Origin of the sequence: Caulobacter sp. DWR3-1-2 (genome assembly GCF_049896225.1) — a bacterium.
Lineage (GTDB): Bacteria > Pseudomonadota > Alphaproteobacteria > Caulobacterales > Caulobacteraceae > Caulobacter.
Genome location: NZ_JAFCTW010000009.1, coordinates 56,112 through 167,859 on the forward strand (window position 1 = coordinate 56,112; position 111,748 = coordinate 167,859).

A 111,748-nucleotide genomic window follows, 5' to 3' on the forward strand; every position below is an offset into this window, starting at 1 on the left:
GTCGCCGATAACGACAACGCGCACCTGCGCGATGGCACCCACAAGACGGTCACCGCCGCCCTGAAACTGTCGTCCGAGGTGGACGTGCTGGTTCTGGGGTCGGGCGCCGACGCCGTGGCCGCCCAAGCGGCCAAGATCACCGGGGTGCGCAAGGTGCTGCTGGCCCAGAGCGACGCTCTCGGCCACGGTCTGGCCGAGGCGCAGGCCGACGCCGTGCTGGCCCTGGCGGGTAACTACGACGCGATCCTCGTGCCCGCCACCTCGGGCGGCAAGAACTTCGCGCCGCGCGTCGCCGCAAAGCTCGATGTGGCCCCGATCAGCGAGATCGTCGAGGTCGTCTCGGCCGACACCTTCACCCGCCCGATCTATGCCGGCAACGCCCTCGAGACCGTCCAGACCTCGGACGCCAAGAAGGTGATCACCGTGCGCCCCACCGCCTTCGCGGCGGCGGAAGAAGGCGGCTCGGCCCCCGTGGAAACCGTCGGCGGCGCGGAAGCCGGCCAGGCCCGGTTCGTCAGCGAAAAGATGGTCAAGTCCGACCGTCCGGAACTGGCGGCCGCCAAGATCGTGGTCTCCGGCGGTCGCGCCATGGGCTCGGCCGAGGAGTTCTCCAAGGTCATCGAGCCGCTGGCCGACAAGCTGGGCGCCGCCGTCGGCGCCTCGCGTGCGGCAGTCGATGCGGGCTATGCGCCGAACGACTACCAGGTCGGCCAGACCGGCAAGGTCGTCGCCCCGGCGCTGTACATCGCCATCGGCATCTCGGGCGCCATCCAGCACCTGGCTGGCATGAAGGACAGCAAGATCATCGTCGCCATCAACAAGGACAGCGACGCCCCGATCTTCCAGGTCGCCGACTACGGCCTGGTGGGCGACTACAAGACCGTCGTACCCGAACTGATGGACGCCCTGACGGCGGCTGGTAAGTAAGGCTTTCGCGGATAGCGGAATGGAGAAGGCCCGGGAGCGATCCCGGGCCTTTTTCTTTGGGCGCTGCGATGAAGGCGGGGCCCCTCACTTCGGGCTGTGGATCGGCATGGTGGCCGACCACACCGCGTCGCCGTACCGCAGCGGCGGGCCGACCTTGTCGCCGGCGGCAACCAGCAGCGACAGAACGGCGACGGCGGCGATCAGGAGGAGTTTCATCGGAGCACCTGTGAGCAAGAATGTCAGCCTCGTCGGCCTGTGCCGCTAAAATGGTCCGACAAAGCGGGGTTTACGAACGACGGTATCTGGGCGACCTTGTCAGCCTGACTAACAAGCCTGAGCCGCGATGCGCCTGCCGCCCTTCCTGACCTTGACCGCCCTGGAGGCCGCCGCCCGGCATCGCAGCTACAGCCGCGCGGCGCGGGAGTTGTTCGTCACCCACGGCGCGGTCAGCCAGCAGATCCGTAAGCTGGAGGACGAGCTGGGAACAAAGTTGTTCGTCCGCCGGGGCAACGCCATGATCCCCACCGCCACCGGCCAGCGCCTGGCCGATCAGGTCACAGCGGCGCTGGCCACTCTGCGCGCCGGGGTCGATGACGCCCGCGAGGCGACGCGCGGTCCTCTGGTGATCAGCAGCAGCGCCGCCTTCGCCAGCCGCTGGCTGGTCACTCGCCTGGCCCGGCTGGCGGCCGACACCGGCGAGCCAGACCTGATCGTCCGCGCCGAGGACCGCGTCGCCGACCTGACCACCGACGGCGTCGACATCGCCCTGCGGTTCGGCTGCGGCGTGTGGCCCGGCGTCGAGGTCGCCACCCTGATGATCGAGCGGGTGTTTCCGGTCTGCAGCGCCGACTTCCTGGCAAAGCACCCGATCCGCGAGACGCGGGATCTGCTGGACGTGCCGCTGCTGCGCCATGTCGGCCTGCCCTGGTCGATCTGGCTGACCGCCATGGGGGTGGAAGAGGCGCCGCGCCAGCAGGGACTGGCCTTCGAGGACACCGCCCTGATGCTCGACACGGCCGCCCATGGGGTAGGCGTGGCCCTGGCCCGCAGCGGGCTGGCGGAACGCGACCTCAGCGAGGGCCGGCTGGTGCGGCCGTTCTCCGGCGAGGTCAGCGTCGAGACCGGCAACCACTTCGTCTGGCGCGCCGACAGCCCCAAGCTGGCCCGCATCCTCAAGCTGCGCGACTGGTTCCTGGCCGAAACCGCGACGGCCCGAGCGGAAACGACGGCCGGCTAGCTTCCCCGGGCTAAACCGAACAGGCCCGCCGCCAGCAGCAGGGCCGCGTTCTCGCTGGTCTGGCCTTCGTTGGAGGCCCAGGAGCCGTCGGCCTCGCAGGCGTCCACGAAGCACTTGGCGGGCGGGGTTCCGGCCTCGATGACCGCCTTCAGCCGCGGGTCGGCCCCGGTCAGCCCGCCATTGGGGCCGCCACTGGCCCAGCCCGGCATGACGATCCCCCAGACCCGGCAGGTCCAGTGATACGGACGCCGCGTGGCGCGCGCGCCGTGGCCGGTGACGAAGCCATGGTCCAGGGCGTTGCAGCCCAGGACATAGTCGAGCAGGCGCTGGGCTGTCTCGCGCGCGCCCTCGCCGCCCAGCTCGCTGGCGAACAGGCACAGCACGGCGGTGTTCAGCGCCAGCTCGACCGAGCCCCAGATGTAGGCCTCGGGCCGAACCGTGAATCCGTAGGGATCTTCGGCGACAGAGCCCGCGACGACCTTGGCGGCTTCCAGGATCGCCGCCCGCGCCGCGGCCCCGGCCTCGCCCGTCGTTCGCGCCAAGCTCATAACGCCCAGCAACTGAGGTCCCACCCAGAAGAACGGGAAGACGCCCAGGTCCTTTACTCCGGCGGTCGCGCGCGCGGCGAGCTGAGGCGCGCCGGTCAGGACGGCCATCTCGCACGTCGCCCAGAGGATCTCCTGGCGCGGATCGGGGTCGGTATAGGCATAGTCGTCGTGCACGACCTTGGGGTGGGCCTCAAGCCAGTCCCAGGCGCGCAGGGCAGCGGCCTTGCAGCGGGCCGCGAACTCAGGGTCGAGCGGCGCGAACACGCGCGCGGCCTGCAGCATAACCCCAACGAACACCCCCGCGTCGAGGCTGGACGCGCCCTGGGCGGCGCGCGGATGCGGATCGCGCTCGGGCGGCTGGCCCCAGGCGTATTGGCCGCTGGAATCGACCTTGTGCAGCACCGAGCCGTCAGGGTTCTGCATCTTCAGCAGCCACTCCAGGCCCCAGCGCGCCTGTTGCAGCAGGTCGTCCAAGCCCGGCCAGGTTTGGGGAACGCCAAGGGTCAGGGCCTGGGCGGCATCCGGTCGCAGGGTGTGCAGCCACAGCATCTGACTGACGCTGATCGCCGCCATGTGGGACCACTTGCCGTAGTCACCAGCATTGTACCAGCCACCCGTCAGGTCACGCGATGCGCCATCGACGAGCAGGGCGGCCTCGCTGAGATGGCCCGCCGCGTGCTGGATCCCGGTCACGAGGTCATCGAGCGCGACATTGGCCCGGATCAGAAAGAAGGCGCGGGCGGCGTCGCGGACCAGCGGGGCGTAGATCGCCGGCCCGACCTCGAACGGCGCCGAGGCGAGCCTGTCGATCCGCACCCGGTAGCGGCCCGCCCGGCTCAAGGCCGAGAAGTCGCCGGTCCGCACATGTTCGCCTGCCGTGGCGGTCGCGTCGTGAACCTCCGGGTCCAGCCGACCGCTGAAGACCCGTTGGCCCGCCAGGGTCTCGACCGTGAACGGCCGAGCCCCCTTATCGCCGGGCGGGACCGGTAGGACGAAGCGCTTGGCGGCCTTGGGCAGGAAGCCCAGTTGGTTGAGCCGGGGTCCGGGAAGTGGCGCGCCGGCGCCGGAGCCGCGCGCCGCGCCAAGGGTCAGCAGACCGGCCGCCACCGCCGTCAGGCCCCGCCGGGTCAGCGCGCTTGGAGAGTTCGACATCCTGGCCGCCCCGCTTCGTTCGACCTAAGGTAGCGCTTTGCCCCACCCTCGACAATCGCGGCCGCCGCGCCAGGTTCACGGGAACCCATCGTGGACATTGACAACAGCGTTCCCCAGTCCTGAGCCCAATCAGGCGTGGGAGAGGGTCGTTCCCGCAGCGGCGGCGGTGATCCGGGGCAAGGGGCGAGCTTGGAAAGGAGAGACGCGACCATGGAGCCGCTTGACCTTGGAACAGGCTCGAATGCGTGGGTCCCCGCCCTTGCCGCCGCAGCGCAGCAAAGTCTTGGCGACGGTGGGGGTGCTCGTGCTAGAAAAGCAGGCATGAAATTGGACGGGACGCGCAAGGCCCCGCTCCGCCTCGAAAACGGCCCTCTGACAAGGCTAGTCTGAATGACGGATATCAAGACGGTCGGCGTGATCGGCGCGGGCCAGATGGGGTCGGGCATAGCCCATGTCGTCGCCCTAGCCGGCTACGAGGTCAGGCTGCACGACATCTCGCGCGAGCGCATCGACGCCGGCCTGGCCCTGATCGAGAAGAACATGGCCCGCCAGGTGAGCCGCGGGATCATCGACGAGGCCGCCATGGCCGCCGGCCTGGCCCGCATCACCGCCGCCGAGGCCATCGCCGACATCGGCGCGACCGACCTGGCCATCGAGGCCGCCACCGAGAACGAAGAGCTCAAGAAGGCGATCTTCCGCAGCCTGCAGCCCCACCTGGGCGCCGACACCCTGCTGGCCTCCAACACCTCGTCGATCTCGATCACCCGCCTGGCCAGCGCCACCGACCGCCCCGAGCGGTTCATCGGCCTGCACTTCATGAACCCCGTCCCGCTGATGAAGCTGGTCGAGATCATCCGCGGCATCGCCACCGACGTGCCAACCTACGAGCGCGCCGTGGCCTTCGCCAAGTCGCTGGGCAAGATCACGTCCAACGCCGAGGACTTCCCGGCCTTCATCGTCAACCGCGTGCTGGTGCCGATGATCAACGAGGCGATCTACACCCTGTACGAGGGCGTGGGCACGGTCGACGCTATCGACACCGCCATGAAGCTAGGCGCCAACCATCCGATGGGCCCACTGGAGCTGGGCGACTTCATCGGCCTGGACACCGTGCTGAGCATCATGAACGTGCTGCACGAGGGCCTGGCCGACAGCAAGTATCGCCCCTGCCCGCTGCTGGTGAAGTATGTCGAGGCCGGCTGGCTGGGCAAGAAAGCCGGGCGCGGCTTCTACGACTACCGCGGGGATGTTCCGGTCCCGACGCGGTAGGCGGCGGTCACCAGAGGGTCGGGACGCCGTAGGCCGAGAAGGCATCGTCCTTGGTCATGATCGGGATCTGGCTCCGCGCAGCCTGAGCGATGAGCAGCCTGTCCCAGGGGTCGCGATGGTGACGGGGCAACCTTGCGACCGTCACCGCGTCTTCAGGGGTAACGGCTAACCAGTCAAACCCTTCGGCGAAAACCGCATCGACAAGATCGATTGGAAGCCGCTGAAGTAAGGGATCAACAGGGCGCTTGAGCTCGATTTCATAAGCGCTTACGGCGCTCACCAGCACCTCAACGTCATCGGCGTTGACCACGTCGAAACCGCGAGACGAGAGTCGAGACGGATCGGTGAGCCACCAGATCAACACGTGCGTGTCGATCAGCAGTTTCATTTTTCCGGAAAGATCGGCCCGTCGGCCGCCTCTTCCAAATCGGGATCGGGACGCAGGAAAAGGTTCGGATCCTGCAGCTTCCCGTAATGAGCCCAGACCCCAGGAACCCGTTTTCGTGGCGTGCTCGCCGCCTTCTTCGCACTGTTGATCGTTGCGACAGTCTCGCCGTCACGCAGCAGTTCGAAGTCCTCGCCCGCATCGATGTGCGCGAGGAATTCGGCCAAGTCGGCCAGGTCGCTGACGTTGACGTTGACGCGGATAGTCATGCGCCAAAATTAGCACAAGACGTGCTTGGCGGCCAATATCACCTCACCCTCTCGCCCAACCTACAAACCCGTGTTGCGCAAGGCTCCTGCCTCGGGGGAGCCAGTCTTGCGCAATCTGTATCTCGCCACCGTGCTGGCCTTTGTCGTCATGCTCGCGGGTTTTGGACCCAGCTTCATGGGGGCGGCAAGGCCGCAGGATCCGATGCGGGAGGTGCGTGGCTCCCTGGCCGTCGCCTGGATGATCCTGCTGGTGGTCCAGAGCTGACTGATTGGCCATGGCCTATCGCCGCACGATGTTCCTGGTCTGCCTCCGCGGCGTTCACGCGCCTGATCGGCCTGCCGCCGGGTTAGAGCCCTAGCCGCCGCCCATCGCCACGGCGATATGGTAGGTGGCGAACGAGGCCAGATAGGCCAGGGTGGTCATGTAGAGGACCATCACCGCCGGCCAGGTCCAGCCATTGGTCTCGCGCTTGACCACGCCCAGGGTCGCCATGCACTGCGGGGCGAAGATGTACCAGGCGAGGAACGACAGGGCTGTCGCCAAGGACCACTGGTGCGAAAGCAGAGTGCTCAGGGCCACGTGGGAGTCGGCGTCGCCGCCCACGGCATAGACCGTTCCCAGGGCCGCCACGGCCACTTCTCGCGCCGCGAAGCCGGGGATCAAGGCGACGGTCATCTGCCAGTTGAAACCGATGGGCTGCATCACGGGCGCGATCAGATGCCCCAGTCGGCCAGCCAGGCTGTAGTCGATGGCCGGGCCCGTCGCGCCCGCAGGGGGATAGGGGAAGGTCGACAGCACCCAGACCACGATCATCAACGGCAGGATGATGCGTCCGGCGCGGTTGAGGAAGATCTGGGCCCGGGTCCACAGGTTCATCAGCACGTTGCGCGGCTCGGGCCAGCGATAGGTCGGCAATTCCATCATGAACGGCTCGACCGTGCCGCGCCAAAAGATCTTGCGGATCACGAACGACACGACCAGGGCGCTGACGATGCCGGCGGCGTAGAGGCCAAACATCACCAACCCCTGCAGGCTGAAGACACCCCAGACCTGGGTGTGGGGGATGAAGGCTGCGATGATCAGGGTGTAGACCGGGATCCGCGCCGAGCAGGTCATCAGCGGGGCGACCAATATGGTGGTCAGCCGATCATGCTTGTTGTCGATCACCCGGGTGGCCATGATCCCGGGGATGGCGCAGGCGAAGCTGGACAGCAGCGGGATGAACGCCCGGCCGTGCAGGCCCGCCCCGCCCATGATCTTGTCCATCAGGAAGGCCGCGCGGGTCATGTAGCCGCTGTCTTCCAGGATCAGGATGAAGAGGAAAAGGATCAGGATCTGCGGCAGGAAGACCAGCACGCTGCCCACCCCGGCGATCAGGCCGTCGGTCAGGAAGCTGCGCAGCAGGCCCTCCGGCAGGACGGCGCCGATCAGCACTCCGACCTGCTCGAAGCCCAGCCCGATTAGGTCCATGACCGGCTGGGCCCAGGTGAACACCGCCTGGAACATCACGAACAGCAAAGCAAACAGGATCAGCAGGCCGCCGACCGGGTTGAGCAGCACCGCATCGACCTTGCCGGTGACGGTGTCGGGGCGCTCGGCCGGGCGGACGCAGGCCTTGACGATGCGCTGGGCCTCGCGGTGGGCGGCGCGGATCTCGGCGGCGTCGGGCTCGCGCCAGACATTGTCCTGCTCGCCGGCATGGCTCAGCACCAGGGCGTCGGCCGCAGCGACCAACTCTTGCAGTCCCCGTTTGCGGGTGGCGACGGTGGGGATGATCGGCGCGCCGATCTCGGCCGATAGCCGCTCCAGGTCGATGCGCAGGCCCTGGCGCTGGGCGATGTCGTACATGTTGAGCGCCAGCACGAACGGCCGGCCCACCTGCTTGAGCTCCAGCACGAGGCGCAGCACCAGCCGCAGGTTGGTGGCGTCGGCCACGCAGATCACCACGTCGGGGGCGGTTTCACCAGCCAGCTTGCCCAGCACGGCGTCGCGGGTCACCACCTCGTCGGGGCTGCGGGCCCGCAAGGAATAGGTGCCGGGCAGGTCGAGCACGTGGGCGCCGCGGCCGCTGGCCAGGGTCAGCACGCCTTCCTTCCGCTCGACGGTGACGCCGGCATAGTTGGCGACCTTCTGGCGGCTGCCGGTCAGGGCGTTGAACAAGGCGGTCTTGCCGGAATTGGGATTGCCGACCAGCGCCAGGCGAACGGGCCGTGAAGCGGCGGACGAAGGGGGCGATGGGGTCGCCGAAGGAGCGACGAGGGTGTCGGGCAAGGTCTCAGGCCTCGTGGAACTGGACGGTGACGGCGGCGGCCTCGCGGCGGCGCAGGGCCACGCGCATGTCGTCGATGCGGACGGCGATGGGGTCACGACCGAACAGGCCCTCGTGCAGCACCTCGATCAGGGCGCCCTCGACGAAGCCCATCTCCAGCAGCCGGCGTTCCAGCTCGGCTGAGTCGACGGCCTCGTGGGCGCCGGTCTGGCCGCTGACCTTGGTGATGACGCCCGCCTGGCCCTTGGACGCCGTGCTGAGCGGCCTCTCCATGCCCAGCGCCGACGCGCCGCTCGCGGCGGGACGGTCCAAGGTTTCGGGAGAGAGGTGAAGGACGTCGGACATGGTCGCACCGGAAAAACTTGCGAACGATTATCAGTCCTAGGTCACGCTGTCATGTCCCGATTAGAGCGGCGGATTGTCGCCAATCAGGAGAGGCGGTCGCGGAAGTCGCTATAGTCGAACTGGCGGACCAGTTTCAGGCCGTCGGTCTCGCTGTTCCACAGCGCGATAGCCGGCAGGGGGACGCCGTTGAAGGTGTTGGTCTTGACCATCGAATAGTGGGCCTGGTCGAGGAAGGCGATGCGCGTTCCCGGCGTGGGCCGCGCGGCGAAGCCATAGTCGCCGATGATGTCGCCGGCCAGGCAGGAGGGGCCACCCAGCCGAACGGTGACCCCGTCGTCTTGCTCGTCCAACATTGCTGGCCGGTAGGGCGCCTCGATGACGTCTGGCATGTGGCAGGTGGCCGAGATGTCGGTGATGGCGACGGGCATGGCGTTGTCGAAGACGTCGAGGATCTCGCCCACCAAGATACCGGTGTCGAGGGCGATGGCCTCGCCGGGCTCGATATAGACCTGCAGCCCGTGGCGTTCGGCGATCTGGCGAAGCAGGCCGACCAGATCGTCGATTCGGTAGTCGGCGCGCGTGACGTGGTGGCCGCCGCCCAGGTTCAACCATTTCAGACCGCCCAGCACTCCCGCCAGCTCCGGCTCCAGCGACGCCCAGATCCGCTGCAGCGGCTCGAAACCCTGCTCGCACAGAGCGTGGATGTGCAGGCCGTCGACGCCCTGCAGATGTTCCGGGCGCAACTTCGACACCGGAAAGCCCAGCCGCGAGCCCCGTTGGCAGGGGTCGTACTTGGCGACCTCCGCCTCGCTGTGCTCGGGGTTGAGCCGCAGGCCGATGTCGAACACCTGGCCCTGCTCGCGCGCCGCCGCGATCAGGTCTGCGAACCGGACGATCTGGTCGGGCGAGTTGAAGATCACCGAGTCCGACAGTCGCAGGATCTTGGGCAGGTCCTCGCGCTTGTAGGCCGGCGAATAGGTGGTCAGGTGGCCGGAATAGAACTCCCGCGCCAGCCGCGCCTCCCACAGGCCCGAGGCGCAGACGCCGTCCAGATACTGGCCCACCAGATCGGCCAGCGACCACATCGAGAACGCCTTGAGCGCCAGCAGCACCTTGGCGCCGGACCTGTCCCCGACATCCTTGAGCGTGGCGAGATTGCGCGCCACCGCCACCTCGTCGACCACGAAACAGGGCGACGGAACGCGGCTCAGATCAAAGCGCGCGAAGGTTCCAGGACCGGCGGCTTGGGTTTGCATGGCCATGATCGATCAGAAGGCCAGAGGCGCGTCCAGGTCCTGGACCTTCCAGGGCAGGCCATGCCGGTTCAGCATGTCCATGAACGGGTCGGGATCCAGCTGCTCCATGTTGAACACCCCCGCGCCCTGCCACTGGCCGGTCAGCATCAGGGCCGCGCCGATCATCGCCGGCACGCCGGTCGTGTAGCTGACCGCCTGGTTGCCGGTCTCGGCATAGGCTGCCTCGTGATCGCAGACATTGTTGACATAGACCGTGCGGGCCTGGCCGTCCTTCTGGCCCGTGGCGATGGTGCCGATATTGGTCTTGCCCTTGGTGATCGGGCCCAGCGAGGCGGGCTCGGGCAGCAGGGCTTTCAGGAACTCGATCGGGATGATCTCGCGGCCCTGGAACATCACCGGGTCGATCCGCGTCATGCCCACGTTCTGCAGCACGTCCAAGTGCTTGAGGTAGGAGTCGCCGAAGGTCATCCAGAAGCGGATGCGGCTGATCTCCGGATAGAACTTGGCCAGCGACTCCAGCTCCTCGTGGTACATCAGGTACATGTTCTTCGGGCCGACCTGGTCGAAGTCGAAGACCTGCTTGTGCGACAGGGCGGGCCCCTCGACCCACTGGCCGTTTTCCCAGTGGCGCGAGGGCGCGGTCACTTCACGGATGTTGATTTCCGGATTGAAGTTGGTGGCGAACGGCAGGCCGGTGTCGCCGCCGTTGCAATCGAGAATGTCGAGCGTGTCGATCCGGTCCAGCAGGTGCTTCTTGGTGTAGGTGGTGAACACCGAGGTCACGCCGGGGTCGAAGCCGCTGCCCAGCAGGGCCATCAGGCCGGCGTCCTTGAAACGGTCCTGATAGGCCCACTGCCAGCTATATTCGAACTTGGCCTCTTCGCGCGTCTCGTAATTGGCGGTGTCGAGATAGTTCACCCCGGCCGCCAGGCAGGCGTCCATGATGTTCAGGTCCTGATAGGGCAGGGCCAGATTGACCACCAGGGCGGGCCTGACCGCCTGGATCATCGCCGTGGTCGCGGCGACGTCGTCGGCGTCCAGCGCTGCGGTGTCGATGGCCACGCCGGTGCGCTGTTTCACGGACTCAGCGATCGCGTCGCACTTGGACCTGGTGCGGCTCGCCAGCGTGATGTGCGAGAAAATCTCGGCGTTCATCGCCATCTTGTGGACGGCGACAGAACCCACGCCGCCTGCACCGATTACCAGAACCCTGCTCATCTGGGCCTCTCCTAACGCCGAATAACCTCTGGCAGCATAGCCGCCTGTCATGGGGGCGGGGGTCTTATCACGACCGAAGGCCTGCTAACCACCCATGGCGGACCCGCAACCTGGCTCCACCCCCGTTCCCTAACGCCTGAATTCGCCTCGCGAGGGCCTTCCCCGACGATCCAGGCGCATTTCCAAGGATGACGACCATGTGCGACGCATCCACGACAGCGCCCTGTGGTTAAGGCGCGGCGTAATGGCCCAAAGGCGTTAATCTGTTCGACTCACGGCCAGCGCGACTCGCATACTGAGCGCGACGATTCGTAGGGATTTCGAATGCGAAGGCTGATGCTGGCGCTGCTGACCGGCGCCTATCTCTGTCTGGCTCTGGTGACGTCCCTGGCCCTTTGGCGCATGGGCGCGGCGCCGTCTGTCGGCCTGGCCGCCTTCATCGGCGCCATGGGCCTGTGCTTCGCCGTTCACGCCGTGATCGCCAGCGCCCTGCAAGGCGCGTCGCTGCGTGTCGACATCGAGACCATCCGCGAGGCCCACGGCATCGTGCTGGAACAGGTCGAGAAGATCGACGCCCGCATCACCGGCCTGCTGGAAACCGTCGTCGACGACGCCCAGCGCCGCTCGGCCGAACTGACCAGCGAGGTCCACCAGCTGGAAGACCTCGTCGCCCAGATGAGCGACCGGCTGGAGCACCAGCTGACCTATCAGGTCGAGGTCGCCCGCGCCGAGCCGCAGCGCCGCTCGCCCCAGTCCAACGCCCTGCTCGAAGTGGTCCAGGACGCCCTGGCCGAGAACCGCGTCGACCTCTATCTGCAGCCGGTCGTCAGCCTGCCCCAGCGCCGCACGGTCTTCTACGAAAGCTTTTCGCGCCTGCGCGACGAGACCGGCCGCATCATGATGCCGGCCGAATATCTGGCCGTGGCCGAGCCCGAGGGCCTGACCGCCGCCATCGACAACCTGCTGCTGTTCCGCTGCGTGCAGATCGTCCGCCGCCTGGCCAAGCAGGATCGCAAGGTCGGGATTTTCTGCAACATCTCGCTGCCCAGCCTGGCCGACGAGGCCTTCTTTGCCCAGTTCCTGGAGTTCCTCCAGGTCAACAAGGACCTGCACGGCGCCCTGATCTTCGAACTGGGCCAGGCCGCCTTCAACGAGCGCGGCTCGGTCGAGGCCCGCCACATGGCCCGCCTGGCCAGTCTTGGGTTCCGCTTCAGCCTCGACAAGGTCACCGACCTGGACCTGGACTTCCAGGACCTGGCCCGCGCCGACGTCAAGTTCCTGAAGATCGGCGCCCAGCTACTTCTAGATCAATTGGAAGAGCAGGACGGCAAGCTGGTGATCGCCTCCCTGCCCGACCTCAACGCCCAGGACTTCGCCGGCCTGACCCGCCGCTATGGCATCGAGATCATCGCCGAGAAGGTCGAGCACGAGCGCCAGGTCGTTGACGTACTGGAACTCGACATCGGCTATGGCCAAGGCCACCTGTTCGGCGAACCCCGCGCCATCCGCGACGCCGTCCTGGCCGAGGCCGACCCGCCGCAAGACTTCATGCGCGGCGCCCTGAGGCGCCGGGCCGGGCGCTAGGTTAAGCGGCTAATCTGGGATGTCGAAGTTGATCGGCATCACCAACGGAGCATCGACCTGGATGCCGTCAATGACTTCGGGGCTATAGAGAAGAGCTACGCTCATCTTCATAGCGGCATCGCCGAAGCCATAGTCGGCAGGGGTCTCCTCGGTCACTTGGCAACCGTCCAGATGCTCCTCCTTCACACCTAAACACGTCAGAACGACCCGGCCATCCACCTCCATGCGCTGAGCGCGAGCGGGATAGTATTGGCTGATATCGACCTTCGTCGGCAGCGGGGTAAGCGGCCGATAATCAATCACTTTCGCGGGGACTGTGGGCGAGACAATCGGGGCCGGGGCGATAGAAGGCGCGGGAAACGGACCCGTCGAAAGAAGGAGTTCAACGGTGGAGCCAACCGTCGAACGCCCTTCATCCGTCCAAGGCTGCACCGCGATGAGGCGGAGGTTCGCCAAGGCTAGGCGCGCGACTTCAGGATCGGCCGGCACAGACTTTATCAGGTCACAGGCCTCAAGTTTGCCGGCCACGGCCACGCGACATCGCAAATGTGCTTGCCCTTGAGCAACGCCGGCGGGTTTGATTGAGGCTCCGGGCGAAGCCGATGCCACCTGACCAACCCGGCGCGGCCGCCCCACCAGGCCATCGAAGGCGACAGTGAAAGCTTGGCGAATGTCCCAATTTTGCGGCGCCACGCGAAAAAGGCTGGTTAAGCCGAGCGCGGCTCGTCCGAATCCTTCGCTCGGCGAGGTCTCGGCGACCGCTCGACAGTCGGTCAATCCGCCCGCTCGGCTCACCGCGCAATCGAGTCGAGCATAGCCTTGATGGCCTTGAGCCAGAGCGGCGGGCGGATATGCTGCCCGCACATCCGCCGTCGTCGGCGCGGAGAGCCATTGGGGTGGCGGCCCCACCGTCTCGTCGAAACGCCGGCAGCGGATGTCGCACTCGAAGACAATGTTGGTCGGAAACGACATAGCCACAGGCGTCCCGCCCTTAAGGGCCGGCGCAAACCTAAACAACGGGGCCAACTTCAAAGCCGCCTCGCCGAAACCTAAACCCGGCGCGCTCTCCTCGGCAATTGTGCAGGCCTGCAGAAGGCCCTCGCGTGTCACTGTGCACCATAGTTTCGCCGAGCCCTCGGTCCCACCAAATCGTGCGGCGCGCGGCCAGGCGTCATAGAGAGCGTCCAAAGACGGTCCCGCGGCTTGCAGGGGCAGCTGATACGCCGTCCCGCGGACGTGCGCGGTCTTTGGCTTGGGCAAGGCGAAGACAAACTCTTGCTCGGCGGCATAGGAGGAGCTTTGGTCCCTGGCGGTAGGCGAGCCCTCATAGTGCTTGGCCAAGGCCAGTGCGGCAGCTCCGAATCCTTCTCCCGTCGGCTCTTCCGAATCTAACTTACATGCCCAGATGACCTGTTCACTCGTTGTGCACGCGATAACCGCTTTGCCTTGCAAGCCCTTAGCCTTGGCGGATGGGGGATAGAACAACTGGATCTCGTCGATCCGCACTCTCAGCTTGGGCGCGCCCGTACCTTCCTGAGCGGCCGCCCCACTAGCCAAGCTGGCCAGGACGGCCGTTGCCAAAATGCCCAGGCATTTCTTCATAATCATCGCCCCGCTATGCGCAGCGCTTACCTAGAGGTTAGAGCTCGCCCAAGTCGAGCCGCTCAAAGCTACGGACCCCCATGCTCATCGAAGCCACCGACGCCCATTTCGCCGCCCTGATCGCTGGCCGTGCGCCGGACGGCCTGACGCTCGCCGAGGGCGGGGTCGAGGCGCCGGAGGTATTGGCCATGCTGCGCGGCCTGTCGGCCGAGGTCGGCGAGAACTTCGAGCCCAATGCCTGGCTGATCGTCGAGGGCGGCGAGGTGGTCGGCCTGTGCTCGATGGTGCGCCTGCCCTATGTCGGCGGCGCGGTGATGATCGGCTATGGCGTGGCGGCCTCGCGGCGGCGGCGCGGGATCGCCGGGCGTGCGGTGGCCGATCTGCTGGACTGGTCGCGGGGCGACTACCGCGTCAGCGAGGTCACGGCCGAGACCTCGATCCACAACGCGCCGTCGCAGCGGGTGCTGGAGGCCAACGGCTTCGCGCGGTCAGGCGAACGGGAGGATGAGGATGACGGTCCGCTGTTCTGCTGGCGGGCAAGCGTTTAGGGCCACCAATAATTCCGCTCATCCCGGCGAATGCCGGGACCCAGATGGAATAGTTTTGAGGCTGACGCCAGGAGCGCCGCGACCTTCCAATCATCCCATCGGCATGGGATCTGGGTCCCGGCATTCGCCGGGATGAGCGGATATTTTTGAGCTCACCGGCCGGCGACCAGCACCCCATTGCACGCCGCCAAGTCCGCCTCCGAGAACGTCACGCCCCGGAAGCCGAAGCTGCTGATCGGTCCCAGTTCACGGACCAGGCGGCGGCAGCTGCGCATGGGCGGCATGGCCTTGACCTGGGGCGAGCGGCAGATGTCGGCCTTGCAGCGCCAGACCGCGCCGTCGAACACGATGTGGTCCTGGGTGGTGGGGGTCTGGAGGGTCAGCCAGGCGTTCTGGGGCTTTATTTCAGACATGGCGGGGCCGCCCGTCGCGGCCAGGGCCGCGACGGCGATGATGAGGCTGCGCATGGGGTTAGCTCCGGTGATGGGGTTGGGGGTGGGTTCGGTTGGGGACACACACTCACTCCAAGGCCTGGCCAGCCCGGCTCAGTCCCTGGAATGAGTGTGTGTCCCCGTCAGCTCCGGTGGTGGAAAGAAGGGGTTGGGGACGCGGCTGGGGACAGGCGCATGCGCCTGTCCCCACTCTTGCCTAGGCGGCGGCCTTGTAGAGGGCCAACTCGTCGCTCAGGGCCTTGGCCACCGAGGGGCGGGCCTGCAGGCGGCCGCGATAGGCGGCCAGGGCTGGCCAGGGCGCCAGGTCCAGCGCAATGGCCTGGGCCCAGTTCAGGATCACGAACAGATAGGCGTCGGCGACGCTGAACTTGCCGTGCAGGAACTCTCGGCCGCCCAGGTGGGCGTCGAGATACGCCAGGCGGTCGGCCAGCCGATCGTGGGCGAAGGCCTTGGCGCCGTCCGGCGACGTCGGCCGGAGCAGGACGGTAAACGCCCCGGCGTGAAGCTGAGAGCTGATGAAGCTCAGCCAGCTCTGCACCTTGCGGCGATCGGCGCCTTCGGCGGGGATCAGGCCGGCGGCCGGAAATTGATCGGCGACATATTGCAGGATGACCGCGTTCTCGACGATCAGTTCGCCGTCGTCGGTGCGCAACACCGGCACCTGGCCCACCGGGTTGATGTCCAGAAACGCCGTCCCATCCTCGACCCGCTTGGGCGTCGCCTTGTTGTCGACCCTGAGGAATCGAATCTCCGCGCCCGCCTCATAGGCGGCGATCCGGGTGGCCATCGAACAGGACATCGGAGAGAAGTAGAGATCCATCGGATCCTCCATTTGCATTTCCATACCATTTCGCATAAAAATAATTGACGCAAGGTTTTTATTCGAAATGGTACAAAAATCAGGACCTGCTGAGCCCGCCAAGCGCCGGGGCCGGGGCCGGCCGCGCGGCTACGACCCCGAGGTCGCCTTGGGCCAGGCGACCGCGACCTTCTGGAACCAGGGCTTCGCCGGCGCCTCGCTGGACGATCTGAGCGCCGCCACCGGCATGAACCGGCCCAGCCTGTACGGGGCGTTCGGCGACAAGCAGGCGCTGTTCCACGCCGCCATGGACGCCTATATCGCCCAGTCGCGGGCGGCGATGACGCAGGCCTTCCGAGCCGGCGGCACGCTGCGCCAGACCCTGGAGCGAATCTATCACGCCGCCCTGGGCCGCTACCTGTCGGGCGATGTCGGTGGGCGCGGCTGCTTCATGATCAGCGCCGGCCTGGGCCAGGCGGTGGTCGATCCTGCGGTGCGGACGATCGTCGCCGACGGCCTGCACGAGCTGGATCGCGGCTTCGAACAGTTGCTGGCCCGCGCCGAGGCCAAGGGCGAGCTTCCGCCCGGCGCCGACGCCGCCGCCCTGGCGCGGGTGGCCAGCGGCATGCTCAACGCCCTGTCGGTCCGCGCCCGGGCCGGCGAGACGCGAGCCCAGTTGGACGCCACGATCAAGGCCACCCTGGACCTGATCTGCGGACCGCAAGCATCGGAATGACGGCGGGATAGTCGAGGCGCATGCTCCTGTTCAACGAAAGGAGACCTCGACATGATCGCTTCCATCCCCACGACCGACCCCACCGCTGACGATCGGCGCTGGGAGGCCCTGCGCCGCCGCGACCGCAGCCTGGAAGGCGCCTTCTTCATCGCCGTGCGCACAACGGGCGTCTATTGCCTCGCCAGTTGCGCCGGACGGCCGCTGCGCAAGAACGTCGAATTCCACGACACCCGCGAGAGCGCCCGCGCCGCTGGCTTCCGCGCCTGCCTGCGCTGCAAGCCCGACCTGCCGCGCGAGACTTTGCGTTGGGCCACGGTTTCCACCGACCTGGGCCTGGCCCTGGTGGCTTGCTCCGAAGCCGGCCTGCGGCTGGTGACGCTGGGCGACGACGCGGACCTGCTGGCAACGGACCTGGATCGCCGCTTCCGCCATGCAAGGCTGACCCACGATCCCGACGGCCTGCGCCCAGAGCTGGCGGCCATCGCCGCCGAGATCGACGGCAAGGCGCCGGCGCTCGACCTGACCCTGGACGCCCGGGGCACGCCGCTTCAACAGGCCGTCTGGGCGGCGTTGAGGGTGATTCCCGCCGGAATCACGGCGTCCTACGGGCAGGTGGCGCGGAGCATCGGCCGGCCGGCCGCCGCCCGGGCCGTGGCCCAGGCCTGCGGCGCCAATCCGCTGGCGGTGATCACCCCGTGCCACCGGGTGGTGCGGGCCGACGGCGGGCTGTCGGGCTATCGCTGGGGGGTGGAGCGCAAGGCGGCGCTGTTGGCCCGCGAGGCCGCATGAGCCTGGACTGGACGCGGATCGCGACCGATCTGGACGCCCAGGGCTGGGCCCTGACCGGCCCGCTGCTGCCACCGGAAACCTGCTACGGGATCGCCGGCCTCTATGATCAGGAGGCCGGCTTTCGCAACCGGGTGGTCATGGCGCGCCACGGCTATGGCCAGGGCGAGTATCGGTACTTTTCCTATCCCTTGCCCGCGCCCGTGCAGCGGATCCGCCAGGCGCTGTACGGCCCCCTCGCCGCCGTCGCCAACCGTTGGGCCCAGCGGCTGGGCGAGGACCGAACCTTCCCAGACAGCCTCGACGACATGCTGGCCCGCTGCCACGCGGCGGGCCAGGCTAGGCCGACGCCCCTGCTGCTGACCTACGGCCCCGGCGACTACAACTGCCTGCACCAGGACCTCTATGGAGAACACGTCTTCCCGCTGCAGGCCGCCTTCCTGCTGGACGAGCCCGGCCGCGACTTCGAGGGCGGCGAGTTCGTGCTGGTCGAGCAGCGTCCGCGGCAGCAGTCCCGGCCCCAGGTCGTGCCGCTGGGCCAAGGCGAGGGCGTGATCTTCGCCGTTCGCGAGCGCCCGGCCGAGGGGTCACGCGGCGTCCACCGCCGGGTGTTGCGCCACGGCGTCAGCACGGTGCGGTCCGGCCGCCGGCGGGTGTTGGGGGTGATCTTCCACGACGCGACGTGACTGCGAGTGGGGACAGGCGCATGCGCCTGTCCCCAGCCTCATGCCTAACCCGCGCCCCTAAAGCGTCGCCATGTCGATCACGAACCGATACCGCACGTCGCTCTTCTGCATGCGGACATAGGCGTCGTTGATCTGGTCGATCGAGATGGTCTCGATGTCGGCGACGATGTCGTGCTGGCCGCAGAAGTCGAGCATCTCCTGGGTCTCCTTGATCGAGCCGATCATCGAACCGGCCAAGGTGCGGCGTCCGGGGATCAGGGCGAAGGCGTTGAGCTGGGCCGGTTCTTCCGGCGCGCCGACCAGCACCATGGCGCCGTCGATCTTCAGCAGGTTGAGGTACGCGCCCCAGTCCAGCGCCGCCGAGACCGTGCAGATGATCAGGTCAAAGGTTCCGGCCAGGGTTTCGAAGGTCGCCGCGTCGCTGGTCGCGTAGTAATGATCGGCGCCCATCTTCAGGCCGTCGTCCTGCTTGGAGAGGGTCTGGCTCAGCACCGTCACCTCGGCCCCCATGGCGTGGGCGATCTTGACGCCCATGTGGCCCAAGCCGCCGAGACCGAGGATGGCGACCTTCTTGCCGGGGCCGGCGTTCCAGTGGCGCAGCGGCGAATAGAGCGTGATGCCAGCGCACAGCAGGGGCGCGGCCGCGTCGAGCGCCAGGTTGTCGGGGATCGACAGGACATAGCCTTCCTTGACCACCATGTGATCGGAATAGCCGCCATAGGTGGGCAGGTCGCTGCCGGGCTGCGGGCTGCTGTAGGTCTGGACCAGGCCCGGCATATACTGCTCCAGGTCCAGGTCGCGCTGGGCGCAGGTGGTGCAGCTGTCGACGAAACAGCCGACGCCCACCCGGTCGCCTTCCTTGAACCGGCTGACGCTGGAGCCGACGGCGGTGACCACGCCGGTGATCTCGTGGCCCGGCACCAGCGGATAGACGCTCATGCCCCAGCCGTTGTCGACCATGTGGATGTCGGAGTGGCACACGCCGCAATGCTTGATGGCGATGACGACGTCGTCGGCGTTGGGCTCGCGACGTTCGAAGGTGAAGGGGGAAAGCTTGTCGGACGCGGCTTGGGCCGCATAGCCCTTAGCGGTGGCCATCGGAAGTTCCTCGATTTTCGGGAGCACGATCTGGGGAGCGATCGCAGACCAAGGTCTTGCACGCTTTCGCCGTTGCGCGTTAGGCCGATCCCGTCCATCTGATGCACGATCCTGTCGCGCGCGCCGACCCGTTCGACCCGGCGCGGAAAGCTTGGCTGGCCTTTCGGCGAAGGCCTGCTGGCCTTGGGGCCGCCGCGTCCCTACATCCGCAACCGTTGACGCACCTGTCCCCGCCCGGTACCGCCCCTGTCCATGACCGATCTGCCCACTGGCCTCTCCACACTCGCCGACCGTTATGACGTGCTGCTGTGCGACGTCTGGGGGGTGATCCACAACGGCGTCGAAAGCTATCCCGAGGCCTGTAAGGCCTTGGTCGAGTGGCGCGCCCACCACGGGCCGGTGATCCTTATCTCCAACTCGCCTCGGCCCTCGGCCGCCGTGGTCGAGCAGTTGGACGCCCTGGGCGTGCCGCGCGAGGCCTGGAGCGCCTTCGTCACCTCGGGAGATGCGACGCGGACCTTGCTGGCCGAACGCGCCCCTGGCCCGGCCTGGATCGTGGGCCCCGAGCGCGACTCCACGCTCTATGAAGGCCTGGGCCTGGAGACCGCCGGCCCCGAGGCCGCCGCCTTCGTCGCCGTCACGGGCATGGTCGATGACGAGAACGAAGCGCCCAGCGACTATACGGACCGCCTGGCGATCGCCGCCGAGCGCGGCCTGACCCTGATTTGCGCCAATCCCGACCGGGTGGTGCAGCGCGGCGACCGCCTGATCTATTGCGGCGGGTCTCTGGCCGACCTCTATGAGAGCCTGGGCGGGCAAGTGCTGATGGCCGGCAAGCCCTTCGCACCGATCTACGACCTGGCCCTGGCGCAAGCCGCAGCCCTGAAGGGCGGACCGGTCGATCGCACGCGCGTGCTGTGCATCGGCGACGGGGTGATCACCGACGTCAAGGGCGCCCACGACCAGGGCCTGGCCTGCCTGTTCATCGCCAAGGGCATCCATGGCGAGGCGGCGATCGGCGCCGACGGCAAGCTGGATCCGGCCAAGGTGGCGGGCCTGCTGGCGGCTGAAAACCTCGGCGCCACGCACGCCATGGGCGATCTGGTCTGGTGAAGCCTGTCCTGACCGCTAGATTGGGCGCCACGCACACTAAAAACGAGGGGCGCGGGATGCAGGGACTGTTTCTGGAGGATCTGAGCGTCGGCCAGTCGGCCGAACTGGTCCGCACCGTGGCCGAGGCCGACATCGTCGCCTTCGCCGCCGTCACCGGCGACAACAACCCGGTTCATCTGGACGCCGCCTACGCCGCCACCACCAGCTTTGGCGAGCGCATCGCCCACGGCATGTTGTCGGCCGGCTACATCTCGGCCGTGCTGGGCACGACCTTGCCGGGCCCCGGCGCGATCTATCTGTCGCAGAGCCTGAAGTTCAAGCGGCCGGTGAAGATCGGCGACGCGGTCACCGCCCGCGCCACCGTCACCGAGATCGATGAAGCCAAGGCCCGGGTGACCTTCGCCACCGTCTGCCTGGTCAATGGCAAGCCGGTGGTCGATGGCGAGGCCGTGGTCATGGTCCCGCGAAGGGCCGCGTAGGAAGGTTCGCATGCGCTTGAAGATCGTTCATGGCTGGAAGGACCTGCCGGTCGAGGCGCGGGGCGCGGCCGTTGCCCTGGGCAATTTCGACGGCGTGCATCGTGGCCACCAGCAGGTGATCGCCCAGGCCGCCAAGGCCGCGCTGGCGGCCAAGGCGCCGCTGGGGGTGGTCACCTTCGACCCCCACCCGCGCCGACTGTTCCGGCCTAGCGAGCCGGCCTTCAAGCTGATGACCCACGACCAGCAGGCCCGCGCGCTGCAGGCCCTTGGCGTGGACATCCTCTACCTGCTGCCGTTCGACTTCGAGATGGCCAGTTTCGGCGACCGGGATTTCGTCGATCAAGTGCTGGTGAAGGGTCTGGGGGTCCGGCACGTGGCCGTCGGCTTCGACATCTCGTTCGGACGCGGCCGCAGTGGCAGCGCCGCGCTGATGGAGACCTATGGCGCGCAGGACGGCTTCTCCGTCTCGGTGGCCGAGCCGGTGGCCAGCCGCGACGGCGACAAGTTCTCGTCCACCGCCGTGCGCGACGCCCTGCGCGATGGTCATCCCGAACGGGCCGCGCGGATCCTGGGAAGACCCTTCGCCATCGAGGGCGTGGTGCGTCGCGGTCAGCAGCTGGGCCGGACGCTGGGCTTCCCGACGGCCAATGTCGAGGTCGAGGACTATGTGGTGCCGAAACTCGGCGTCTACGCCACCCGTACCCGCCTGCCTGACGGCCGCGAAGTGCCCGGCGTGGCCAATCTGGGCAACAACCCGACCACCGGCGAGGTCGAGACCCGGCTTGAGACCTGGCTGTTCGACTTCGACGAGGATCTCTACGGCCAGGTCATCGAGACCGACCTGATCGCCTTCCTGCGGCCCGAGCTGAAGTTCGCCAGCATCGCGCTGATGGTGGAACAGATCCTGCGCGACGAGCAGGCGGCCAGGGCGATCGTCGCGCCGGGGTTTTAGAATCCTTCTCCCCTTGTGGGAGAAGGTAGGGACGACGACTTCAAGACAATCGAGTCATCAAGCGCATGGCGTCACAGTCCGGCCGGGTCTATCGTGGCGCATGAAAATCCACCTGACCGAAGCCGATCATCTGCTCCTGGACCGCTATCTCGACTGCGTGCTGCTGCGGCACGCCGAAGGCGTCTACAACCTCGAAACCGCTCGTGCCGAGTTGGCCGAGGCCTTCACCCAGATGACCCGCGAGGAGCCGGCCTTCCGCGACCACATGCAGGGTGTGCTGGACGCCCGCGACGACGCCTAGAGCGTTTGCCGACCTGATTGCATCAGGCCGGGGCTCTAGGTTTTTGTTTTACGCGTTTTCTTCACGCGAACCGGGATCCACTTCGCTCGAAAATGCTCTAGACAGCCGACTCGCCAACCGCGGTTCTTGCCGTTAACCTTTGCTGCACACGAGGCGGGGGCCGGGATGAAAGCGCGCAAGTACGAACGGTTCGCCCAGGCGCGAAAGCCCGCAAGCCCGCGCCGTCACGAAATTCTAGCCTATCCCGACGAGGCCCTCTTCGTCTTCGATCCCGGCGAACTGCCCCAGACCGGCGGGGCGGCCGCCGACGACACGATCCTGGACGCCTATTCCAACGCCGTGGTCCGGGCCGTCGAGGCGGTGGGGCCCAGCGTCGTGCGCATCCATCCGATGCTGGAGGACCCGCGCATCCAGGGCGTGGGCTCGGGCTTCGCCATCGCCGCCAATGGCCTGATCCTGACCAACAGTCACGTGGTGCAGGGCGCGGCGCGGTTCATCGTCATCACCGCCGAGGGCCGCAGCCTGACCGCCCGCTGCGTCGGCGACGATCCCGACACCGACCTGGCCTTGCTGCAGCTTGACCAGCGCGCCGATCTGCCGGTGGCCCGCCTGGGCAATTCCAAGGCCCTGCGGCGCGGCCAGCTGGTGATCGCCATCGGCGCGCCGCTGGGCTTCGAGGCGACGGTGACCACCGGCGTGGTTTCCGCCCTGGGCCGCAGCCTGCGCGGCGAGCGCGGCCGGCTGATCGAGGACCTGATCCAGACCGACGCCGCCCTCAATCCCGGCAATAGCGGCGGGCCGCTGGTCAGTTCCAACGGCGAGGTTGTCGGCATCGCCACCGCCGTGATCGCCGGCTACCAGGGCCTGTGCTTTGCCGTGGCCTCCAATACCGCGACCTTCGTGATCGCCGAGTTGATCGCCCATGGCCATGTGCGGCGCGGCTCAATCGGTCTCGTCGCCCAGCAGGCCCCGATCCCCCCCGGCTTGGCCCGCGCCACCGGCGTCAACCAGGGCTATGCGGTGTTCGTCGCCCAGATCGACGCCGGCGGTCTGGCCGCCAAGGCCGGGGTGCGCGAGGGCGACCTGCTGGTCAGCGCCGCCGGCCGGCCCCTGACCGGCCTGGATGACCTGCTGCGCGCCCTGGACCACCACAGCATCGAAAAGGCCACCGCCTTCGTCCTGATCCGCGAAGGCCGACTGATGACCGTGACCATCACCCCGAAAGCCCGAAAACGCGGCTGAGGCGGCCAGATCGCCGAAATCGACAGAACGCCGGTTTTCTCCGTGGACGCGACCCTTTGACGCGCCTACACTTTTCACGGCAGTGTAGAAGGGGCGTGATCTTGACCTATGATTTCGCGGGGCGTGGGTTTTGGAGACGAACGCTTAGCGCCGCCAAGCGCCTGATACCGCCCCGCCTGACGCCTCCTTCCCGCGAAGGCCGCCTGTTGGCCGCGCTCTGGACCCTGGCCGCCCTGATCACCCTGGGCGTCGCCCTGAGCCAGAGCCTGCTGATGTTTCTGCTCTCGATGGCCGCAGTGCTGTTTGGCACCTACGCGGCGCTGTGGGCAATGAACGGCGCGGCGCGGCGGTAGGGGCGAAAATGATCGTCATCCCGGACGAGCGCGCAGCGCGAAGATCCGGGACGACGCGTGAGGGCCAGCGTTTCCGGCGGTCCCGGATCTGCGGCCTTGCGGGCCTTGTCCGGGATGACAGGTTTGGTTGGTGAGTGGAGGTTTGCCCCCCTCCCCCACCTCTGCTATCCCCCGCCCATGTCTTTCGTTCGGAAAACCTCGCGAATTAGCCGCCCGGCGTGACGCCGCTGGACGCTTGCCGGTGCGCGTGCCGGGATCAGACCCGCACCCCTCTTCCGAACCCCTACGCTGGATAGCTTTGCCATGGCCGACGACGCCACGCCCGCTCGCGACTACCGCGAAACCGTCTTCCTCCCCGACACCCCGTTCCCGATGCGTGGCGGCCTGCCCAAGAAGGAGCCCGAGATCCTGGAGGGCTGGGCGGCGCTGTCCGACAAGGGCCTGTACGGCGCGGTGCGTGCGGCGCGCCAAGCGGCAGGCGCCCCGCTGTTCGTGCTGCACGACGGCCCGCCCTACGCCAATGGCGCGATCCACATCGGCCATGCCCTGAACAAGACGCTGAAGGACTTCGTGGTCCGCTCGCGCTTCGCCCTGGGCTACGACGTCGACTACGTGCCCGGCTGGGACTGCCACGGCCTGCCGATCGAGTGGAAGATCGAGGAAGAATTCCGCGCCAAGGGCCGCCGCAAGGACGAGGTGCCGGCCGCCGAGTTCCGCAAGCGCTGCCGCGAATACGCCGCCGGCTGGATCGAGGCCCAGAAGGTCGAGTTCCAGCGCCTGGGCGTGCTGGGCGATTGGTGGAACCGCTACGCCACCATGGACTACAGCAGCGAAGCCACCATCGTCGCCGAGTTCCATAAGTTCGCCACCAGCGGCCAGCTCTATCGCGGCTCCAAGCCGGTGATGTGGAGCCCCGTCGAGCGCACGGCCCTGGCCGACGCCGAGATCGAGTATCACAACCACGTCTCGCCGACGGTGTGGGTGAAGTTCCCGGTCAAACGGGACAAAATCGCAGAGGCTCTCGACCAGCCCTCAATCTTTGCGGGGGCTTCGGTCGTTATCTGGACCACAACGCCGTGGACCATCCCTGCCAACAAAGCGATCTCGTATGGGCCGAACATTGACTACGCGCTCTACGAAATCACCAGCGTCAGATCGGCGGAAGAGCTTGGGTTCGCGCCCTGGGTCGCCGTTGGTGATCGCTTGATCGTTGCCGAGAAGTTGGCAGAAGAGGTATTCAAGGCCGCAAACGCTACAAGCTGGTCTCAAGTTCGCCGGATCAATCCCGATAAAGCGACGACGTCGGATCATAGCCGCAACGACCATCTTCATATGCTTGTCTGTGCCCACCCGTTGGCCCAGTTCGACGACTACTATGGCTTCGATGTCCCGATGCTGCGAGGCGACCATGTGACCGACGACGCCGGCACAGGTTTCGTCCACACGGCGCCCGGCCACGGGGCCGACGACTACTTGGTCTGGCTGAAGACCGGCCTTCATCTCGACGAGATCCCCGACACCGTCGATCCCGACGGCGCCTATTTCCCGCATGTGCCGCTGTTCGCGGGCCTGAAGGTCATCGAGACCGAGGGCAAGAAGACCGGCAAGTTCGGGGCCGCCAATGGCGCGGTGATGGACAGGCTGATCGAGGCCGGAAACCTGCTGGCGCGCGGCCGCGTCGAGCACAGCTATCCGCACAGCTGGCGCTCGAAGGCCCCGGTGATCTTCCGCAACACCCCGCAGTGGTTCATCCGCATGGATCAGGCCGTGCCGACCCTGGGCGGCCAGACCCTGCGCGAGGTGGCCGTCAAGGCCATCGCCGACACCGCCTTCCACCCCGAGGCCGGGCGCAACCGCATCGGTTCGATGGTCGAGAGCCGTCCCGACTGGCTGATCAGCCGACAGCGCGCCTGGGGCACGCCGCTGGCCATGTTCGTCGACAAGGAAACCGGCCGGCCGCTGATCGACCCGGCCGTCAACCAGCGCATCCTGGCGATCATCCGCGAGGGCGGCAGCGACGCCTGGTTCGAGCGTCCCGACGAAGATTTCCTGGGTCCGCTCGATCCCGCCCAGTACGAAAAGGTCGTCGACATCCTCGACGTCTGGTTCGACAGCGGCAGCACTCACGCCTTCACCCTGGAAGGCCGCAACGACAGCGCGTCGCCGGCCGACCTCTATCTGGAAGGCTCTGACCAGCATCGCGGCTGGTTCCAGTCCAGCTTGCTCGAAAGCTGCGGCACGCGCGGCCGCGCGCCCTACAAGGCGGTTCTCACCCATGGGTTCACCCAGGACGAGAACGGCGAGAAGATGAGCAAGTCCAAGGGCAACACCGTCGAGCCCCAGACAATCACCAAGGAAAGCGGCGCCGAGATCCTGCGGCTGTGGGCGGCGATGGTTGACTATTCCGAGGACCAGCGGATCGGCAAGACCATCCTGGCCACCACCACCGACGCCTATCGGAAGCTGCGCAATACCACCCGCTACCTACTGGGCGCCCTGGCCGGCTTCGACGAGGCCGAGCGGGTGAAGGACTATGCCGACTTCCCGCCGCTCGAGAAGTACATCCTGCACCGGCTGTGGGAGCTCGACGGCCAGGTCAAGGCCGCCTACGAGGCCTACCGGTTCAGCGACGTCATCCGGCCGCTGATTGACTTCTGCCAAGGGGATTTGTCCAGCCTGTTCTTCGACATCCGCAAGGACTGCCTCTATTGCGACATCCCCACGGCCCTGCGCCGCCGGGCCTATCGCACGGTGCTGGACCATGTGTTCGAGCGCCTGACGGTGTGGCTGTCGCCCCTGACCAGCTTCACCATGGAAGAAGCCTGGACGACGCGCTTCCCGGAGGCGGGCTCCAACGTGCTGCGGGTGATGCCGGAGACGCCGGCCGCCTGGCGCAATGACGCCGAGGCCGCGCGGTGGGCCAAGGTCGAGACCGTGACCTCGGTGGTGACCTCGGCCTTGGAAGTCGAACGTCGTGAAAAGCGACTCGGCTCGGCCCTGGAAGGCGCGCCGGTGGTGCACATCAACGACGCCGCCCTACTGGCAGCCTTCGACGATTTGGACGCCGCCGAGGTGTTCCGCACCAGCGCCGCGACGCTGGTGGCCGGCGAGGCCACCGGCGCGTTCGCGCTGGACGAGGTCAAGGGCGTGGCCGTGGAGCCAAAACTCGCCGACGGCAAGAAGTGCGCGCGCTCCTGGCGCATCCTGCCGGAGGTGGGAACCGATCCGCGCTATCCCGAGCTTAGCCTCCGCGACGCCGAAGCGGTGGCGTGGTGGGATCGCGAACACGCGGTTTAAGATCTCCCTCTCCCAGAGGGAGAGGGAGGGGCCCGCGCCGCCAGGCGTGGGAGGGTGAGGGGTTAAGATGCTAGACGGCGTGCCGGCACGCCGGCAAACAGCGTAACCCCTCACCTTCCCGCCGCTACGCGGCAGGCCCCTTCCTCTCCCTCTGGGAGAGGATCAAAGGAAGAGCGACGAACCATGAAATCGATCACCCGCCTCGGCTTGACCGCCTACGCCATCGCCGCGATCACCGTCGTGCTGGACCAGCTCAGCAAGGGTTGGATCCTGGCCACATTGGGGACCGAGCAAGGCGCCAGCCTGCCGGTGGTTGGCCCGCTGTACCTGACCCTGGTCCATAACCAGGGCATGAGCTTTGGCCTGTTTCGCGGGCCGGAATATCGCTGGCTGCTGACCCTGTTCTCGGCCGCCGTGGTCATCGGCCTGGGGATCTGGGCGCGCAAGGCGATCCGGCCGCTGATGGCCTCGGGCCTGGGCTTCATCATGGGCGGGGCGATCGGCAACAACCTGATCGACCGCATCCGCTATGGCCATGTGATCGACTTCATCGACGTCTCGCGCCTGCATTTCCCCTGGGTGTTCAATGTCGCCGACGCGGCGATCAACCTCGGCGTGGCCCTGCTGCTGCTGGACAGCTTCCTGTCGGAAGAAAAAAAGCTGGCTCATCCCGACGGGCACGGCCTCTGAAGCCTTAACGGCGCCACGTTTCCAAGGAAGATTGGCGCCCGGCCCCGGATGTCGTATCGAGGGCGTCCGAAATTTGGCCTACCCGGGGGCGGGCCGCTGGAGCACGGTTTTCATGAGTTTCAATCGGGTCGCGACCCTTGGCGTCCTGGCCGCAGTGGCCGCTGCAGGCCTGGCCGGCTGCCAATCGACCTCCAAGGCCCTCGGCATGGCCAAGGTGGTGCCGGATGAGTTCCGCGTCGTCACCAAGGCGCCGCTGGTCGTGCCGCCGGATTACAGCCTGCGCCCGCCGGCCCCCGGCGAGCCGCGCCCGCAGGAACTGCAGCCGGAAAGCGCCGCACGCCAGGCCCTGATTGGCCAGAGCAACGCCGCCGGCCGCTCCGACGGCGAGAAGCTGCTGGTCGCCAAGGCCGGCGTCGACAAGGCCGACCCGCTGATCCGCTTCGTCGTTGATGACGAGAACGGCGACCTGGCCCACAAGGACGAGAGCTTCGCCAGCAAGGTGATGTTCTGGAAGAAGGGCGACAAGACCGCCGCCCCCACCGCCTCGGAAACCGGCGCCACCGAATCCGTGACGGTCGACGCCGCCACCGAAGAGGCCCGCCTGAAAGCCCTGACCGGCGCCGGCACGATCGTCATCACCCGCGAAAAGCAGAGCAGGATCAAGCTTCCGGGGCTGTAGGCTTCGGTCGTTTGTGAGTTCCAGGAATAGCCCGGCGGCGAAAGCTTCCGGGCTTTTTTTGGCCCTCTACCAGAGGGAGAGGGTTTCTCAAGCCTCCTATTCCCCCGGCGTCGACACCGCAAACCCCCGCGCCCGGATCTGGTCCAGCACGCCGCCTTGGGCCACCAGTCCCCGGATGGGGAACAGGGCCACCGCGTGGCCCGGCGTGCGCATGGCAGCGACCAGGGCGTCGATCTCGGCCTGGTTGCCGCGTCGCTCCAGCTCGGCCATGCCCGGCAGGCTGAGCATGCAGCGCTGGAAGTTGCGGGGGCCGTTGATCGCGCCGCGCACGTCGCCCCGGGCCCAGGCCGCCGCGGCGGTCCGCGACGCGCCGGCCCCGGCGGCGACCTCGTCGAGCACGCCCTCCAGGCACACCCGGCCGGCGGCCTCGGAATGGCCGCGCACCGCCGCCTTTGCCAGGGGCATCAACTTGTAGGACGCCACCGGCCGCGCCTTGACGCCATGCTTGCGCGCCAGCCGCCCCACCGTGCGTTCGGGCTCGAACGGGTCGAGCTTGGCGCTCTTGCGATAGTCGCCGGCGATCTCGATCCCGGCCCCCAGCGGGCTCCAGACGCTGTAGGCGGCGGGCCTCTTGCGCAGCTGGGCGCGGACCTGGGCCAGCTTGGGCGCCAGGTCGGGCACGGCGGCGTCCAGGGGCTGGCGAGACTTCAACTTGCCGCGCAAGGCCAGCATGGCGGGGATGTCGGTGACGCCCGCCTTGCCCTCGGGCGGCAGGATCAGGGCGAAGGCGCCGTCCATCCGCCGCTCCAGCACCGACTTGTCCCACGGCTGGTTGTTGGGCAGCGAGTGCAGGGTGCCGAGCAGATAGAGCGTGGTGTCGCCGTCGGAGATCCGCCACCAGGCCGGCCCCGGCAGTTTCGCGTTGACCACCAGGGCCTCGACGAGATTGGCCTCGGGATCGTCGATCACCTGGGCGTGGGCCGTTCCAGCGACCAGGGCGAGGCTCGCCAGCATCCAGGGCCATGATCGCCGCATGTCGGGTCTCCGGAGGAAGTTGTTGCTGCATGAGCGCCCCACCTGCCCCTTTTGTTCAACCGTCATCCGGTCATCCCTTCCCTTCCCTTTATGGCCCTTTATGGGAGGGTGGCGGCGAAGCCGACGGGTGGGGCTACGCCGCCACCCTCATCAAGCCCCACCCGACCCCTTCGGGACCACCCTCCCCAGAGCGGGGAGGGAAAAGCCATCCATCACTCCCCCGGCGTCGTCACCACGAACCCCCGCCCGCGCAGTTGGTCCAGCACCCCATCCTGCGCCAGCAGCGACCGCAGTTCGATCACCGCCACCGCCTTGCCGGGCTTGCCCAGCGCCGCGGCGATGGCCGCCACCGCGTCGTCGCGCCCCGACCGCAGCTCGCGGGCGATCGAGGGGGTCGAGGCCAGGCAGCGCGAGAAGCCGCGATCGGCCAAGACCATGGCTCGCACCTCGCCTCGCGCCCAGCGCTCTGACAGCAGCTTGATCCCGCCCTCGCCGCTCTCGGCCTGGCGCAGGCCCGCGTCGAGACACAGTTCCTGCAGCGGCTGGGGCGCGGTCCCCAGGGTCTTGACCGCCTCGACCAGGCTGTAGCCCGGCAAGGTCTGGATGCGCGGCCGGTCGGCGATGTCCTTGCTCCTGGCGATCTCGCGGATCGTGTCGGTCACCCCGCCCACGCTGATCGACAGATTGCCGTCCTGCGAATTGGCGACCACGAAGCCGGCAAACGCGGGCTTGACCTCATCCAGGCTGTCCAGCTTCTGTTTGCTGGCCAGCAGCCGCGCCTCCAGCCGGGCTCGAAGCTCGGGCGGCAGGGTCTGGCGCATCGGCGTCGAGCTGATGAAATAGCGTTTGCCGCCCAGGGCCAGGGCGACGATCCGCACCAGGCTGACATCGGCCTCCTGGCCCATGATCAGCACATTGGCCCCGTCCAGCCGCCGCTTCAGCACCGAGCTGTCGACGTCCAGCTTCGAGGGCGTCAAGGCCGGCACGCCCAGCACATAGACCACGGTGTCGGCGTCGCTGACCTTCCACCAGGCCGGACCCGGCAGGCGGGCATTGACCACCAGGGCCTCGACCAGATTGGCCTCGGGATCGACGCGGTGGAGTTCGATCGGGCCCGAGGCGTCGACCGCCTGCTGGGCCAAGGCGGGGGTGGAGATCAACAGCAACCCGGCCAGGCTGGCGGCGAGACGTCCAATCATCACTATCTGTGATCCTCGAAGGGCGGCGGAATCGATCTAGGATGATCGGTCTTCCCGCACTTGGACGGCCCCGAGCTTGGCCGGTCAAATTACGAAGATGCAATGCGGTCCTTCCGCGCCCGAAAGCCCACTCCCGATGCCGATCCGCCGACTGCCGCCCGAGACCGTCAACCGCATCGCCGCCGGCGAGGTGGTCGAACGGCCCGCGAGCGCCATCAAGGAGCTGGTCGACAACGCCATCGACGCCGGCGCCACGCGGATCGAGGTCGAGGCCCATGGCGGCGGCCTGACCCGCATTCTCGTCGCCGACGACGGCTGCGGCCTCTCTGCCGAGGAGCTGCCGGTGGCCATCGAGCGCCACGCCACCAGCAAGCTCGCGCCAGACGCCCAGGGCCTTTGGGACCTGCTGGCCATCCACACCCTGGGCTTTCGGGGCGAGGCCCTGCCGTCGATCGGCTCGGTGGCGCGGCTGTCGATCGCTTCGCGAGCAAAGGGCGCGCGCGACGCCTTCGCCATCCTGGTCGAGGGCGGCAGCGTCGGCGACGTGGCCCCCGCCCCCTTCGCCGGCGACCACGGGGCGCGGATCGAGGTGCGCGACCTGTTCTACGCCACCCCCGCCCGGCTGAAGTTCATGAAGTCCGAGCGCGCCGAGGCCCTGGCGATCACCGAGGAGATCAAGCGCCAGGCCATGGCCAACGAGTCCGTCGGCTTCAGCCTGGACATCGACGGCCGCCGGGTCATCCGCCTGGCGCCCGAGCATCCCGGACCGCAGGGCCGCCTGGCTCGGTTGTCGGCCGTGCTGGGCCGCGACTTCCAGGACAACGCCATCGAGATCGACCAGACCCGCGACGGCGTTCGGCTGACCGGTTTCGCCGGCCTGCCGACCTACAACCGCGGCAACGCCGCCCACCAGTACCTGTTCGTCAACGGCCGGCCGGTGCGCGACCGGCTGCTGCAGGGCGCCCTGCGCGCCGCCTATGCGGACTTTCTCGCGAGGGACCGCCACCCGACGGCGGCGCTCTACATCTCCCTCGACACCTCGGAGGTGGACGTCAATGTCCACCCGGCCAAGGCCGAGGTGCGGTTCCGCGACCCCGCCCTGGTGCGCGGTCTGATCGTCGGGGCGCTGCGCCATGCGCTGGCGGGGGCGGGACACCGGGCCTCGACCACCACGGCGGCGAGCGCGCTGGAGGGCTTCCGGGCGCAGTCCTTGTCGGGGGGCGGCTACCCACACTACCAGCCCGGCCCGTCGACGGCCGGCTTCTCGGCCTGGCGGGCCGGCGGCTGGACGCGGCCTTCGCCGCAGGACCTGCCGGGACTGTCGGACGTCTCGGCGCGGGTCGAGGCAAGCCCTGACTATGGCGGCGGCTACGGCGTCGCCGAGGCGGTGCGCGACGCGGCCTATGGCGGCTATGACGCCGCGCCCAATGTGGCCTATCCCAGCTTCGGAGACGGCCCCGCCGCGCCCTTCGACCCCGTCGATTTCCCGCTCGGCGCGGCCCGGGCGCAGGTGCACGAGACCTATATCGTCGCCCAGACCCGCGACGGCGTGGTCATCGTCGACCAGCACGCCGCCCACGAGCGCCTGGTCTATGAGCGCATGAAGGGCGAACTCAGCGCAGGCGGCGTCGCCCGCCAGGCCCTGCTACTGCCCGAGGTGGTGGAGCTGGACCCCGCCGAGGCCGAGCGCGTCGTCGCTCGCTCAGACGAACTGGCGGCCCTGGGCCTGGTGATCGAGAGCTTCGGCCCCGGCGCCGTCCTGGTCCGCGAGACCCCCGCCCTACTGGGCAAGACCGACGCCGCCGGCCTGGTCCGCGACATCGCCGACGACCTGGCCGAGAACGGCCAGGCCCTGGCCCTCAAGGAGCGCCTGGAAGAGGTCTGCTCCACCATGGCCTGCCACGGCAGCGTCCGCGCCGGGCGGCGGCTCAATGGCGCGGAGATGAACGCCCTGCTGCGCGAGATGGAGGCCACGCCGCACTCCGGCCAGTGCAACCACGGCCGGCCGACCTATGTGGAACTGAAGCTGGCGGATATTGAGCGGTTGTTTGGGCGAAGGTAGGGGAAGTGAAATTGCCGTTGGGAAACGGGTCTCGCTCGACGGGCTATCCATATGGTAGGAGTTGTGTAGGGAACTCGCTCCATGGCCGGTACGGTGACATTTGTTGTTGACCTGGACGCTGCCGGTGCTCCACCAGCGGTTGACAGCGTGCGACAGCTACTTGCGCTTCTCGATGGACTACAGGATCAAGACGCCAAGCTCGACTGGCGCTTAGTTTCGATTTCTACCAATTCACCGCTGCGAGCCCAGGTAGAAGCCTTTGATAGACAAGGCGCCCCAGTATCAAACAATGAGGCAGCGCAGGCGGCGTCTGCAGCTTTTCGCGTCCTTGATGCCACTAATGACAATGAGCGCGAAGCCGTTGTCCAGGGCTTAAGCGACGAAAATCGAAAGCGCTTGCGAGCGTTCATTACGCCGATCAAAGAACGTGGAGGGCTGGTTAGGATCCAAGTTGGAGACCAGCCAGAACGCGTTATCACCGGAGATCGCGCCCAAAAGACCTATAATGCGATTTCAGCTGTCGCTAAGCGCCGACGCCCCGAGCTCGGCTCCATCGAGGGGCAGATCCTTGCAGCTACCACACACTACGGCAGCCCTGCTCTAAGGGTGCGCACCTTCTTGACCAAGGACGAGGTTGTGTGCGTGTTTAGCAAAGAAGCTATCGGGCTCATCGGTGCTGAGCACACTCTTGCTGAAGTGTGGAATGGCCGCCGAGTAGTTGTTGGTGGTAAAATCTCTTACGACGCTTCTGGAAGACCCGCGACAGTCCAGGCTCAATCGCTTCGAACGATCGGTGGAGTGCAAAGGTCGTTCGCGGAATCTGAATGGAAAGGCGAGGCGACTGCCGAGGACTGGGGTGAAGCGCATTGACGGAGCGCCACTACTGGGACACCACGTGCTGGATCGACCTCCACAAAGAACCCCAGATCGGGCCTGTGGGGCCAATGCGTACTCTTTGGCTCGCGGTCGAACGCGGAGCGGTGGAGCTACTCTTTTCCGCGGTGACCTTGGCTGAAGTGCTCATCAAGCCCGAGGGTGTAGAACCGCCAAAACCGTGGCCTGATCCCAACGACTTCGACCTCATTTTCGACAGCGAACAGCTCATCGCCGTACAAGTGGATCGCCTTGTTGGCGAGCGCGCTCGCAGCATCCGTCGCCAGACGGGACTGAAGACGCCGGACGCAATCCACTTGGCTTGCGCCCTTGAACACAACGTGGATCACCTCATCACAAGGGATCCAGATATCCTAACGCGTCACGGCGTCTTTTTTCGCCGAGACGGAAAGGCCATTAACGTGCTCACCCCTGCGAATGCTTTGGGTGGACCACTTTTTAGCCAGCAGAGCAGTAGTTCACCACTGCGAGACTGCCATTCTGAACCACCCGCCAAGCCGGATGCGGCTACGCGTTAAACCCTTGCAGGATGGGAGCTCTGGCGGCTGGCCGAGGCAAGGACCGGCCGCCGGCCAGCTGCGGCGCGGCGGCCCGGCGGCGCGGCGGCCCTTTGGGTCGTCCTTGACGCGGTCGGACGTTAGAGCAAGCTCGCCCGCCAGGGTTCAAGGCGCGGCCTCGCCGCTGCGGGCGGCGGTCGGGAGTGGGCTCGGAGGGTCCCAAATTCCGTCTCCCCGGCGAAGCCCGGGGCCCAGATTCAGCCTGGGCGTCTGGGGATCTGGGTCTCGGCCTTCGCCGGGAAGACGGATGGTGGGTAAAGCCGCTAAGCCGCCGTCACCACCGCCTTCTGCTCCGGACCCGACGACCATTCGTGCATCGGCAGGCTCAGCGACGACAGGCTGGTGGCACCGACCGGGGCCTCCAGCAGGTCGGTGACCGCCGCTCCGGTCAGAAACGGCGCGCCGAGGTCGAGGCAGTGGTTCAGCTCGCGCCGGGTGCGCACGTCGTTGAGGCCTTGCCAGACCTTCTTGCGGCGATAGGCGTCGGCCTCGCGGATGAAGCGCGTGACCGCCGCCAGCCGGGCCTTTTCCTCGCCCGCCGGCAGCACCAGGGTGACGCTGCTGGCGAGGTCGACGGGCAGTTCGTCGACCTGGAAGGCGGGGTCGGTGACCCTCAGGTCCAGGCGGCAGAAGAACGGCTCCAGGAAGCGCCGCGCCTGCGACAGGGCCGAAAAGGACGGCGCCCGGGGCGTGTCATAGATCGAGGCGGCCAGCCGCCCACGCGAGGCGCGGGGCAGGGCCTCCAGGTGCGGCAGCAACGCGGCGCGGGCGCCGGGCTTGACCAGGGTGGAGAAGCTGATCGGGAAGAACATCACCCCGACCGGCACGCTCGCCAGCGCCGCCGCGACGCCGCCCAGGGTGGCGATGTCATTCTCCGGATGGTCGATGTCGGCATGCGAGGCGGTGAAGCCGAAGGCCGACGGCACATTGGCCGCGCGCCAGGTGGCGCCGCTGCCAATGAACACCTCGCGGCCGGTGTGGTAGACGCCGCGATACACCGTTCGGGCGGGGGGACCCGCGTCCTGGGCGACCGGGTCCAAGGCGGCCAGTTCCTCCATCGGAGGCGTTCCGCACACCGGTCCGCCCTGGGGCACGACCGAACTGACCTCGGTGGGGGTGATGCGACAGATCCGGCCAACCAGCGAGCCGTCGTCCTCGCCGTTCAGCAAGGCCTTGAGCTGCGCCCCGCCAATGCCGGCGAACTTCATGACGTCGGTCTGGTCGCCCTCGAACATCAGCAGGGCGATGTCGCCCTCGCCCTTCTCCCCAAACAGCTTGAACTGCAGATCACGCGCCAGGGCCTGCAGCTCACGCGCGTCCAGCTGGGTGGCGCGGGGGTCGGCCAGAACGAAGGAAAACGGCGCGACCAGGCCATAGCGGCGCGGCCACAGCCAGGTGGTCTCCAGATAGGCCCCGGCCACCTTGCCGACCAGGGCGGCCATGGTGTCATTGTCGGCGAACCGCAGTTCGTCGCCCACGAAGACCTTGAGGCATGCGATCGCTGTCATGCGCGGGACGGTGCGCCGGAACGGTTAGCGAAGTCGTGCTCCGGATGCGCGACTGACTGACGCATTGGTTTATGATTGGGCTTTTTCGAACGCCTCGAAATCGCGGTCGAGCTTCCACTGCAGGGCGGCCTTGGGGCTCTTGGCCAGGAAGGCGTCGCAGGCCTTGCCCGCCTTGATGCAGGCGGGCGCCCGCCCGCCCGCCCAGCCCCGCAAGGGCTCTCCGGGCAGGAAGGCGACATCCAGGCTGGTGCGGGCCATGGCCTTGAGGTCGGCATAGCGCAGGCCGTGCTCGACGGCGGCGCGCAGATATTCATTGGTCATGTCGATGCGCGAGACGCCCTCGTCGTCGGTCGACAGCACCACCGGCACCCCGGCCTGGCGATAGAGGGTCAGCGGGTGGTCGGCGCCCTTGACGCCCAGGATGACGTCGTTGCTGGTCAGGTTGATCTCGACGGCGATCCCGTCGTTGGCCATCCGGTCCAGCAGGGCCTGGGCGCCGTCCTCGTGGACGATGTCGACGCCGTGGCCGATGCGGCTGGCGCCGGCCACCTCGACCGCCTCGCGGATGTGGAAACGCAGGTCGCGCGGCGGGACTAGGCCCAGGGCCAGCTCGCCGGCGTGCAGCGACAGCTTCACCTTCGGATAGCGGGCGTGCAGGAAGGCCAGCATCCGCATGTGCAGGGCATAATCACTCAGCGCCGTCGGATCGTCCTCGGGGGCGACGATATTGACCCCTACGAAGCGCGGATCAACGTCGGCCAAGGCGAAGGCCGCCACCAGCTGGGCGAAGACGACGGGCGGCGGCAGCACCCGCACGCCGAACGCCTGATAGCCCAGCACCACGGCGCAGGGGCCCGTCCGGACGGGCTTGGCGGCGCAGCCCTGGTGGCGATCGGCCTCGGCTTCGGCGGTGTCCATTTCGCGGCGCGTCCGGGCGGTGAAGGCGGGGATGCCGGGCTCGAGGCCGGCCAGGGCCTTGGCAAAGTCGCCGTCCCAGGGCCGGTCGCGCGAACCCTTGACGAAGGCGTACATGGCCACCGGGTTCACCGAGGTCTCGACATAGGAGACATGGTCGTCGGCGGCCTGTTCGCGCACCGCCGCCAGCATGGCCGGCAGGTGGCCGTCGGTCACGGCGCTGAACCGGGCGAAGGTCGAAAAGAACTGGTCGTGGCCCGAGGGCAGGGCCCCGTCCGCGCCGGGTTGGTAGTTGCGCATCGACAGGGCGTTGATCGCCCGGCCGTACAGCGCCGGATCGCGGGTGGTCAGGCCCTGGGCCGCCGCCTTGCCCGGCGCGTCGCAGGGGCCGGCGACGATGGCCGGCAGGGAGCCGGTGGTGACGCACAGGCCGTCGGCGGCCGCCCAGGCCAGGAAGTCCTCGGCATAGATCGCGCCCGCCAGGTGATTGTGCAGGTCGCCGCCCTTGGGCATGGCCCGCAGGAACAGTCGCAGCTTGGCGCGGTCGTGGACGATCGCGTCGAACCGGGCGGCCGTGCGAGCCTCGGGCGTGACGGACGAGGTCGCCGCGCCGGCCGGTCCGCCGAGCAAGGCGAGCAGCGCGCCGGCATAGATCGCCCATGCCCGAAACCGATGTCCGCCGATCGCCATGTCGTCGCCCCGCCGCTTTTCACCCCCTCTTGCAGGGTGATTTGCGGCGTTTGACAAATCAACGCTCGGCGAGCGACGCGAAAAGCTTGGCTAGGCGACTTTCAGTGGCAGGTCACGCGCTTGACTGGCGCCAACGGGGCTGGCCATCAGGTCGGTGATCGCGGGGCCGGAGACGAAGCGCAGGCCCGCCGCGCGACAGGCGTCCAGCTCCTTTGCGTCGCGCAGGCCGGTGATCGCCTGGCGCACGCCCTTGGCGCGGCACGAGCCCTGGATCGCGGCGAACTTGGCGATGGCCTCGATGCGCACGCGCAGCTCTTCGTCCAGCAGAGACAGGGTGATGCTGGTGGCCAGCTCGCCCGGCAGGGTGGCGACGGGGAAGTTGGGCTCGGTGATGTTTAGGTCGATGAAGCTGAAGGTCGACTGCAGGAAGGTCTTGATCTGGCCCAGCGTGCCCAGCGACGGCTCGCGCGGGGTGTCATAGATCGTCGCCCCCAGACGGCCCTGCATGGCCAACGGGAAACGCGACAGCCGGCGCTTGTAGGCTTCCAGCGACGAGGGATTGGTCAGGTTCCAGAAGCTGAAGGGCAGGAACAGCACCGCCGCCTCGTCACCGCCCTGACCGGTGGACAGGCGGGCGAAGGCGGCGTGGGCGTCGTTCAGGCAGGTCAGGTCGCGGGCCAGCAGGGCGGCGTCGTCGGCGGGACGCGCTCGGTTCAGATCGACACGCAGGCCGATCGCGGCCCCGACGAACGACTCCGACGGCGGATGATAGACCCCCCACCAGCCGGTGGCGGCGGGCGGCGGCGGCTTTACGGCCGGAGCGATGGGGGGCGCCGGGGGCTTGGCGGCGTTCTCGACGGCGGGCGCGGGGCTGGTCGCCCCAAAGGCGGGCGGGATCGGCCCGGCGGTCGCGGCGACCTCAGCCTCGGTCGCGGCCGGGGCGCTGGGCACGGCGCGGATCTCTTCGGCGGTAATCACCTGCACGTGGCCGGGCGGGCCGGCATAGCCGCGGCCGGCGATCAACCCCGCTAGCGCGGCCTGGGACAGGCTGGCGAACTGCAGGACGGCGCTCTCGTCACCCTCGAAGGTCAGCAGGCACACCTGGCCCGCCCCCTTTTCGGAATGGGGTCGGCGGGGGAAAAGGCCCGCTTCCAGTTCGACGGCGAGGGCCTGCATTTCGACCGGATCCAGGCGCTCGGCCCGGCTGTCGGCCAGCACGAAGGCCAGGGGCGCCACGGCGCCATAGCGGCGTGGGGCCTTCCAGCAGTGCTTCAGATACAGGTCCGCGGCGGCCTGCACCTGGGGGGCCGGCGTCGGGCGACCCGTCTCGGGGTCCCCAATCGCGACCAGAATTCTCAAGCAAGCAATAGCCGTCATGGCACCGCAACATACATACGAAGGCTTGGCGAATTCTTTACAAGAACTTGGATAACGCCATCTCAACCTCAAAAATCGACGTTATCCGTCAACCGTGACCATTGGACGCGGCCCGCCGTGGGTCAGGTCAGTTGACGCCGCGCGGCCTCCAGCGCCGCCTCGGCCCGCGAATTGATGCCCAGCCGGCGATAGATGGTCTTCACATAGCCCGACAGGGTCGAGGGGCTGAGACCCAGAACCTCCGCGGCCTCGTTGACGGTCAGGCCCCGGCCGACCAGGCGCAGCACGTCGGTCTCGCGCGGGGTCAGGACGACGGCCTCGCCCTGGTCGGCGGTCATGAAGGCGGCGCGCAGCCGGAAGTGCTCAAGGATCTTGCGGGCCATGGCCGGCGAGATCGGCGGCTCGTCCACCGCCAGGCCGCGCAGCCGCTCAACCAGGCTGTGGGCGTCCCTGTCCTTCAGCAGATAGCCCTGGGCGCCCGCCGCCATGGCCCGCATCAGGTTGTCGTCGTCGTCATAGATGGTAGCGACCACCACGGTGACGCCCGGCGCCGCCCGCAACAGTTCGCGGATGAAGTCGGCGCCGGAGCCGTCCGGCAGGCCCAGATCGACCAGGGCCAGCGAGCGCAGTCCCGGCCGCGCCAGGGCGGCGACATGGCCGCGCGCGGCGGCGAGCGTGGCGGCGGTGACGATCTCGACTTCGCCGAACGCCTGGAGCACCACCTCGCGCAGCCAGGCGCAGGTGTCGGGCAGGTCCTCGACGATGAGCACCTGATCGTAGAGCGACGCGACGCCGCCAAGGGTAGCTTGAGCTTCCACGTCCCCAACCTAACCCATCGCCGCCGCGACGCCAGACGGCGGACGGCCCCCTGTTTGGGGGGTAGAGGCCGGCCCCCACCGCGCCCATCCTGCCGGGACGATGTCGGAGGGGCGTCGCTCAGGGGAATCCGGTCATGAACGAACTAGCCTATCTGTCCGGCCTGCTGGTGCTGGTGGCGTGTTTCGTGATGGTGATCCACGCTCTGTTGAAGGACTGACGGCGGCCGCGTCAGGCCGCCGGGCGACTGGGCGTCACCTAGCACCTTCCCCCCACACTTCCATTCATCCCGACGCAAGTCGGGACCCAAGCCGAGTCGGCTCAAGGGTTCACGGCTGTCCCGTTCGCAAGCCTCAATCCGGATAGAGCGCTTGGGTCCCGACTTTCGTCGGGATGAAGAGAATTAAAGGGGGGAAGATCCAAGAACGGGGACCTCCCATCAAACACAAAAAAGCGCGGCGAACCGAAGTTCGCCGCGCATTTCCCTGCGTCGAAAGACGTCCCGCTAGCGCTGGACGGCCATCGCCGAGGAAATCCAACCGCGATTGCCCTGCTCGTCATCGACCTCGATCCACACGCCGTTGCGCTGGCCGGTCGGATAGACGGCGGTTCCGGCGGTCATGGCCCGCACAACGGCCGCGCTGGGCGAGGCGGTAGCCTTCAAGCCGACATCGCCCTTCAAGCTCAGGCTGGACGGCGCGGCGGCCGGGACGGTCCGCGTCGAGACCGTCGTGACCGTGGCCTGGGTCCCACAAGCCTTGCCCTGATAGACGCCGTTCATGATCGCGCGGCGCTGCTGGGCGATGGCGATCTGTTCGCCTTCGCGGGCGACCTTGGCCTCGGCGCTGGCCCGGGCGGCGCTGACCGCGGCATTGGCGAACATTCCGAGGCCCGGCATGCGGGCCAGGGCTCCGCTGCGCATCGCGGCGTTGAGGCCCAGGGCGGCGCCGCTCTGCGCCATGCGGGACTGACCCTCGGCGCCGGAGATGGCGGTGTTGGAGGCGCCCATCATCTGGTCCATGCGGGCGACCTCGGCCTGCAGTTGCTCGCAGCTTAGCTGGGCGTCGCCGGCCTGGCTGACCTGCAGCGCCTGGGCTTGGGCCGAGCCCTGCGCGGCGGCGGCCAGGGCGAGGCCCGCGAGTATCGCCGTCAAGGGCGTGGTGATGGACTTGGTCATTGAAACATTCTCCCCACGGCGTCCCGACGCCGTTCCTGCCCGTGGTTGTTGAAGATCGGGGCGTGGGCCGCGACCCCCTCTTCAGGGGGATGACCGCTCCAGGCCGCGCCGCGCGGGGGCGCCGCGACGCTCGCCGAACGCCCGGATCGACGCAGATGAACGCCAAGGCCATGCTTTCCTTCGACAAAGCCGCCGTGACGTGGAAACTGGCGGGAGTCCCCGTCGGCTTCGAGTTCAGTCCCCGTGCTCACCCTAACGCCATGATCGACACCTCAGCCCCCCAGGCCAAGTCTCCGTCCCAGGGGCTCGCGCGGCCGAACGCCGTGCGCGGCGTGCGGGCGCCGGCCAGCCGGATCCTGCTGCTGGGTCATGTGGCGGCGCTGCTGGCGCTGCTCGTCGTCTGGTCCGCTTTGCAGATGCCCGCCGCCGGCCTGAGGGTGGTCCCCGCCCGCGACCAGGTCGCCCTGATCGGACCGGACCGCCAGGTGCTGGCCGTGCTGTCGCCCGGCGCGACGATCACCCTGACCGGGTCGAGGGGCGTCGTCACCGATCGGGCCGAGGGCTTCCTGCAGGACTATGCGCCGGTCGGCGATCCGGCCGCGATCGCCCGCTGGTACGCCGACCGCACGCGGCTGACCGCGATGATCGCCGAGGGACCGGTTCGGGCCCGCTATGCCGCCGAAGGCCGCGTCCAGACCCTGAGCCTGTCGGCCCGTCCCCGGGCGCTGTCGGACCTGTCTCTCGACGTCTGGATGCTGCTAAGCGGCGGGCTGGCGGTGTTCGTGGTCGGAGTGTGGATCTGGGCCCTGCGGCCGCGCGACTGGGCGCCCCGGATGCTGGCCTTGGCCGCGTTCGGCATCCTGGTCACGGCCTTCAGCGGCGCGCTGTTCGACGCCAAGGAACTGACCGCCGACGGCCGCCTGCTGTTGACGCTGAACGCCCTGAACCTGATCGGCAGCAGCCTGTGCTCGGCGGCGACGGTGGCGCAGTTTCTGTTCTTTCCGACCCGGTTGGCCCGACCGTTCTGGCTGGTTCCGGCTGGCCTGGCCGCCATCGCCTGGGGCCTGGCCGGGGGACTGGGGTGGCTTCCGGCCAGCGTCTATTACGCCGGCCTGCTGGCGCACCTGCCGGTGCTGGCCGCCCTGCTGGTCCTGCAATGGCGGCGGGTGGAGCACCGGCCGCTGGATCGCGGGGTCCTGCGCTGGATCGGACTTATCACCCTGTGCGGCTCTGGCCTGCTGGTGGTGATGATGGCCGCGCCCAAGCTGCTGGGCGGCCCCTCGGCGGCCAGCGACGGCTTCGCCTTTGTGCCGTTGATCTTCGTCTATGGCGGCATGGCCCTGGCGGTGGGGCGCTACCGCCTGTTCGACCTCGACCTCTGGGCCTATCGCATCGTCATCGGCGCCCTGACCGCCCTGGCCCTGCTGGCCCTGGACGCCCTGCTGGTCATGGCCCTGCATGTCGAGGGCGGCGCGGCGCTGGGCGTGTCGATCGTGGTGGTGGCCCTGGTCTATTTGCCGCTACGGGCTTGGGTGTGGAAGCGGTTGGCCGGACGGGCGGCGATCAGCGATGACGCCCTGTTCGAACTGGCCGCGTCGGTGGCCTTCAAGCCCGACGCCGCCGAGCGTCGCGCCGACTGGACCGCCCTGCTGCGACGGATGTTCGATCCCCTGGAGGTCAGCTTCAGCGACCTCTCGCCGAGCGCCCCGGCTTTGCTGGAGGACGGCTTGGCCCTGGTGGTGCCGGCCGCGGCGGGCGAGGCGGCGACCACCCTGCGCTATCCGTTCCAGGGGCGGCGGCTGTTCACCGCCACCGACACCCGGCTGGTCGCCCAGCTGGTCCTGTTGATGGGCAAGGCCGAGGCCGCCCGCGACTCCTATGCGCGCGGCGTGCTGGAGGAGCGCGAGCGGATCGCCCGCGACCTGCACGACGACGTCAGCGCCCGGCTGCTGACCAGCCTGCACCGCGAGGACGTTCGCGAAGTGCGACGCGACGTCCGCGACGCCATGGCCGACATCCGCGTCATCCTCAGTGGCCTGTCTGGCGACCAAGTCGAGCTGAACCAGATCCTCGCCGATCTGCGCCACGAAACCGCCGAGCGGCTGAAGGCGGCGGGCATCGCCTTAGTGTGGCCCATCACCTTGACGGGCGTCGAGCGCCGGGTGCTGGACTACGCCCTCTACAAGACCCTGATCTCGGCGATCCGCGAGATCGTCACCAACACCATCAAGCACGCCCGCGCCACGCGGTTGTCGGTCGAGGTCCGCGAGGAGGTGAGCGCGCTGCGGGTCGTGTTGTCCGACGACGGCTGCGCTGTCGCCGATGCGGCGCACGCCACCGGCGGAGGGCACGGGTTGAAGAACATCCGTTTCCGGCTGGAGCGGATCGGCGGGACGCTGGTGTTCGAAGGCGCCGCGACCGGAGCGCGAACGGAGCTGGTGCTGCCGCTTTAACCCCCTAAACAAAACTCTCCTGCAGCCGGTAATCCAGCCGCTGCTTGACCCCCGGCCAGTCGGCGTCGGTGATCGAGAACACGGCGGTGTCGCGCACGTGGCCGGTCCAGGTGATCTTGTGGTTGCGCAGCACGCCGTCCTTGTCGGCGCCCAGCTTCTCGACCGCCGCCCGGCTGCGCGAATTGCGAACGTCGATCATGAACTCCACCCGGATCGCCCCGGCGTCAAAGGCGTGGCCCAGCAGCAGCCGCTTGGACTCCGGATTGATCGGCCCCGAGCGGGCGTCGGGATGCAGGAAGGTCGAGCCGACCTCCAGGCCCTTGTGCAGCTTGCGGATGTTCAGATAGCTCGATGTGCCGACCACCTTGTTGTCGCTCAGCCGGCGGATGGCGAAGCCGATCCGCTCGCCGCGCTCGGTCTCGCCCTTCAACGCGCCCCACCAGTCGGCGAAGCCGTCGCCGCAGCCGTTGGTCGACATGATCTCCCAGCTGTCGGGATCGCAGTCGATCGCCCCCTTCAGCTCGGACCGCAGTTCGCCAGGCAGTTGGGGGGTGATCGGTTCCAGCCGAACGTAGCGGCCTTCGAGGGGACGAATCTGGATGTTCATGGTCGTGACTTTGCGGGGCCGCGCGACGATCAGCAACCCTGGCCGCCACTCCGCTTGCCGTCGGCCTCCGTTCAAGCTAGAAATCGTTCAAACAACTGTTTGACGGCCATAAGAACGGGATCGGGAACGCCATGGATTTCGAAATCTCCGCCACCCAGCGCGGTTTCCTCGACCGCGTCACCGCGTTCATGGACGAGCACATCAAGCCGGCCGTCCCGGTCTACGAGTCGGAGATGAACGTGCTCGGGGCCGAGCGCTGGAAGGTGGTGCAGGTCGTCGAGGAACTGAAGGCCAAGGCCAAGGCCGCCGGCCTGTGGAACTTCTTCATGCCGCCCCACAGCGGCCAGGTGCATGTGGACGACACGTTCCAGTTCGAGGGCGTCCAGCTGACCAACCTCGAATACAGCCTGATCGCCGAACAGCTGGGCAAGATCGGTTTCGCCTCCGAGGTGTTCAACTGCTCGGCGCCCGACACCGGCAATATGGAAGTGCTGATGCGCTATGGCACGCTGGAGCAGAAGGAGCGCTGGCTGCGCCCGCTGATGAACGGCGAGATCCGAAGCGCCTTCCTGATGACCGAGCCGGAAGTCGCCAGCTCCGACGCCACCAATATCGAGACCCGCATCGAGCGCGACGGCGACGACTATGTGATCAACGGCCGCAAGTGGTGGAGCTCGGGCGTCGGCGATCCGCGCTGCAAGGTCGCGATCGTCATGGGCAAGACCGACCCCGACAACGCCAGCCGCCACCAGCAGCAGAGCCAGATCCTGGTGCCGATGGACAGCCCCGGCATCGAGATCGTCCGTATGCTGCCGGTGTTCGGCTATGACGACGCCCCGCACGGCCACGCCGAGGTGATCCTCAAGAACGTGCGGGTGCCGGTCATCGACGGCCTGTTGCTGGGCGAGGGCCGCGGCTTCGAGATCGCGCAAGGCCGCCTTGGCCCCGGCCGCATCCACCACTGCATGCGCACCATCGGCACGGCCGAGGTGGCGCTGGAGAAGATGTGCAAGCGCCTGATGAGCCGCAAGGCGTTCGGCAAGTACATCTCCGATCAGTCGGTCTGGGAAGAGCGCATCGCCGAGGCCCGCATCAATATCGAGATGTGCCGCCTGCTGTGCCTGAAGGCCGCCGACATGATGGACAAGGCCGGCAACAAGTCGGCGCGTCTGGAGATCGCGATGATCAAGGTCGCGGCGCCGCGCCTGGCCCTGAAGATCATCGACGACGCCATCCAGGCCCACGGCGGCGGCGGGGTCACCACCGACTTCGGCCTGGCCAAGGCCTATGCCGGCATCCGCACCCTGCGCCTGGCCGACGGCCCGGACGAGGTCCACGAACGCACCATCGCCCGGATGGAATACGGCAAGTACGGGGATCTCGCCTACCAGCAGAAGGTCGAGCGGGAAGCCGCGCGGCAGGTGCCGGGGATTCGCTGATCTGAGCGCCGAGCGCTGAACGACGAAGGCCTCCCGGCGCAAACCGGGAGGCCTTTTTCTTTCCGCGGTGCAAGACCCCCTAAAGCCCTCCGGACCACCTCCCCCAGAGGGCGAGGGTCTAGGCCGAGCAGGTGCTGCTCCTCAGGGGGAGCTGTCGCGAAGCGACTGAGGGGGTCTTGCCCGCCGGCCAGTCCTCCCACAACCGGGGCGGCAGGTCGAGCGCCTGACGACCTCGTCCGAAAACCGCGAGACCGCGCGGCGCCACGGTCTATGATCGTCGCCATGGATCTCGACCCCGACGCCTGTTACCGCGCCATCCAGACCCGCGACGCCGGTTTCGACGGCCGACTGTTCGTGGCGGTGCGGACGACGGGCGTCTATTGCCGGCCGGTGTGCCCGGCCCGTTGCCCCAAGCGCGAGAACGTCAGCTTCCACGCCACCGCCGCCTCGGCACAGGAGGCCGGCTATCGCGCCTGCCTGCGCTGCCGGCCCGAGACCTCGCCGCAGTTGGGGGCGTGGAACGGGGCGTCCAACACCGTGTCGCGCGCGCTGGCGCTGATCGAGGCTGGAGCGCTCGACGCCCCCCGTGAGGATGGGGCCGGCGTCGAGACCTTGGCCGGACGGGTCGGCGTCGGCGGCCGGCAACTGCGGCGGCTGTTTCTGCAGCACCTGGGCGCGACGCCGGTCGGCGTGGCCCAGACCCGGAGGGTGCTGCTGGCCAAGCAGCTGATCCACGAGACCGACCTGCCGATGGGCGAAGTGGCCCTGGCCGCCGGCTTTGGCAGCGTGCGCCGCTTCAACGAGACCTTCCAGCAGCTCTATGACTGTCCGCCCGCCGCCCTGCGCCGTCGCAAGGCCCTGCCCTCTTCCCCAGGACATGGACCGGCCAATGACGCCATCGTCCTGAGCCTGCGCTATCGGCCGCCCTATGACTGGGACGCCATGCTGGCCTTCCTGGCGATGCGGGCCATCCCAGGGGTCGAGATCGTGCGCGACGGCGTCTATCGCCGGGCCATCGCCCTGGACGGGGCCGCCGGGACCATCGCCGTGCGGCCGATCGGCGACGACCGGCTGAGCGTGGCGGTGCGGTTTCCCAAGCCCTCGGCCCTGCCCCGCATCCTGGCGCGGGTCCGCGGGGTGTTCGACCTGTCGGCCGACCCGGTGGGGATCGGCGAGGCGCTGTCGCAGGATCCCGGCCTGGCCCCGATGGTCGCCGCCCGGCCCGGCCTGCGGGTGCCTGGGGCCTGGGACGGGTTCGAGCTGGCGGTCCGCGCCATCCTCGGTCAGCAGATCACCGTCGTCGCCGCGCGAAAGCTGGCGGGAGACCTGGTGGCGGCCCACGGCGCCCCCTTGGCCGCGCCCTGGGCCGAGCCCGGCCTGACCCACACCTTCCCGTCGGCCGCTCTGCTCGCGACTGCCGACCTGTCCGGCATGAAGATGCCCGGCGCCCGCATCCGCTGCCTGTCGGCCATGGCCCAGGCGATCGTCGAGGACCCCAATCTGCTGTCGCCGACTGCGGGCCTGGAGGAAACGGTCAAGCGGCTGCGCGCCCTGCCCGGCATCGGCGAATGGACGGCGCAGTACATCGCCATGCGCCAGCTTCGCGAGCCAGACGCCTTCCCCGCCGCCGACGTGGCCTTGATGCGCGCCCTGACAGGCGCCGACGGCGTTCGTCCGACGGCGGAACAGCTGCTGGCCCGGGCCGAGGCCTGGCGGCCTTGGCGGGCCTATGCCGCCCTGCACCTGTGGGCCTCGCTCGCCGATCAAAGCGCGCCGCCGGTCCGGCCGCTGGCGCGCAGGATGCGCTGACCGATCCCGCGACGACCTTGCCGCGCGCTCTGATGGGGACAGGCCCATGGGCCTGTCCCCAACCGCGCAACCCCCCTAAGATGTCCTCGCTGCTCGCCCCCCAGGACCCCCATGCCGCTTTCGCTGCCGACCTCCACCTCCGTGCGCGGGCTAAGCTGGCTGCGGCGACGGATACGGTCCAGCGAGTTGTGGCTGATCGCGGTGGCCACCCTGATCGGGGCCGGGGCGGGGGCGCTGGCCGTGCTGCAGGCCAGGGTCGCTCACGGCCTACAGGTCATGCTGTTCGCGATCAATATCGACGAGCGGCTCAGCGCCCAGAGCGTCATCGCCCCTTGGCGGACCCTGGCCCTGCCGTTTGGCGGCCTGGTGTTGGGCCTCGCCACCTGGGCCTGGCTGAAATACCGACCCCGCCCGGCCGTTGACCCGGTGGAGGCCAACGCCCTGCACGGCGGGCGGCTATCGATCAAGGATAGCGCCTTCATCTGCGGACAGACGATGCTGTCGAACGGCGTGGGCGCCTCGGTCGGGCTGGAGGCCGCCTACGCCCAGGCGGGCGCGGCCATTGCCTCGTTCGTTGGCCAGAGGCTCAACCTGCGCCGGGCCGACATGCGCACCCTGGTCGGGGCCGGGGCCGGCGCGGCCATCGCCGCCGCCTTCGGGGCCCCGCTCACCGGAGCCTTCTACGCCTTCGAGATCGTCATCGGCGCCTATACCGTCGCCAACCTGGCGCCCGTCGTCGCCGCCACCTTGGCCGCGACCCTGGTCGCGGAGCGGATGGGCGGCCTGCCCTATCTGCTGAAGACCACCACCCCGGCCGTGCAATCGTGGTTCGACTACGGCCTCTACGCCCTGCTGGGCGTGGTCTGCGCCGCCGCCGGCATCGGGCTGATGCGGCTGGTGGCCTCGGCCGACAAGCTGGTGGCCCGCTCGCCGATCCCCAAGACCTTCCGCCCGGCGGTCGGCGGCCTGGCCCTGGCCGCCATGGCCCTGGTCACGCCGCAGATCCTGTCGGCCGGCCACGGCGCGCTGCACGTCAACCTCACCGCCGCCCTGGGCCTGAAGATGCTGGTCCTGTTGCTGATCATGAAGGCCCTGGCCTCGGTGGTGTCGCTGAGCTTCGGCTTCCGGGGCGGGCTATTCTTCGCCTCGCTGTTCCTGGGCACGCTGATCGGCCAGGTCTTCGCGGCCCTGACGGTGTTCGTGCCCTGGCTGCCCTCGCTGGACCCGACGGTGGCGGCGCTGGTCGGCCTTGGCGCCCTGGGCGTGGCCGTGGTCGGCGGGCCCTTCACCATGTCTTTCCTGGTGCTGGAGGCGACCGGCGACTTCACCGTGGCCGCCGCCGCCCTGGTGGCCTCGCTGATCGCCAGCGCCCTGGTGCGCGAGACCTTCGGCTACTCGTTCTCGACCTGGCGTCTGCACCTGCGCGGCGAGACCATCCGCAGCGCTCACGACGTCAGCTGGATGCAGCCCCTGACCGCTGGTCGGATGATGCGCAAGGACGCCAAGACCATCGCCGCCAGCGCCACCCTGGCCGAGTTTCGCCGCCGCTATCCGCTGGGCTCGACCAAGCGGGTGGTGATCCTCGACGAGGCCGGCGCCTATGCCGGCATCATCCGCACCGCCCTGGCCTATGCCAACCCCGACGATGGCGACCAGGCCGTCGCCTCCCTGGCCGACTATGCCGACACCGCCCTACTGCCCGGCCAGTCGATCAAGGACGTCATGCGCGCCTTCGACCACACCCAGGCCGACGAACTGGCCGTGGTCGACGCCGACCACGCGGTGATCGGCATCCTGTCCGAGGCCCATGCCACGCGGCGCTATGCCGAGGAGCTGGACAAGGCGCGGCGGGAGCTGACGGGGGAGAGCTAGGGCAGACGTCGCGCCGGGAGCGGTCAGGTTCCGGGCGGGTGACGACTCAGAGCTCCAGGGCCGCAGCGTGCATCAGGTCTGACAGCCTGGCGATCGACGGATGCGGCGCGGGTCCGACCCTGCGGACATAGGCCACCTGCGGCACAGCGGGCAGGCCGGCCTCGATGGGCGGCGTGCGCGGCCGAAACAGCGCCGTGCGGCAGGTGACGGCCAGACCCGCCTCGACCGCCGCGCGCAGGGCCGACAGGCTGGGTGTCTCCAGGGCGACGCGATAGGGCCGGCCGTCGCGCTCCAGCGCCGCCAAGGCCGCGTCGCGAAACCGGCACGGCGGCTCCAGGATCGCCAGAGGCAGTATCGGTCGCTCAAGCAACGCCGCATCGCCGTGCCAGACCATGGGCGCCACCCGGACAGCGGCGTTGTCGTCCGGCGCGCCCATGCACAGCACCACGTCCAGCCGGTCGCCGCTCAGCAGGTCCAGCAGGTCGGGCGAGCCGGCCACCCGCACGTGGAGCTGAACCTCGGGATTGAGCTGGGTGAAGCGGGCCAGCACGCCCGATAGCAGGGTCTCGGCGAAGTCCTGCACCAACCCCACCCGCACCGGCCCGATCAGAGCGTCGCCGGTCAGGGCCACCACGGCCTTGTCATTGAGGTCGAGGATCTCGCGAGCGTGGACCAGCAGGGCGTGGCCGGCCGGCGTGAGGACCAGGCGGCGGCCGTCGCGGTGGAACAGCGGGGTCAGCACCGTCTCCTCCAGCCGCTTCATCTGCAGGCTGAGGGCCGACTGGGTGACGAACACCCGCTCGGTGGCCTTCAGCATCGAGCCGGAGTCGACGATCGCGACGAAGCTGCGCAGCAATTCGGTGGGCAGGTTGGTGGGCATCGGCAGCGCCCCTTCTGAGCGGTCTATGAGAAACTCTGATATGGCCCCTGAGGATAAGTCTATTGATCCAGTAGGGATTAAACGCCTTTCTCTGTGAGGCAAAGGCGCTTGCGCCGCAACGGTTCACGGGACAGCGCATCCTCAATGTCTTTGGCGGTCACCCCTAGAATTTCTCAAGCGTCGCCATGGGTTCGGCCGCGCTGGTCCAGCGCCCGCTGGCTGTCGCCGGTGGCGCTGCTGCTGCTGTGGGAAGCGGGTTCGCGCGGCGGGGTGATCCCGCAACGCATCCTGGCGGCGCCCTCTATTGTGGCCAAGACCTTCTGGTCGATGACCGTCTCGGGCGAGCTTCTGGGCAATCTGGCGGTCTCACTGGGGCGGGCCGCCACTGGCCTGGTCATCGCCCTGGTCATCGCCGTGGCCCTGGGCCTGGTGTCGGGCCTGTCACGCTGGGGCGAGACGCTGGTCGATCCGCTGATGCAGATCAAGCGCACCCTGCCGGTCGTCGCCCTGACCCCGCTGTTCATCGTCTGGTTCGGGATCGGCGAGACGCCGAAGATCGCCCTGATCGCCACGGCGGCGGTATTCCCGCTCTATCTGAACCTGTTCGCCGGCATCCGCGGCGTCGATGTGCGGCTGGTCGAGGCGGCCCGCAGTTTCGGCCTGCGCGGCCGGGCGCTGATCCTCGAGGTCATCCTGCCCGGCGCCCTGCCGTCGTTCTTCATCGGCCTGCGCTATTCTCTGAGCATCAGCGTGATCATGCTGGTCATCGCCGAGCAGATCAACGCCCAGGCGGGCCTGGGCCACCTGATCAATAACGCCCGCGACTTCATGCGCACCGACATCATCGTCGTCTGCCTGGTCGTCTACGCCCTGCTCGGCCTCTCCGCCGACGCCCTCGTCCGCACGCTGGAGCGCAAGGCGCTGGCGTGGCGTCCCAGCCTCGTGGAGCAATGACCATGGCCCAGCCTCGCGCTCGCAACCACACGTTCACGCCCGTCGATGTCGCCACGCCTCCCACCGTCCGCCTGAAAGGTTTCACCCGCCGGTTCGGCGACAATGTGGTGATCGACGGCCTGGACCTGACCATCGCCCCCGGTGAGTTCGTCGCCCTGCTCGGGGCCAGCGGCTCGGGCAAGACCACCCTGCTGCGCACCCTGGCCGGCCTCGACCCGGTCGGCGGTCAGGACGTCACCACACCCGCCGCGCGCGCCGTGGTGTTCCAGGACGCCCGCCTGCTGCCGTGGAAGCGCGTCTGGCGCAACATAGCCCTGGGCCTGAAGGGCGCCCCCAATGAGCAAAGTGTCCGGGCTCGCGCCGAGGCCGCCCTGACAGAGGTCGGCCTTGGCCATCGCCTCGACGTCTGGCCCTCGACCCTGTCCGGCGGCGAGGCCCAGCGCGCCTCCCTGGCCCGCGCCCTCGTCCGCGAGCCGGCCCTGCTGTTGCTTGACGAGCCCTTCGCCTCGCTGGACGCCCTGACGCGACTGAAGATGCATGACCTGGTGCTGACGCTGTGGCGCGAGCACAGGCCGTCGGTGCTGCTGGTCACCCACGATGTCGATGAGGCCATCGCCTTGGCCGATCGGGTGCTGGTGCTGGACAAGGGCCGGATCGCCGCCGAAGAGCGCATTGGCCTGGAGCGCCCGCGCCAGCCCGACGCCCGCTTCCACGCCATTCGTCGCCGACTGCTGGGACACCTGGGCGTCGATGCGCCGGCTCCGCAGCCGGCTCCGGCCCTAGTGGCCTTCCCGACCGGTGAGGTGGTGCTATGACCGCTTCCGCCCTGCGTCGGGAGCCGGCCCCGCGCCTGCCCGACCTCGACGCGATCCTGCCCGGCCTGACCGCCGCGTTCGCCGCCACCGCCGGCCAGCACGACCGCGAGGCCAGCTTCCCGTTCGCCAATTTCGCGGCCCTGCGCGACGCGGGCCTGCTGGCCCTGACCGCTCCGGCCCGCCTGGGCGGCCTGGAGGCCGACCTGCCCATCGCCCTGAAAGTGGTCTCAGCCGTCGCCCGGGGCGAGCCGGCCACGGCGCTGGTTCTGGTCATGCAGTACCTGTTCCACGCCTCGGTCGAGGGCCGCTCCGGCTGGCCCGAGCACCTCAAGCAGCGGGTAATCGGCGAGGCTATCGACAAGGGCGCCCTGATCAACGCCTTGCGGGTCGAGCCTGACCTGGGCACCCCGGCGCGCGGCGGACTGCCCGGTACGATCGCTCGTCGCACGCCCGAGGGCTGGCGGATCAGCGGCCGCAAGATCTATTCCACCGGCTCCACCGCCCTGACCTGGTTCGTGGTCTGGGCGCGCTCGGACGACGCGGATCCCCTGGTCGGCGGCTGGCTGGTCCGCACCGACACGCCTGGCGTGGTCATCGAGGCGACCTGGGATCACCTGGGCCTGCGGGCCAGCGCCAGCCATGACGTGATCTTCGAGAACGTGCTCGTGCCCCTCGACCACGCCCTGGACCCGCGGCCGGTCGGATCGCCGTCGCAGTATCCCGCCAGTTTCGCGACCTGGTCGGCGGTGCTGACCGCCGCGATCTATGACGCCCAGGCCCGCGCCGCCCGCGACTGGCTGGTCGCGTTCCTGGCCAACCGCAAGCCCGCCAACCTGGGCGCGGCGCTCTCCACCCTGCCGCGCTTCCAGGAGGCGGTCGGTGATATCGACGGCCTGCTGCTGTCCAACCGCGTGCTGCTCGACACGGCCGCACGGGGCGAGGTCGGCGGGGTCGAGGCCGGGCTGGTCAAGCACCTCGTCACCGAGAACGCCATCGCCGTGGTCGAGAAGGCCCTCAAGCTGACCGGCAATCCGGGCCTGACCCGCCACAACGACCTCGAACGCCATCACCGCGACGTGCTGTGCGGCCGGGTCCACACCCCACAGTCCGACGTCGTGCTGACCAGCGCCGGCAAGGCGGCCTTCGCGACGTACGAGGCCGCGCGATGAGCCGCCTGGTCGTCGCCAGCCAACTGCCCGAGCTGTTCAACAGCGTCTTCGCCCAGCATGTCGTCGACGCCGAGATCATCGCCGTGCCGCCCGGCCTGCACGCGCCCTTGCCAAACGACGCCAAGGTCCTGGTCGCCGCGCCGTTCCGAAAGGCCGGAGGGGTCTTGCCGGCCGAGCCCCCCAAGGGCTGGCCGTTCGACGTCGAGTGGGTGCAGCTGGTCTCGGTCGGCATCGACTTCTATCCCGACTGGCTGTTCGACGGCCCGGTGGTCACCTCGGCGCGCGGCTCTTCCGCCGTCGCGCTTGCCGAGTTCGCCCTGGCCGCCATCCTGGCCGAGGCCAAGCGCTTGCCGGAAATCTGGATCGACAAGGCCGAGCGCTGGGCGCCCCAGCCGCTGAAGCTGATCTCGGGCGCCACCCTGGGCCTCGTCGGTTTCGGGGCGATCGGCGAGGCCTTGGGGCCGCGCGCCCAGGCCCTGGGCCTGAACATCATCGCCACCCGCCGCTCGGACAAGCCGATCCCGACCCCCGGCGTCGAGCGGGTGGCGGACTTGAAGACCCTGTTCGCCCGCAGCGACCACGTGGTGCTGGCCGCCCCCGCCACGCCCGAGACCCGCAAGCTGATAGGTCGCGACGTGCTGGCCGCCGCCAAGCCGGGCCTGCACCTGATCAACATCGCCCGCGGCGCCCTGATCGACGACGACGCCCTGCTGGAAGCCCTGGACGACGGCCGCGTGACCCGCGCCAGCCTGGATGTCACCCATCCCGAACCGCTGGGCGAGGGCCATCCCTTCTACAGCCATCCCAAGGTCCGGCTGTCGCCGCACACCTCGGTCCACACTCCCGACACCCGCATCAACCTGGCGACCCGGTTCGCCGAGAACCTGGCCCGCTTCCGGTCCGGCGCGCCCCTGGCCGACGTCGTCGACCTGTCGCGCGGCTACTGAAGGACAATTGTCATGACCGCCGTCAGCCCCGCCCGGGCCTTCCGGACCGAGGGTCCCCACCCCGCCAAGATCGAGACCGTGCTGCCGGAGTTCGGCTCCAAGATCCTGCCGGTCCAGCCCACCCACGAGCAGGAGCGGCTCTATCGCAAGCAGCGCCTGGCCGCCTCTTACCGGCTGTTCGGCCGCCAGGGCTTCGACATGGGCGGGGCCGGCCACATCACCGCCCGCGACCCCGAACTGACCGACCATTTCTGGGTCAATCCGTTCGGCGTGCACTTCTCGCGGATCAAGGTCTCGGACCTGATGCTGGTCAGCCATGCCGGCGAGGTCGTGCAGCCGCCCGCCAAGGTCCCGCCCCGCCTGAACCGCGCCGCCTTCGCCATCCATTCCCAGTTGCACGAGGCCCGGCCCGACGTGGTCGCCGCCGCCCATTCGCACTCGCTATACGGCAAGGCCTGGTCGGCGCTCGGGCGACTGCTCGATCCCCTGACCCAGGACTCGGCGGCCTTCTATGACGACCACGCCCTGTTCGAGGAATTTTCCGGCGTGGTGCTCGACGCCAGCGAAGGCCAGAAGATCGCCCGCGCCTTGGGTCCTCGCAAGGCGGTGATCCTGCAGAACCACGGCATTTTGACCGTCGGCCAGTCGGTCGAGGCGGCCGTCTGGCGCTATCTGGCTCTGGAAAACGCCTGCCAGACCCAGCTGCTGGCCGAGGCCGCCGGCCAGACCAAGCCCATGTCGCCCGAGGTCGCCCGTCACACCGCCGGCCAGGTCGGCAGCGAGGCCGGGGGCTTTTGGGCCTTCCAGCCCTATTGGGACGTGATCACCGAAGAAGAACCGGACCTGTTCGACTGATGATCCTGTCTCGTCGTCACCTGTTGGCGGGCGGCCTCCCCGTCGCTGGTTTGGCCGTCGCTGGTTTGGCCGTCGCCGGCCTCTCCACGCTCGCCGCCTGCTCGCCCGCCAAGCCGGCCGGCCCCCGGTCGCTGAGCGACCTGACCCTGCGCGCCGCCACCTATCGCGGCAATCCGGAGGCCTTCTTCAAGGAGGCAGGCGTCGCCGATGCGCCCTACAAGATCGCCCGCTCCGAGTTCGCCAGCGGCAACCTGATCGTCGAGGCAATCAACGCCGGGGCGCTCGACATCGGCGGCATGAGCGAGATCCCGCCGATCTTCATCGCTGGCGCGCCCGGCAATCAGGTCCGCATCGTCGCTGTGCTGCAGGGCGACGTGAACAACCAGGTCGTGCTGGTGCCCTCAGGCAACAAGGCCCAGGCCTTCGCCGACCTGAAGGGCCAGCGCATTGGCTATGTGAAGGCCACCACCTCGCACTACATCCTCTTGCGCTTGCTCGAGGAAGCCGGCCTGAAATGGACCGACATCAAGCCCGTGGCCCTGTCGCCGCAGGACGGTCTGGCCGCCTTCTCCAGCGGCGCGATCGACGCCTGGGTGATCTATGGCGTCATGGTCCAGCAGGCCCGGCAGGCCGGGGCGCGGGTGTTGCGCACGGCGCTGGGCATCTTGTCGGGCAATTATCTGGTCGCCGCCGCCAAATCGGCCCTGGACGACGACCTCAAGCGCCAGGCCTTGGGCGACTATCTGCGGCGCTACGCCAAGATCGCCGACTGGATCAACGCCGACGGCCCACGCTGGGCCCAGGTCCGCGCCGCGGCCACCGGCGTGCCGGCCGCCCTCTATCTGCGCGACTTCCAGGAACGCAGCAGCCCGTTCCGCCTCCACAAGATCACCGACGCCGCCATCGCCTCGCAACAAGGTGTCGCCGACGCCTTCGCGACCGCTGGCCTCATTCCCGGAAAGATCGACGTGCGTCCGCTCTGGGATCATCGCTTGAACAACGCCCTTCCCGATGCTTGAGAATAGTCATAGGTCATATTCGTTTTCACGATATGAGCTAAGCTGCGCATCGATAGATTTTATATGCATTGAGGCGTTACTGTTCGTCACGGCATATCCCGCTTAACAATAACGGGGATAATCATGTCGCTACACTCGACTTCGCTCTACTTTCTGGCCGGGGCTTCGGCCCTGGCCTTGACCACCGCCGCCCAGGCCGCGACGCCCGCCGCGCCGGCCCCTGCCCTGGTTGGCGTCGACGCCGACGCCGCCATCGCCGTGGAACAGGTGGTGGTCACCGCCGAACGGCGGGCCACCGACCTGCAGAAGACCGCCATCGCCATCACGGCCTTCAGCCCGCAGGTGCTGGCCGACCGCAAGATCGACAATATCCGCGACCTGTCGGGCCAGATCCCCAATTTCAGCATCAGCCGCGTCACCATCAGCCACACCACCCAGACCTACGCCCTGCGCGGGGTGGGCGAGAGCGATCCGATCCAGGAGCCGGTGCTGGCGGTCTATGTCGACGACGTCTACATCCCGCGCCAGATCGGCTCGATGATCGAGTTCAACGACCTGGAGCGGATCGAGGTGCTGCGCGGCCCGCAAGGCACGCTGTACGGCCGCAATTCCAGCGCCGGCGCCCTGCGGGTCATCACCCGCGACCCCGGCGACGCCTTCCGCGCCAAGGCCGATGTCGGCCTGGGCAACTACGGCGCGGTCGATGTGCGCGCCCTGATCGAGGGCCCGCTGGTGGCCGGCAAGCTGGCTGGCAGCCTGTCCTATATCCATCACGAACGCGACGGCGTCACCTTCGACCCGACCCTCAATCACGACGTCAACCGCATCAAGCTGGACGCCTACCGCGCCAAGCTGCGGTGGACCCCCACTGACCGGCTGGACGTGCAGCTGACGGTCAACGCCACCCGCGACCGCAGCGACACCCGCAGCTATGTGCCGGTCGTCCAGCCGACCCTGTTCCGCAACGACCGTTCCTATTCCGAGGTCGAGCCCAAGCAGGACCTGGACCAGATCAGCGGCGCCCTGCGGGTGCAGTACGAGATCAATGACCACCTGAAACTGAAGTCGATCAGTTCCTACGGCGGCTTCAACCTCAATCCCGTCGCCTATGATAATGACGGCCAGGCAGCGCTGATCCAGAAGAACCTGATCCACTACAACGACCAGTACGCCACCCAGGAACTCCAGCTGAACGGCGACTACGGCAAGCTAACCTTCACCAGCGGGCTTTTTTATCTGCATGAGCGGTTCTTCGTGCAGCGCGATGGCTATAGCCGCCGCAACGTCCTGCCGACCGACCCGGTGGTCACCCCAGGCAATTACAACTTCGCCCGCGCCCACAACATCACCAACACCGACGCCTATGCGATCTTCGGCGAGGCGACCTACGCCCTGAGCGACCGCCTCAGCCTCACCGGCGGCCTGCGCTGGACCAATGAGGAAAAGCAATTCACCTTCGACAACCAGGTGCTGAACCTGGCCGGCCAGGTGACGGGCCAGTCGATCGCCGGTCAGGCCGACAAGATCTTCTCGGCCGTGACGCCCAAGCTGTCGGCCCAGTTCCAGTGGACGCCAGACGTCCTGCAGTACGTGACCTATTCCAAGGGCTTCAAGTCGGGCGGTTTCGACAACCGCGCCACCCGCCTGGACCTGGCCAGCCGGCCCTTCGCCCCGGAGAACGTCAACACCTACGAGACCGGGCTGAAGACCCAGTTGTTCGAACACCGCGCGCGGGTCAACCTCGCGGTGTTCTATAACGACTACAAGGACTTGCAGGTCAGCTACAGCGATCCGGCCTATCCAGGCAATTCGGTGCGCGGCAACGCTGGCAAGGCCCACACCTATGGCGTCGAGCTGGAAAGCGACGTCCGGGTCACCGAGCGCCTCGGGGTCCAGGCCTCGGCCGGCTACCTGTTCGGGGTCTATGACACCTACAAGAACGCCGGCGGCCTGGGCGTCAACGCCGATGGTCACCGCCTGCTGAACTCGCCGCGCTGGAGCCTTTCGGGCGGCCTGACCTATGACGTGCCGCCAAAAGCCTTGGGCTCGATTCCCGGCAGCATCCGCGTCGGCCTCAACGCCCAGTACCAGACCAAGACCTATTTCAGCGCCCTGCAGCGCCCACAGGACGAGGCCCCGGCCCAGACCTTCCTGAACGGCACGGTGACCTGGCAGTCGCCCGACCCGCGCTGGAGCCTGCAGCTGTCGGGCCGCAACCTGCTGGATACCGACGAGCCGGTCAGCGTCACCTACACGCCCTCGACGGGCGTCTTCTACAAGAACTATCCCGACCCGCGGACCTTCCTGATCACGCTGAAATACGCGCTGTGATCCGATGAGCGCGCCCCGCCTGCACCGTCTTGCTGACTTCATCGGCGCCCTGGGAACCCTGGTCGATCAGACCACGGACGAAGAGCTGATCGTCGCCGGGGGCGGACGGCTGCTGGCGGGGCTGATCGCTCGCGACGACTGGCTGCCCGACGCCTATGCGCAGCCGCATCCGGCCCGCTACCAGCAGTATCTACTGCATTGCGACAGCCGCGAGCGGTTCAGCGTGGTCAGCTTCGTCTGGGGTCCGGGCCAGGCCACGCCGGTCCACGACCACACCGTCTGGGGCCTGGTCGGGGTGCTGCGCGGGGCCGAGCTGTCGCAGCGCTTTGAGCACCGGGGCGGGGCCTTCGCGTCGACCGGACCGGTCCACCGCCTGGGGCGCGGCGAGGTCGAGGCCGTGTCGCCGAAGGTGGGCGACGTCCACCAGGTGACCAACGCCTTTGACGACCGGGTGTCGATCAGCATCCACGTCTATGGGGCCAATATCGGCGCCGTGCAGCGCGCCACCTACGACACCGACGGGCGACCCAAGCGGTTCGTCTCCGGCTACGCCAACGACACCCTGCCCAACCTCTGGGACCGCTCCAAGCTGCTGACCGAGGCCGCGTCATGACCCTGCCCACCGTCACCCCGCGCGAGGTCCGCCAGGACTGGATCGCCCGCCGCGAGATCGCCCTGCTGGATCTGCGCGAGGAAGACCCCTTCGCCCGCAGCCATCCGCTGTTCGCCTCGCAGCTGCCCTTGAGCCGGCTGGAGCTGGAGATCCTCGACCGCGTGCCGAGGAAGGACACCAAGATCGTCCTCTACGACAATGGCAAAGGCCTGGTCTCGCCGGCTGGCAAGCGACTGGCGGCGCTGGGCTACACCCAGGTTCGCGCGCTGGCGGGTGGGCTCGAAGGCTGGAAGGCGGCCGGCTACGAGCTGTTCCAGGACGTCAATTCCTACAGCAAGGCGTTCGGCGAACTGGTCGAGGCGCGGCGGCACACCCCGTCCCTGCCCGCCCCCGACGTCCAGAAGCTGATCGACGCCAAGGCCGACCACGTGATCCTCGATAGCCGCCGCTTCGAGGAATACGCCACCATGAGCATCCCCGGCGGGATCAGCACGCCCGGCGCCGAGCTGGTGCTGCGCGCCCGGCAGATCGCGCCGGATCCCGCCACCACCATCATCGTCAATTGCGCGGGCCGCACCCGCAGCCTGATCGGCGCCCAGTCTCTGGTCAACGCCGGCGTGCCCAACCCGGTCTTCGCCCTGCGCAACGGCACCATCGGCTGGACCGTGGCCCAGCAGACCCTGGAGCACGGCCAGAGCCGCAAGTTCCCGCCCGTCACTGATCAGACCCTGGACGAGGCCCGCGCCAAGGCCCGCGACGTCGCCTACCGGGCCGGCGTGCGCCGCATCGACGCCGAGGGGCTGATCGATTTGGCCACCGAACGCAAGCGCACCCTTTACCGCTTCGACGTCCGCACGCCCGAGGAATATGCCGCAGGCCACCTGCCCGGATACCGCAGCGCGCCAGGCGGTCAGCTGGTGCAGGAGACCGACGTCTTCGCGCCCGTCCGAGGCGCCCGCATCGTGCTGGCCGACGACCTGGGCCCCCGCGCCGACATGAGCGCTTCCTGGCTCTCTCAGCTGGGCTGGGACGTCTATGTGCTGGACGGCGGTTTCGACGGCGCGCTGGAGACCGGAGTTTGGGCGCCGACCTCGCCGACCCTGCCGATCGTCGAGACCCTCAGCCCCGACGACCTGGCCGTGGCGCTGGGCGACGCCGCTGTCGTGGTGCTGGACCTCGCGCCTAGCCCCCTGCATCGCAAGGGCCACGTGCCTGGCGCCTGGTTCGCCATCCGCGCCCGGCTGGCCGAGGCCTTCGAGCGTATCCCGGAGGGCCTGCCCATCGTCCTGACCTCGCCCGACGGCCGCCTGGCGACCCTGGCGGCGGCCGAGGTCGAGGAGATCTCCGACCGCCCGGTGCGGGTGCTGGAGGGCGGAACCCAGGCCTGGGCCGCCTCTGGCCGCCGCCTCGACACCGGCCTGGTGCGCGCCGCCTCGGATCCGGAGGACGTCTACAAGCGCCCCTATGAGGGCGCCGATCATGCTCTCGAAGCCATGCAGGCCTATCTCGACTGGGAATATGGCCTGGTCGATCAGCTGGCCCGCGACGGCTCGCACGGCTTCTTCGTGATCTGAGGCCGAGATCCCATGCCCTCCAAGACCTCCCTCAAGCTCTATTTCGCCCCTGGCTCCTCGGCCTTCGCGCCGCTGATCGCGCTGGAGGAGATCGGCGTCGCCTATCACGCCCATCGCGTCGATCTGGCGACCGGCGAACAGCGCCAGCCGGCCTATCTGAAGGTCAATCCGCGCGGCCGGGTGCCGACCCTGGCGGTCGATGGCGAGCCGGTCACCGAAGTGCTGGCCATCCTCACCTACCTGGCCCAGGCCTATCCCCACAGCGAGCTGCTGCCCCTGGCCGACCCGCTGAAACTGGCCCACGCCTATGAGGTGATGAGCTGGTTCGCCAGCACCGTGCACGTCGCCTTCGCCCAGACGACCCGCCCCGAGCGCTTTGCCGACGACGAGACCGTCAAGGCCGCCCTGGCCACCCCCGGCGAGGCCCGCTTCCACCGCACCCTGAGCGATATCGAGCGTCTGGCCCAGGGCCCCGGCCCGTGGCTGCTGGGCGACAGCTTCAGCGCCGTCGACGCCTACGCCCTGGTGATCTGGCGCTGGGCCCAGCGGCGGTCGATCGACACGTCCGCCTATCCCGCCTGGAGCGCCAAGGCCGCCCGCGCCCTGGCCCGCCCGTCGGTCAAGCGCGCCCTGCAGCGCGAAGCCGCCGCCAAGGTCGCCGCCTGATGAGCACCCCTGATCCAACCCTTGAGAAAGCCTCGCTTTTCTAGCCCACGCCCTTCCCTACAGTTTCACCACACAAAACCGGAGCCTCCCCATGCCCGTCGAATTCATCGGCTATATCGGCACCCAGCATCAGTCCGAGATCCACCCGGCCAGCGGCCCGGTCATCGACCGCGACTATGTCGAGGCCGTCGCCCGCGCCCATGACGAAGGCGGCTTTGACCGCGCCCTGGTCGCCTTCGGTTCCACCTCGCCGGAAAGCCAGCTGGTTGTCGCCCACGCCGCCTCGGTCACCAAGCGCCTGGGCTTCATGATCGCCCACCGCCCCGGTTTCACCGCCCCCACCGTCGCCGCCCGCCAGTTGGCCACCCTGGACCAGTTCACCGGCGGTCGCGTCGCCGTGCACATCATCACCGGTGGCTCGGACGACGAGCTGGCCAAGGACGGCGACCACCTGACCAAGGACGAGCGCTACGCCCGCACCAGCGAATATCTCGACATCGTCCGCCAGGAATGGACCAGCGAAAAGCCGTTCGACTACAAGGGCGACTACTACAATGTCGTCCAGGCGTTCGGCGCGGTGAAGCCGCTGCAAAAGCCGCACATCCCGGTCTATTTCGGCGGCTCGTCCGACGCCGCCATCCCGGTGGCCGGCAAGCACGCCGACATCTTCGCCCTGTGGGGCGAAACGCAAGCCCAGGTCGCCGAGACCATCGCCCGCGTGCGCCACGCCGCCGCCAAGCATGGCCGCCAGGTGAAGTTCTCGCTGTCGCTGCGCCCGGTGATCGCCGAGACGGAAGAGGCCGCCTGGGCCAAGGCCGACGACATCGCCGCCCAGGCCAAGGCCCTGCGCGAAAAGGCCGGCCTGCCAACCTCGGGCCATACGCCGCCCAACGCCGGCTCCCAACGCCTGCTCGACGCCGCCAAGCAGGGCACGCGCCTGGACAAGCGCCTGTGGACCGGAGTCGCCGCCGTCACAGGCGCGGCCGGCAACTCCACCGGCCTGGTCGGAACGCCCGAGCAAGTGGCCGAGGCCCTGCTCGACTATTACGACCTGGGGGTCACCACCTTCCTGATCCGCGGCTTCGATCCTCTGAACGACGCCGTCGCCTATGGCCGCGACCTGATCCCTCTGGTCCGCGGGCTGGTCGCCGAGCGTGACGCCCAGCCGGCCGCCGCGGCGGGCTAGGACGATGGCGTTCGACGCGGATCCGCGCTGGCTGGGCGACGCCGCTTGGCCGGCTCACGCTTGGCCGATTGATGCATCGCCCGGCGCGGAACCGCCTTACAGCCTTCACGCGCCGCCGGTTTGCCCGGCGGCGTTCAAGGACGCCTTGGCCCAACTGGCCAGCGGCGTCGCGATCGTCTCGTGCTGGGATGGAAGCGCCCCGCGCGGCCTGCTGGTCAGCTCGATCACCGGCCTGTCGGTGGATCCGCCGCGCTTTCTGTTCTGCCTGCGCAAGCAAGCCTCCAGCCACGACGCCCTGCTCCGGGCGAGATGCTGCGGCGTGGCGGTGCTGGCGGAAGACGACGAGGCCGAGGCCCTGCGCTTCTCGACGCCAGGCCTGAGCCAGGAGCGGTTTGAGCCGGGCCGCTGGGACCTCACGCCCGACGCGGCGCCCGCCTACCAGGGCGGGCTGTCGACGACGGCCTGCGTCATCGACCACAGGATCGAGACCGGAACCCATACGGTGTTCATCGTGTCGGCGATCGCCGTCCGATCGACGCCGGGGCGGCCATTGATCGTCCACGCCCGGACATTTCAGCGCCTGGGCCTCGCCGCCTCGTCCCCAAAGGGCCTGTAGAGCATTTTTCGAGAAAAATGGTTCCGGTTCGCGTGAAGAAAAATGCGTCAAAACAAAAGATTAGAGCTCACGGCCTGACGCAGTCAGGTCGGGAAATGCTCTAGTCGCCCGCCCGCTGCAGCTTGCCGGCTCGCGTGAGCTGCCGGATAAACCCGTCGATGACCCCGACCGCGCCCATCGGACCGCCCAGGGGCGGGCGAAAACCAGTGCTCTCGATGAACTGCAGACCGATCTCGCGGTCCGACCGCCAGACCTGCCGCGTCAGATGGGCCAGGCGCGTGCCGGGATCCACCATGAACAGCCCATCCTGGCTGGGCACGCCGCTCGCCAGCGCTACCCGGGCGCCGCCTGCCGCCACGTCGATGAGATTGCACTTCCAAGCCGCCTTGCCGTCGGCAAGGTAAACCTTCCGCGTCGTGGGACTGCGCGGATAGCCGCGCTGGTCGCTGAAACCGGGGCCGCTGGTGCTCTGCATGACCCGGAGCCTAACGTCTCAAGGTTAATGGCTCGCTGCCGTCGTGGCGCTTCGTGGCGAGGACTACTCCTGGATCGCGGCCAGCCGAGAGGTCGTCACCCAAGCCAAGCCATCAGGTTCAAAACGTGTCGTGTTGCCGACGGACGCGGCGCCAGAGATGCTTGTCTCGATCAGTCGCGAACCAAAGCCGCGTCGGGTCGGCGCCTGAACGGGCGGCCCGCCGTGCTCCTTCCATTTCAGAACGAACTGCGCCTCCGTCCCCTCGCCCATGATCGACCAAACAATATCGACATATCCCGTCGCGGTGGACAGCGCCCCGTACTTGGCCGCATTGGTGCAAAGCTCGTGGAGCGCCATCGAAAGCCCCACCGCAGCCCGCGCCGAGATGAGCATGTCGGGGCCCCCTGCATGGATTTGCCCCTCCGCCGAGTCATGCACGCAGGTCGCGGCCTCCACGATCGCGGAGATCGGCGCGGCCGCCCAATTGCTGCTGGTCAGGATGTTGTGCGCGCGGCCCAACGACACCAGCCGGTCCTCGATTGTGCGCTGGGCTTCGAGCGGCGTTGTTACGGTGCGCAAGGACTGGCGAACGATGGCCTGTACCAGCGAAAGCGTGTTCTTGACGCGATGCTCAAGCTCACGGGTCAACATTTGGCGATCGTGTTCGGCGGAGGTCTCGCTGATTTCCAACGCCTCCTGGGCCAAGCGGTATTCTGTCCGGTCCCGCAGGATCTTGAGAAATCCAACGGCGACGTCCGCGTCTCCGCGCAGCGGCATCATTTCGCCGCTGGCAAAGAACCTCGAGCCGTCCTTGCGCAGGTGCCAACGCTCGTCGGACCCTCGACCATGGGCTAGCGCGTCGCCCATCTCGCGCTCGGGGACATGCGCCGCGCGGTCCTCGGGCGTGAAGAAGTCATCGCACGGCCGCCCGCACATCTCCTCTTCGCTCCAACCGAGAATGTTGGCGGCGCCGGCGTTCCAGCTCGTTACCCAGCCCTGGAGGTCCATGGTGATGATGCCGTAGTCGAGCGCGCTTTCCAGGATCTGCCTGTGACGTTCGTCGCTCAACCGCTTCTGGGCCAGCGCCTTGCGCAGTTCCAATTGGGCCATGACTTGGCGCGCCAGGGTTTTCAGGGCGAAAATCTGCTTGTCGTCGAGCTGGCGCGGCTGGTCGTCCAGAACGCAGAGCGTGCCCAACGGCAGGCCCTCGGGCGTCTCCAGGGGCGCGCCGGCATAGAAGCGCAGGTTGGGCGCGCCGGTCACCAAGGGGTTGTTGGCGAACCGCTGATCTGACGTGGCGTCTTCAACGACGAACACCTCACGCTGTTCGATGGCGTGGGCGCAGAAGGCGACCTCACGGGGGATCTCGGCGGCGTCGAGCCCGATGGCCGACTTAAACCACTGGCGGCGATCATCGACCAGGCTGATCAAGGCCATAGGGACATCGCAGATCTGAGCCGCGACCTTGATCAAGTCATCGAACTCCCCCTCGGCGGGGGTGTCCATGATCGCGTAGCTGGCGAGCGCCGCGAGGCGATCGGCTTCGCGCCAGCCCGGGTTCTGGAGATCGGCGAGCGAGTTCATCGAGCACCCATAGATCTTTGGCGCGGCAAAGCCCAGCGTCGCACAATGTCATGCCAAGGCGCTCGTAGTCGCTGGGGGGGGCCAATTCCACGCGGACGAGTTAGGGCGCTGAAATCCCTCGACCGCGCATTTTGCGAAGGTGGGCGCCCACCTTGAGACCGGCCCGTGATGGCCGATCCAACCTGAAGGTGGCGCGCGAGAACCGCTCGGATATCCTCTACTCGGCGGATCTGGTCCGAGGCCGGCGAGCCCCGGCCGTCAAGGGGCGGCTCTCCACCAAACAGGCGGTCGCGCTCCTGCTCAAGGGGTCTGGCGTCGGCTACCGGGGCGCCGCAGACGGCGTCTTCGTGCTTTTCGAACTGCCCAGGCGAGACATCGCAGACCCGGGCGACGGCGCGATCTCGGAAGTGCTGGTGCTTGGCCGACGCAGCCAGAACGCCGACATCCGGCGCACCCAGAATGACATTCAACCGTACACGGTCGCGGGACCGCGCGAACTGGCGGTCGCGGCGCAGGACAATGTCGACCAGTACCTGCGCGAGCGGCTGCCGGCCAACGGCCGGGTGTTTTCGCCGGGTCAGATGGTGAACAACACCGGTGCGCCAAACTCGGCGATCGACCTGCGCGGCGTCGGCCTGCAGAGAACCCTGGTGCTGGTCGACGGGCGTCGCCTGCCCAACCTGCCGACCCAGATGACCGGATTGGAACAGAGCGACGTCAACGCCATCCCGCTCGGCGCGCTCGAGTAGATCGAGACCCTGACCGCAACGGCCGGCGGCATCCACGGCCACACGCGCCTCGAAGCCCGTCTGGGCTTCACGCCCGACCATGGGCGCACGGATGTGATGCTGTCCGCTTCCTACTCCGCCGCCGAGCGGCTCACCGTGCTGAGCCGCGCCGATGCCGCGATCGGCGCCAACCCACGACCGGCGCGCGCCTCGCTCGGCCAGGCCCCACGCCTCCATGGGCCAGCCAGCCGCCAGCAAAGGCGCTGGGAGCGGGCATGGCAGGGCTTTCGCCTTGGCAGGAACGCAAGGTCCTGCATCATGTAGGCGCCCAGCTTGGCAGGCCGATCAGCAATCGAGCCCTGGCGGGACTAACCGGCCTCAGCGTCGGGCATTTTTCGCGTCGCTTCCGGGCCAGCTTCGGCGTGGGGCCGCGAGAGTACGTGATGCCAAGTCGCCTGGAATACGCCAAGACCCTTGTGCGCCGGACCCGCTGTCCATTGTGCGAGATCGCCTTGGCCAGCAGCTTCTGCGACCAATCCCACATGCCACGCGCCTTCCGCGCGGTGCTCGACACGACACCCGCCCGGTGGCGACGCCAGGACGTCTCAAATCCTGCGCCCTGGAGCATTTTTCGAGCGAAGTGCTTCCGGTTCGCGTGAAGGAAAATGCGTCAAAACAGAAGATTAGAGCTCACGGCCTGACGCAGTCAGGTCGGGAAATGCTCTAGCTCGGACCGCTGCAGTCATGATCCGCATCTGGAGCGGCGGGCGAGCGGCGCTCCAGCCTTCGACGAACAGCTATTCGCCCATGAACCGGTAGCCGATGCCGGCCTCGGTGAGGATGATCCGGGGGTGGGCGGGATCGGCCTCCAGCTTCTGGCGGACCTGGCCGACGAAGACCCGCAGGTACTGGGTGTCATGCATGTGGGCCGGCCCCCACACCGAGACCAGCAGTTCCTTGTGGGTCAAGACCTTGCCCTGTCCCTGGGCCAGGCGGGCCAGGACCTCGTACTCTCGCGGTGACAGCTTGACCACGTCGCCCGCCTTCTTGACCAGCCGCTTGTCGAGGTCGATCTCGACATCTCCGGCTCGATAGAGGCCGCCGTGCCCGGCCGAGCCGCGTTGGCGCAGCGCCACGCGCAGGCGGGCCAGGAACTCGCCGATGCCGAACGGCTTTTCGACATAGTCATTGGCCCCGCCGTCAAGGGCGGCGATCTTCTCGATCTCGCGGTCCCGGGCCGACAGGATCAGGATCGGCCCCTCATAAAAGGCCCGCGCGCGCAGCAAGACCTCCTTGCCATCCATGTCGGGCAGGCCAAGATCGAGCACCACCGCGTCGGGCGACAGCACGGCGATGGCGCGCAGGCCGGAATTGCCGTCGTCGGCGCGCAAAGGGTCATAGCCGGCCGCCATCAGGGCGGGTCCGAGGAAGCGGTGAATCTGGGGTTCGTCGTCGATGACCAGGATGCGTTGGCGCATGGTTTACAGAAGGTCCTTGGGCGTATGGATCGCCTTGGGCAGGCTGATCAGGATACGCGTGCCCTTGCCGTCGTGGATGGGACTGGCCGCGGCGATACGCCCATTCATGGCGTCAACGAAGCCCTTGGCGATCGACAGGCCCAGACCGACCCCGCCGGTTCGATCGGTCGGCTCCTCCATGCGGCGGAACTTCTCGAACACCCGCTCCAGCTCGCCCGGCGGAATTCCGCGGCCCTCGTCTTCGATGCTGATGACGACATTGCCTCGGTCCTCGTAAGCAGCCATCTCGATCTGAGCTCCGGCCGGGCTATAGGCGATGGCGTTCTCGAGGATGTTGACCACGACCTGTTCGAGCAGGCTGGCGTCGGCGCGGACCAGGCTGAGCTCGGCCGGAAAGTCGCGGGTCAGGGGCCGGCCGCCCAGGCGGCGGGTAACCCGCTCGGCCGCCGCGCCCAGAACGTCGCGCACGTCGATCCAGTCGTTGCGCAGGCGAAGCGCGCCGCCCTCCAGCCGGGTCATGTCCAGCAGGTTGGCGACATAGCGGTTGAGCCGCTCGGCCTCTTCGCGAATGCTGATCATCAGGTCGGCGCGGACCTCAGGCTCCAGCTTGTCGCCATAGTCGGTCAGGGTGCTCGAAGCGCCCAGCACCGTCGACAACGGCGTTCGCAGATCGTGGCTGATGGAATTGAGCAGGGCTGAGCGAAAACGATCGGCGCGCCGCAGGGTCTCGGCCTCCACGGCTTCGGCGGCGAGATCCGCACGCTCAAGCGCGACCGCGCCTTGGTCCAGCAGGCCCAGCAGCAGGCGCTCGTCATCGGACCCCAAGGCCATGGCCCCGGCCTCCACACCGGCCACGCCCGCGCGGCCGCGCATTCCGTCCAGCGCCCAGAAGGTCCATTCGGCGTGCGGCAGGGTCGAGGTGCCAAAACCCGCGACCTCGCCACGCTCCCAGGCCCAGCGCGCCGCCGCCATCGGGGCGGCGCCCAGTGGCTCCAAGGACGGCGCGCCGGCGGCGGGGAACAGGTCGCCATCCTTGGGATAGAACACGACGGCCTTGGCGCCGGCCGTGGCCGCCACCTGGTCGGCGATGGCCTGGGCGACGAGCTGACGTCCCGTCGCGCCAGACAGGGTCCGGGCCGCCGCCAGCAGGGTGGCTATGGCGGCGGCACGGCGTTGGGAGCCGCGCGCCTGGTCGCGCACCCGGCCCGCCAGGCCACCGGTCGCCAGGGCCACTGCCCAAAACACCACCAGGGTCAGGAAATCCGTCGGCGAGCCGATGGTCAGGCTGTAGCGGGGGGCCAGGAAAAGATAGTTGTAGACTAGGAAGGCGACCGTGGCCGCCGCCAGGGCAGGCCGCAAGCCGTGCATGACGCCGGCGGCCAGGACCGCGGCCAGGAAGATCATGCCCAGATCTACGCGGTCAAAAGCGGTGTCCAGACCCCAGGCCACGAGCGTCGCGAGGCCGACGAAACCCGCGCCGGTCAGATAGGCCATCGCGTCGAGCCGGCGCTTGGCCGGTCTCTCGACGGCGGCTTCGCCATGGCCATGGGCCGCCTCGGTGACGACATGGATCGCCGCGCCGCGCGCCTCGCGCAGCAGAGCCGCCGCCAAGGACCGGCCGAGCAGCTCGCTCAGCCGACTGCCGACCGACTTGCCGATGACGATCTGGGTGACGTTGTTGCGGCGAGCATAGGCCATCACCGTGGAGACGATGTCGACGCCGGTCATGACGACGGTCGATCCGCCCAGTTGCTCGGCCAGCTTCAGGGCGTCGCGTAGGCGGGTGACCGCCAGGGGCGAGGGACCGGAACGGTCGCTGCGCTCGACGTGGGTGACGGTCCACGGGGCGTCCATCATCATGTCCGACAGCCGCCGGCCGGCCCTGACCAGCGCGCTGGACATGGCGTCGCCGCCGACCAGGACCAGGATCCGCTCGCCCGCCGCCCAGGGGCCCTCGACGCCCTTCTCGCGCATGGCGGCGACCAGCTGATCGTCCACCGTCTGGGCCGCGCGCCGCAGCGCCAACTCACGCAGGGCCGTCAGGTTCTCGACCTTGAAGAAGTTCTCCGAGGCCAGGCGCGCGGTCTCTGGCACATAGACCTTGCCCGCCCCCATCCGCTCGCGCAGTTCGTCGGGGGTGATGTCGACAACCTCGATATCGTCGGCCCGCGACAGGGCGCTGTCGGGCACCGTCTCGCGCTGGCGCACGCCGGTGATGCGCTGGACGACATCGACCAGGCTTTCCAGGTGCTGGACGTTCAGGGTGGTCCAGATATCGATGCCGGCGGCCAGCAGCTCCTCGACATCCTGCCAACGCTTGGGATGGCGCGATCCCGGCGCGTTGGAGTGGGCGTATTCATCGACCAACAGCAGCTTGGGCTTGCGCGCCAGGGCCGTGTCGAGATCGAACTCTAGATGGGTCCGCCCCTTGTGCTCCAGGGGGCGCCTCGCCATGACCTCCATGCCACGCAGCAGGCTTTCGGTCTCACGGCGGCCATGGGTTTCGACCAGGCCGATCAGTACGTCCTGGCCCTCGGCCTTGCGGCGGCGGGCCGCCTTGAGCATTTCGTAGGTCTTGCCCACGCCGGGGGCCATGCCAAGAAACACCTTGAGGCGCCCCCGGCTCGCCTTGTTGGCGGCGGCCAGGAGCGCCTCTGGATCGGGCCGGTTATCCTCGGCGTGTCTAGGATCCTCAGTCGGCAAGGACTAGCCGCCTTTCGCGTCGAGCGCCCGATTGACCGCCAGGACATTGACCCGTGGCTGGCCGACAAAGCCCAGCAGCCGGCCCTGGGTGTGACCGTCGATCACGGCCTGGACCTGGGCGACGCTCAGGCCCCGCGCCTTGGCCACGCGCGGGGCCTGGAAGCGGGCATTGGCCGGTGAAATGTCCGGATCCAGGCCCGAACCCGAGGTGGTCACCGCGTCGGCGGGAATGGCCACGCCGGGGTTTTCGGCGCGCAGGGCGTCGGCGTCGGTTTTCTCGCGCGCGATCAGCTTGTCGTTCAGCGGACCCATGTTCGAGCCGCTGGAGGCCGAGGCGTCATAGCCGGCGGCCGACGGGCGGGGGTGCAGGTATTCAGGCTTGGTGAAGGCCTGGGCGATCAGGCACGAGCCCACCACGGTTCCCTTGGCGTCCTTGACCAGGCTGCCGTTGGCCTGGGCGGGAAACGCTGCTTGGGCGACCCCTGTCACCGCCAGCGGATAGGCCAGGCCCAAGAGGCCAAGGAACAGAATCGACGAGACGATGGCCGGACGAAGATGCGAAAGCATGACGGTCTTCCTTCCTACGAGGCGGCTTTGGGCGTGGCGACGGCGCGGCTGTCATAGAGCTTGCCGAAGTCGTGCTGGTCGGTGTCGATGTAACGCAGGTCGAGGGCGAGCTTGTCGTTTATGGCGTAGGCCGCGCCTAGATTCCAGGTCGTGTAGTCTCCCGAGCCCTTGTAGCTCTGGCGACCCAGCGCGCCTGAGACGCTCCATTTCTCGGCCACGGGGTAACTGCCGTTGACCTCGTAATGGGTCGCCTTGTCGGCGGCGCCGAAGCTGTCGGGGCTGTAGAACACCGCGCCGCCCAGCGAACCCTTGCCGGCCGGGATCGAGGTGGCGACCTTGAACTCGGTATTGGCGTGGTCGGCGCCCGAGGGCGCGTTGACATAGCCGTAATAGATCACGCCCGGGTCCAGGGTCGCCGGGCCCAGGGTCGGCTTGATGCCGGTATGGAGATCGATCTCGGCGTCGGTGTCGTCGCCGAAGTTGACGTTCGAGGCCCAGGTCCCGGCGTAGAACTTGCCAGCGGACAGATCGACGCCGCCGAACACCTGCGGGTTCTCGTCGGTCTGACTGACGCCCCGGAAGGCGCAGTCGGAGGCGACGCCGACATTGTAGCTGAGGGTAAAGGGCTTGGCGGCGGCGCCCTGGGCCGAGGCGGCGCCGGCCGTGAGGGCCAGGGCGCTGGCGGCGGCGATCAGGGCGGGGAAAGCAACCTTGGTCATGACGGTCGTTCTTTCAGAACAGGAAGTCGTGGTTTCAGAGGTGGGCGGCGTAAGCCACCAGGAAGACGAACCCGATCGCCAGGAAGCCAAAGATCAGGTTCCTGGCGATCGGGCCGAGCATCAGGCCCAACCCAGGCCGGAGACGATCAGGTCGATCAGCTTGATGCCGATGAACGGGGCGATCAGGCCGCCCAGGCCATAGATCAGCAGGTTGCGCGACAGCAGCTTGCCGGCCCCAATGGCCTGGTACTTGACGCCCTTCAGCGCCAGCGGGATCAGCGCCACGATCACCAGGGCGTTGAAGATCACCGCCGACAGGATGGCGCTCTGCGGGCTGTGCAGGCGCATGACGTTCAGGGCGCCCAAGGCCGGCAGGGCGACCACGAACATCGCCGGGATGATGGCGAAATACTTGGCCACGTCGTTGGCGATCGAGAAGGTGGTCAGGGCGCCGCGGGTGATCAGCATCTGCTTGCCGACCTCGACGATCTCGATGACCTTGGTCGGGTCGCTGTCGAGATCGACCATGTTGCCGGCCTCACGGGCGGCCTGGGCGCCGGTCTGCATGGCCACCCCGACGTCGGCTTGAGCCAGGGCGGGGGCGTCGTTGGCGCCGTCGCCGCACATGGCGACCAGGCGGCCCTTGGCCTGTTCGGCGCGGATCAGCCGCAGCTTGTCCTCCGGCGTAGCCTCGGCCAGGAAGTCGTCGACACCGGCCTCCGAGGCGATGGCGGCGGCGGTCACCGGGTTGTCGCCGGTGATCATCACGGTGCGGATGCCCATGCGGCGCAGGTCGGCGAAGCGCTCCTTGACGTTGGGTTTGACCACGTCCTTGAGGTGGATCACCCCGACCAGGACGCCGTTCTCGCTGACCGCCAGGGGCGTGCCGCCCGAGCGGGCGATCCGGTCAACCGCAGCGCTGACCTCGGCCGGGATCATCTTCGGATCCAGGGCGAGCGACTTGTAGACCGCGTCGACGGCGCCCTTGCGCCAGGACATGCCGCCAGCGTCCAGGCCCGATTGACGGGTCGTGGCGCTGAAGGCGATCGAGGTGGCGCCGGCCGGGGCGTCGATGACGATGCCCTGGCTGCGGCCCAGCTCGATGATCGAACGGCCTTCCGGGGTCTCGTCGGCCAGCGAGGCGTTGATCGCCGCGCGCATCGCGGCTTCGGGGCGCACGCCGGGGGCGGCGATCACCTCGGTGGCCATGCGGTTGCCAAAGGTGATGGTGCCGGTCTTGTCCAGAAGCAGGGTGTCGACGTCGCCCGCCGCTTCCACGGCGCGGCCCGAGGTGGCCAGCACATTGTGCTTCATCAGCCGGTCCATGCCGGCGATGCCGACAGCCGACAGCAGCCCGCCGATGGTCGTCGGAATGAGCGTGATGAACAGCGCGCCCAGCACCAGCGGATCCAGGGCGATGCCCGAGAACTTGCCAAGCCCCAGCAGGGTCACGACCGCGATCAGGAAGATCAGGGTCAGGCCAGCCAGCAGCACGGCCAGGGCGACCTCGTTGGGGGTCTTGCGGCGGTTGGCGCCCTCGACCATGGCGATCATGCGGTCCAGGAAGGTCGAGCCCGGCGACGAGGTGACCCGCACTTTGAGCCAGTCGGAAACGACCGTGGTGCCGCCGGTGACGGCCGAGCGGTCGCCGCCGCTTTCCCGGATGACGGGCGCGCTCTCACCGGTGATGGCCGCCTCGTTGACGCTGGCCATGCCCTCGACGATCTCGCCGTCGGTCGGCACCACGTCGCCGGCCTCGACCAGGATCAGCGACCCAACGACCAGCTTGTGGGCCGCAGTCATCACCACCGCCCCGGTCTGCTCGTCGAGCAGCTTGGCGTTGGTGGTGACGCGGGTGGCGCGCAGGCTGTCGGCGGCGGCCTTGCCGCGGCCTTCGGCCACGCTCTCGGCCAGGTTGGCGAACAGCACCGTGGCCCACAGCCAGCCGGCGATCTGGATCGCGAAGCCGGCGGGCTGGTGGCTGGCCACCGCCGCGACGGCCGAGACCGTCGACAGCAGGGCCACGATCCAGGTGGCGAAGATCACCGGGTTGCCGGCCAGCTTGCGCGGATCCAGCTTGACGAAGGCGTCCTTGGTCGCCCGTGTCAGGATGGCGGGAGACATCCCGCCGCCCAGGGCGCCGGCCTTGCGCCGGCCCTCCCCGCCCTGCGGGCTCCCCAAGGGGGTTTCAATGGTCGTCATCTCAAATCGCCTTTGCGATCAGTCGTGGGATCAATGGGCTTGGGCGACGACGTTGAGCACCTGGAAGTGCTCGACGATCGGCCCCAGCGCCAATGCGGGGAAGAATTGCAGGCCAGCCAGGATCAGGATCACCCCGACGACCAGGCCGACGAACTGGCCGCTGTCGGTCGGCAGCGTGCCGGCCGAGGGCGCCAGCTTGGGCTTGGCGGCCAGGGAGCCGGCCATGGCCAGCACCGCCACGATGGGCAGGAAGCGGCCCAGGGCCATGGCGACGCCGAGCGTGGCGTCCCACCAGGGCGCGTTGGCGGTCAGGCCGGCGAAGGCCGAACCATTGTTGGCCGTCGCCGAGGTGTAGGCATAGAGGATCTCCGACAGCCCGTGCGGTCCGCTGTGCATCAGTCCGGCGAGCGCCTGGGGCAGGATCGCGGCGGTGGCCGAGAAGCCCAGGGTGGCCACCGGAATGGCCAACACCGCTAGGATCGACAACTGCACCTCGCGGGCCTCGATCTTCTTGCCGAGATATTCCGGGGTGCGGCCCACCATCAGGCCGGCGACGAACACCGACAGCATGGCCATGACGACCATGATCGCGATGCCCGAGCCGATGCCGCCGGGCAGGATCTCGCCCAGGTGCATCAGGAACATCGCCACGCCGCCGCCCAGGGGCATGAGGCTGGAATGCATGCCGTTGACCGAGCCGTTGGAGGCGCCCGTGGTCATCGCCACCCAGGCCGCGGTGGCCGGGGCGCCGAAGCGGGTCTCCTTGCCTTCCATATTGACCGAGGTGTCGACGCCGGCCGCCATCTGGGCGGGCGGAACCTGGGTCTCGGTAAAGTAGACAATGCCCGCGCCGGCCGTCAGCAGGATGCTGGCGGCCATGACCAGGGCGCGGATGTCCTTCTTGGCCAGGACGCTGCGGCCGAAGGCGAAGAAGGCGGCCCAGCCCAGCACGTTGATAGAAACGGCCGTGATCAGGTTGGTCAGGGGGGTGGGGTTTTCAAACGGGTGGGCCGAGTTAGCGTTGAAGACGCCGCCGCCGTTGATGCCCAGCATCTTGATGGCTTCCTGCGAGGCCACGGCATAGAGCGAGATCTTCTGGTCGGCGCCTTCCAACGTGTGGGCGGTGACGCCGGCGGCCAGGGTCTGGGGGATGCCCAGGGCGACCAGCACGATGGCGACAATGAGCGACAGCGGCAGCAGCACATAGAGGGTGGTGCGCACCAGGTCGGCCCAGAAATTGCCGACGCTTTCACCGCGATTGGCGATGAACGCCCTGGACAGGGCGGCGGCGATGGTCGCGCCGGTGGCGGCCGAGACGAAGTTCTGGGTGGTCAGCACCAGCATCTGGCTAAGCGTCGACATCGTCGTCTCGCCCGCATAGCTCTGCCAGTTGGTGTTGGTCACGAAGCTGATGGCGGTGTTGAACGACAGGTGACCCGACAGGCCCGCAAAGCCCTGCGGGTTCATCGGCAGCACGCCCTGCAGGCGCAGGACGCCATACACCAGCAAGAAGCCGATGAAGTTGAAGGCCAGCAGGGCGCTGGCATAGCCGAACCAGCTCTGGCTCTTCTGGGCGTCGATGCCGCCGGCCTTGTAGAACAGGGTCTCGACCGGGCGCAGCACCGGGTCAAGCCAGGTGCGCTCGCCGTTCCAGACCCGCGACATGTACGTGCCGAGCGGCCAGCCGATCGCGACCGCCAAGCCCAGCGTCAGGGCGATTTCCGCCCAACCTTGCCAATTCATGGAATGTGATCCGTCAGAACTTGTCGGGTCGCAGCAAGGCGACGACCATATAGGCCGCGACGACGATCGCCCCGGCTCCCCAAAGCGCGCTCACCAGCATGGTCATAGGCGCCTCAATGCAGTGGCAAAGGCGGCGAAGGCCACAAACAGCCCCGCCCCCAGCGCGAGAAAAGCAACATCGGCCATCTCTAGCCCTCCTGTTCAGTGGGGGGACAGGACCACGGACGGGCGTAAGGGCTCCATTCCGAAGTCGAGGGCCCATATAAGCGCTGTATAAGGATCGGCGGTGGTGATCGGCATGCGCCCAGACCCCGGCCACGCCTTGATCCGCGCCGTGCGCCTCAGCCTCCGAGGGCGACGCGCGGTGCGGGATGGGCGGCCAGCCAGCGCACCTTGGTCAGCAGGCGGTGTCCGTCGCCGGTCTCCCGGCACCGTCTCAGACGTCGAACCTCGGCCGACGCGAGGTCCCGACCGCAGCATCCCTCCAAAGGCCATAAGCGCTCCGTACGCAAAAGCGGCCTTTGACCTTGATCTTCATAAGCGTCGCGTAATGGCGCCCGCTTATGTGACGCTTATGACGTCCCGAACTTCGCGAATGGAGCCCTTACGGCCGGACAGTCCAGGGTGGCCCTCCTGGCGCTCGCCGTAACAACCGCCGCCGTGCTGTGGCGGCGGGTACAGATCCACCCCTCCCCGCTTTGGTCGGCCGCCGCAGGTCCCGACGCCAGATGCCGGAAGCGGTCTCCAACTGCTTGAGGTAGGGTCGGCCCTTGGTCGAGAAGGCAGAGGGGCCTTGAACTCGCCCCACGGCCCTCGCCCATGCAGATGCGCGCCTGGGTCGATCCCGGCGGCATAGCGCTCGGTGTGGGGCAGGACGCTCATCACGTTGCGATTGCGGCGCTTGGCCTCGACGACACCGACCAGGGTCAGGCCCGCGAACAGGGCGCAGTCAGCCGGGCCGCTGGCGGTGGGCCACTCGGCGATGGCCAGATCACGCCCCTTGGTCGGCCGCGCGCCCTTGGCGTAGCGCAACTCGCGAGTGTCGGCTTCCCAGCCGGCGTTCGGAAGCTGTTGGTCGATGATGGCCCTGGTCGCTGCCTCGCCCAAGTTGATGGCGTTGTCGGCGGCTTCGGCGGCCTTTTCGAGCTTGGCAAGCTCGGCCGGGGCGGCCTTCTCGGCCTGCCGCTGGGTGGCCTCCAAAGCGGCTCTGACCTCCCCCGCCGCCCCGGCGTCTTCCGCCAGCTTCTGCCAGACTTGGCGTTCCTCCGCTTCCTGGCGCAGGCGTTCGGCGGCTTCGAGGTTGTCGAGGGCAAGCGCCTCGGCGCGAGCCTGGGCGATCTCGGCGGCGCTGCGGTGACCTTCGACCTCGGCCCTGAGCTGATCCAGCTCGACCCTCAGGCTGGCGGTAGGGTCCGCTGGCGCGGGCGGTGGCACGAACGGGCCCAAGGCGAGCTTGGGCGTTCCGCCGTAGCTGCGAACAAACCACGCGCCGAGCTCTCGCGCCATCTTCAGGCCAGCGAGGTCGGCGGCGAAGTCGTCGAGGTCGCCGTGAACGGCGTCATTGCCGGCCTTGCGCAGGTAGTGGAACAGGTCGAGCGCCTGTCGGGAGGCGTAGTTGGCGCGGCCAAGCACGCCGAGGACATCGGAGAAGGATTCGCCGGGCGACTTCAGCGAAGCCCGTTCGCGCCGCGACCTCCTTGGCCAGCAGTTCGGCGAACTGGCGCAGCTTGATCAGCGAGGTATTTGGGGTCGGTGCGGAAGTAGTGCTCCGCCTGGGCCGCCAATCGAACCGCTTGCGGCCCGTGCGGGCGCAAGAACTCGAAGTTGGCGGTGGCTGGTTGCATCAATTTTTTGGCGGTGCTGTCAGTCTAACGCTAACTTGTCTCCGCTTCCGGTCTAAAGGGGCTCCAGTTCGGAGATGATTCGTGCAGCTATCATTCAAGCGCCACCGGTTTCCAGCGGAGATCATAAGACACGCCGTTTGGCTGTATTTCCGCTCCACCCTGAGCTTTCGCGACGTCGAGGAGATGATGGCCCAGCGGGGCGTCGACGTCAGCTATGAGACCATCCGCTGCTGGACGATCAAGTTTGGTCCGCAGATCGCCAGGAATCTCAAGCGCGAACGCCCTGCCCCGTCGCCACGATGGCATCTGGACGAGGCCGTCTGCTCCATCGGGGGCAAGCGGATGTATGTCTGGCGCGCCGTCGATGACGAGGGCGAGGTGCTCGACGTGGTCGTTCAGAAGCGGCGCGACACCGAGGCCGCGCTGAAACTTCTAAGACGCCTGCTGCGCAACCAGCCCGTGGAGCCAGAAGCGATCACCACGGACGGACTGAGGTCCTACGGCGCGGCGCTCAAGGAACTGGGCCTAGAGGGCCTTCACCGGCCCGGCCGCCTTCGGGAAAACAACAGAGCAGAGAACTCTCACCTGCCGATCCGCCGACGGGAGCGCAAGATGCAGCTCTTCAAGTCTCAGCCTTCAGCTCAACGTTTTCTCACCACCCACGCCAGCGTCTACAACACCTTACACCCAACGTCACCTCATCGGCCGGTCAACTCTGCGCGCCTTTCGCGCCGCGGCTCACGACGCCTGGCGCGAGGCGAGCGCCGCCGCCTGACGAGACCTCGGCCAGAGAAAGCTTCAGCCGACGGCATCAAGTTGACAGTGCTGAGGTGATCGGTGCGAGTTCTCTGACCTTGCGAAGGTCTGCTTGTGGGCGGCGGCCCTAACCGGACCGACTTCCGCACCGACACCGGCGGGGTGGTGGCCTAGCAGTTCGCCGTCAATTCCGGGACCAACAACCACGTCACGGAGGTGCAGGGCGACAACGGCGCGGCTCTGAACAATCTGCCCAGCGCTTGAGCATGGATCTCAGCGCTTTGCAGAGGTCGTGGATCCGGGAGAAGTCCAGATGATCCTCCCGAGATAGGCTCGCAGCGTCTCGACGATCGGCCTGCTCAACACCTGACGGACGGCGCGGCGCGCCTCAGGGAGCTGTCAGTTGACCTCGCGCTCGATCACAAAGAGCGCATCGACCTCGCTACGCCTAGCGACACGATACGACAAGCTCGCCGCCATCATCACTTGATGGGCGCAATGAGTTTGGAGCCTGGAGCAAGAAGAAGGCGGAGTTTTCCACAAGCCACATCTCCTCCGCGTGTTCGCGCCATTTCTGAGATCATCCGTGGTGCTCACGGCAACCGAGGGGAGGACCCCCGATTGCCGCGGCAGGACCATTAGGCCTTGGGCAAGAGCACGGCGTCGATCACGTGGATGACGCCATTGGTGCAGGCGATATCTGCCGTCACCACCTTGGCGCCATCGACGGTCACGCCGTGGGTGCCGTCGACGTGCACGGTTGCGCCGCCGGCGGTTGCCGCATCCATCACCTTGCCCGTGACGTCCGCAGCCATCACCTTGCCCGGCACGACGTGGAGCAGCAGGATCGCCGTCAGCTTTTCCTTGTTCTCGGGCTTGACGAGGTCTTCGACAGTGCCGGCCGGCAGCGCAGCAAACGCCTCATCCGACGGGGCGAAGACCGTGAACGGGCCCGCGCCCTTCAGCGTATCGACCAGACCGGCGGCCGTGACCGCGGCGACCAGCGTCGTGAAGGCGCCGGCAGCCACGGCGGTATCGACGATATCGTGCGTCTGATCAGTCATGTTTGGTTCCTTTGGAACGATCGACATTGGGGAGGCAGAAAAGATCTTCATCGACACGACGCGCGCCACAGATCGGGGGTAGGGAAGCGCGTGCATCGATGCGGTGCGAGCCTGTCGCCACCGCAGAGCGCGTGTCCCACAGATCCCCGCAGCAGCACATACGGGCTTTGGGTCATCTGGTATCCGCGGCAATCCGCCTCCAAGAAGTAGCCTCTTACGAAGATGTGAACCATCTCGCCCCGTGGGCAAACCGGCCAGCGCCAGATGCGATGGGGCCGGCGCTTGGTAGCTTTAGTCGTCCTGACCCCGTCATCGCCAAGGAGAGATTGTCGTGAAGATCAAGGACAGGCCGGAGTTTCGAAGCAAAGCCGCCGTACTGACTTTCGGACCCGGTGTGCTGGTCACCGAAGCGGTCTCTGTGATGAGCGAGCGGAATTACGGGGCCGCTGTCATTGTCGGCCCCGACCGCAAACCGCTTGGCATCGTGACGGAACGCGATTTCATGAGACGTCTGCTCAACAAGCGGATGAATCCGGACGAGACGACGCTCTCTCAGATCATGACGACGGATCTGAAAGTGGCCAGGGCCGACGACGACCTTCTCGATTGGCTGCGCATTATGTCCAACGAGAGATTTCGCCACCTGCCGGTGGTCGACGACGAGGGCGTGATCATCAGTATGATGAGCCAGGGCGACTTCGTCAGCTACACTTGGCCAGAACTATTGGGACGACTGACAGAACAGGCAAAGGCCACGTTCGACGTCAGCCCCTCGCTCGTGATGATTGTCGCCTGTATCGCCGTCTTCGCGGCTTGGTCCGTCACGATCTTTGCGCAGTTACGCTGATTGACGGGACGATTGGAGCAGCACCTGCCTGCCACTCCTTAGGCCCTACGCCTGTCTTGATCAGCGCCCGGCCGCAGCATGCACCCTTCGCTCCAGCCAATGCGACAATAGCAGGTGCGGAACGGCGACTGCGGCGAGCAACTGAAAGGCTTGCGACGTGAAGTTAGCGTTGATCCGAAACGGGAACAGCACCTGCAGCGCCATCCACCCCAGGATCGTAGCGCCCGACAGCAAACCGCCCGTCGCGATCCAGCGCGGCCGCGACATTTCGCGCAGCACACTATTCGCCCGATCAAGGTGTAGCGGCGAATGCAGGAGGACAAAAAACAGGGCGAATCCGATCACGGGGGGGACAACCAACAGAACAACGAGGCAGAGCGTCATCGCTGCAGCCCACGTCCGGCTCCCATTTAGCCAGGCTGCCGCGATGCCGACGGCGGTGACAAGCAATGTCATGGGCGCGGCTGCGGAAATGATGCGGACCAATAGCGTCGATCGATCATCGCTCATCGCGGCAAACAGCGCCGCCACCTCCGTCGGATGGCTGATGGTCGGCACGGTGATGACCGCTGCCCCTGCCGCGATGCGCAGCAGCGGTTCTTCGAGCATCTGCCAATCCTCGCCGAAATGCACAGCCGCGATCGACAGGAACAGGACGAGCGCCAACAGGGGAAGCGTCATCCACAGCAGTGCCATTGCGACGGCGATCGCGACGTAGCCGCCGATCACGAGGACTAGTACCCCCCGACCCGGTGCGACGGCTCTGCGCAGCAGAGCGATATCATAGGCGCCGTGTGGCAGGCCGCCCCCGAGAAACAGGACTGTGGCGGCTGTAACCGCCATCGACTGTCCCATCGGAGCGCCCAGCAATGTGGCCAGCAGCAGTGCGATTGCTACTGGCCAGAATGCCGGAAGCACCCGGTTGCAACGTCCCAAGGGCGCGAGGCAACCGGGTGCAGTTGGGGCTAGCCCAATCCCTTTCATGGGATCACGCGGCGTAGCCCTTGCGGCCATCGGCGTCGGACTCCGACTTCCGGACCGCGATCAGGAAGACGAGGATGCCGATGCCGGCCTTGGCGACCAGGTCAGCGATCGTGTAGCCGACCTGGATGGTCGTCTCGACTGCGCCGCCGGTCAGGCCGAAGAACGGGGTGAAAAAGACGATCGGGTAAAAGCCCCAGGACGCGACAGTCACTAAGCGTGCCGTACGTACCAGACCTTGGGCGGCGACAGGTTGCTCCTTGATCGACTTGCCCAGCCCAACGAACAGCTCGAAGATGATGTAGAGGAACGGCACCATGGACAACGAGCCCCACAGGGCGCGTGTCGCCAGATCGGTGGCGATTTCACCAGGATAGCCCAGCACGATCATCAGCGCTGCGGCCAGCCCGAGGGTGACCGACTTCGACGTCGTTTCCGCCCGCGACAAGCGCATGACAAGGATCAGTTCGATGAGCAGCAGGGGGACCGTCAGAAGCCAGTCGACATAGCGATAGGCGTCGTTGAAGGCGACGCCAGTCGCCGTCACCAAGCTGTCCTTGAACGTGTAGGCTTCGTGCCAGCTCTCAAAGATGCGGAAATAGTGATAGGCCGCGATGGCGGTGACGATGCCCGATATTGTCAGGGCCGTGCGGTAGGCCGGCGCGACTTGCGACCGACTAAGCCACAAGAAAATCGACGCGGCGGACATCGCCGCAAAAGTGAATGAGAACGCATTATAGATCAGCTGGTATTGGAACGGTGTAACGGTGTCCATCTAAGTCTCCGTCGCAGTTGTCCGCAGCGCGAGTGCGCTGGGCAGGGGTGTTGCGGAGGTCGCACGATCATAGTGAGACGATCTTCGGGCCCCCGAAGCGTCACCACAGCGGCATTACTAGGTAGGTGAATAACCGACTGCGCACCGACCATTTGGAGCGCGCAGCCATGCAGCCGTGACAACCTAACCGGCGTAGGCTGCGGTCAAGTTTTCGACGATACGGACCTTCTGCCGTATCCGAAACAACGACGGGTTACAGGCCGGCCTCGACGGCGAGGCGGATCAGGTCGGCTGTCGTATGCAGCCCAAGCCGGTTCATCAGGATGGCGCGGTGCATCTTGACGGTCTTCTCGGCCAGATTCAGGTGCGCCGCGATCTGCTTGTTCAAGAGCCCGTTGGCGACCAGCTTGAGCACCTGACCTTGGCGCAGCGACAGCGACTTCACCATTTCCGCAGCCCGGATCCGGCGCATGCTCGAGGGCGCCGCCGCATCGGCATCGATTTCGACCTGAGAGCCGAGGAAATACAGCAATGCGTCTTCCTCGTCGTAGATCGGCGCGACAAGGACGGCGTTGCGAAAGGGTTGGCCATTGCGCTTGTAGTTCAGGATCTCGACGAGCACGGGACGATGTTCACGCACCCCGCGACGGATTTCCTCAGTCAGCCACGGCTCGGTAGCCGGTCCCGACAGGAAACGGCAGTTGCGCCCCACCACCTCCTCGGGCGGATAGCCCGTGAGCTCGCAAAAGGCATCGTTGCAGGCAATGATCGGATTGTCGGGCAATCGCGGATCGCTGATCACCGAAGGGATCGGGCTATCCGTCACAAGCCGCAGATGGCGGGCTTCAGCGTTACAGACAGTGGCGTCTATCGCAATATCAGTGCCTGCACTGTCCATCCAGAAGACCATGCCAGATGCAGAACTCTCTTACACCCGTTTAATGCCAGGCCCAAATCTTGTCCTTGTCGCTTCTATCGGAGCCCCATTGCAGTACGACAGGCATATCGTATCAAATATAGTTCAATGAATTCATAGCCTTAATTGCTGCGTAGGTCGGTCGGAGATGTCGGGAAGTCTGCCGGATAAAGATGTCCGGGCGGCCGTTTATCTCGTGACCTTGCCCCCAAAACTTGGACCATCGCGGGCCGGGATTTCTCGCCGGTTATGCGCCCGGCGCACCATATGGCTTGGCGCAGTTCATCAGCTGAACCGGACACTTGTCGCCGATCGCGTTTTGGGGATGCATTTGAGTCCTTGCTCCAAGCCCCGTATGTTCCCGGGCTTCATCGAACGGCATGAACCAGCCGGTGTTCTGGCATTCAGCCCGGACCTTGCCGTTTATGGTCTCACCTGACCGCCGCGTAGGTCGGCCAGGTGTCCGGTTTAAGGAGCGATTTCCGAGCCCGCTTCTGGCGCAGAGAGGTGCGGCGGGCTCACCTCGGTCGCTAGGGGCTTTTGCAGAATCTAGCCCCGTTCTTGAACGAACGGGGCTAGGTGAGCGCCCCACCTGCGAGAGACTCCCATGCCCGCCTTCACAATCGTCACCACCAGCGCGACCCACGGCAGCGATGCGGTGGAGGTGAGCACACTGAGCGACGATTTCACCAACGACAGCGAAGCCTTGGGCTATTCGCGCCGCATGGCCGAAGAAATGGTGGGCATGGCCCACCAACTGGCTCTGGATTTCGATTTTAGCACCGTGGGCCTCTACGACGGCGACCTGATCGACGAGGACATCGATCCGTCCCACACCGCTTTCCTCGGGGCCTGGGTCTTGGACGAAGAGGGTGCATCCTTCGTTGGAGCTGATGAATTGCGCGATGGCGAAACCGGCCCCGAAGCCACCTGACGCTAGGCAGCTGAGGTAGTGGCCAGACCGTACGCCAGCATCAGCGCCAAGATTAGCGCGCCGATCAGGTGGGTGCCGATCGCCGCCAGGCTTGCGTTGGCGGTCGGCGCCGTCAACACGTTGAGCTTCGTCATCGCTTAGCTGCAGCCCGCTGATGGCGTTGGTTGCCGCCACCGGCTAGGCTTCTCGGATGGTTCAGGTCAGCGGACCTTCGTGGTGGCCCAGAGCTGAGCGCGCTTCTCGCTCGCTGAAGGCGATAAGCCGGGGTGCCAGCAAGGCGCGACACTGGGTCTATGTGATTTGCTCCACGATGCTCGGAAGGCCGATCCATGGGGGGTGTACGTCGGCCAGACTTCGCGTGACCCCGACCTGCGCTTTGATCAACACAAGAACGGCTACAAGGCTAGCGGCGCGGCCAAACGGTTTGGCGTACGGCTGGTCCCCGACCTGACCGAGCACCTCAATTCCATGCGACAGTGGGAGTCCTTGGAGCTCGAGCCAGCCCTCGCCGACGCGTTTAGAGCTGCCGGAGCGCCTGGCGTGGAGGTGGTCACTAAGCCGTTGAGCGGCGCCGCGAAAGTCCACTTGCTGGAGCCACCTCAACGTCAGCATCTGTTTAGGTTTCTTGGACGCCCGCCAGGCGCGGCGACGGGGCTGACCCCGAGAGCGGGTGTTTGAGAAAGCTCGAAGTCTGACCCGCGGGATGGCGGTAGCAGCCTATGGGGATTTGAGGGGCGCGCTGGTCCCATGGGGTCGCGGGCGATGCGCTGTTGGCCGTTGTCGCTGCTGCAAGGCGGCCGGTTTGGTCCGTTACGATGCCCCTGATGATGTGCGGGTCGGGGTGTTCTTGGGCGCTCAGGGCCGCTTTTTGGCGTTGGTGCGCAAGGCCGCTCACGCGGCCCTTGGCCGTTGCTGTAGCGCTGCGATTTTGGGTGGCGTTGTCTGTGAGCCTCATGACGAGTCGATCCTGAACACGGGTCTTGGCGGCGCGCTGCGTGGCGGGCCTGCGCGCTCGAAGATCTCGACGAGGATCATGCGTCCGCCGCAGCAAGGGCAGGCGATCGGCGGCTTGGCGTCGGTCTGGGGCTCGGGGTTGGAGGCGACCGGAGATGGCGGCGGCGTCTGGAGCAAGGCGCGGGCCTTGGCCAGGTTGGCGGCGCGGCCGGTGTTGGCGAAAAGGCCGTAGTGGCGGATGCGATGGAATCCGCTGGGCGGGACGTGGATCAGGAAGCGGCGGATGAACTCGCCGGGCGCCAGGGTCATCTCCTTGCGCCGGGCCTGACCGTTCTGGCGGTAGTCCTTCCAGCGAAAGGTGCCCCCTGTCGTCCAGGGCGGCCAGGCGGCTGCTGGAGATGGCGACGCGGTGGGTGTAGCGGGCCAGATAGGCCAGGACGGTGCTGTCAGTCTAACGACAACTTGTCTCCGGTAGGCGCACGAAGCCCAACCCAAGCCAGCCTTTACGCCATGACCGAGCGCCACTCGGCCAAGGCGGCCGAGCGTCTTTCCTTGTAAATCCCCCGGCTACCGAGATGGCGCTCCTGGTTAAAATGGTTATGGAAGGCGGCGTGGACCGAACTGAATTTCTGCAGGGTCTTCATCTGTCGAAACCGCAGCATGGCGCGCTCTCGTCGTCGGAATGGCAGGTGTGAGTTCTCACATCGGTTGTTGGCCCAGCGGCCGATCTGCTGCTTCTGGGCGTTGCCGATCTCCTTCATCGACGCCTTGTAGGAGCGCAGCCCATCGGTCGTGACTACTCTGGCGGAGCCGTGTCGCTTCATGAGTTTCTTCATGAACTTCAGAGCCGCAGGCTTGTCACGTGTCTTGCTGGCGAAGGACTCCAGCACCTCGCCTTCGTGGTCAACCGCACACCAAAGGTAGTGCATCTCGCCGTTGATCTTCACGTAGATCTCGTCGAGATGCCACCGCCAGTGAGTGAAGGCCTTCATCCGCTGGACACGCTTGCTCCTGATCTCGGCCGCGAACATCGGCCCGAACCTGTTCCACCAAAACCGCACCGTCTCATGGCAAATGTCGATCCCACGCTCGGCCAGCAGATCCTCGACGTTGCGCAGAGACAGCGGGTATTTGACGTACATCATCACCACGAGGCGGATCACCTCGGGCGAGCTGTTGAAGTAGCGGAACGGGTTCTTCATTCCGGCAGGCTAACGGGCGCAGGCGGCGACGGCAATTTGCTCTGACAGAGCCTTCACGCGCTACCTGGAGCTCAAATCCGTCAACGCGTTGCGTGACGAGCTGGCCCGCTCAGGCGTGCTGTCCAAAGGCTGGAAAACCAAAGCCGGCGTTGACAAGGGGAGGCAACCCCTCTCGCGAGGCTCGCTGTTCCACCTGCTGCAAAGCCGAGTTTATCTGGGTCAAATCGTGCATGGCGATCGGATCCATCCGGGGGCTCATCCCGCCATTGTCCCCGCCGAGCTCTTCAAGGCCGTCCAACAGCAGCTAGCGGTCAACGCCGCTAAGCGCCGAGTCAAAGGCACCTTGGCTGGTTCGCTGCCCCTCAAGGGTTTGGTGTTCGACGCGCTGGGCAATCGGATGGGTCCAAGCTTCGCCTATGGCAAAAACGGCGGCCGCCATTGTTATTATGTCTCCGTGCCCCTCCAGCGCGGCGAGGCCCTGCCCGCGGGTGTCATCGGCCGGATCTCCGCTTTACCGATGGAGGCTCTGGTGCTCGATCGGGTGAGCCGCTGTTTGGATCAACCGGCCACCGACACCGCGCTTGAAGCCCTCTTGCCGATCCTTCGCCGCGTTGATGTCGAGGCCAACAGCGTGCGGTTGACGCTCGATCGCCAGGCGGTCCTGGGCGACGGTGACGCCGCTGCCGCAGTCAGCCGCATCGCCGCCCGTCTGGAGGCCGATGATCAAATTGCCGTGGGCAAACGAAGTGGACAGACAATCGAGCTCATCATCGGCGTGCGGCCGGTGTTTCGCGGCGGGCGGACTTGGATGGTGAAGCCGGCGGGTGCGGCGGCTGTCGGGCGGCCGGACAAGCAGCTTCTCAAAGCCTTGGCTCAGGCCCATAATGGGCTGACCAAGATCAACGCGGGGCCGACGCAGTCGCCTGAGCACTGGCGTCAAACCGAAGGTCTGCGCGATTCCTATATGCGTCGGCTTGCACGCCTGGCCTTCCTGGCGCCGGACATCCAGAGGGCGATCTTGGATGGCCGCCAACCCGCCGGGCTTACGGCGCGGGCTTTGGCCGACCAGCACATCCCGTTGGCCTGGGCCGATCAGCGACAGCTTTTTGCGCTCTAAGCGGGCGCACGCGTCGCTCCATTTCTTTCCCTGATATAGGTTTGAAAATTCCCAGTTCCGTGTCGGTCTCTTGCGGGCGAGTGATTGTCTTCCACGCATAAGTCATCGTCGCTACAGCAGAAATCCCGCGACAGCCGCGTGCTGACCGGATCAGCCAATCAAAAAATTCCCTCTTATTCCCTGTTAAACAGGGAAACAGGAGTGGCGTTTAGCGCTGCGGAGAATGGCGCGCCTACCTGCCGTCGAAAGCGGCTCAGCTGACGGATTCCGGGCTCAAGCCTGCCGGTTTGCCTGGGGAATAGTCCCGCGCTTCGGGGGCTTGCCGGCTCCTGGCGGTGGAGAGCCTGGCTTGGCGGGGTCGCATGGCGGCCCGGAAGGGACTCGAACCCCTGACCTTCGCTTTAGGAAAGCGCTGCTCTATCCTGCTGAGCTACCGGGCCGCGTCGCGCGACGTCCGGGTCAATAGCGCAAGTTTCCGGGCGTGCGAACCCCGGGGTTGAAAAGCGCGGCAGAGGGACTGGCATGGGCGTGTTTCGGCCGTTGAAGACACTGTACGTGCAGGTTCTGATCGCCATCGCCCTGGGGGTGTTGGTCGGGGCGATCTGGCCCAAGGTCGGGATCGAGCTGAAGCCGCTGGGCGACGGCTTCATCAAGCTGATCAAGCTGGTGATCGCCCCGGTGATCTTCCTGACCGTGGCCGGCGGCATCGCCCGGATGGGCGACATCAAGGCGTTCGGGCGGGTGGGCGTAAAGGCCCTGCTCTATTTCGAGGTGGTCTCGACCCTGGCCCTGGCGATCGGCCTGATGGTCGGCCACCTGCTGCATCCCGGCGCGGGCTTCAACATCAACCCCGCTGACCTCGATCCGAAGATCGCCGCCGGCTATCTGGAAAAGGCCCATCACGGCGAGGGGCTGGTCGATTATCTGCTGCACCTGATCCCCGACACCTTCTTCGGAGCCTTCGCCGACGGCAACCTGCTGCAGGTGCTGGTGGTGGCGATCCTGACGGGCTTTGCCTGCACGCGCCTGGGTGAGTTCGGCGACCGGGCGGCCGGGGTCATGGAGGATCTGGCCAAGCTGTTCTTCGGCATCATCCACGTGGTGGTCAAGCTGGCGCCTCTGGGGGCGTTCGGGGCCATGGGCTTCACGATCGGCAAGTACGGGATCGGCAGCCTGGTGCAGTTGGGCGCGCTGGTGGCGACCTTCTACATCACGGCCATCCTGTTCGTGCTGGTTGTGCTGGGGACCATCGCCTGGCTGAGTGGTTTTTCGATCCTCAAGTTCCTGGCCTACATCCGCGAGGAGCTGCTGATCGTGCTGGGCACCAGTTCCTCGGAATCGGTGCTGCCCCAGATGATCGAGAAGCTCGAGCGGCTGGGGGCCCGAAAGTCGGTGGTCGGGCTGGTGATCCCCACCGGCTACAGTTTCAATCTCGACGGCACCAACATCTACATGACCCTTGCCACCCTGTTCCTGGCCCAGGCGACCAACACCCATCTGAGCGTCTACCAGATGGGCGCCCTGCTGGGCGTGGCCATGCTGACCTCCAAGGGGGCCAGCGGCGTGACCGGCGCGGGCTTCATCACCCTGGCCGCCACCCTGGCCGTCGTGCCCGATATCCCCATCGCCGCCCTGGCGGTGCTGGTCGGGGTCGACCGGTTCATGAGCGAGTGCCGGGCCCTGACCAATCTGGTCGGCAACGGCGTGGCCACCCTGGTGGTGGCGCGCTGGGAGGGCGCGCTCGACCGCGACCGGCTGGAGCGCGAGCTGGCCCGGGGACCCAATGCGCCCATCGACGAGCTCCCAGAGGAACTGCCGGCGACCTGAGCTTCCTCGGTAAGCCTTGCTTGAAGACAGAGCCCAAAGCGGGCGTGCCGACAGCGCGCCCGGGTCCGTCCGCAAGGTGACATGGAAACGCCCCCGGACCAGGGTCCGAGGGCGTTTCCTGGAGTTCAGCAGATCAGACTCAGGCCGCTGCGGCGGCCACCGGGGCCTTGACCAGCGACTTGGTCAGGATGCCGATGGCGGCTTCACGGTCGATGCGCTCGATCGCGGCCACTTCGCGGGCCATGCGGTCCAGGGCCGATTCGTACAGCTGGCGCTCCGAATAGGACTGTTCCGGCTGGTTCTCGGCGCGGTGCAGGTCACGCACCACTTCGGCGATCGAGATCAGGTCGCCCGAATTGATCTTGGCTTCGTATTCCTGGGCGCGACGCGACCACATGGTGCGCTTGACGCGGGCGCGGCCCTTCAGGGTGGTCAGGGCCTGGCTGACGGTGTTGCCTTCGGCCAGCGGGCGCAAACCGGCGGTCTTGGCCTTCTTGGTCGGCACGCGCAGGGTCATTTTTTCGTGGTCGAAGGTGATGATATAGACCTCGAGCGACATCCCGGCCACTTCCTGGGTCTCGACACCCCGGATGGTGCCCACGCCATGCGCGGGATAAACGACGTGGTCGCCGACCGAGAATTCCAGACCGCTCTTGCTCATTCGTTCGTCCTCAATAAGTTCGGGCCAGGCCCAAAACGCCGTTCCACTCGGGCTTACAGGGTTTCCAAATCAAGTGTCCAAACGCCGATAGGGACCCGACCGCGAAAGGGGTGCGGGGCCAAGACCGGTTGGGATTTGGAATAGTTCTTAAGTCACCCTTCGCCTTCGATCGGGCGCGCCGGTTTCCCGGCTGACATCGTTCACAAGACGGGCAGGCGCGAGTCATCGCGACCTTTACGTCGAAACCTACAATATCATAAAATTCAGCTTGATGAAAGGCTTGCAGCCTGTTTAGCCGCCCGCGCTGGTTCGGCGGGGAGTGAGCCGAGCCGCGAGGGGAAAATGGTTAAGCTCTAGGCGCCAGGGACGCCAGCGGACTTAGGAGCCCTTGCCGGGTTTTTCGCTGAAGTACTTTTCAAACTTGCCAGTCTCGCGCTCGAAGTCCTCGCGGTCGGCCGGCGGCGTGCCCTTGACGGTGATGTTCGGCCAGATCTTGGCGTAGTCAGAATTGATCCGCAGCCACTTGCCGTCGGGGTCATCCTCGGTGTCGGGCTTGATAGCGTCGATCGGACATTCGGGCTCGCAGACGCCGCAGTCGATGCATTCGTCCGGGTTGATGGCCAGGAAATTCTCGCCCTCATAGAAGCAATCGACCGGGCACACCTCGACGCAGTCCATGAACTTACATTTGATGCAGGCGTCGGTAACGATGTAGGTCATCGAGGGCTCGGAGTTTCTCGGGCGGCTTGGGCGGCTTGGGCGGCTTGGGCGCGGAGGCCGCGTTTTCGAAGTCGCGGGGGCGCTTGTCAATGCGGCTTGGCTGCTGGCGAGGCGAGGAAATCTCATACCCGAGCCTTTCGAGCGCGATGGATCGCCGCATATCGCTGTTACGTTACCCTTTATTATCGAAGCTCTGTCACAACCAAGCAGAGGAAAATAAACAATAAGTCGGGAACCCGACACATGACGAGCATAGCGGTTCGCCATCCGGTTTCGGCCGGACGCGGCGACCAAAGCCCCGGCTTCCAGATGGAGGCCTTCGAGACCTTCGTCCGCCACGCGCCCTTCGCCGCGGCGCTGCTCGATGACGCCTTTCGCCTGACCGCCGTCAGCGCCGGCTGGACAGACCACGCCCTGACGCCGCAGGACATGGGCATCGGTGACGACTTCCGCCGCGCCCTGCTCAGCCCCGAGGATGTCGGGAGCCTGGAGCGCTGCGTGGCGTTCGGCGAGCCGTTCTCGCGCTATCGCTCCATCGCGGTGAACGGCGGCGAACCGCGCATCTGGCGTACCGAATTCGCCGCCACCCGGCTGGAGGGCGGTCGCACCCAGGCTGTAGTGATCACAGCGCGCGACGTCAGCGGCTTCGCCGCAACTGCCCTCAAGGCCGAACGCGATCAGCAACGCCTGAAGATGGCGCTGGAGCTGGACGACCTGATGGTCCGCGAATACGACCTGAAGACCGGCGAGGTCTATTGCTCCAACACCTCTCCCGAGCTGGAGAGGTGGTGCACCTTCAAGATCGACCCCCTGGAGATCGTTCACCCCGATGACCTCGAGCGGGTCGCCGAGTTGGTGCGCAATCGCAAGGACGGCGAGGCGCAGGTCTTCGAGTTCCGCCTCAATCGCGACGACGGGGTCGAGACCTGGGTCCGGTCGGTGGGGAAGAAGTTCCTCGGCGCCGACGGCAAGCCCGAGCGACTGGTCAATCTGTTCAAGGACATCACCGACCGCCGCCGCGCGACCGAGGCGGTCGAGACCCTGGCCTTCAAGGACCCGCTGACCGGCCTGCCGAATAGAGCGTATTTCCAGCGTAAGTTCCAGGAGGCCGTCGACGCCTCGGAGCTGGTGGGCGAGTTGTTCGGCCTGATCATGATCGACGTCGATCACTTCAAGGACATCAACGACACCCTCGGCCACGACGCCGGCGACGCCCTGCTCAAGCGATTGTCAGAAATGCTGCACGCGGCCTTCCGGGCCGGCGACACCGTGGCCCGGTTGGGCGGCGACGAGTTCGCGGTGATCCTGCGCGGCCTGCATTCCGAGGCCGACATGATGCGGCCGGTGGCGGCCCTGCAGGAACTGCTGCGTCGGCCCATCGAGCACGCGGGCCGCAGCTTCTCGGTCAGCGCCAGCATCGGGGCGGCCCTGCACGGCGACCTCGACGCCGACCCCAGCCACATGATCAAGAACGCCGACATCGCGCTCTACCGGGCCAAGGACGAGGGCCGCAACCGCAGCGTGGTCTTCACCCCGGCCATGCGCTCGTCGCTCGAACAGCGGATCGAGCTGTTGCGCGACGTGCGCGCGGCGATCACCGCCAAGGAGTTCGTGCTCTATTACCAACCGGTGATCGACCTCGCCTCCAACAGCGTGGCCGGCTTTGAGGCCCTGATGCGTTGGGACCATCCCGAGCAAGGCATTCTCACGCCCGACCGCTTCATGGCCGCCTTCGAGGACCAGGACCTGTCGCTGAAGCTGGGCGACCTGGCGTTTGAAAGCGCGCTGAAGCAGATGCGCGACTGGATGGACCAAGGCGTCGAATTTGGCCGGGTGGCGGTCAATATCTCGGCCGCCCAGTTCCGCTCCGGCCGGCTGGCCGAGGAGGTGCAGGAGCGCCTGGCCCGCTGGAACGTGCCCTGCAGTCGCCTGACCATCGAGGTGACCGAGAACGTCTATATGGGCTGGGGCGCGGAGATGGTCGCCGACACCGTTCGCGCCCTGCACAAGGCCGGCGTGATGATCGCGCTCGACGATTTCGGCACCGGCTACGCCAGTCTGGCCAACCTGCGCCACTTCCCGATCGATCGGCTGAAGATCGACAAGTCCTTCGTCCAGAACATCGAGGACGCCGCGATCGTCAAGGCGGTGATCACCCTGGGCTCCAGCATGGGCATGAAGGTGGTCGCCGAGGGCGTCGAGGATCAGGCCCAACTGGACGCCTTGGCCGGCTACGGCTGCGACCAGATCCAGGGCTACCACTTCTCGCGGCCGATGCCGGCGGAGATGGCGCCGGGCTATCTGGAGCGGTTTGGGACGTAAATCCTCCCCCCGTGGGGGCCCGTGGGGGAGGTGTCGGCGGAGCCGACGGAGGGGGGTGACTAGAGCATTTCCCGACCTGACTGCGTCAGGCCATGAGCTCTAATTTTCTGTTTTGACGCATTTTTCTTCACGCGAACCGGAGCCACTTCGCTCGAAAAATGCTCTAGCCGCCAGCCCATCCCACGACCGACCCTAAAACTCCCCCCACCGGGTGAGGATCTCTATCCTTCCACCACTTCATACAGCGCCCGCGCCTCGGTCGTCGGTCCGCGTCGTTCGCCGAAGCCGATGACGCGGATGTTGATCAGCCGGCCACCGATCGCGAACACCAGCACGTCGCCGACCCGCAAGCCCCGCGAGGGCTTGTCTATGCGGCTCTCCGCGCCGGCCCGCGTCAGGCGGATGCGGCCTTCCTCGACGAAGCGGCCGGCCATCGAGCGGGTCTTGAAGAACCGGGCGTGCCACAGCCAGAGGTCGGCGCGGCAGCAGCCGGCGTCTTCCTCGATCACGAGGCGACGGCTTTCGGGGCGGGCGTGCGACGGCGCGGCTTCTTGCGGCGCGGCGGCGGCTCCGTGAGCTTGGCCAGGGCGGCGAAGGGCGAGTCCGGACGAGCCGCAACCGTGGGCTCGGGTCGCCGCACGGCGCCGCGCCGTTTCCACAGGATCGGGTCGCCGTCCTTGGGGCGCAGGGCGGGCGTGTAGTCCAGGAACCGCAGCACGGCGGCGGCCTCGGCGGGCGCCCAGCCCAGGGTATCGCGGGCCGTGTCGGTCAGCACCACGCCGCCGGGCTTCTGGCCCTCGCGCAGCAGGGCGTCGAGCCGCTCCAGCATCTCGACGGGGACCACGAACTTGCCCACCAGCCTCAGACCGTTGGCGGCCAGGGCGCGGGCGTCCGGCGTCGGGGACGGCGCCAGGGCCAGCCGCTCGCTCTGCCCTTGCCACACGCCCGGCGTCAGGGCGCGCGCGCAGGCGGCGGCCTCGGGACGCAGCACCGAGGGCAGGAACAGGCTGAACGCCCCGATCCGCGCGCCCAACGCCTTCAAGGTCCGGCGCTCGGCCTGGCTCAAGGCTTTCAGGTCGGTCTCGACGGCTTGCTTGTCGAGCACGCCGCCCGCCTCCAGCAGCCGATGGGCCAGACCGCGCGGCAGGCCACGAAGCGCGCCGCCCGACAGGGCCCGTTGCAGCTTGCGCAGGCCCGGCAGCTTGCGGTCGATCTCGACGGCCAGGAAAGCGTCCAGTCGCCGCTCGGCGCGTTCGCGGGCCGAGGCCTCGCCCAGCTCGCCCAGCAGTCTCGCGCGGGGGGACAACAGCGGGCCTCCACCGCGCACCGCCCCGGCCGCCTCGCCGTTCCACAACACCGCGCCGTCGGGCGTCAGGGTGAAGGCCTCGTCCGGCTCGCTGGCCAGCTTGCCCAGGCGCCGGGCGATCTCCGGCGTCACGGCGCGCTGAGCCGTGTTGCGCAGCGCCTTTTCCTCGAGCGCGCTGCCGCCCTTTTCCTGGACGAACGTCACGCCGGTCAGTCGCCCGACCACATGGCCCTCGACGGTCACCGCCCCATCGGCGCCGACCCCGGCCAGCATGGTCTCGCGATCGCCCAGCGAGCGCATCAGGACGCTGGTGCGCCGGTCGATGAACCGGGCCATCAGCTTCTCGTGCAAGGTGTCGGACAGCCGGTCCTCCAGCTGCCGCGTCACGCCCTGCCAGTGCTGCGGATTGTGCAGCCAGTCGCCACGGTTGGCGATGTAGCTCAGGGTGCGGACCCCCGAGAGGCGGGCGGCCAGGCTGTCGATCTCGCCGTCGTTTCGGTCCAAGGCCTTGAACTGGCCGGCGATCCAGTCTTCCGGCAGACGCTTGCGGCCGGTGGTCAGGTCGTCGAACAGGGTGCGGACCATGCGCTGGTGATCGTCGTCGGTGGTCTTGCGGAAATCCGGCGTCTGGCACACGTCCCACAGCCGCAGCAAAGCCGAGCGGTCGGCCTTGCAGCGGGCGACCACGTCCTCCTGCTGGGCCAGCTTGCGCAGCGTGCGCTCGTCCAGGGCCTCGGCCGACAGCGACAGGCCGTTGCGGTGCGGCGGCTCGGCCAGCGACCGCAACAGGCTGGGCAGGTTGCCGAAGTCCAGCCGAGCATTTCGCCACTCGGCCCCCATCACCGGCTCGAACTGGTGATTGACGACGCTCTCGACCAGGTCCTCGTCCATCTCCTCGCAGTCGCCGGTCACCCCGAACGTGCCGTCGCGGGTATGGCGCCCTGCCCGGCCGGCGATCTGAGCCACCTCTTGAGGGTGCAGCCAGCGGGTGCGCGTGCCGTCGAACTTGCGCAGGCCGGCGAAGGCCACATGGTCTACGTCCATGTTCAGCCCCATGCCGATGGCGTCGGTGGCCACCAGAAAATCGACCTCGCCAGACTGGTAGAGCGCGACCTGGGCGTTGCGAGTGCGGGGGCTCAAGGAGCCCATCACCACCGCCGCCCCGCCGCGCTGGCGGCGGATCAGCTCGGCGATGGCGTAGACGGCGTCGGTGGAGAAGGCCACCACCGCCGAGCGGCGCGGCAGGCGGGTCAGCTTCTTGGAGCCGGCATAGGTCAGGTTCGAAAAGCGTTCGCGGCTGACGATCTCGGCGTCGGGCAGCAGCCGGCGGATCAGCGGGGCCATGGTCCCTGCCCCCAGCAGCATGGTCTCGTACTTGCCCCGGGCGTGCAGCAGCCGGTGGGTGAAGATATGGCCGCGCTCGGGATCGGCGCACAGCTGGATCTCGTCGATGGCCAGGAACTCGACCTCGCGGGTCAGGGGCATGGCCTCGACGGTGCAGACGAAATAGGCGGCGCGCGGCGGGACGATCTTTTCCTCGCCGGTGATCAGGGCCACCGAGGCCTTGCCGCGCAGCTTGACGATCCGGTCGTAGATCTCGCGGGCCAGCAGCCGCAGCGGCAGGCCGATCATCCCCGAGGCATGGCCGAGCATCCGCTCCACGGCCAGGTGGGTCTTGCCGGTGTTGGTCGGGCCCAGCACGGCCGTCAGCTTGGAAGGGGCCAATCCGGCGGAACGGTCGCTCATGGATTCAAGGTGGGATGGGAATCGGGGGGAAGCAAGCGGGGGTGTGGCCTTAAATCCTCCCCCTTTGGACCCCTTTGGGGGAGGCGGCCGAAGGCCGGTGGGGGGGAGTGGTGGGATGGCAAGTCCTGAACAGGGTCGCGGTCAGATACTCCCCCTCCGTCGGGTTCGCCGACACCTCCCCCAAAAGGGGCCCATAGGGGGCCCATAGGGGGAGGACCTAGAGGAGCGGCACGCCCAGTCCCACCTTGACGCGGTCCATCACCACCAGGGTCCGGAACCGCTTCACATTGCCTGCGTCGAAGAACAGGCGCCGGGTCAGGGCCTCGTAATCGGCCATGGTCTGCACGATGATCACCAGCATGAAATCGGCCTCGCCTGTGACGTAGTAGCACTGCTGCACCTCTGGTCCAGCCGCCAGCCGGGCCTTGACCGCGTCCAGCAGGTCGATGCGCTCGCTTTCGACGTGGACCTCGACCAGCAGGGTGATGGCAGGCCGACCTTGGCCGGATCGATGACCGCGACATGGGCGGCGATGACGCCGGCCGCCTCCGGCTTCTTGATCCGCTGTTGGACGGCCGGGGCGGACAGGTTCATCGCCTCGCCGATCACCCGCTGCGACGTGGTGTTGTCGCGTTGCAGGAGGCCGAGGATCGCGAGATCGAAGCTTTCGAGGGTCATAACGAAACAAACTTGCGTTCAAAGGCGCGAACCCAAGCCCCTTTTTTCGCGCGTCAAGCAATATTGCTTCGCGACCCAGTCTACGTCGAAGGCGGATCATGAAGCTGCTCTACCAGACTCACTCGCCCTACGCCCGCAAGGTGCTGGTCGCGGCCCACGAGATGGGGCTGGCTGGCCGCGTGGAGGTGAGCCACCACGAGACCAGTCCGACCCAGCGCAATGACATGGTGTTCGCCGCCAACCCGCTGGGCAAGGCGCCGGTGCTGATCACCGACGACGGCCTGGCCTTGTTCGATTCCAGCGTGATCTGCGAGTATCTGGACGGCCTGCACGGCGGTCCGGCGTTGATCCCCGCCGAGGGCTCCGAACGCTGGAAGGTCCTGCGGCTGCAAGCCTTGGCCCAGGGCCTGTGCGACGCCGGGATCGCCCTGCGCTGGGAGACTGAGCGCCGGCTCGCCGCCCTGCGCTACCCGCCCCTGGCCGAGGGCCAGGCCGCCAAGCTGCTGGCCGCCTATGATGTCCTGGAGCGCGAGAGCGACCTGACCGGCCCGCCGGACCTGGGCCGTATCGCGGTCGCCACCGCCCTGGACTGGCTGGCCTTCCGCGCCCTGCCCGACTTCCGCAGCGGCCGGCCAAGGCTGGCGGACTGGCTGGACGGCTTTACGCGGCGGCCGTCCATGTCGGCGACGGCCTATGAGGGCCAGACCGTGGACGGCTTGACGAAATGAGGTAACGCATAGGGGGCGGCGAACACCGCGCCGCTGCCGAGGAAGTCCTTCCAGCGACAGCCCTCGTGCGGCCGGCCCTTGGTCAGGGCGCCGTCCAATAGCTGTCGCCCTTGTAACGGCGGGTCCAGCGCTTATCCACAGGCGCCTGCGGCGGACAGATGACCGTGCGGCCCCAGATCTCGGTGATGGTTACTTCCCAGTACTCGTTGCCGAAATGGTCGGTCTTAACCATTCGGGCTTCCGAACTGCTGTCCATCAGGGTGTCGCCGGAGTCGTAGCAGTCGCGATGGCGCTCGGGTTCCTCGGCGTCCAAATCGCTCCAGAACTCGGCAGCGTAGGCTTGGAAGCGTTCGAGCAACTCGGCCGACGAGAAGCCGACGACGAGCGAATAGGCTGGCTTTTCCATGGGTCGTTCCTATTGAGATAACCAACCCTACCGAGACCGCGCCCGTGGCGGCGCCCCCTGGACAGGGGGAGGACAGCCGCTCCTACTTCTCGAACACCAGCTTGCCGTCCACCACGGTCAGCACCGTCTGCGCCTTCAGGATCTGCGCCGGCTCGACGGTCATCAGGTCCTTGGAAAACACCGTCACGTCAGCCTTCTTGCCGGCCTCCAGTGTGCCGCGGTCCTTTTCGGCGAAGGCGGCGTAGGCCGGGGCCCAGGTCAGCATGCGCAGGGCCTGGTCGCGGCTGACCGCCTCGTCCAGATGCCAGTCGGCATTGGCGAAGCCGTCCAGGCTGTGGCGATAGACGGCGGCGTAGAACTCGATGCGCGGGTCGCCGACCTCGACCGGGGCGTCCGAGCCGGCGGCGACGATCGTGCCGCTGTCCAGGAAGTCCTTCCAGCGATAGCCCTCGTGCAAGCGGTCCTTGCCGAGGCGGGCCGGCGCGAAATAGAGGTCGCCGATCGCGTGGCTGGGCTGCATCGAGGCGATGACGCCCATCTTCGCGAAGCGCGGCACGTCCTCGTCGGCGACGATCTGGGCGTGCTCGATCCGCCAGCGGGCCGTTGTGTCGCCGGACAGCGCCTCGCCGAACCAGTCCAGGGCCATGCGGTTGCCGCGATCGCCGATGGCGTGCATGGCGACCTGGGCCTTCACCGCCTTGGCGGCCTTCATCAGCGCCAGACCCTTGTCGTAGGGGGTCAGTTGCAGGCCCAGCCCCTCGGCGTCGCTATAGGGCGCCAACAGGGCCGCGCCACGCGAGCCCAGGGCGCCGTCCATGTACAGCTTGATCCCCCGCACCCGGATCAGGCCGGTGGGGTCGCTTGTCGGACCCTTGGCCAGCACCTCGGCGGCGCCGCTGGGGTCCATGTAGTTGTCGACCCGCAGGCTGAACTTCCGCTCGGCGGCCAGGGACCGCAGGATCGTCAGGTCGGGTCCCGCGACGCTCATGTTTCCCAGGCCCGTCCAGCCGCGCGAGGCGTAGAGGGCGCCGGCCTTTTCCAGGGCCAGGCGCTTGAGGGCGTCGGACGGCGGCGGGATCACCCCCTCGACCAGGCTCTGGGCGTGGTCGATCAGCATGCCGCTGGGCGCGCCGTCGTCGCCCTTGAGGATCTGGCCGCCCGTCGGCGCGGCGGTGTCCCTCGTCACGCCGGCCTTGGCCAGGGCGGCGCTGCTGGCGACCACGGCGTGGCCGTCGGCCCGCTCCAGCACCACGACGCGGCCGGGCGCGGCGCGGTCGAGATCAACGCGGCTGGGGAAACGCTTCTCGGGCCAGTGGGTCTCGATCCAACCCCGGCCGAAGATCGGGCCGTCGGGATGGGCGGCGGCATAGGCTTTCACTGCGGAGACCAGGCTCTCGACCGAGTCGGTCCGGTCGAGATTAAGGGTCAGCTCACGCAGGCCGACGCCGGTCAGGTGGGCGTGGGCGTCCACGAAGCCGGGAAAGGCGGCGGCCCCCTTCAGGTCGATGTCGCGCGCGCCCTTGGCGGCCTTGGCCTTGGCGGCGGCCAGGTCGCCGACGAACAGGATGCGGTCGCCGCGGATCAACACCGCCTCGGCGCTGGGCGTCGCCGCGACGCCGGTGTGGATCGGACCGCCATGGATCAGCATGTCGCCGGCGAGCGCCTGGCCGAGACTGGAGGTCGCCAACAGGGCGGCGAGGGTGAGGATGCGGCGCACGGCGATCTCCGGAATAGCAAGAAGCGGAAATCGTAGGGCGCCGCTCGATCCGCGCAACAGCGATGCTATGTTTGACGCATGGAACAGGGCTTCACCCTCTTCGAAACGCCGATCGGGCTGTGCGGCCTGACCTGGAACGATCGGGGCCTTATCGGCGCGCAACTTCCGGAGGCCGCGCCCGGCGTAAACTGGACCCGTCTGCGCCGCCGCTATCCGGACGCCGTCGAGGCCTCGCCCCCGCCGCCAGCCGTGCAGCGGACGATCGAGCGGGCGCGCGTCAGCAGCGCTCCGACACTGTTCGACATGGCCTTCTCGGTGGCGCCGTGGCGTCGTTAGGACGGGTTAACGCCGCTTCACCATTCGCCGAACATGAGCGAAACGAATCATGACCGAATCAGCGACTTGGCCGGATTCAGTGTTTGTTCCCTACTACCCATTGTAGCTTAAGCTGCATTAACCACAAACAGTCCTATGGAATGAACCTGTCCGCGCGGAGCCGCTCGAACAGCGCGAAGAAGGCCTCGTCGGTCTGTTGGTAGGCGGTGAAGCCCAGGCGGCGGCTCTTGGACATATCGGCGATGACCTCGATGGGGCGACCTAGGTCGGCGTCGGTGTGCCAGGGCGAAGCCAGGCGATCCAGGTCGGGCTCGGCCAGGCCGTCGCGCAGGGCGACGTCCCGCCATAGTGGGGCGTCAGCCGCCATCTGAACCTCCAGCGGCATCACTTCCCCGTCGAACGGCGCGGGCTCAAGGCCGAACCAGTCGGCGATCCGTCCCCACATCCAGCTCCATCGAAAGACGTCACCATTGACCACATTGAAGGCCTGGTTGGCGGCGGCCGGCGTCGTCGAGGCCCACAGCAGGTGACGCGCCAGTTGCCCCGCATCGGTCATGTCGGTGAGGCCGTGCCATTGAGCGGCCGAACCCGGGAAGCGAAAGGGCCGGCCGGTCTCGCGGCACAGGCTGGCATAAACCGCCAAGGTCTGGCCCATGTTCATGGCGTTGCCGACCGCGTGGCCGATCACGGTGTGGGGCCGATGGACGCTCCAGGCGAAACCGTCGCGCGCGGCTGCTGCGAACACCTCGTCCTCCTGGGCATAGTAGAAATTGGCCACGTCCAGCCGGCCCTGCTCCTCGCGGAAGGGGGTCTGGGGCAGCACGCCCTGCCCATAGGCCTCGAACGGGCCAAGATAGTGTTTGAGGCCGGTGACCAGGGCCACGTGCCGCACCGAACCACCGGGACGTAAGGCGTCGAGCAGGTTGCGGACCATGGCGGCGTTGACACGGATGTTCTCCGCCTCGCTGTCCTGGCGTGACCATGTGGTGATGAAGACGTGGCTGGGTCTGGCGTCCTTCAAGGCCTCGGCCAGGGCCGCCGGGTCATGCAGGTCGGCGGCCATTGCCGTGACGCCGGGCGCGGCCTTGGGGTTACGCGACAGCGCCGACACCGGCCATCCGGCCCCCGTCAGGACCTCGACCGTGGCCTGGCCGACAATCCCTGTCGCGCCCACTACCAAAGCGCTGTGGCTCATGATCTTCTCCCGGTGTGACTGCGACGCCAACACTCAACGCGCTCGAGGCCTTCTAGCCTCGCGGCGACACCAAAACGCCTAGCCGGCCGTGCAGGTGGCGCTGAGCCGCTTGGCGTTGAGGGTGGCGGTCATCGGGATGCCGTTGACGGTCTTGCCGTTGACGTTCAGGCGGAAGCTCTCGGGGGTGTAGGAGCCTTTGGCGGTGACCGGGGCCACACGGCCCTTCTTGTCGGTCCAGGCGCCCTTCAGTTCGATCCGGCCATCCTGGACCACCCGCGTGTCGTAATTGCAGGTGTAGCGCTTCAGGCAGATGCCGCGATTGAAGTTCTCGACATCGGACGGCTTGAGGCAGTGCTGATCGGAACCGACGGGAATCGGGCCAATGCGCGTGTTGTATTCCCACTGTCCGGTGAGGATCGTGGTCTTGGCTCCCGCATGGGAGGCGTTCTGCGGCGCGGCCAAGGCGACCACGCCCCCTAAGGTCAGAGCGGCGACGGCAAGGCCGGAAATCTTCACGAACGGGGCCAGCAAGCGCATGCGGTCGGTCTCCATCAACGCCGTCTATATATAGGGGCGCAGATGAACCACGTTTGAAGGCGATCTTTGGGCGGTGTTCGCAGCTTGGATCGGTTCGGGCGGCTTGACTCGGGAAGGCCCCTTCGCCTATATCGCCCGCTCTCGCGCGGTGGTCCGTCCACGGCGCGCCCGAATTCATGTTGCGGAGCCTTTTGGCTTCGCCCAAGCCCAAGGTATCCGCCATGTCGCGCCGTTGCGAACTCACCGGGATCGGTCCGATGGTCGGCCACAATGTGAGCCACTCGAACATCAAGACCAAGCGCCGCTTCCTGCCGGCCCTGTCGCCCGCCTCCCTGCAGTCCGACTCGCTGGGCCAGACCTTCAAGCTGCGGATCAGCAACGCCGCCCTGCGCACCCTGGACTTCCGCGGTGGCCTGGACGTGTTCCTGCTGGGCGCGAAGGACGAGCAGCTGTCGCCGCGCGCCCTGAAGATCAAGACCCAGGTCAAGGCCAAGGCCAAGGCCGCCGCCCTGACCGCCGTCGCCGCCTAAGACATTCTCGGCCTCGCGGCTGAAGAAAAGGCCCGCGTGGTTCGCCTCGCGGGCCTTTTCGCGTCTGGAGCCTGGTGTCCCGCTCAACTGTCGTAGACGGCGGTTGTAGGGTCTAGTTTGACTCATGTTTGCGCTCGCCCTCGCCAGGGCCTTGCAAGCCTCCCCCGCCGCGCTCCGCGCCCTCCCCGCCTCGTCGCCTCGCCGCCGGCCACCAACGGGTCAACTCGTCAGGTTTCCGCAACAAAACTCGAGCTGGAAATCCTATCGGCTTGAGATCCTTCCGGAAGGACCTGGGCGGATCGTGTGCGAGGTCCAAGTCGTGATGGGCTTCAATGGGGAAATCGCTCGGGTCGAGCTCCAAAACCGCCGACCACACCCGTTCTGATCTATCGCCTCCCAGCGCCCACGAAAAGCCCTCCCCGTTTCCGGGAAGGGCTTTCTGCATTCGACGATCAGGCGGAGAGGGCCGGTACGCCGCCCCCTCTACAGGCCGTAGAGAATGGGCCTTAGCGCGAATAGACGGCCGGGTTGGCGGCGTTGTAGGCGACCAGTTCCGGGTTGTTCATCTTGCCGACCGCGTCATTGACCGAGGCGCGCACGCACGACGGGTACAGGTAGGTGGCCAGCGACTCGCCGCGCACGGACTGCCAGCAGACGGTCGAGGCGGCCTTGACGATCTCGGCGCGCAGCTCGGCCGGGACTTTGCCAGCGGTCTTGATGCGGATTTCGGCGGCGCCGGCGGGCGCAGCGGCGAACAGGGCGATGGCCGAAGCGGCCAGGACGAAGGAGCGGATCATGGGACGAATTTCCTGGTCAGCGGTTGAATTTCAACCCCATCCCGATCCGTTTCCCCCAGCGACTGGTCCAGGATCTCGCCCGCTCTGTCGCTCTTCAAAATTTATAGCTTTCCGGTGGTTACTTATCAATGGTTATGTTGCAGTGCAGGATAAATTCCCGTTGACATGAAATGTGCTGGCAGGAGTCGCTCCCGCGCCGCCGAAACGTCGCGAGAGCGCGCCGGAAGAGAGACCTTAGAGCATTTCCCGACCTGACTGCGTCAGGCCGTGAGCTCTAATCTTTTGTTTTGACGCACTTTTCTTCACGCGAACCGGAACCACTTCGCTCGAAAAATGCTCTAGTAGCTCGCCTTGACCAACAAGGTGCGGCGCTGGGCCTTGGAATAGGCGGTCAGGGCGGGGCTGCCGACCCGCTTGATGGCGTCATAGGTGACGTCCTGCACGCAGAAGATCATCAGGTCGCCGGCGTGGATCCCCAGTTCTTCGCGGCAGACCGAATTGGCGGCGGCCACGATGTCGGCATGGATGGCGGCGTCGGTGCGACCGCGGACCTTGACATGTTGCTCGGCGGCGAAGGCCGAGGTGGTGGTCATCAGAACCATGGCCGAGGCGGCCAGGACAAACATCGATTTCATGATTTCAAATCCGAAGGGGGTTGGGGTTCAACCACCTCCCGACGCGTTCCTCTGAGGCCGTTGGAATCTCGCCCGCTCAAACCTCGGAGATAGCGGTAACATGACAACGTTGTCAGTCAAGTAAAATATCGAGTTTCAAAGGAAACCAGGATTGGATTGGGGACAGCCACATGTGGCTGTCCCCGTCCAGAACTGCAGCGCCTAGAGCAAGTTGCGCGATGTAGGAATCGCACGGCTTGCTCTAGGCTTTTGTTTTCGCATCGCTTTTGCGGAAAACCGGTAGCCACTTTTCCGCGCGATGCTCTAGCGCCGCCGCTTCTTCACCACCGCCGGCGCCGGCGGGGCCGGCGGTGGCGGGGTCCAGTCGAAGGCCAGCAGCAGGGTGCGCTCCAGCGAGAAGTCGTTGTCGTCCGACAGCAGATAGACCCGCGTCGCCCCGGACGGCGTCTTGGCCAGGGCCACCCCCTCGAAGTTGTCGCGCGTCGTCGCCCTGTCCAGGGTCAGGTTGGCGGCGACCACCTGCTTGGCAGACGGGGCGCGCGGATCGACCACGAAACGCACCTGGCCCCGCCAGCCGCGCACCGGGTCGAAACTGCGGTAGAGGGCGGCGATCGCCTGGCCGTCGAAGGATGCGAAACCGGTCAGGCCCCAGGTGAAGTCTGGCGGCGATTGCGGGGCCAGGCCCACACAGGGCGCCGAGACCTTGCACAGCCACACCTCGCCCTCCTCGCCGCCCACCAGATAGGCGTCGGGGCCGGCGATCGGATAGGCGGTCAGGGCTTCCATGCCCTCGTTGTCAGGGAAGGTCGTGGCCGGCTTGTTGACCGCGCGCGGCAGGCCAAGGCCCCCGTTCGGCAGGGCCGGATAGAGCCAGACGCGGTGATTGCGCTCGAAGCTGACCAGCCAGTCGCCATTGGTCAGCACCGCCAGCCCCTCGGCGTCGGCCCAGTCCTTGCTCGGCAGGGGCTGGCCGTCGAGGCCCTTGAGTCCCGACAGCTTGCCGTCGGTCAGGCCGACCAAGCGTCCCGCCTCGTCCAGCTTCAGCCGCGCCTCGAACAGGTCGCCGTCGTCGCTGATCGCCAGCAGCGCGCCATTGGCGCCGATCTTCAGGTCCGACAGGCCGTGCAGGCGCGTGGTGTCGGGGCTGGTGATGTCGATCCCGCCGGCATAGACGAAGCGGCCAATCGAGACCGGCGGTGGCTTGGCCGAGCTGAGCGGCACGGGCGTGGTGACCAGGCTGATCCCCGCCCCCGCCTTGACCGGCGCGACCGGCAGGATGGCGGGCTGCGGTGGGGCCTTGGCGCACTGACCGGCCAGCACGGCGACGAAGCCCAGCACCAAAAGCGCCCGAAGCCCGATCACACCGGAACCTTGCGGGCCGGCTTGGGCGCGGACGGCTGGACGGTGGGCGGGGCGGCCAGCAGGCCCCGGGCCCGCTTCACGGCCTTGGGCTCCTCGTCGAACAGGTCGGCCAGCTGATCGACCAGCGCTCCGCCCAGTTGCTCCACATCGACGATGGTCACGGCGCGGCGATAGTAGCGGGTGACGTCATGGCCGATGCCGACGGCGATCAGCTCGATCGGGCTCTTGGTCTCGATCTCGGCGATCACCTGGCGCAGGTGGCGCTCCAGATAGTGGCCCGAATTGACGCTGAGGGTGCTGTCGTCCACCGGCGCGCCATCCGAGATCACCATCAGGATGCGGCGCGCCTCCGAGCGGCCGATCAGCCGCTGGTGGGCCCACATCAGGGCTTCGCCGTCGATGTTTTCCTTCAGCAGGCCCTCGCGCATCATCAGGCCGAGATTCTTGCGGGCCCGGCGCCAGGGGGCGTCGGCGCTCTTGTAGATGATGTGGCGAAGGTCGTTGAGGCGGCCGGGCGCCGGCGGCTTGCCCGCCTTGATCCACTCGTCGCGCGCCGTGCCGCCCTTCCAGGCGCGGGTGGTGAAGCCCAGCACCTCAACCTTGACCGCGCAGCGCTCCAAGGTGCGGGCCAAGATATCGGCGCAGACCGCCGCCACCATGATCGGCCGGCCGCGCATCGAGCCGCTGTTGTCGATCAGCAGGGTGACGACGGTGTCGCGAAACTCGACATCCGTCTCCTGCTTGAACGACAGCGGGGCGGTGGGATCGATGATCACCCGGGTGAGGCGGGAGACGTCGAGCATCCCCTCCTCCAGGTCGAAGGTCCAGGAGCGGTTCTGCTGGGCCAGCAGCCGGCGCTGCAGCTTGTTGGCCAGACGAGAGACCACGCTGGAAAAGGCCGCCAGCTGCTGGTCCAGATAGGCCCTAAGGCGTGTCAGCTCGTCGGCGTCGCACAGCTCCTCGGCCGGCACGACCTCGTCATATTGCGTAGTGAACACCTTGTAGGGCGGCTCGAAAGCCCCGCCTTGACCCGTGTCAGGCCGCGACGGCTTGGCGCCGTCGCCCATCTCGGGCGCTTCCTCGGTGTCCTCGGCCTCGCCGTCCTGTTCGGACTGGACCATCTCCTCCTCGCCGGCCTCGCTCTCGCGGTCGGAGCTCTCGGTCTCCTCGGGCGCGGCGCCGTCGGACTGCTCGCCCTCGCCTTCGCCCTGGTCGTTCTCGGAGGTCTCGGTGTTCTGGTCCTCGTCGCCGGCGTCCTCGTCCGGGCTCTCGCTGACGTCGGACATCTCCTCGCCGAGATCGAGATCGCGGAGGATCTCGCGGGTGACGCGGGCGAAAGCGGCCTGGTCGTCGATGGCGGCGGCCAGGCGGTCCAGGTCCTTGCCTGCCCGGTTCTCGATATTGGCGCGCAGGATGTCGACCAGGGCCTTGGCGCCATCGGGCGGGGCGTCGCCGGTCAGGCGCTCGCGGACCAGCAGCGACAGGATCTCGGCCATGGGCGCCGACTGGCGGTCGGTGGCGACGGCGCGGGTCAGGCCCTGCTTTTCGAGGCGAGCCTCCAGCGCGGCGGTCAGGTTGAGGCGGACCCCGCCCAGGGCGTTGCTGCCGATCGCTTCCAGCCGCGCCTGCTCGATGGCCTCGAAGGCCGCCTGGCCGTCAGGCGAGCTGGGGCGGGCGCGGGCGTGGGCGACGGCGTCATGGTGGGCCAGGCGCAAGGCCATCTGGTCGGCCAGGCCGCGGATGCGGCTGGCCTCCTTGGGATTCAGGTCGCGCGGCGGATGAGGCAGCACCGCCCGGTTGCCGACCAGGCTGGGACCCTCGCCGGAGAACACCACCTCGAGGTCGGGCGTCTGGGAGAGCGAGCGCGCGGCGTGGGCCAGGGCGCGCTTGAACGGTTCGGTCGGGCTTTCGGGCTTGGAGGCCATGGGAATGGGTTACCGAGCGAACGCGGCGAACACAAGACGGCCAAAAGGGAACATGAGCGCCAAAGCCGCGTTTGCGTGATCCAAGCTCGCGATGGGCGGGCCAGCGCTTGAGGAAACGACCATGTTGAAGTGGGCCATCATCCTGGCGGTCATCGCCCTGATCGCCGGCGCCCTGGGCTTCACCGGCATCGCCGGCGCGGCCGCCGGCATCGCCAAGATCCTGTTCTTCCTGTTCCTGATCGGCTTCATCATCTTCGCCGTACTGGGCGTGACGGTGTTCAAGACCGTCTCGAAATAGCCAGGCTACGATTGGGGACAGGCGCATGCGCCTGTCCCCAATCGCGCCCAGCGGTCGCTACTTCACCGCAGAATAGACCTTGGCCTGCGCCCCGACCACCTCGACCAGATTGCCCATGGTCAGGTTGACGTCCACCAGGTGCAGGCCCCAGTCCTTCAACGGCTGGCCCAACACCAGCAGGTCGCCGGGAATGTTGTCGGCCCGAGGGTCGGCCTTGTCCGGATGCACAGTCACCGCCAGATAGTCGAAGCCCCCCTGGCTGACGCACTGCGCCGAGACCAGGCCCGGCAGTTCCACATAGGGCGTCTTCGCATCAAGGCCCTTGGCCCAGGCGGTGGCCGGGCGCATGGCCGTGCCCATGATCGTGCGGTCGCTGAAATAGCTCTTCAGATCGGCCGAGCCTCCCGCCAGGGCTGCGGGATTGACGCAGGCGGCCTTCATGCCGGGTTCGGCGACCTTGCCAAAGAACTTGCTGCCGGCCGGCGGCGGGCTGTCGGCGCGGAACGACACATAGGAGATCAGGCAGCCGATCTGGCCGGCCTTGCGGCACAGCGGCAGCGAGCCATAGCTGTCCTTGGCCGGATCCACGGGCGTGTTCATGCCCAGGATCAGGGCCGAAACGAGTCGCTTCTGCACTGGCTTGCCGTCAATTTCCTTGGCGATCAGCGACAGCAGGATGCGCGAACCCTGGGAATGGCCGATCAGCACCACGCCCCGACCGTGGTTGTCGCGGGCGAGGTAGTCGTTCCAGGCGTCGCGGACGTCGTTATAGGCCAGGGCGCTGTCGCCGGTCGAAGCCTGGCCCATCATCACGCGGCGCAAGGCGGCGATGGTCACCTGGCGGTAGTTGGGGGCGTAGAGTTTGCAGACCTGGCCAAAGCGCGCGAACTGCTGGTCGGCCACGGCCTTTTCCGGCAGGTCCGGCGTCATGTCGCTGTTGCCGCCCGGGTCGCTGGACACCGTCGGATAGACGTAGAAACAGTCGATCGGCGCGTTGGGATCAGCGTTGAAGGTCTCGACGCTGGTCTTGCCATCGGCCTGGATGACCGTGGCCGTCTGATCGGCGGCGCAGGCGTCCTGGCGGCCGGGCCGGCACAGCCAGGCGTCCTCCTTCGTGTAGTCGTTCGGCGTCGCCGGCGCAGCGGGCGCCGGCTGGGCGCAGGCCGCCGTGCCCAGGCCCAGGCCCGCGATCAGGCCCAAGGCCGTCCAAAGCTTGCGTGACATCTCAACCCCCTCCAACGCTTGTTTGGAGCGGAGGATGGCTTGGGATGCGGTGAAAGGGAAGAGGCGGCGACGCGTTAAGCCGGCAACCACCGCCGTGGGAACTTGTCCCCAAGCGCCCGCGCCTCGCCGGCCTTCAGGCCCAGCTCGCGCATCTTGAAGGCCACGATCTCGCGCAAGGCCTCGACCGGTTCGCGGCCACCGGAGGGGCTGGAGGCCACGGGGCCGGCCTGCATGGCCAAGTCCACGGCGGCCCACTCGGCCTGGGCGCGATCGGCCTTGCCCACCGCGAAATAGTGCCGGACCGGCAGGCGCTCGCCGACGATCTCGACCATCACGGCGACAACCCAGCCTTCGACGAGCAGATCGGAGTCGGGGCGCTGGCGGAACATGAGCGCCGATGTAGCAGGTTTCCTCGCGCCGTCACGGCGGCGCGTTAAGTATCAGCCCAGAACCTGGAACGCCGCCTGGCTGACCAGGCCCAGCAGCACCCAGACGCCGACGCCGAGCGCCACGAAGGCCATGCGCGGCCGGCGGCGGTCGCGGAAGCCCTGTATTTCGTGTCGCGCCATGGCCAGCTCTCCACGAACGCATTGTGCGTTCACGGAATTAGCAACGGGCTTCGCCGCGATTTGGCTGCACGTGTTAACGACGTCGTGATCATTTGTTAACAGATGGCTCCGACGCAGCCCGCCCTTTTTATTTCCACCGTCATTCCCGCCCTTGTGGCGGGAATGACGGTGTTAAATGTTATCACGCCCAGCCCCTTCCCGACCCGCCCGCAACGGCGAGGCCGCGCCTTGAAACCTTGATGGCGAGCTTGCTCTGGCGTCTGGCCGAGTCAAGGACGGCCCGAAGGGCCGCCGCGGCGCGGCGACGCGAGCGCGTCGTCCTTGACTCGGCCAGACGCCAGAGCTCCGATCCACCAAGGCTTTAAGGCGTGGCCGCATCCGGGGCGGATGCGGGCGTTCGCCGGGGAGCGGACGTTTGGAACCACGGAGAAGCGTGGTTTGCGGTCGTAGATGCTAGTTACGCCACGCGCGATGCAGCTTAAGCTGTGTCCGAGTCTGATATTTACAACCCGACAAAAAGGAGGGACCGTGTCGATGATTGCGTCCGCAGCGATTATTTTATTGGTCGCTACTTCACCCGCGTCGGGCAGCATTGGCCCTCAGCCGAATTTGGAGGAATTTAGCGCGATGGCCGACGCGGCGCTCGCGAGCAAAATGAAAGACCCGAACTCTGTGACGTTCAAATGGCCATATCAACTGGTTGCTGGGCGTGACGGCTATTACACTTGTGGTTTGGTCGATACGCTTAACAAAAAGGTTGAGCGGCGAGATGTTTGGGTGTCGGCGGTCGTTGCCAATGGCCAAGTGCTCAGTGCGCAATGGTCTACCGACAACGGAATGCTTGCTTGGGACTGTGAGAAACAGGTCCGTAAGGGTACGCTTCTCCCAAGATAATTGGCTCCGTTCCTAGCGGCCGCAATGAGTCAGAAGCTAGAAAGCGAGGGTCGGATTACCCGAAGGACACGCGGCCTATCCGCGACCATCACCCCACCATCACCCCCCAAAGAAAAAGGGCGGGACCTTTCGGCCCCGCCCCATTCCTTAACATTCAGCAAGCAGCTGAGCGCGGGGACTAGAAGTCCATGTCGCCCATGCCGCCCATGCCGCCGCCGGGAGCGCCGCCGGCGCCGCCCTTCTTGGGTGACTCGACGATCGCGGCTTCCGTGGTGATCAGCAGGCCGGCCACCGAGGCGGCGTCCTGCAGAGCGGTGCGGACAACCTTGGCCGGGTCGATGACGCCGTCCACGATCAGGTCGACATACATTTCGGTCTGGGCGTTGAAGCCGAAGGTCGGCGAGTCGCTTTCCAGAACCTTGCCGACCACGATCGAGCCTTCGACGCCGGCGTTTTCGGCGATCTGGCGGATCGGGGCCTGCAGGGCGCGACGGATGATCGCGATGCCGGCGGTCTGGTCGGCGTTTTCGCCGGTCAGGCCGGCCAGGGCCTTGGAGGCCTTCAGCAGGGCGACGCCGCCGCCGGGGACGATGCCTTCTTCAACGGCCGCGCGGGTGGCGTTGAGGGCGTCGTCGACGCGGTCCTTCTTTTCCTTCACCTCGACTTCGGTCGAGCCGCCGACGCGGATCACGGCAACGCCGCCGGCCAGCTTGGCCAGACGTTCTTGCAGCTTTTCCTTGTCGTAGTCCGACGTGGTGTCTTCGATCTGGCGCTTGATCTGGGTGATGCGCGCTTCGATCGCGGTCTTCTCGCCGACGCCGTCCACGATGGTGGTGTCGTCCTTGGTGATGGTGACCTTCTTGGCCTTGCCGAGCATGTCGAGCGACACGTTCTCGAGCTTGATGCCCAGGTCTTCCGACACGACTTGAGCGCCGGTCAGGATGGCCAGGTCTTCCAGCATCGCCTTGCGACGATCACCAAAGCCCGGGGCCTTGACGGCGGCGACGCGCAGGCCGCCCCGCAGCTTGTTGACCACCAGGGTGGCCAGGGCTTCGCCCTCGACGTCTTCGGCGATGATCACCAAGGGACGGCCCGACTGGACGACGGCTTCCAGCACCGGCAGCAGCGGCTGCAGCGACGAGAGCTTCTTTTCGAACAGCAGGATGAGCGGCTCTTCGAGCTGAACTTCCATCTTGTCGGCGTTGGTGATGAAGTAGGGCGACAGATAGCCGCGGTCGAACTGCATGCCCTCGACGACGTCGAGTTCGGTCTCGGCGGTCTTGGCTTCCTCGACGGTGATGACGCCTTCGTTGCCGACCTTGTCCATGGCCTTGGCGATCATCTCGCCGACGTCCTTGTCGCCATTGGCCGAGATGGTGCCGACCTGAGCGATTTCGGTGTTGGTGGTGACCTTCTTCGACGACGCCTTGATGTCGGCGACGACGATGGCGACGGCTTTGTCGATGCCGCGCTTCAGGTCCATCGGGTTCATGCCGGCGGCGACCGACTTGAGGCCTTCCTGCACGATGGCCTGGGCCAGGACGGTGGCGGTGGTGGTGCCGTCGCCGGCCTTGTCATTGGTCTTCGAAGCGACTTCGCGGATCATCTGCGCGCCGAGGTTCTCGAAGCGGTCAGCCAGTTCGATTTCCTTGGCGACCGAGACGCCGTCCTTGGTCGAGCGCGGGGCGCCGAAGGACTTTTCGATCACGACATTGCGGCCCTTGGGGCCGAGGGTCACCTTCACCGCATTGGCGAGGATGTTGACGCCGCGCAGCATCTTGTCGCGAGCGTCCGAGGAGAAATAAACGTCTTTAGCGGCCATGTGTATGAGCCCTTCTAAATGAGAAACTGGAGTGGAGAGCGGTTCGAACGGGAGAAGCCGTTAGGCCTCGATCACGCCCAGGACGTCGCTTTCCTTCATGATCAGCAGGTCTTCACCGTCGACCTTCACTTCGCTGCCCGACCACTTGCCGAACAGGATCTTGTCGCCGGCCTTCAGGTCGAGAGCGACGACGTCGCCCTTGTCATTGCGGGCGCCGGGGCCGACGGCGACGACTTCGCCTTCTTGCGGCTTTTCCTTGGCGGTGTCGGGGATGATGATCCCGCCCTTGGTTTTGGTTTCTTCTTCGACTCGCTTCACGAGGACGCGGTCGCCAAGAGGACGAAACTTCATAGGGTCTTCTCCGTCGGGACGGTTAGAATTACGGTTCGAAGGCAGGCGGGGAGCGGTGCTGTTAGCAGTCACTCCCACCGAGTGCCAACGCCGGGCAGGAGTTAAGGCTGGGGGTGGCGCAAGTCAAGGACGAGGGCCGCCGATTAGCTGTGGGCAAAGCGCGCCAAAGCCGGTTCGATGAAAGATCATAGGGACAGAAAAAGACGCCATGAAGACGCTTCCCGCCCTCCCCCTGGCCCTGGCCCTGGCCACCGCCCTCCTCGTCGCCGGTTGCGCCAGCGCCCCGCCGCCGCCCGTACGCACGGTCACCGACGCCGATGCGGGCGCGATCACCCTGGCGCGCGGCCAGGGGCTGGAGATCGCCCTGCCGCTGAATTCCGGCACGGGCTACGCCTGGCGGCTGGATGAGGAGGCGCCGATCCTGATCCTCGGCGGCGGCTCCAGCCAGATCACCGACGCCAAGATGCCCGGCGCGCCGGTCCAGACGATCTACCGCTACCAGGCGGTGGGCATGGGCAAGGCCGACCTGGCCTTCACCCTCAAGCAGCCGTGGCGGCCAGACAGCCCGAGCGACCGCAAGGTCGTGTTCCACATCAAGGTGCGCTGATGATCGATCACATCGCCTTAGAGATCAGCGACTTCGCGCGCTCGACGGCGTTCAAACCGCGAGGCGGCCTGCCGGGCGCCCGCGTGACGGACTTGGAGTCATGATGTCGAGTTACGGTCTTTCGCTGGTCCTGGCGGTGATCGCCTGCGTGATCGGCGGCGTGCTGGGAGGGCTGACCCTGACCCGCCCTGGCGCCGCGCGAGGCTTGGCGGGATGGGCCAGTCTCGACCTGGCTGAGGGCGCGGCTCCGTCGGTCGACGCCCTGACCCAGGGCCGGGCGTTCGGCGGCCTGCTGATCCTGTCGCACGCCACGACGGCGCTCTTCCTCGGCTACCAGCCCAGCGTCGGCGCGGCCATGGCCTTCGCCCTGGCCATGGCCTGGTTCGGCGCCGCGCTCGGCCGGGCCGTCTCGGCCCTGGTCGACCGGGCCCGCACCCGCGTCAATTTCGGCAGCCTGGCCTTCGAGGTGATGATCGCCGTGACCCTGAGCCTGCCGTTCTTCAATCCAGGGCGGCTGGTGATCATGGGCGGGAAACTGGTCTAGGCCGTAGTGACGATTTAGCTATTTGAGCCATAGCATGATGGCGGCGAGGGTTACGAAGCCCATGAAGGTGGTTGCAAGCTTGTCGTACCGGGTTGCGATGCGGCGGAACTGCTT

107 protein-coding genes, 1 tRNA gene and 3 pseudogenes (1 of these 111 running past the window's edge) are annotated in these 111,748 nt (G+C 67.3%); 52 read left to right on the top strand and 59 right to left on the bottom strand.

Going from position 1 to position 111,748, the window contains the following annotated elements; all coding sequences use genetic code 11:
• Window positions 1–927: the 3' portion of an electron transfer flavoprotein subunit alpha/FixB family protein gene (locus tag ACP696_RS13725; RefSeq protein ID WP_426009371.1), read on the top strand. The gene continues 15 nt to the left of window position 1, outside the view; 927 of the gene's 942 nt are visible here — the last part of the coding sequence; its start codon lies off the left edge, out of view; its stop codon occupies window positions 925–927.
• Window positions 928–1,011: 84 nt separating this feature from the next.
• Here ACP696_RS13725 and ACP696_RS13730 read toward each other — a convergent pair whose 3' ends face one another.
• Entirely contained in the window at window positions 1,012–1,143 is a 132-nt protein-coding gene (locus ACP696_RS13730; RefSeq protein WP_426043914.1) for a hypothetical protein, read from the bottom strand.
• Between the two features lie 127 nt (window positions 1,144–1,270).
• Here ACP696_RS13730 and ACP696_RS13735 point away from each other — a divergent pair, with 127 nt between their 5' ends.
• Entirely contained in the window at window positions 1,271–2,164 is an 894-nt protein-coding gene (locus ACP696_RS13735) for a LysR substrate-binding domain-containing protein (protein WP_426043915.1), read from the top strand.
• Here ACP696_RS13735 and ACP696_RS13740 read toward each other — a convergent pair.
• Window positions 2,161–3,864 carry a glycoside hydrolase family 9 protein gene (locus ACP696_RS13740; RefSeq protein WP_426043916.1) on the bottom strand — a complete coding sequence of 568 codons (1,704 nt, stop codon included), beginning with the start codon at window positions 3,862–3,864 and terminating at the stop codon, window positions 2,161–2,163. The genes ACP696_RS13735 and ACP696_RS13740 overlap by 4 nt on opposite strands.
• Window positions 3,865–4,254: 390 nt before the next feature.
• Here ACP696_RS13740 and ACP696_RS13745 point away from each other — a divergent pair, with 390 nt between their 5' ends.
• Window positions 4,255–5,133: a 3-hydroxybutyryl-CoA dehydrogenase gene (locus ACP696_RS13745; protein ID WP_426009383.1), complete on the top strand. Its 879-nt coding sequence runs from the start codon at window positions 4,255–4,257 to the stop codon at window positions 5,131–5,133.
• 7 nt (window positions 5,134–5,140) lie between these two features.
• Here the strand turns inward: ACP696_RS13745 and ACP696_RS13750 are convergent, their stop codons facing one another.
• Both ACP696_RS13750 and ACP696_RS13755 read right to left on the bottom strand, forming a co-directional pair.
• On the bottom strand, window positions 5,141–5,521 hold the full coding sequence (locus ACP696_RS13750; RefSeq protein ID WP_426030866.1) for a type II toxin-antitoxin system VapC family toxin: 381 nt from the start codon (window positions 5,519–5,521) through the stop codon (window positions 5,141–5,143).
• Window positions 5,518–5,787: a hypothetical protein gene (locus ACP696_RS13755; RefSeq protein ID WP_426043917.1), complete on the bottom strand. Its 270-nt coding sequence runs from the start codon at window positions 5,785–5,787 to the stop codon at window positions 5,518–5,520. Before ACP696_RS13755 ends, ACP696_RS13750 begins: the two co-directional genes overlap by 4 nt.
• Window positions 5,788–5,893: 106 nt before the next feature.
• Between ACP696_RS13755 and ACP696_RS13760 the strand changes: the two genes are divergently transcribed.
• Entirely contained in the window at window positions 5,894–6,052 is a 159-nt protein-coding gene (locus tag ACP696_RS13760; RefSeq protein ID WP_426043918.1) for a hypothetical protein, read from the top strand.
• A gap of 90 nt (window positions 6,053–6,142) precedes the next feature.
• Here the strand turns inward: ACP696_RS13760 and feoB are convergent, their stop codons facing one another.
• The 4 genes from feoB to ACP696_RS13780 all read right to left on the bottom strand — a co-directional run bounded on the left by feoB (window position 6,143) and on the right by ACP696_RS13780 (window position 10,876).
• Window positions 6,143–8,059: a ferrous iron transport protein B gene (gene feoB / locus ACP696_RS13765; RefSeq protein ID WP_426009391.1), complete on the bottom strand. Its 1,917-nt coding sequence runs from the start codon at window positions 8,057–8,059 to the stop codon at window positions 6,143–6,145.
• Between the two features lie 4 nt (window positions 8,060–8,063).
• Entirely contained in the window at window positions 8,064–8,402 is a 339-nt protein-coding gene (locus ACP696_RS13770) for a FeoA family protein (protein WP_426009394.1), read from the bottom strand.
• Between the two features lie 83 nt (window positions 8,403–8,485).
• Entirely contained in the window at window positions 8,486–9,658 is a 1,173-nt protein-coding gene (locus ACP696_RS13775; protein WP_426043919.1) for a carboxynorspermidine decarboxylase, read from the bottom strand.
• Between the two features lie 12 nt (window positions 9,659–9,670).
• Window positions 9,671–10,876, bottom strand: coding sequence for a saccharopine dehydrogenase C-terminal domain-containing protein (locus tag ACP696_RS13780; RefSeq protein ID WP_426043920.1), 1,206 nt, complete (start codon window positions 10,874–10,876; stop codon window positions 9,671–9,673).
• Between the two features lie 324 nt (window positions 10,877–11,200).
• Here ACP696_RS13780 and ACP696_RS13785 point away from each other — a divergent pair, with 324 nt between their 5' ends.
• On the top strand, window positions 11,201–12,460 hold the full coding sequence (locus ACP696_RS13785; RefSeq protein ID WP_426009401.1) for an EAL domain-containing protein: 1,260 nt from the start codon (window positions 11,201–11,203) through the stop codon (window positions 12,458–12,460).
• A 9-nt stretch (window positions 12,461–12,469) separates the two neighbouring features.
• Here ACP696_RS13785 and ACP696_RS13790 read toward each other — a convergent pair whose 3' ends face one another.
• Window positions 12,470–14,062 carry a TonB family protein gene (locus tag ACP696_RS13790; protein WP_426009404.1) on the bottom strand — a complete coding sequence of 531 codons (1,593 nt, stop codon included), beginning with the start codon at window positions 14,060–14,062 and terminating at the stop codon, window positions 12,470–12,472.
• Between the two features lie 80 nt (window positions 14,063–14,142).
• Here ACP696_RS13790 and ACP696_RS13795 point away from each other — a divergent pair, with 80 nt between their 5' ends.
• Window positions 14,143–14,610, top strand: a complete 468-nt coding sequence (locus ACP696_RS13795; RefSeq protein ID WP_426009407.1) for a GNAT family N-acetyltransferase — start codon at window positions 14,143–14,145, stop codon at window positions 14,608–14,610.
• Window positions 14,611–14,762: 152 nt separating this feature from the next.
• Here the strand turns inward: ACP696_RS13795 and ACP696_RS13800 are convergent, their stop codons facing one another.
• The gene (locus ACP696_RS13800) at window positions 14,763–15,077 is read right to left on the bottom strand and encodes a CC_3452 family protein (protein ID WP_426009410.1); all 315 of its coding nucleotides are present in this window, start codon (window positions 15,075–15,077) and stop codon (window positions 14,763–14,765) included.
• 181 nt (window positions 15,078–15,258) lie between these two features.
• Complete coding sequence (locus tag ACP696_RS13805; protein ID WP_426009413.1) at window positions 15,259–15,882, bottom strand: glutathione S-transferase N-terminal domain-containing protein; 624 nt, start codon at window positions 15,880–15,882, stop codon at window positions 15,259–15,261.
• A 67-nt stretch (window positions 15,883–15,949) separates the two neighbouring features.
• Between ACP696_RS13805 and ACP696_RS13810 the strand changes: the two genes are divergently transcribed.
• From ACP696_RS13810 to ACP696_RS13820, 3 genes are read left to right on the top strand one after another with little or no spacing between them, the layout of a single operon-like run.
• Window positions 15,950–16,597, top strand: a complete 648-nt coding sequence (locus ACP696_RS13810) for a TetR/AcrR family transcriptional regulator (RefSeq protein WP_426009415.1) — start codon at window positions 15,950–15,952, stop codon at window positions 16,595–16,597.
• Between the two features lie 51 nt (window positions 16,598–16,648).
• Entirely contained in the window at window positions 16,649–17,386 is a 738-nt protein-coding gene (locus ACP696_RS13815; RefSeq protein ID WP_426009418.1) for a methylated-DNA--[protein]-cysteine S-methyltransferase, read from the top strand.
• The gene (locus tag ACP696_RS13820; protein WP_426009421.1) at window positions 17,383–18,069 is read left to right on the top strand and encodes a 2OG-Fe(II) oxygenase; all 687 of its coding nucleotides are present in this window, start codon (window positions 17,383–17,385) and stop codon (window positions 18,067–18,069) included. Before ACP696_RS13815 ends, ACP696_RS13820 begins: the two co-directional genes overlap by 4 nt.
• A 57-nt stretch (window positions 18,070–18,126) precedes the next feature.
• Here the strand turns inward: ACP696_RS13820 and ACP696_RS13825 are convergent, their stop codons facing one another.
• Entirely contained in the window at window positions 18,127–19,167 is a 1,041-nt protein-coding gene (locus tag ACP696_RS13825; RefSeq protein WP_426009423.1) for an NAD(P)-dependent alcohol dehydrogenase, read from the bottom strand.
• 252 nt (window positions 19,168–19,419) lie between these two features.
• Here ACP696_RS13825 and ACP696_RS13830 point away from each other — a divergent pair, with 252 nt between their 5' ends.
• From ACP696_RS13830 to ACP696_RS13870, 9 genes are all read left to right on the top strand, one after another.
• The gene (locus tag ACP696_RS13830; protein WP_426009426.1) at window positions 19,420–20,280 is read left to right on the top strand and encodes a TIGR01459 family HAD-type hydrolase; all 861 of its coding nucleotides are present in this window, start codon (window positions 19,420–19,422) and stop codon (window positions 20,278–20,280) included.
• A gap of 56 nt (window positions 20,281–20,336) precedes the next feature.
• Window positions 20,337–20,759 (top strand): MaoC family dehydratase, encoded by a 423-nt coding sequence (locus tag ACP696_RS13835; protein ID WP_426009429.1) that lies wholly within the window; start codon window positions 20,337–20,339, stop codon window positions 20,757–20,759.
• A 10-nt stretch (window positions 20,760–20,769) separates the two neighbouring features.
• On the top strand, window positions 20,770–21,711 hold the full coding sequence (locus ACP696_RS13840) for a bifunctional riboflavin kinase/FAD synthetase (protein WP_426009432.1): 942 nt from the start codon (window positions 20,770–20,772) through the stop codon (window positions 21,709–21,711).
• A 100-nt stretch (window positions 21,712–21,811) separates the two neighbouring features.
• On the top strand, window positions 21,812–22,012 hold the full coding sequence (locus ACP696_RS13845; RefSeq protein WP_426009435.1) for a hypothetical protein: 201 nt from the start codon (window positions 21,812–21,814) through the stop codon (window positions 22,010–22,012).
• A gap of 165 nt (window positions 22,013–22,177) precedes the next feature.
• Window positions 22,178–23,254 (top strand): S1C family serine protease, encoded by a 1,077-nt coding sequence (locus tag ACP696_RS13850; protein ID WP_426009437.1) that lies wholly within the window; start codon window positions 22,178–22,180, stop codon window positions 23,252–23,254.
• A gap of 206 nt (window positions 23,255–23,460) precedes the next feature.
• The gene (locus ACP696_RS13855; protein ID WP_426009440.1) at window positions 23,461–23,607 is read left to right on the top strand and encodes a hypothetical protein; all 147 of its coding nucleotides are present in this window, start codon (window positions 23,461–23,463) and stop codon (window positions 23,605–23,607) included.
• Between the two features lie 303 nt (window positions 23,608–23,910).
• Window positions 23,911–26,904, top strand: a complete 2,994-nt coding sequence (gene ileS, locus ACP696_RS13860; RefSeq protein ID WP_426043921.1) for an isoleucine--tRNA ligase — start codon at window positions 23,911–23,913, stop codon at window positions 26,902–26,904.
• A 183-nt stretch (window positions 26,905–27,087) separates the two neighbouring features.
• Window positions 27,088–27,594 carry a signal peptidase II gene (gene lspA / locus ACP696_RS13865; protein WP_426009445.1) on the top strand — a complete coding sequence of 169 codons (507 nt, stop codon included), beginning with the start codon at window positions 27,088–27,090 and terminating at the stop codon, window positions 27,592–27,594.
• A 112-nt stretch (window positions 27,595–27,706) separates the two neighbouring features.
• A complete protein-coding gene (locus ACP696_RS13870; RefSeq protein WP_426030882.1) occupies window positions 27,707–28,273 on the top strand; it encodes a DUF3035 domain-containing protein in 567 nt (188 codons plus the stop codon).
• Window positions 28,274–28,369: 96 nt separating this feature from the next.
• Here the strand turns inward: ACP696_RS13870 and ACP696_RS13875 are convergent, their stop codons facing one another.
• Together ACP696_RS13875 and ACP696_RS13880 are read right to left on the bottom strand one after the other, a co-directional pair.
• Window positions 28,370–29,308, bottom strand: a complete 939-nt coding sequence (locus tag ACP696_RS13875) for a TraB/GumN family protein (RefSeq protein ID WP_426043922.1) — start codon at window positions 29,306–29,308, stop codon at window positions 28,370–28,372.
• Window positions 29,309–29,520: 212 nt separating this feature from the next.
• Window positions 29,521–30,507, bottom strand: a complete 987-nt coding sequence (locus tag ACP696_RS13880) for a TraB/GumN family protein (RefSeq protein ID WP_426043923.1) — start codon at window positions 30,505–30,507, stop codon at window positions 29,521–29,523.
• A 136-nt stretch (window positions 30,508–30,643) separates the two neighbouring features.
• On the opposite strand from ACP696_RS13880, the gene mutL reads away from it, so the two are divergent.
• From mutL to ACP696_RS13895, 3 genes are all read left to right on the top strand, one after another.
• The gene (mutL, locus tag ACP696_RS13885) at window positions 30,644–32,569 is read left to right on the top strand and encodes a DNA mismatch repair endonuclease MutL (protein ID WP_426043924.1); all 1,926 of its coding nucleotides are present in this window, start codon (window positions 30,644–30,646) and stop codon (window positions 32,567–32,569) included.
• Between the two features lie 81 nt (window positions 32,570–32,650).
• The gene (locus ACP696_RS13890; RefSeq protein ID WP_426043925.1) at window positions 32,651–33,439 is read left to right on the top strand and encodes a hypothetical protein; all 789 of its coding nucleotides are present in this window, start codon (window positions 32,651–32,653) and stop codon (window positions 33,437–33,439) included.
• Window positions 33,436–33,981 carry a type II toxin-antitoxin system VapC family toxin gene (locus ACP696_RS13895; protein WP_426009461.1) on the top strand — a complete coding sequence of 182 codons (546 nt, stop codon included), beginning with the start codon at window positions 33,436–33,438 and terminating at the stop codon, window positions 33,979–33,981. Before ACP696_RS13890 ends, ACP696_RS13895 begins: the two co-directional genes overlap by 4 nt.
• 302 nt (window positions 33,982–34,283) lie before the next feature.
• Here ACP696_RS13895 and ACP696_RS13900 read toward each other — a convergent pair whose 3' ends face one another.
• The 5 genes from ACP696_RS13900 to ACP696_RS13920 form a co-directional block, all read right to left on the bottom strand.
• Window positions 34,284–35,528: a hypothetical protein gene (locus ACP696_RS13900; protein WP_426009464.1), complete on the bottom strand. Its 1,245-nt coding sequence runs from the start codon at window positions 35,526–35,528 to the stop codon at window positions 34,284–34,286.
• Window positions 35,529–35,597: 69 nt separating this feature from the next.
• Complete coding sequence (locus tag ACP696_RS13905; RefSeq protein WP_426043926.1) at window positions 35,598–37,133, bottom strand: adenosine deaminase family protein; 1,536 nt, start codon at window positions 37,131–37,133, stop codon at window positions 35,598–35,600.
• A 90-nt stretch (window positions 37,134–37,223) separates the two neighbouring features.
• On the bottom strand, window positions 37,224–38,432 hold the full coding sequence (locus ACP696_RS13910; RefSeq protein WP_426043927.1) for a hypothetical protein: 1,209 nt from the start codon (window positions 38,430–38,432) through the stop codon (window positions 37,224–37,226).
• A 200-nt stretch (window positions 38,433–38,632) separates the two neighbouring features.
• Complete coding sequence (locus ACP696_RS13915; RefSeq protein ID WP_426043928.1) at window positions 38,633–39,328, bottom strand: response regulator transcription factor; 696 nt, start codon at window positions 39,326–39,328, stop codon at window positions 38,633–38,635.
• 503 nt (window positions 39,329–39,831) lie between these two features.
• Entirely contained in the window at window positions 39,832–40,503 is a 672-nt protein-coding gene (locus tag ACP696_RS13920) for an SH3 domain-containing protein (protein ID WP_426043929.1), read from the bottom strand.
• A gap of 155 nt (window positions 40,504–40,658) precedes the next feature.
• On the opposite strand from ACP696_RS13920, the gene ACP696_RS13925 reads away from it, so the two are divergent.
• A complete protein-coding gene (locus ACP696_RS13925; protein WP_426043930.1) occupies window positions 40,659–42,956 on the top strand; it encodes a sensor histidine kinase in 2,298 nt (765 codons plus the stop codon).
• Between the two features lie 4 nt (window positions 42,957–42,960).
• Here ACP696_RS13925 and ACP696_RS13930 read toward each other — a convergent pair whose 3' ends face one another.
• Entirely contained in the window at window positions 42,961–43,563 is a 603-nt protein-coding gene (locus ACP696_RS13930; protein ID WP_426043931.1) for a GNAT family N-acetyltransferase, read from the bottom strand.
• 131 nt (window positions 43,564–43,694) lie between these two features.
• Between ACP696_RS13930 and ACP696_RS13935 the strand changes: the two genes are divergently transcribed.
• The 3 genes from ACP696_RS13935 (at window position 43,695) to ACP696_RS13945 (ending at window position 48,683) form a co-directional block, all read left to right on the top strand.
• Window positions 43,695–45,002 (top strand): acyl-CoA dehydrogenase family protein, encoded by a 1,308-nt coding sequence (locus tag ACP696_RS13935; protein ID WP_426009484.1) that lies wholly within the window; start codon window positions 43,695–43,697, stop codon window positions 45,000–45,002.
• A 282-nt stretch (window positions 45,003–45,284) separates the two neighbouring features.
• Window positions 45,285–46,811: an AlkA N-terminal domain-containing protein gene (locus tag ACP696_RS13940; protein ID WP_426009487.1), complete on the top strand. Its 1,527-nt coding sequence runs from the start codon at window positions 45,285–45,287 to the stop codon at window positions 46,809–46,811.
• Window positions 46,812–46,922: 111 nt separating this feature from the next.
• Entirely contained in the window at window positions 46,923–48,683 is a 1,761-nt protein-coding gene (locus ACP696_RS13945; protein ID WP_426009490.1) for a chloride channel protein, read from the top strand.
• Between the two features lie 46 nt (window positions 48,684–48,729).
• Here the strand turns inward: ACP696_RS13945 and ACP696_RS13950 are convergent, their stop codons facing one another.
• Window positions 48,730–49,563: a LysR substrate-binding domain-containing protein gene (locus tag ACP696_RS13950; protein ID WP_426009493.1), complete on the bottom strand. Its 834-nt coding sequence runs from the start codon at window positions 49,561–49,563 to the stop codon at window positions 48,730–48,732.
• 144 nt (window positions 49,564–49,707) lie between these two features.
• On the opposite strand from ACP696_RS13950, the gene ACP696_RS13955 reads away from it, so the two are divergent.
• The 12 genes from ACP696_RS13955 (at window position 49,708) to ACP696_RS14010 (ending at window position 62,308) form a co-directional block, all read left to right on the top strand.
• Complete coding sequence (locus tag ACP696_RS13955; RefSeq protein WP_426009496.1) at window positions 49,708–50,517, top strand: ABC transporter permease; 810 nt, start codon at window positions 49,708–49,710, stop codon at window positions 50,515–50,517.
• The gene (locus ACP696_RS13960; RefSeq protein ID WP_426009499.1) at window positions 50,514–51,332 is read left to right on the top strand and encodes an ABC transporter ATP-binding protein; all 819 of its coding nucleotides are present in this window, start codon (window positions 50,514–50,516) and stop codon (window positions 51,330–51,332) included. Before ACP696_RS13955 ends, ACP696_RS13960 begins: the two co-directional genes overlap by 4 nt.
• Window positions 51,329–52,501 (top strand): acyl-CoA dehydrogenase family protein, encoded by a 1,173-nt coding sequence (locus tag ACP696_RS13965; RefSeq protein WP_426009502.1) that lies wholly within the window; start codon window positions 51,329–51,331, stop codon window positions 52,499–52,501. The genes ACP696_RS13960 and ACP696_RS13965 overlap by 4 nt, the downstream gene beginning before the upstream one ends.
• Window positions 52,498–53,448 carry a D-isomer specific 2-hydroxyacid dehydrogenase family protein gene (locus ACP696_RS13970; protein ID WP_426009505.1) on the top strand — a complete coding sequence of 317 codons (951 nt, stop codon included), beginning with the start codon at window positions 52,498–52,500 and terminating at the stop codon, window positions 53,446–53,448. Before ACP696_RS13965 ends, ACP696_RS13970 begins: the two co-directional genes overlap by 4 nt.
• A 12-nt stretch (window positions 53,449–53,460) precedes the next feature.
• On the top strand, window positions 53,461–54,303 hold the full coding sequence (locus tag ACP696_RS13975) for a class II aldolase/adducin family protein (RefSeq protein WP_426009508.1): 843 nt from the start codon (window positions 53,461–53,463) through the stop codon (window positions 54,301–54,303).
• Window positions 54,303–55,322, top strand: a complete 1,020-nt coding sequence (locus ACP696_RS13980; RefSeq protein ID WP_426009511.1) for an ABC transporter substrate-binding protein — start codon at window positions 54,303–54,305, stop codon at window positions 55,320–55,322. The genes ACP696_RS13975 and ACP696_RS13980 overlap by 1 nt, the downstream gene beginning before the upstream one ends.
• 123 nt (window positions 55,323–55,445) lie before the next feature.
• Window positions 55,446–57,653, top strand: a complete 2,208-nt coding sequence (locus ACP696_RS13985) for a TonB-dependent receptor (RefSeq protein WP_426009513.1) — start codon at window positions 55,446–55,448, stop codon at window positions 57,651–57,653.
• A 4-nt stretch (window positions 57,654–57,657) separates the two neighbouring features.
• Window positions 57,658–58,266, top strand: coding sequence for a cysteine dioxygenase (locus ACP696_RS13990; protein ID WP_426009516.1), 609 nt, complete (start codon window positions 57,658–57,660; stop codon window positions 58,264–58,266).
• Window positions 58,263–59,840, top strand: a complete 1,578-nt coding sequence (locus ACP696_RS13995; RefSeq protein WP_426009518.1) for a rhodanese-like domain-containing protein — start codon at window positions 58,263–58,265, stop codon at window positions 59,838–59,840. Before ACP696_RS13990 ends, ACP696_RS13995 begins: the two co-directional genes overlap by 4 nt.
• Before the next feature lie 12 nt (window positions 59,841–59,852).
• Window positions 59,853–60,506, top strand: coding sequence for a glutathione S-transferase family protein (locus tag ACP696_RS14000; protein ID WP_426009520.1), 654 nt, complete (start codon window positions 59,853–59,855; stop codon window positions 60,504–60,506).
• 91 nt (window positions 60,507–60,597) lie between these two features.
• Window positions 60,598–61,692, top strand: a complete 1,095-nt coding sequence (locus ACP696_RS14005) for an LLM class flavin-dependent oxidoreductase (protein WP_426043932.1) — start codon at window positions 60,598–60,600, stop codon at window positions 61,690–61,692.
• Window positions 61,693–61,696: 4 nt separating this feature from the next.
• Window positions 61,697–62,308: a flavin reductase family protein gene (locus ACP696_RS14010; RefSeq protein WP_426009529.1), complete on the top strand. Its 612-nt coding sequence runs from the start codon at window positions 61,697–61,699 to the stop codon at window positions 62,306–62,308.
• A 100-nt stretch (window positions 62,309–62,408) separates the two neighbouring features.
• Here ACP696_RS14010 and ACP696_RS14015 read toward each other — a convergent pair whose 3' ends face one another.
• Window positions 62,409–62,783 (bottom strand): PilZ domain-containing protein, encoded by a 375-nt coding sequence (locus tag ACP696_RS14015; RefSeq protein ID WP_426009532.1) that lies wholly within the window; start codon window positions 62,781–62,783, stop codon window positions 62,409–62,411.
• A gap of 63 nt (window positions 62,784–62,846) precedes the next feature.
• Complete coding sequence (locus tag ACP696_RS14020) at window positions 62,847–64,367, bottom strand: sensor histidine kinase (protein ID WP_426009535.1); 1,521 nt, start codon at window positions 64,365–64,367, stop codon at window positions 62,847–62,849.
• A 152-nt stretch (window positions 64,368–64,519) separates the two neighbouring features.
• Between ACP696_RS14020 and ACP696_RS14025 the strand changes: the two genes are divergently transcribed.
• Window positions 64,520–65,116, top strand: coding sequence for a secretin and TonB N-terminal domain-containing protein (locus tag ACP696_RS14025; RefSeq protein ID WP_426009537.1), 597 nt, complete (start codon window positions 64,520–64,522; stop codon window positions 65,114–65,116).
• A 254-nt stretch (window positions 65,117–65,370) separates the two neighbouring features.
• A complete protein-coding gene (locus ACP696_RS14030) occupies window positions 65,371–65,754 on the top strand; it encodes a helix-turn-helix domain-containing protein (RefSeq protein ID WP_426009540.1) in 384 nt (127 codons plus the stop codon).
• Window positions 65,755–65,892: 138 nt separating this feature from the next.
• Here ACP696_RS14030 and ACP696_RS14035 read toward each other — a convergent pair whose 3' ends face one another.
• The 8 genes from ACP696_RS14035 to ACP696_RS14070 form a co-directional block, all read right to left on the bottom strand.
• Window positions 65,893–66,573 carry a winged helix-turn-helix domain-containing protein gene (locus ACP696_RS14035; protein WP_426009543.1) on the bottom strand — a complete coding sequence of 227 codons (681 nt, stop codon included), beginning with the start codon at window positions 66,571–66,573 and terminating at the stop codon, window positions 65,893–65,895.
• Between the two features lie 3 nt (window positions 66,574–66,576).
• On the bottom strand, window positions 66,577–69,276 hold the full coding sequence (locus ACP696_RS14040) for a DUF4118 domain-containing protein (protein ID WP_426009545.1): 2,700 nt from the start codon (window positions 69,274–69,276) through the stop codon (window positions 66,577–66,579).
• A gap of 3 nt (window positions 69,277–69,279) precedes the next feature.
• Complete coding sequence (kdpC, locus tag ACP696_RS14045) at window positions 69,280–69,843, bottom strand: potassium-transporting ATPase subunit KdpC (RefSeq protein WP_426009548.1); 564 nt, start codon at window positions 69,841–69,843, stop codon at window positions 69,280–69,282.
• Window positions 69,844–69,857: 14 nt separating this feature from the next.
• Window positions 69,858–70,562 (bottom strand): TorF family putative porin, encoded by a 705-nt coding sequence (locus tag ACP696_RS14050; protein WP_426009551.1) that lies wholly within the window; start codon window positions 70,560–70,562, stop codon window positions 69,858–69,860.
• Between the two features lie 120 nt (window positions 70,563–70,682).
• The gene (gene kdpB, locus ACP696_RS14055; RefSeq protein WP_426009555.1) at window positions 70,683–72,764 is read right to left on the bottom strand and encodes a potassium-transporting ATPase subunit KdpB; all 2,082 of its coding nucleotides are present in this window, start codon (window positions 72,762–72,764) and stop codon (window positions 70,683–70,685) included.
• Window positions 72,765–72,794: 30 nt separating this feature from the next.
• Window positions 72,795–74,507: a potassium-transporting ATPase subunit KdpA gene (gene kdpA, locus ACP696_RS14060; protein ID WP_426009558.1), complete on the bottom strand. Its 1,713-nt coding sequence runs from the start codon at window positions 74,505–74,507 to the stop codon at window positions 72,795–72,797.
• Window positions 74,508–74,520: 13 nt separating this feature from the next.
• A complete protein-coding gene (locus ACP696_RS14065; RefSeq protein WP_007667944.1) occupies window positions 74,521–74,613 on the bottom strand; it encodes a potassium-transporting ATPase subunit F in 93 nt (30 codons plus the stop codon).
• Window positions 74,614–75,068: 455 nt separating this feature from the next.
• Entirely contained in the window at window positions 75,069–76,139 is a 1,071-nt protein-coding gene (locus ACP696_RS14070; protein WP_426009562.1) for a hypothetical protein, read from the bottom strand.
• 293 nt (window positions 76,140–76,432) lie between these two features.
• Here ACP696_RS14070 and ACP696_RS14075 point away from each other — a divergent pair.
• Window positions 76,433–77,126: pseudogene (locus tag ACP696_RS14075) on the top strand (IS6 family transposase).
• A gap of 619 nt (window positions 77,127–77,745) precedes the next feature.
• On the opposite strand, the gene ACP696_RS14080 reads toward ACP696_RS14075, so the two are convergent.
• Complete coding sequence (locus ACP696_RS14080; protein ID WP_426009564.1) at window positions 77,746–78,171, bottom strand: fasciclin domain-containing protein; 426 nt, start codon at window positions 78,169–78,171, stop codon at window positions 77,746–77,748.
• Window positions 78,172–78,502: 331 nt separating this feature from the next.
• Between ACP696_RS14080 and ACP696_RS14085 the strand changes: the two genes are divergently transcribed.
• Window positions 78,503–79,018 carry a CBS domain-containing protein gene (locus tag ACP696_RS14085; RefSeq protein ID WP_426009567.1) on the top strand — a complete coding sequence of 172 codons (516 nt, stop codon included), beginning with the start codon at window positions 78,503–78,505 and terminating at the stop codon, window positions 79,016–79,018.
• Window positions 79,019–79,078: 60 nt separating this feature from the next.
• On the opposite strand, the gene ACP696_RS14090 is transcribed toward ACP696_RS14085, so the two are convergent.
• The 3 genes from ACP696_RS14090 to ACP696_RS14100 all read right to left on the bottom strand — a co-directional run bounded on the left by ACP696_RS14090 (window position 79,079) and on the right by ACP696_RS14100 (window position 81,684).
• Complete coding sequence (locus ACP696_RS14090) at window positions 79,079–80,032, bottom strand: Brp/Blh family beta-carotene 15,15'-dioxygenase (RefSeq protein WP_426009570.1); 954 nt, start codon at window positions 80,030–80,032, stop codon at window positions 79,079–79,081.
• On the bottom strand, window positions 80,007–80,774 hold the full coding sequence (locus ACP696_RS14095; RefSeq protein ID WP_426009573.1) for a bacteriorhodopsin-like: 768 nt from the start codon (window positions 80,772–80,774) through the stop codon (window positions 80,007–80,009). The genes ACP696_RS14090 and ACP696_RS14095 overlap by 26 nt, the downstream gene beginning before the upstream one ends.
• 253 nt (window positions 80,775–81,027) lie before the next feature.
• Window positions 81,028–81,684, bottom strand: coding sequence for a PAS domain-containing protein (locus ACP696_RS14100; RefSeq protein ID WP_426009576.1), 657 nt, complete (start codon window positions 81,682–81,684; stop codon window positions 81,028–81,030).
• Between the two features lie 613 nt (window positions 81,685–82,297).
• Between ACP696_RS14100 and ACP696_RS14105 the strand changes: the two genes are divergently transcribed.
• Window positions 82,298–82,624, top strand: coding sequence for a hypothetical protein (locus ACP696_RS14105; RefSeq protein ID WP_426009578.1), 327 nt, complete (start codon window positions 82,298–82,300; stop codon window positions 82,622–82,624).
• Window positions 82,625–82,626: 2 nt separating this feature from the next.
• Here the strand turns inward: ACP696_RS14105 and ACP696_RS14110 are convergent, their stop codons facing one another.
• The 3 genes and pseudogenes from ACP696_RS14110 to ACP696_RS14120 form a co-directional block, all read right to left on the bottom strand.
• On the bottom strand, window positions 82,627–82,758 hold the full coding sequence (locus ACP696_RS14110; protein WP_426043933.1) for a hypothetical protein: 132 nt from the start codon (window positions 82,756–82,758) through the stop codon (window positions 82,627–82,629).
• 817 nt (window positions 82,759–83,575) lie between these two features.
• Window positions 83,576–84,017 (bottom strand): annotated as a pseudogene (locus ACP696_RS14115) (transposase); the annotation flags it as partial.
• 64 nt (window positions 84,018–84,081) lie between these two features.
• Window positions 84,082–84,780: an IS6 family transposase gene (locus ACP696_RS14120; protein ID WP_426009584.1), complete on the bottom strand. Its 699-nt coding sequence runs from the start codon at window positions 84,778–84,780 to the stop codon at window positions 84,082–84,084.
• Window positions 84,781–84,814: 34 nt separating this feature from the next.
• On the opposite strand from ACP696_RS14120, the gene ACP696_RS14125 reads away from it, so the two are divergent.
• Window positions 84,815–85,897, top strand: coding sequence for a recombinase family protein (locus ACP696_RS14125; RefSeq protein WP_426043936.1), 1,083 nt, complete (start codon window positions 84,815–84,817; stop codon window positions 85,895–85,897).
• 363 nt (window positions 85,898–86,260) lie between these two features.
• Here ACP696_RS14125 and ACP696_RS14130 read toward each other — a convergent pair.
• A tRNA-Arg gene (locus ACP696_RS14130) sits at window positions 86,261–86,337 on the bottom strand.
• A 100-nt stretch (window positions 86,338–86,437) separates the two neighbouring features.
• Here ACP696_RS14130 and ACP696_RS14135 point away from each other — a divergent pair.
• Window positions 86,438–87,724 carry a dicarboxylate/amino acid:cation symporter gene (locus ACP696_RS14135; protein ID WP_426043937.1) on the top strand — a complete coding sequence of 429 codons (1,287 nt, stop codon included), beginning with the start codon at window positions 86,438–86,440 and terminating at the stop codon, window positions 87,722–87,724.
• Between the two features lie 139 nt (window positions 87,725–87,863).
• Here ACP696_RS14135 and ACP696_RS14140 read toward each other — a convergent pair whose 3' ends face one another.
• On the bottom strand, window positions 87,864–88,385 hold the full coding sequence (locus ACP696_RS14140; protein WP_426009586.1) for a CarD family transcriptional regulator: 522 nt from the start codon (window positions 88,383–88,385) through the stop codon (window positions 87,864–87,866).
• A gap of 378 nt (window positions 88,386–88,763) precedes the next feature.
• Entirely contained in the window at window positions 88,764–89,105 is a 342-nt protein-coding gene (gene fdxA / locus ACP696_RS14145) for a ferredoxin FdxA (protein WP_426009589.1), read from the bottom strand.
• Between the two features lie 243 nt (window positions 89,106–89,348).
• On the opposite strand from fdxA, the gene ACP696_RS14150 reads away from it, so the two are divergent.
• On the top strand, window positions 89,349–91,427 hold the full coding sequence (locus ACP696_RS14150; RefSeq protein WP_426043934.1) for a putative bifunctional diguanylate cyclase/phosphodiesterase: 2,079 nt from the start codon (window positions 89,349–89,351) through the stop codon (window positions 91,425–91,427).
• A gap of 221 nt (window positions 91,428–91,648) precedes the next feature.
• On the opposite strand, the gene ACP696_RS14155 is transcribed toward ACP696_RS14150, so the two are convergent.
• The 4 genes from ACP696_RS14155 to ACP696_RS14170 form a co-directional block, all read right to left on the bottom strand.
• Complete coding sequence (locus ACP696_RS14155; protein WP_426009594.1) at window positions 91,649–91,936, bottom strand: RNA-binding S4 domain-containing protein; 288 nt, start codon at window positions 91,934–91,936, stop codon at window positions 91,649–91,651.
• Complete coding sequence (locus ACP696_RS14160) at window positions 91,933–94,479, bottom strand: helicase-related protein (protein WP_426009596.1); 2,547 nt, start codon at window positions 94,477–94,479, stop codon at window positions 91,933–91,935. Before ACP696_RS14160 ends, ACP696_RS14155 begins: the two co-directional genes overlap by 4 nt.
• 217 nt (window positions 94,480–94,696) lie before the next feature.
• Complete coding sequence (locus ACP696_RS14165) at window positions 94,697–94,927, bottom strand: Lrp/AsnC ligand binding domain-containing protein (RefSeq protein ID WP_426043938.1); 231 nt, start codon at window positions 94,925–94,927, stop codon at window positions 94,697–94,699.
• Complete coding sequence (locus tag ACP696_RS14170) at window positions 94,831–95,157, bottom strand: Lrp/AsnC family transcriptional regulator (protein WP_426011257.1); 327 nt, start codon at window positions 95,155–95,157, stop codon at window positions 94,831–94,833. The genes ACP696_RS14165 and ACP696_RS14170 overlap by 97 nt, the downstream gene beginning before the upstream one ends.
• A 98-nt stretch (window positions 95,158–95,255) precedes the next feature.
• Here ACP696_RS14170 and ACP696_RS14175 point away from each other — a divergent pair, with 98 nt between their 5' ends.
• Window positions 95,256–95,885: a glutathione S-transferase family protein gene (locus tag ACP696_RS14175; RefSeq protein WP_426009598.1), complete on the top strand. Its 630-nt coding sequence runs from the start codon at window positions 95,256–95,258 to the stop codon at window positions 95,883–95,885.
• 82 nt (window positions 95,886–95,967) lie between these two features.
• Here ACP696_RS14175 and ACP696_RS14180 read toward each other — a convergent pair whose 3' ends face one another.
• A complete protein-coding gene (locus tag ACP696_RS14180; RefSeq protein WP_426009600.1) occupies window positions 95,968–96,291 on the bottom strand; it encodes a hypothetical protein in 324 nt (107 codons plus the stop codon).
• 82 nt (window positions 96,292–96,373) lie between these two features.
• Window positions 96,374–98,008, bottom strand: coding sequence for an amidohydrolase (locus ACP696_RS14185; RefSeq protein ID WP_426009603.1), 1,635 nt, complete (start codon window positions 98,006–98,008; stop codon window positions 96,374–96,376).
• 78 nt (window positions 98,009–98,086) lie between these two features.
• On the opposite strand from ACP696_RS14185, the gene ACP696_RS14190 reads away from it, so the two are divergent.
• Window positions 98,087–98,344, top strand: coding sequence for a hypothetical protein (locus ACP696_RS14190; protein WP_426009605.1), 258 nt, complete (start codon window positions 98,087–98,089; stop codon window positions 98,342–98,344).
• Window positions 98,345–98,477: 133 nt separating this feature from the next.
• Here the strand turns inward: ACP696_RS14190 and ACP696_RS14195 are convergent, their stop codons facing one another.
• Window positions 98,478–99,539, bottom strand: coding sequence for an SDR family oxidoreductase (locus ACP696_RS14195; protein WP_426009607.1), 1,062 nt, complete (start codon window positions 99,537–99,539; stop codon window positions 98,478–98,480).
• A 78-nt stretch (window positions 99,540–99,617) separates the two neighbouring features.
• Window positions 99,618–100,076, bottom strand: a complete 459-nt coding sequence (locus ACP696_RS14200) for a DUF3617 domain-containing protein (RefSeq protein ID WP_426009609.1) — start codon at window positions 100,074–100,076, stop codon at window positions 99,618–99,620.
• A 221-nt stretch (window positions 100,077–100,297) separates the two neighbouring features.
• On the opposite strand from ACP696_RS14200, the gene rpmB reads away from it, so the two are divergent.
• Complete coding sequence (rpmB, locus tag ACP696_RS14205) at window positions 100,298–100,606, top strand: 50S ribosomal protein L28 (RefSeq protein ID WP_426009612.1); 309 nt, start codon at window positions 100,298–100,300, stop codon at window positions 100,604–100,606.
• Between the two features lie 506 nt (window positions 100,607–101,112).
• On the opposite strand, the gene ACP696_RS14210 is transcribed toward rpmB, so the two are convergent.
• The 4 genes from ACP696_RS14210 to cobT form a co-directional block, all read right to left on the bottom strand.
• Window positions 101,113–101,403, bottom strand: a complete 291-nt coding sequence (locus ACP696_RS14210; RefSeq protein ID WP_426009614.1) for a hypothetical protein — start codon at window positions 101,401–101,403, stop codon at window positions 101,113–101,115.
• Window positions 101,404–101,741: 338 nt separating this feature from the next.
• A complete protein-coding gene (locus tag ACP696_RS14215) occupies window positions 101,742–102,038 on the bottom strand; it encodes a hypothetical protein (protein WP_426009616.1) in 297 nt (98 codons plus the stop codon).
• A 303-nt stretch (window positions 102,039–102,341) separates the two neighbouring features.
• Window positions 102,342–103,400 carry an esterase-like activity of phytase family protein gene (locus tag ACP696_RS14220; RefSeq protein WP_426009618.1) on the bottom strand — a complete coding sequence of 353 codons (1,059 nt, stop codon included), beginning with the start codon at window positions 103,398–103,400 and terminating at the stop codon, window positions 102,342–102,344.
• A complete protein-coding gene (cobT, locus tag ACP696_RS14225; protein ID WP_426009621.1) occupies window positions 103,397–105,325 on the bottom strand; it encodes a cobaltochelatase subunit CobT in 1,929 nt (642 codons plus the stop codon). The genes ACP696_RS14220 and cobT overlap by 4 nt, the downstream gene beginning before the upstream one ends.
• Before the next feature lie 121 nt (window positions 105,326–105,446).
• Between cobT and ACP696_RS14230 the strand changes: the two genes are divergently transcribed.
• Entirely contained in the window at window positions 105,447–105,623 is a 177-nt protein-coding gene (locus ACP696_RS14230) for a DUF1328 domain-containing protein (RefSeq protein ID WP_426009623.1), read from the top strand.
• A gap of 57 nt (window positions 105,624–105,680) precedes the next feature.
• Here the strand turns inward: ACP696_RS14230 and ACP696_RS14235 are convergent, their stop codons facing one another.
• The 3 genes from ACP696_RS14235 to ACP696_RS14245 all read right to left on the bottom strand — a co-directional run bounded on the left by ACP696_RS14235 (window position 105,681) and on the right by ACP696_RS14245 (window position 107,416).
• The gene (locus ACP696_RS14235; RefSeq protein WP_426009625.1) at window positions 105,681–106,847 is read right to left on the bottom strand and encodes a DUF3089 domain-containing protein; all 1,167 of its coding nucleotides are present in this window, start codon (window positions 106,845–106,847) and stop codon (window positions 105,681–105,683) included.
• Window positions 106,848–106,921: 74 nt separating this feature from the next.
• Window positions 106,922–107,236, bottom strand: coding sequence for a hypothetical protein (locus ACP696_RS14240; RefSeq protein WP_426009627.1), 315 nt, complete (start codon window positions 107,234–107,236; stop codon window positions 106,922–106,924).
• A gap of 51 nt (window positions 107,237–107,287) precedes the next feature.
• Window positions 107,288–107,416 carry a hypothetical protein gene (locus tag ACP696_RS14245; protein ID WP_426009630.1) on the bottom strand — a complete coding sequence of 43 codons (129 nt, stop codon included), beginning with the start codon at window positions 107,414–107,416 and terminating at the stop codon, window positions 107,288–107,290.
• Window positions 107,417–107,944: 528 nt separating this feature from the next.
• On the opposite strand from ACP696_RS14245, the gene ACP696_RS14250 reads away from it, so the two are divergent.
• Entirely contained in the window at window positions 107,945–108,310 is a 366-nt protein-coding gene (locus ACP696_RS14250) for a hypothetical protein (protein ID WP_426009632.1), read from the top strand.
• 178 nt (window positions 108,311–108,488) lie between these two features.
• Here the strand turns inward: ACP696_RS14250 and groL are convergent, their stop codons facing one another.
• Both groL and groES read right to left on the bottom strand, forming a co-directional pair.
• A complete protein-coding gene (groL, locus tag ACP696_RS14255) occupies window positions 108,489–110,132 on the bottom strand; it encodes a chaperonin GroEL (protein ID WP_426009635.1) in 1,644 nt (547 codons plus the stop codon).
• Between the two features lie 60 nt (window positions 110,133–110,192).
• Window positions 110,193–110,483 carry a co-chaperone GroES gene (gene groES / locus ACP696_RS14260; RefSeq protein ID WP_007665932.1) on the bottom strand — a complete coding sequence of 97 codons (291 nt, stop codon included), beginning with the start codon at window positions 110,481–110,483 and terminating at the stop codon, window positions 110,193–110,195.
• A gap of 208 nt (window positions 110,484–110,691) precedes the next feature.
• On the opposite strand from groES, the gene ACP696_RS14265 reads away from it, so the two are divergent.
• Together ACP696_RS14265 and ACP696_RS14270 are read left to right on the top strand one after the other, a co-directional pair.
• On the top strand, window positions 110,692–111,090 hold the full coding sequence (locus ACP696_RS14265; RefSeq protein ID WP_426043935.1) for a protease inhibitor I42 family protein: 399 nt from the start codon (window positions 110,692–110,694) through the stop codon (window positions 111,088–111,090).
• A gap of 103 nt (window positions 111,091–111,193) precedes the next feature.
• Window positions 111,194–111,634, top strand: coding sequence for a DUF4345 family protein (locus ACP696_RS14270; protein ID WP_426011258.1), 441 nt, complete (start codon window positions 111,194–111,196; stop codon window positions 111,632–111,634).
• An 18-nt stretch (window positions 111,635–111,652) separates the two neighbouring features.
• Here the strand turns inward: ACP696_RS14270 and ACP696_RS14275 are convergent.
• Window positions 111,653–111,748: pseudogene (locus ACP696_RS14275) on the bottom strand (IS5/IS1182 family transposase); the annotation flags it as partial.

Bases quoted from the DNA above. Each gene is read 5' to 3' on its own strand.
- ACP696_RS13730 (WP_426043914.1), bottom strand. From the start codon at position 1,143: ATGAAACTCCTCCTGATCGCCGCCGTCGCCGTTCTGTCGCTGCTGGTT.
- ACP696_RS13735 (WP_426043915.1), top strand. From the start codon at position 1,271: ATGCGCCTGCCGCCCTTCCTGACCTTGACCGCCCTGGAGGCCGCCGCC.
- ACP696_RS13740 (WP_426043916.1), bottom strand. From the start codon at position 3,864: ATGTCGAACTCTCCAAGCGCGCTGACCCGGCGGGGCCTGACGGCGGTG.
- ACP696_RS13745 (WP_426009383.1), top strand. From the start codon at position 4,255: ATGACGGATATCAAGACGGTCGGCGTGATCGGCGCGGGCCAGATGGGG.
- ACP696_RS13750 (WP_426030866.1), bottom strand. From the start codon at position 5,521: ATGAAACTGCTGATCGACACGCACGTGTTGATCTGGTGGCTCACCGAT.
- ACP696_RS13755 (WP_426043917.1), bottom strand. From the start codon at position 5,787: ATGACTATCCGCGTCAACGTCAACGTCAGCGACCTGGCCGACTTGGCC.
- ACP696_RS13770 (WP_426009394.1), bottom strand. From the start codon at position 8,402: ATGTCCGACGTCCTTCACCTCTCTCCCGAAACCTTGGACCGTCCCGCC.
- ACP696_RS13775 (WP_426043919.1), bottom strand. From the start codon at position 9,658: ATGCAAACCCAAGCCGCCGGTCCTGGAACCTTCGCGCGCTTTGATCTG.
- ACP696_RS13780 (WP_426043920.1), bottom strand. From the start codon at position 10,876: ATGAGCAGGGTTCTGGTAATCGGTGCAGGCGGCGTGGGTTCTGTCGCC.
- ACP696_RS13785 (WP_426009401.1), top strand. From the start codon at position 11,201: ATGCGAAGGCTGATGCTGGCGCTGCTGACCGGCGCCTATCTCTGTCTG.
- ACP696_RS13790 (WP_426009404.1), bottom strand. From the start codon at position 14,062: ATGAAGAAATGCCTGGGCATTTTGGCAACGGCCGTCCTGGCCAGCTTG.
- ACP696_RS13795 (WP_426009407.1), top strand. From the start codon at position 14,143: ATGCTCATCGAAGCCACCGACGCCCATTTCGCCGCCCTGATCGCTGGC.
- ACP696_RS13800 (WP_426009410.1), bottom strand. From the start codon at position 15,077: ATGCGCAGCCTCATCATCGCCGTCGCGGCCCTGGCCGCGACGGGCGGC.
- ACP696_RS13805 (WP_426009413.1), bottom strand. From the start codon at position 15,882: ATGGATCTCTACTTCTCTCCGATGTCCTGTTCGATGGCCACCCGGATC.
- ACP696_RS13810 (WP_426009415.1), top strand. From the start codon at position 15,950: ATGGTACAAAAATCAGGACCTGCTGAGCCCGCCAAGCGCCGGGGCCGG.
- ACP696_RS13815 (WP_426009418.1), top strand. From the start codon at position 16,649: ATGATCGCTTCCATCCCCACGACCGACCCCACCGCTGACGATCGGCGC.
- ACP696_RS13820 (WP_426009421.1), top strand. From the start codon at position 17,383: ATGAGCCTGGACTGGACGCGGATCGCGACCGATCTGGACGCCCAGGGC.
- ACP696_RS13825 (WP_426009423.1), bottom strand. From the start codon at position 19,167: ATGGCCACCGCTAAGGGCTATGCGGCCCAAGCCGCGTCCGACAAGCTT.
- ACP696_RS13830 (WP_426009426.1), top strand. From the start codon at position 19,420: ATGACCGATCTGCCCACTGGCCTCTCCACACTCGCCGACCGTTATGAC.
- ACP696_RS13835 (WP_426009429.1), top strand. From the start codon at position 20,337: ATGCAGGGACTGTTTCTGGAGGATCTGAGCGTCGGCCAGTCGGCCGAA.
- ACP696_RS13840 (WP_426009432.1), top strand. From the start codon at position 20,770: ATGCGCTTGAAGATCGTTCATGGCTGGAAGGACCTGCCGGTCGAGGCG.
- ACP696_RS13845 (WP_426009435.1), top strand. From the start codon at position 21,812: ATGAAAATCCACCTGACCGAAGCCGATCATCTGCTCCTGGACCGCTAT.
- ACP696_RS13850 (WP_426009437.1), top strand. From the start codon at position 22,178: ATGAAAGCGCGCAAGTACGAACGGTTCGCCCAGGCGCGAAAGCCCGCA.
- ileS (WP_426043921.1), top strand. From the start codon at position 23,911: ATGGCCGACGACGCCACGCCCGCTCGCGACTACCGCGAAACCGTCTTC.
- lspA (WP_426009445.1), top strand. From the start codon at position 27,088: ATGAAATCGATCACCCGCCTCGGCTTGACCGCCTACGCCATCGCCGCG.
- ACP696_RS13870 (WP_426030882.1), top strand. From the start codon at position 27,707: ATGAGTTTCAATCGGGTCGCGACCCTTGGCGTCCTGGCCGCAGTGGCC.
- ACP696_RS13875 (WP_426043922.1), bottom strand. From the start codon at position 29,308: ATGCGGCGATCATGGCCCTGGATGCTGGCGAGCCTCGCCCTGGTCGCT.
- ACP696_RS13880 (WP_426043923.1), bottom strand. From the start codon at position 30,507: ATGATTGGACGTCTCGCCGCCAGCCTGGCCGGGTTGCTGTTGATCTCC.
- mutL (WP_426043924.1), top strand. From the start codon at position 30,644: ATGCCGATCCGCCGACTGCCGCCCGAGACCGTCAACCGCATCGCCGCC.
- ACP696_RS13890 (WP_426043925.1), top strand. From the start codon at position 32,651: ATGGCCGGTACGGTGACATTTGTTGTTGACCTGGACGCTGCCGGTGCT.
- ACP696_RS13900 (WP_426009464.1), bottom strand. From the start codon at position 35,528: ATGACAGCGATCGCATGCCTCAAGGTCTTCGTGGGCGACGAACTGCGG.
- ACP696_RS13905 (WP_426043926.1), bottom strand. From the start codon at position 37,133: ATGGCGATCGGCGGACATCGGTTTCGGGCATGGGCGATCTATGCCGGC.
- ACP696_RS13920 (WP_426043929.1), bottom strand. From the start codon at position 40,503: ATGACCAAGTCCATCACCACGCCCTTGACGGCGATACTCGCGGGCCTC.
- ACP696_RS13925 (WP_426043930.1), top strand. From the start codon at position 40,659: ATGAACGCCAAGGCCATGCTTTCCTTCGACAAAGCCGCCGTGACGTGG.
- ACP696_RS13930 (WP_426043931.1), bottom strand. From the start codon at position 43,563: ATGAACATCCAGATTCGTCCCCTCGAAGGCCGCTACGTTCGGCTGGAA.
- ACP696_RS13935 (WP_426009484.1), top strand. From the start codon at position 43,695: ATGGATTTCGAAATCTCCGCCACCCAGCGCGGTTTCCTCGACCGCGTC.
- ACP696_RS13940 (WP_426009487.1), top strand. From the start codon at position 45,285: ATGGATCTCGACCCCGACGCCTGTTACCGCGCCATCCAGACCCGCGAC.
- ACP696_RS13945 (WP_426009490.1), top strand. From the start codon at position 46,923: ATGCCGCTTTCGCTGCCGACCTCCACCTCCGTGCGCGGGCTAAGCTGG.
- ACP696_RS13950 (WP_426009493.1), bottom strand. From the start codon at position 49,563: ATGCCCACCAACCTGCCCACCGAATTGCTGCGCAGCTTCGTCGCGATC.
- ACP696_RS13955 (WP_426009496.1), top strand. From the start codon at position 49,708: ATGTCTTTGGCGGTCACCCCTAGAATTTCTCAAGCGTCGCCATGGGTT.
- ACP696_RS13960 (WP_426009499.1), top strand. From the start codon at position 50,514: ATGACCATGGCCCAGCCTCGCGCTCGCAACCACACGTTCACGCCCGTC.
- ACP696_RS13965 (WP_426009502.1), top strand. From the start codon at position 51,329: ATGACCGCTTCCGCCCTGCGTCGGGAGCCGGCCCCGCGCCTGCCCGAC.
- ACP696_RS13970 (WP_426009505.1), top strand. From the start codon at position 52,498: ATGAGCCGCCTGGTCGTCGCCAGCCAACTGCCCGAGCTGTTCAACAGC.
- ACP696_RS13975 (WP_426009508.1), top strand. From the start codon at position 53,461: ATGACCGCCGTCAGCCCCGCCCGGGCCTTCCGGACCGAGGGTCCCCAC.
- ACP696_RS13980 (WP_426009511.1), top strand. From the start codon at position 54,303: ATGATCCTGTCTCGTCGTCACCTGTTGGCGGGCGGCCTCCCCGTCGCT.
- ACP696_RS13985 (WP_426009513.1), top strand. From the start codon at position 55,446: ATGTCGCTACACTCGACTTCGCTCTACTTTCTGGCCGGGGCTTCGGCC.
- ACP696_RS13990 (WP_426009516.1), top strand. From the start codon at position 57,658: ATGAGCGCGCCCCGCCTGCACCGTCTTGCTGACTTCATCGGCGCCCTG.
- ACP696_RS13995 (WP_426009518.1), top strand. From the start codon at position 58,263: ATGACCCTGCCCACCGTCACCCCGCGCGAGGTCCGCCAGGACTGGATC.
- ACP696_RS14000 (WP_426009520.1), top strand. From the start codon at position 59,853: ATGCCCTCCAAGACCTCCCTCAAGCTCTATTTCGCCCCTGGCTCCTCG.
- ACP696_RS14005 (WP_426043932.1), top strand. From the start codon at position 60,598: ATGCCCGTCGAATTCATCGGCTATATCGGCACCCAGCATCAGTCCGAG.
- ACP696_RS14010 (WP_426009529.1), top strand. From the start codon at position 61,697: ATGGCGTTCGACGCGGATCCGCGCTGGCTGGGCGACGCCGCTTGGCCG.
- ACP696_RS14015 (WP_426009532.1), bottom strand. From the start codon at position 62,783: ATGCAGAGCACCAGCGGCCCCGGTTTCAGCGACCAGCGCGGCTATCCG.
- ACP696_RS14020 (WP_426009535.1), bottom strand. From the start codon at position 64,367: ATGAACTCGCTCGCCGATCTCCAGAACCCGGGCTGGCGCGAAGCCGAT.
- ACP696_RS14030 (WP_426009540.1), top strand. From the start codon at position 65,371: ATGGCAGGGCTTTCGCCTTGGCAGGAACGCAAGGTCCTGCATCATGTA.
- ACP696_RS14035 (WP_426009543.1), bottom strand. From the start codon at position 66,573: ATGCGCCAACGCATCCTGGTCATCGACGACGAACCCCAGATTCACCGC.
- kdpC (WP_426009548.1), bottom strand. From the start codon at position 69,843: ATGCTTTCGCATCTTCGTCCGGCCATCGTCTCGTCGATTCTGTTCCTT.
- ACP696_RS14050 (WP_426009551.1), bottom strand. From the start codon at position 70,562: ATGACCAAGGTTGCTTTCCCCGCCCTGATCGCCGCCGCCAGCGCCCTG.
- kdpB (WP_426009555.1), bottom strand. From the start codon at position 72,764: ATGACGACCATTGAAACCCCCTTGGGGAGCCCGCAGGGCGGGGAGGGC.
- kdpA (WP_426009558.1), bottom strand. From the start codon at position 74,507: ATGAATTGGCAAGGTTGGGCGGAAATCGCCCTGACGCTGGGCTTGGCG.
- ACP696_RS14065 (WP_007667944.1), bottom strand. From the start codon at position 74,613: ATGACCATGCTGGTGAGCGCGCTTTGGGGAGCCGGGGCGATCGTCGTC.
- ACP696_RS14080 (WP_426009564.1), bottom strand. From the start codon at position 78,171: ATGACTGATCAGACGCACGATATCGTCGATACCGCCGTGGCTGCCGGC.
- ACP696_RS14090 (WP_426009570.1), bottom strand. From the start codon at position 80,032: ATGGCCGCAAGGGCTACGCCGCGTGATCCCATGAAAGGGATTGGGCTA.
- ACP696_RS14095 (WP_426009573.1), bottom strand. From the start codon at position 80,774: ATGGACACCGTTACACCGTTCCAATACCAGCTGATCTATAATGCGTTC.
- ACP696_RS14100 (WP_426009576.1), bottom strand. From the start codon at position 81,684: ATGGTCTTCTGGATGGACAGTGCAGGCACTGATATTGCGATAGACGCC.
- ACP696_RS14105 (WP_426009578.1), top strand. From the start codon at position 82,298: ATGCCCGCCTTCACAATCGTCACCACCAGCGCGACCCACGGCAGCGAT.
- ACP696_RS14110 (WP_426043933.1), bottom strand. From the start codon at position 82,758: ATGACGAAGCTCAACGTGTTGACGGCGCCGACCGCCAACGCAAGCCTG.
- ACP696_RS14120 (WP_426009584.1), bottom strand. From the start codon at position 84,780: ATGAAGAACCCGTTCCGCTACTTCAACAGCTCGCCCGAGGTGATCCGC.
- ACP696_RS14140 (WP_426009586.1), bottom strand. From the start codon at position 88,385: ATGAGCAAGAGCGGTCTGGAATTCTCGGTCGGCGACCACGTCGTTTAT.
- fdxA (WP_426009589.1), bottom strand. From the start codon at position 89,105: ATGACCTACATCGTTACCGACGCCTGCATCAAATGTAAGTTCATGGAC.
- ACP696_RS14150 (WP_426043934.1), top strand. From the start codon at position 89,349: ATGACGAGCATAGCGGTTCGCCATCCGGTTTCGGCCGGACGCGGCGAC.
- ACP696_RS14160 (WP_426009596.1), bottom strand. From the start codon at position 94,479: ATGAGCGACCGTTCCGCCGGATTGGCCCCTTCCAAGCTGACGGCCGTG.
- ACP696_RS14170 (WP_426011257.1), bottom strand. From the start codon at position 95,157: ATGACCCTCGAAAGCTTCGATCTCGCGATCCTCGGCCTCCTGCAACGC.
- ACP696_RS14175 (WP_426009598.1), top strand. From the start codon at position 95,256: ATGAAGCTGCTCTACCAGACTCACTCGCCCTACGCCCGCAAGGTGCTG.
- ACP696_RS14180 (WP_426009600.1), bottom strand. From the start codon at position 96,291: ATGGAAAAGCCAGCCTATTCGCTCGTCGTCGGCTTCTCGTCGGCCGAG.
- ACP696_RS14190 (WP_426009605.1), top strand. From the start codon at position 98,087: ATGGAACAGGGCTTCACCCTCTTCGAAACGCCGATCGGGCTGTGCGGC.
- ACP696_RS14195 (WP_426009607.1), bottom strand. From the start codon at position 99,539: ATGAGCCACAGCGCTTTGGTAGTGGGCGCGACAGGGATTGTCGGCCAG.
- ACP696_RS14200 (WP_426009609.1), bottom strand. From the start codon at position 100,076: ATGCGCTTGCTGGCCCCGTTCGTGAAGATTTCCGGCCTTGCCGTCGCC.
- rpmB (WP_426009612.1), top strand. From the start codon at position 100,298: ATGTCGCGCCGTTGCGAACTCACCGGGATCGGTCCGATGGTCGGCCAC.
- ACP696_RS14210 (WP_426009614.1), bottom strand. From the start codon at position 101,403: ATGATCCGCTCCTTCGTCCTGGCCGCTTCGGCCATCGCCCTGTTCGCC.
- ACP696_RS14215 (WP_426009616.1), bottom strand. From the start codon at position 102,038: ATGAAATCGATGTTTGTCCTGGCCGCCTCGGCCATGGTTCTGATGACC.
- cobT (WP_426009621.1), bottom strand. From the start codon at position 105,325: ATGGCCTCCAAGCCCGAAAGCCCGACCGAACCGTTCAAGCGCGCCCTG.
- ACP696_RS14230 (WP_426009623.1), top strand. From the start codon at position 105,447: ATGTTGAAGTGGGCCATCATCCTGGCGGTCATCGCCCTGATCGCCGGC.
- ACP696_RS14235 (WP_426009625.1), bottom strand. From the start codon at position 106,847: ATGTCACGCAAGCTTTGGACGGCCTTGGGCCTGATCGCGGGCCTGGGC.
- ACP696_RS14240 (WP_426009627.1), bottom strand. From the start codon at position 107,236: ATGTTCCGCCAGCGCCCCGACTCCGATCTGCTCGTCGAAGGCTGGGTT.
- ACP696_RS14245 (WP_426009630.1), bottom strand. From the start codon at position 107,416: ATGGCGCGACACGAAATACAGGGCTTCCGCGACCGCCGCCGGCCGCGC.
- groL (WP_426009635.1), bottom strand. From the start codon at position 110,132: ATGGCCGCTAAAGACGTTTATTTCTCCTCGGACGCTCGCGACAAGATG.
- groES (WP_007665932.1), bottom strand. From the start codon at position 110,483: ATGAAGTTTCGTCCTCTTGGCGACCGCGTCCTCGTGAAGCGAGTCGAA.
- ACP696_RS14265 (WP_426043935.1), top strand. From the start codon at position 110,692: ATGAAGACGCTTCCCGCCCTCCCCCTGGCCCTGGCCCTGGCCACCGCC.
- ACP696_RS14270 (WP_426011258.1), top strand. From the start codon at position 111,194: ATGTCGAGTTACGGTCTTTCGCTGGTCCTGGCGGTGATCGCCTGCGTG.